Source organism: Bradyrhizobium sp. B117, from assembly GCF_038969555.1.
Taxonomy (GTDB): domain Bacteria; phylum Pseudomonadota; class Alphaproteobacteria; order Rhizobiales; family Xanthobacteraceae; genus Bradyrhizobium.
Map to the genome: position 1 here is coordinate 4,902,564 of NZ_CP152414.1, position 114,973 is coordinate 5,017,536.

The following is a 114,973-nucleotide window of genomic DNA, read 5'->3' on the forward strand; positions in this document are numbered from 1 at the left end:
CGCCCAACAGCGTGGTGCCGTCGGTGGTGATGATGTCGTTGCCGATCTGGTTCTTCAGCGCAGGGTGCTCATTGAAGCGGATCACCTGGCTCTGATCGCCCGGCAGCGTGATGTCGCCGCCGCGATAGTTCTTCACCATTTGCGGCTTGACGTCCTTGCCGGTGACGTCGGGCGAGGTGTCCATGTGCGAGCAGAAACAGATCACCGGCACCTTCTTGTCGGTGTTGGCCGGGATCGTTCCGTAGACGTAACCGTAGTCGTCGAGATGCGCGTCCGCGACGCCCATCGCCTTCAGCTCGGCGGCGAGCACGCGGCCGAGGTCCTTCTGTTTCTCGGTCGAGGGCGAGCTGGGGGATTCCGGATCGGACTGGGTGTCGATGGTGACGTAGCGCAGGAAGCGCTCGGTCACGGTGTGCGAAAAGGAGAGGGAGGACATTTCTGGTCAACCGCCGGGTCTTTGGGGAAGCAGGCGGTATATCAGAAAAGCGGGCCGTGATGCGGCCGGATCAGATGGGATCAGGCTTAACGAGACGTAAGCCGCTCAGATCGCCTCTTTCAGTTCCTTGACCGGGCGGAACGCGACCTTCTTGCTGGCCTTGATGTGGATGGCCTCGCCGGTGGCGGGATTGCGGCCGGTGCGGGCGGCGCGCTTGCGGACCTGGAGGATACCGAGGCCGACGATGCGGACGCGGTCGCCCTTCTTCAGGTGCTTGGTGATCAGCTCGACCATGTCGGTGAGGACGGCCTCGGCGTGCTTTTTCGACAGGTCCTGGCTCTCCGCGATGTCGGCGGCGAGGTGCTTGAGCGTGATGGTGGCGGGAGCTGCAGCCTTCTTCGCCATGTCTGACCTCCTCGATTCCTGGCGAGGTCTCGGGGAGCGCCTCGGAACCACGCAAGTGACGGAAGGCGTAGACGATTCGGGGCTGAACTGACTACGTCGCGAGAGGTGGAGGAGCCTCTCCACGCACGCAATCGGCGCGGGACGAGACTATTCCGGCTTTAGGTACCAACGTCCTTGACTTCACTGGGTCCGGCCTTTAATTCCCCCCTCGTTCCGCGCGGACACATACGCGTCACGCGGGAGTAGCTCAGTTGGTTAGAGCGCCGGCCTGTCACGCCGGAGGTCGCGGGTTCGAGCCCCGTCTCTCGCGCCATTTTTGGCGGAATATCAATAGCTTACATGCCGGGCCTGAGCCTTCCTGACACCTGGTCGGGGTGAAATCCGCCCGTGGCGGGCGATGTGCGCAAACACGCCGACACGGCGACGACTGGCCAAAACGGGGCTTGGCGGAAGCGATCTCATGCAGGCAGCCGATTTCAGCGCAACGCTGCAAAATTTGTTCGCGAAGGGCGTGCGCTACGGGACCGTGGTCGATCTCGGCTGTGCCGATGGACACTTCGGGCTCAACCACCTGTCCTGTCTTGGCGGTGCGATGCCGTTCAACATCGATGCCAACGGGATCTACGAAGACTCCCTCCGGGCCATCAAGGAGGCGCTTGGCGGGGACTATCGCATCTGCGCCATCACCGACCACGAGGGTGAGATCCAAATTACAGAGTGGGTGGCCACCTCGGATTTCGCCCGTTCGGGTTGCGCCCGGCGAGCCGGCGCGGTCCTCCGGCATACACGTCCATAAAACGAAACGGCCACCCGAGGCGGCCGTTTCGTGTCAAACCGGACCTTTTTCGGTCGATCAGCGGATCTCGGACTGGCCCGCGCTCGTGACCGCCACCGGCTTGCCGGCCTTGATCACGTGGGTGGACTGGGCGGTCTGGTTGTAATCGGCACTCGTGCGGGCTGCGATCCCGAAGCCGGCCACTGCAATGCCGGCAATCAGCGCCACCACCACGATTTTCAGGTGGGCAGCACGATCCGCAGAGTGAATTGAGTGGTTCATCTGAGCCTCCCGACGGGCTTTGCCGCCGTCTATGGGCCCATCTTCTAAGGACCATCTGTTTCTGGATGGTTTCGCGGGATCCTCAAAATGGTTTCATGATTACACCCGGTTGGTTTCGCCGGGCTTGCGCCATGCAGGGCCGGTGTACACGGCTGCATCAGAGCGCCTGAGGCGGAAAATCATCACGAAAACAACGGGTCGCCCGCGGAGGGAGCCGCAAGGTCAGCCTGCGGTCGTCGTTCCCTGGAGTCAGTGATGTCTTACCTGGCGCGTAATCGCAGACGCGATCGGCCTTCGCCATGATCGCGTCTGTCGGCCGCAAACGGCGTGCCGACCGATCTTGAGGGAGACACACGATGAATCGTCGGACCGCCCTCGAAGCCACCCTGTTTGGGACCGCTCTTGCGGCAGCGTCGGTCGGGAGCGCTTTAGCGGCCCAGCAGACCGCGCGATCGCCCTATGTGACGGCCGGGGACGGCACGAAACTGTTCGTGCAGGACTGGGGAAGCGGAAAGCCGGTTCTGCTGCTGTCGGCCTGGACCTTCGATGCCAGCACATGGGGCGGCCACATCGCCGCCCTCGATGCGAACGGTTTCCGCTGCGTCGCGCCCGACAGGCGCGGGCATGGCCGCTCCGAGTTGCCGTCGGCGGGCTACGACCTCGACAGACTGACCGATGATGTTGCGGCCGTGATCGAGCAGCGCGACCTGCGCGACGTGACGCTGGTCGGCTTCTCGATGGGAACGGCGGAAGCTGTGAACTATCTCGCGCGCTACGGATCGGAACGGATCGCAAGGCTTGTGCTGGTCGCACCGACGACGCCGCTCCTGGTCAGGACCGAGGACAATCCGGACGCGATCCCGAAGGCGATGATCGAGGCCGACAACGCCGCCATCGCGCGCGACTTCGCCAAATGGATCGCGGCGAACGAGGTCCCGTTCTTCACCGCCGAGACGCCGGAGATCACGCGGACCTGGATCCGGCAGATGATGCTGAGCGTGCCGCTGCCGGTGGCGCTGGCGTGCCGCAAGACGATTGCGTTCGCCGACCTCCGTAAGGCTGCCGCCGGGATCGATCGCCCGACGCTGATCGTCCATGGCGACAAGGATGCCAGCGCGCCGCTGCCGTTGACGGGCGCCAAGACCGCCAAGCTGATCAAAGGCAGCAAGCTCATCGTCTATGAGGGGGCGCCGCATCCGCTGCCGCTCACGCATGGCGAGCGCCTGCTTGCCGACATGCTCGCGTTCATGAACACCTGAAGCATGATCCGGAAAAGCGCGAAGCGGTTTTCCGAAAAGATCATGCTCAACAACAACCTAAAGCGCGATGACGATTCATCCCAATCTCATCGCGCTTTAGGCGTTCAACTCGTCCGTGCGATGTCGGTGCGGATACTCCGCGCCGCCCAGATGAAGAGCAGGGCGCCGAGCGTGGTCGTGACCGCCGCCGAGAGCAGGGAATAGCGCACGGCGTCGGCGCCATAGCTGCCCTTGAGGGCGTCGTTGACCATGCCCACGGCGAGCGGGCCGACGCCTTGGCCGAAGCAGGTCGCGGTGAGCGCGATCAGCGCTGAGGCCAGCGCCCGCATACTTGGCTTGGCCACCGTCTGCGCGATCGCGAAGATCGGGCCGAGATGGAATCCAACAAGGAACGAAGTCAGCGCCAGCATGGCCACCATCATCGAAAAATCCTGCGTCAGCATGCAGAGCGCGAACACAGGGCCGGCGAGCCCTGAGGTGATCGCGGGCGCCCACAGCTTCCAGCGATCGTCGCGGCGGCTCACTTGCGCCACCACGAAGCCGCCGAGCAGGGTGCCGGCCATGCCCGCGAGCCCCTTGAACGTGCCGGCATAGGTGCCGATCTCGGCGCTCGACAGGTGATGCACGCGCGCAAGGAACGGCGGGATCCAGGCCGCGGTGGCGTAGTTCGTGTAAGTGGTCAGGCAGAAGCCGATCAGCACGATCACAAAACTCTTCTGCGAAGCCAGGAAGCGGAGCGTCGGCCCGAGCGGCTCGGGCACAAAATTCTCCTGCATCGCGCCGCGCTTCGGCTCGGAGATCGTCAGCCACAGGATGGCGGCGAGCAGGATGCCAGGCAGGCCCGCGACATAGAACGCCATCCGCCAGCCATAGTGCTGGTTGACGTAGCCGCCGACGAAATAGCCGAGGAACACGCCGAGATAGGTGCCGATGGCGTAGATGCCGAGCGCGCGCGGGCGCTCGTTCTTGGCGAAGAGATCGGCGACGATCGATTGCGAGGCGGGGGAGCCCGCGGATTCGCCGAGGCCGACGCCGATGCGGGCGAGCGCCAGCGAGGTCACGCTGGTGGCCGCGCCGCACAGCGCCGTCATCGCGCTCCAGAACGCGAAGGCGACGGCGACGATGTTGCGCCGGTTGAGCCGGTCGGCGACGCGCGCGATGGGGATGCCGAGCAGGGAATAGAACAGCGCGAAGCCGAAGCCGGCGAGCAGGCCCATCATGGTGTCGCTGAGGGCAAACTCCTTCTTGATCGGCTCGATCAGGACGTTGAAGATCGTGCGGTCGAGGAAGTTCAGCGCGTAGATGATGGTGAGCAGCCCGAGCACGTAATAGCGACGTGCCGAGGGCTTGGCCGCGGCGTCTGTTTGCACCGACACCTGTGACGTCACATCGACCATCGCTTCCCCCAATTTGTCTTTGTTGTCGTTGTCGGTCCAGCTCTTGTTGGAACTGGTTGGTCATCCTTCGCGGATGTAATTCCCCGCTTCGAATTCGACTGGTGCCGCGCTCGCATCGAAAGAGACGCCGATCGGGTCGCGGCCTGCTTCCATCGCCTCCAATTGTTCGGTCAGCATGCGCCGGATCATCAGGATGCCGCGGTCGCTCTGGCCGAAATGCTCCTCGGAGTGAACGGTCACGGGGCCTTGGCCGACCTGCGCCTCGTAATCGCCGGGGAATTGCTGGTGCTCGGCTTCCGTCATGTCCCACCAGAACTTGCCGTTGAACTTCGAGCGCATGCGGCCGATGTCGCCGGAGTTTTTCACGCGGCCGGCAACGTAGATGCGGAAGGAGGTGTCGTCGATCGGCAGCGTCCAGCCGATCGACTCGACGCGGGCGAATTGCGCCACGCGCGGGTTCGGCACGACACGCAGGGTGGGCAGCGCGGCCTCGGTGACGCGATAGAACACCTTGCCGTCGTCCTGGTTGCGGATCGAACGCACGGCGATGCCGCGCGGAGTCTTGTCGAACTTCACCTCCGGCATCGAGGCCATCATGTTGGTGAATTGCGGCCCCGAGAACGATCCGTGCAGCACCGGCACATGATAGGGATCGACCACGTTCTCGAAATGCTGCAGCCAGTTGCAGGGGATGATGGCAGGTCCGCCGCCGCCGATCGATGAGTCATCCGCCTCGAGGAACTCGCCGTCGTCCATGTTCTCGAGGCACTCGTAAGCCGGCAGCACCGGGCGTTTCTCGGCCGGGCCCATATAGGCGAAGATCAGCCCGTAGCGCTCCTCGACCGGGTACCAAGGCTGGCGCACCTTGTCCTTGAACTGGCCGCCGTCGGGCTCGCAGGGCTGCTCCAGGCAATGGCCTTCGGTGTCGAACTTCCAGCCGTGATAGCAGCAGCGGATACCGTCTTCCTCGACCTTGCCGTAGTAGAGCGTGGTGCCGCGGTGGCAGCAGCGGGCGTGCAAGAGGCCGGCGCGGCCATGCTTGTCGCGGAACAGCACCAGATCCTCACCCAGCGCGCGCACCTTCTTCGGCGTGTCGGTTGCGTCACCGATCAGCCCGACCGGATGCCAGTAGCGGCGCAAAAGCTCGCCCATCGGGGTGCCGCGCATGACCGAGGTGAGCTCGGTGCGCGTGTGCGCCGGCTTCATCGCATAGGCGGTGCCGAGATCGCGATCCCGCTGGGTGATGGTCATGCCGATCCTCCCGCCGCGGCCTTGATGCCCCGGTCAACTTCGTTTGTTGACCCAGTGAAAGATAGTTCGATGACAATGTCAACGATCTTCCGGAGCGCCTCTTAATCGCATTCGAATGGGGTTGGGGAGGTTGCGCTACCAAGGCTCAGCCGAGACTTGGCACGCCCTGGCTTTCTTGGCAGAGGTGGACCATGAGTCAGACAACGAGCAGGGCCGGGCGTGCGTCGTCCGATGCGGACGAAAGCCACTCGGAGGCGCCGATCACCGCGATGCTGTCGTCGCGGCTGATGGTGCTCGCCAACCTGCTCAAGCGCGGCGCCATCCTGCGCTATAAGCGCCTCACCGGATTGTCCTCGGTCGAGTTCGGACTCGTCGCCTCGCTCGGTCGCCGTCCGCCGATGAGCGTGGCGCGGCTCGCCGAGGCTGTCGGCCAGGACAAGGGGCAGATCAGCCGCGCGCTCGCCAATCTGTTGTCGCGCAAGCTGATCGCGAAATTGGCAAACCCGAAAGACAGCCGCGAGGTGCTGATCTCGCTGACCGCGGCAGGCCTCGCCGCGCATGATGCGATCGTCGAAGGCGCGCAGGAGCGCAATCGCCAATTGTTGGACCAGTTGAGCCCGAAGGAGCTCGAGACGCTGCTGGAGCAGATCGATCGCCTCACGGCCGCCGCCGAGAAAATGCTCGAAGCCGAAAAAGGAGCGCGCTGAGCGCGCGGAAACATCCGGAAACGCTGGATCCGGATTGGACTCCTTCTAAGAGCCTTTCAATTAGGGAATTCACGCGCGCTCACATAAGCGTCGCCGCAAGCGCATGCCGCGCGGCGATCGGCGGCATGACGCATCAAACATGCAGCTTCTGGGTGGCGCGTTGGACAGTCTTGGAATGCTGCGGTCGGCCGTGCTGGCGACCGCATCCGCTTGGGTTTTGGTACCGCATGCATCGCTTGCGCAATCGTCCACGCAGAGTGGGGCGCAGAACCTGCCGCCGGTGACCGTTGCAGCACCGGAACAGCGCCGCCGCGCGGCCGCGGCCCCCCAGCGCCGCGCGCCGCGATCGGTGCAGACCGCCAATCGAACCAATCAGCAACCGCAGCGCAATGTCGGCGTCGTCGAGACGCCGTTTGGTCCGGTGCATGGTTATGTCGCGCGTCGCAGCTCGTCCGGCACCAAGACCAACACACCGATCATGGAGACGCCGCAGTCGGTGTCGGTGATCGGCGCGGAGCAGATCCGCGACCAGAAGCCGAACAAGCTCGACGAGGCCCTGCGCTACACGGCCGGCGTGCGCGCCGGCACTTTCGGCGCGGACACTCGTAACGACTGGTGGCTGATCCGCGGCTTCAAGTCGGACGACGTCGGGCTGTTCCTCGACGGCATGCAGCTGTTCTACACCTCGTATGCGAGCTGGAAGCTCCAGACGCCCAACATGGAGCGCGTCGAAGTGCTGCGCGGCCCGTCGGCAGTGCTCTACGGCGGATCGAGCCCGAGCGGCATCGTCAACGTCATCAGCAAGATGCCGCCGGCTGAGCCGATCCGCTATGTCGAGACCGGCGTGAACAATTTCGGCAACGCCTATGTCGGCTTCGATTTCGGCGGGCCGGTGGCGACGCAGTCCCAAGATGGCAAACAGGACGGCAAGCTGTTCTACCGCGTCGTCGGCCAGGTGCAGAACGGCCCGACGCAGGTCAATTTCACGCCCGACAACAATTACTTCATCGCGCCGTCCTTCACCTGGAAGCCGGATGCCGACACCACGTTCACGGTGCTGGCCTCGGCCTCGCGGCAGGATACGCGCGGCATCAACTTCCTGCCTTATGTCGGCACCGTCACCAATGCCTCGTTCGGCAAGATTCCGACCAGCTTCTTCGCCGGGGATCCCAGCGTCGACAAGTTCACGCGCGAGCAGGAGATGCTCGGCTACCGGTTCGAGCGCAATCTCACCGATGACCTGACGTTCCGGCAGAACGCGCGCTTTGCCCACCTCGACGTGACTTATCGCGGCTACGTCGGCAATGACTTTGGCAACCAGGCAGCGGCCACTCTCAATCGCTACAATTGGTATGCGAAGAACACGGCCAACCAGGCCGATCTCGACAACCAGCTGGAGTATCGCTTCGACACCGGTCAGTTGAAGCACACGATGCTGTTCGGCGTGGACCTCAAGGGCTACCAGATCGACGACTACCAGCTTTTTGGGGGCGGCGTGCCCCCGATCAGCATCTTCAACCCTGCCTACGGGTTGAGCGATATTCCGTTTGCGGGCGATCCGTTCCGAAACTTCCGGATCACCCAGAAGCAGGCTGGTACCTATCTTCAGGATCAGATGAAGCTCGGCAATTTCACGCTGGTGCTGAGTGGCCGCAACGATTGGGTCGAGACCACCCAGGACAACCGCTTTACCGGTGCCACCGTCGACAGCCGCGACGACAGCAGGTTCAGCGGCCGGGCCGGCCTGATCTACAATTTCGACAACGGCATCGCGCCCTACGTCTCCTACTCGACGAGCTACAATCCGATCATCGGCCTCAATGCACAAAACCGGCTGTTCCTGCCGGAAACAGGCAAGCAGGCTGAAATCGGTGTGAAGGTCGCGCCAACGGGGTTCGATGGCTACTTCACGGCTTCGGCCTTCGATCTGGTCCGTCAAAATGTGACGACGACAGCGCCGGGCATCATCCCGGTGTTGCAGAACCAGACCGGCGAGGTGACCTCGCGCGGCATCGAGCTCGAGGCGGTGGCCAACGCCACCAGGGAGCTGAAGCTGATCGGCGCGTTCACCGCCTATCATCTCTTCAACTCCAGGGATCTCGATCCATCGTTGGTGGGCAAGACCCCGACCAACACGCCGGAACTGCTGGTCTCGGGCTGGGCGGACTACACCTTCAAGGATGGTCCGCTTGCCGGATTTGGTTTCGGCGGCGGCGTTCGCTATATCGGCTCCTCCTGGGCCGACCCCGCCAATACGCTTGAGGTTCCCGCTGTCGTGCTCGGCGATCTCGCGCTCCACTACGAGTGGCAGAACTGGCGCACGGCTCTCAACGTGATCAACCTGACCGACAAGATCTACGTCGCGAGCTGCGCGTCGCCGACGTCCTGCTTCTACGGCGACCGCCGACGCGTCACCGCCAGCGTCTCCTACCAATGGTAGGCGAGGGGAGGGTCTCGTGAAGGCACGCACGGTCAGGCTCTGGTCTGTGGTCCACACCTGGACCAGCCTGATCTCGACCGTGTTCCTGCTGCTGCTCTGCCTGACCGGCCTGCCGCTGATCTTCCATCACGAGATCGATGAGCTCCTGGGCTACGCCCCCCAGCCCGAAGCTCATGCGGGCGCAGCGCGCGCGACGGGTCAAGCCGTCGCCGACGCTGCGCTCGCCGCCGATCCCGGCCGCGTGCTGCAATATATCTCCTGGGACAAGGACGAGCCCGGGATCGTCACCGCCTTCACCAACAGCGCCGTCGACGGGCTGCCTGACAACGCGACGGTGCGCGCCTTCGACGCGGTCTCGACAAAGCTGCTCGGACCGGTCGGGGGCGGGCCGATGCTGATCATGCTCAAGCTGCACACCGACATGTTTGCCGGCCAGCCCGGCAAGCTGTTCCTCGGCGGGATGGGCCTGCTGTTCGCGATCGCCATCGCCTCCGGCGTGGTGCTGTACTGGCCGTTCACCCGCCGCCTACGCTTTGCCACCATCCGTGACAGCGCCTCGCGCCGCGTGCGGTGGCTCGACTGGCACAATCTGATCGGGGTCGTGACCGTCGCTTGGGCGCTGGTGGTGGGCTTGACCGGCGTCATCAACACCTGGGCCGAGCTGATGCTGGGCCAGTGGAAGGCGAACGAGCTCGCCAGCATGGTCGCGCCCTATGCCGGCAAGCCGCCGCCGACGCATCTGGCCTCGCTCGATGACGTCATTGCGCGCGCCAGACAGACGGCGCCCGGCATGGAGATCGCCTTCATCGCGTTTCCGGGCACGCCGTTCACATCCTCGCATCATTTCGCCGCCTTCATGCGCGGCGACACCGCGCTGACGGCGCGGCTGCTCAAGCCGGTGCTGCTCGATGGCGAGACCGGAGAGGTGGCCGACAGCCGGGCGCTGCCGCTCTATCTCCAAGCGCTCCTGATCTCGCAGCCGCTGCATTTCGGCGATTATGGCGGAATGCCGCTCAAGGCGATCTGGGCCGCGCTCGACTTGCTCACTATCGTTGTAATCGGCAGCGGCCTCTATCTCTGGCTGGCGCGCCGGCGCAAGCGCGTGTCTGCCAAGTCCGACGCATTCGCCAGACGAGCCCCGGTCCCGTCGTGATGCATGGCTCCTCTGACCGTTCGCGCCTGTGGATACGTGTCTTTGCTGCACCTATCCTGCTCGCGGCTGCGACCATCACCGGCCTCTTGGCCGCGCTGCTCTGGGGCGAGCTCGGCCAATATGTCGCCTGGGTGACGGTGGGGGCGCCTGTCGCCGTTGTCAGCTGGATTTTGCTGCGTCGCGGCCTAAATAGAGTGAGCCTCTCCAGCAGCGGACGTCACCGCCGAGCGCGCGTGAACTGAGCGGGATCGCCCTTGCTGGGGCGGTCGATCTGCTCCATACCAGCCGCGGGGTGATTCCGGGGTTTCCACGGTTCAGGGGGCGGCAAAAGGGCCTAAATAGAGCGTGTCTTGCGCCCATTGGTGCACTGCGCTAAGGCTCAGAATAATTCCAAATCGGACGAATCCGTGGCTGTCCCGAGGCTGCGGGAAAAAGGGCTCGTCAATGAGCGGCATCTTACAGAACTATCTTCCACTCGTCGTTTTTATAGGGGTAGCAGGCCTCATCGGCCTGGTGCTGCTGATCGCGCCCTTCATCGTGGCGTTCCAGCAGCCGGACCCGGAAAAGCTGTCGGCGTATGAGTGCGGTTTCAACGCCTTCGACGACGCCCGCATGAAGTTCGACGTCCGCTTCTATCTGGTCGCCATCCTCTTCATCATCTTCGACCTCGAGGTGGCGTTCCTGTTTCCCTGGGCGGTGGCGTTCGGCAAGCTTGGCGCGACCGGCTTCTGGTCCATGGTGGTGTTCCTCGCCGTGCTGACGGTCGGGTTCGCCTATGAATGGAAGAAAGGGGCACTCGAATGGGATTGAACCCTGCATCGTCCGCCGGTCCGGTCGTAGCGCCGGCCCCCAAGGGCATTCTGGATCCGTCGACCGGCAAGCCGGTCGGGGCCAATGATCCGTTCTTCCTCGAGGTCAATCACGAGCTGTCCGACAAGGGCTTCTTCGTGGCCGCGACCGACGACCTCATCACCTGGGCCCGCACCGGCTCCTTGATGTGGATGACCTTCGGTCTCGCCTGCTGCGCCGTCGAGATGATGCAGGTGTCGATGCCGCGCTACGACGTCGAGCGCTTCGGCTTCGCCCCGCGTGCCTCGCCGCGCCAGTCCGATGTGATGATCGTCGCGGGCACGCTGACCAACAAGATGGCGCCGGCGCTGCGCAAGGTTTACGACCAGATGCCCGAGCCGCGCTACGTCATCTCGATGGGCTCCTGCGCCAATGGCGGCGGCTACTATCACTATTCCTACTCGGTCGTGCGCGGCTGCGACCGCATCGTGCCGATCGACATCTACGTGCCGGGCTGCCCGCCCACGGCGGAAGCGCTGCTCTACGGCGTGCTGCTGCTCCAGAAGAAGATCCGGCGCACCGGCACCATCGAACGCTAAGGTTTTACGTCATGGACGACGGCAAGCTCGACGCCCTTGGGCAAACGATCGTTAGCGCGCTTCCGGGCGCCGCCACCGGTCACACGGTGGCCTTCAACCAGCTCACGGTTGATGTCGAGGCCAGCAAGATCGTCGAGGCGGTCAAGCACCTCCGCGACGATCCGAACTGCCGTTTCGTCAACATCACCGACATCACGGCGGTCGATTATCCCTCGCGCGAGAAGCGCTTCGACGTGATCTATCACTTCCTGTCACCGACCCTGAACACGCGGATCCGGCTGCGCGTTGCCGCCGACGAGACCACGCAGGTTCCGTCGCTGATCGACGAATTCCCCGGTGCCGACTGGTTCGAGCGCGAGGCCTACGACCTCTACGGCGTGTTCTTCGTCGGCCATCCCGACATGCGCCGCATCCTCACCGACTACGGTTTCGAGGGCCATCCGCTGCGCAAGGACTTTCCGCTCACCGGCTTCCTCGAGGTCCGCTACGACGACCAGGAGAAGCGCGTGGTGTACGAGCCCGTCCGGCTCAACCAGGAATTCCGCAAGTTCGATTTCCTCTCGCCGTGGGAAGGGGCGGACTATCCGCTTCCCGGTGACGAGAAGGCAGGACCGAAGGCCTGATCATGAACGAGCAACCTGAACAGCTTCGCAACTTTACGATCAACTTTGGACCGCAGCATCCGGCGGCGCATGGCGTTTTGCGTCTTGTGCTCGAATTGGATGGCGAAATCGTCGCCCGCGTCGACCCCCATATTGGCCTGCTCCACCGCGGCACCGAAAAGCTGATCGAGCAGAAGACCTATCTGCAGGCGATCCCGTATTTCGACCGGCTCGACTACGTCGCGCCGATGAACCAGGAGCACGCCTTCTGCCTCGCCGCTGAAAAGCTGCTTGGCATCGAGGTGCCGCGCCGCGGCCAACTGATCCGCGTGCTCTATTGCGAGATCGGCCGCATCCTCTCTCACCTTCTCAACGTCACCACGCAGGCGATGGACGTCGGCGCGCTGACCCCGCCGCTGTGGGGCTTCGAAGAGCGCGAGAAGTTGATGGTGTTCTACGAGCGCGCCTCGGGCAGCCGCATGCACGCAGCCTTCTTCCGCGTCGGCGGCGTGCATCAGGATTTGCCGCAGAAGCTGGTCGACGACATCGAGGCCTGGTGCGATCCGTTCCTGAAAGTGGTCGACGATCTCGACCGGCTGCTCACCGCCAACCGCATCTTCAAGCAGCGCAACGTCGACATCGGCGTGGTGCCGCTGAAGGAAGCCTGGGCGTGGGGTTTCTCGGGCGTGATGGTCCGCGGCTCGGGCGCGGCCTGGGACCTGCGCAAGTCGCAGCCCTATGAGTGCTACGCCGAGATGGATTTCGACATTCCGATCGGCAAGAACGGCGACTGTTACGACCGCTACCTGATCCGCATGGAAGAGATGCGCCAGTCCGTGCGCATCATGAAGCAGTGCATCCAGAAGTTGAACGCAGCCGACGGGAAGGGGCCCGTCGTCGTCGCCGACAACAAGGTTGCGCCGCCGCGCCGTGGCGAGATGAAGCGCTCGATGGAAGCGCTGATCCACCACTTCAAGCTCTACACCGAAGGCGTTCACGTGCCGGCCGGCGAGGTCTACGCCGCGGTCGAGGCGCCCAAGGGCGAGTTCGGCGTCTATCTCGTCTCCGACGGCACCAACAAGCCCTACAAGTGCAAGATCCGCGCGCCGGGCTTTGCCCATCTGCAGGCGATGGACCACATCTGCCGCGGCCATCTGCTCGCCGACGTCTCGGCGATCCTCGGCTCGCTCGACATCGTGTTCGGAGAGGTCGATCGGTGATGGCGCAGGCGCCAATTCAGTTTGACCGTGCCTCGGGGGCCCTTGAAGGGGCCAACCTGTGGGAGCGGACGGCTGCCTTGGCGCTGGTGACGGGATCGAAGATCTCCTCGCACTTCTCGCACATGGGTTACAACGCCTGCGCCAATCTGCTGCGCAAGACGCTGCCGGAGCGCAACATCGCGATCAGGCTCAACCCCGACGCCGTGTTCGAGTTTCCCTATGGCGACGGCTATTGGAGCAAGCTGCTCAACCGCTCGTACAACTATGAGGACGAGCTCGAGCTGCTGTTCGCCGATAGCGTCGACGTCGACTACACGCTGCTCGATTGCGGCGCGAACTACGGCTACTGGTCGGTGCTGGTGTCGAGCAAGACGTTCGGTTCGCACAAGGCGATCGCGATCGAGCCGTCGGGCCAGAACTATCCGAAGCTCGCCAACAATGCCCGCGTCAACGGCAATCGCTTCGAGACCATGAAGTGCGCGATCGGCGCAACGCGCGGCACCGCGCGCCTGTCAGGCACCAAGCACGAAGCCTTCAGCATCGCCGGCGATCCCTCTGATGGCGGCGAGGAAGTGCCGGTTCTCGCGCTCGACAACCTGATCGACGACGGCAAGGTCGCGGGCACCGGCAAATACCTGATCAAGCTCGACGTCGAGGGCGTCGAGATCGAGGCGATCAAGGGCGGCGCCCGGCTGCTTGAGGCCGACAGCGTCATCATGTGCGAGGAGCACGGCAGCGACCGCTCCCATTCGGTGTCGCGCTACATCCTCGAGCAGACTCCGCTGAAGCTGATCGTGTTCGATCCGCGCAGCAACCGGATGGAGACCGTGACCGAGCTGTCGATCCTCGACCGCATCAAGGTCTCGACCCACGTCGGCTACAACGTTTTCGGCACCGCAAGCGCGTTCTGGCAGGACAGGATCGATGCCCTGAATGCCAAAACCGTGCGCCGTATGCAGTGAGAGATAAGAGATGTCCGTTCGCCGATTAGCACCGAAGGAAGTCCAGCCCGCGAGCTTTGCGTTCACGGAGGAGAACCTCGCATTCGCCAAGCAGCAGATCGCGAAATATCCGGCCGGCCGCCAGGCTTCCGCGGTGATTGCGATCCTCTGGCGCGTCCAGGAGCAGAACGAAGGCTGGGTGTCGGAAGCCGCCATCCGCGTGGTCGCCGACCTGCTCGACATGCCCTATATCCGCGTGCTGGAGGTTGCGACCTTCTACACGATGTTCCAGCTCGCGCCCGTCGGCAAGAAGGCCCACGTCCAGGTCTGCGGCACCACGCCGTGCCGCCTGCGCGGCGCCGAGGACCTCATCCACGTCTGCGAGCATCGCATCCATCACGAGCCCTTCCATCTCTCCAAGGACGGCAATTTCAGCTGGGAAGAGGTTGAGTGTCTGGGCGCCTGTGTGAACGCGCCGATGGTGCTGATCGGCAAGGACACCTATGAGGACCTGACCAAGGAAAGCTTCGGCAAGGTGCTCGACGGTTTCGCGTCGGGCAATCCGCCCAAGCCCGGTCCGCAGAACGGCCGCCAGTTCTCGGCGCCGATCACCGGGCCGACCACGCTGAAGGAGATCACCTGATGCGTGATCTCTCGCAGCCTTCGGTCGAGGGGAGCGGTGCCATGAAGAAGTGGGGCTTCATCGCAATGCATGCCGCCGTGGCGGCCGCCTTCATCTTCCTGCTTCAGCGTTTCAGCCTGAACGCGTCGCTGGAATCCAGCCTGCTCTGGGCGCTGACGTTTGGCGTCTGCGCCGCCGGGCTTGCCTACAAGCAAGCCAACCGTTGATCGGAAAGCACTGAAATGCTCGAGGACAAGGATCGCATCTTCAAGAACCTCTACGGCCTCCACGATTGGGGGCTCGAGGGCGCGCGGCGTCGCGGCGCCTGGGATGGTACGAAGAATATCATCGACAAGGGCCGCGACTGGATCATCAACGAGATGAAGGCCTCGGGCCTGCGCGGCCGCGGTGGCGCCGGCTTCCCGACCGGTCTGAAATGGTCCTTCATGCCGAAGGAATCGACCGACGGCCGGCCGAGCTATCTCGTCGTCAACGCCGACGAGTCCGAGCCCGGCACCTGCAAGGATCGCGAGATCATGCGGCACGATCCGCATCTGTTGATCGAGGGCTGCCTGATCGCGAGCTGCGCGATGAACGCGCACACCTGCTACATCTATGTCCGCGGCGAGTTCATCCGCGAGCGCGAGCATCTTCAGGCCGCGATCGACCAGGCCTATGACGCCAAGCTGGTCGGCAAGGACAACGTCAACGGCTGGCCGTTCGACATCTATGTCGCCCACGGCGCCGGCGCTTACATCTGCGGCGAAGAGACTGCGCTGCTCGAAAGCCTCGAAGGCAAGAAGGGCCAGCCGCGCCTGAAGCCGCCGTTCCCGGCCAACGTCGGCCTGTTCGGCTGCCCGACCACCGTCAACAACGTCGAGTCGATCGCGGTTGCGCCGGACATCCTGCGCCGCGGCGCGGCCTGGTTTGCCGGCATCGGCCGTCCGAACAATGTCGGCACGAAGCTGTTCTGCATCTCCGGCCATGTCGAGCGGCCCTGTAACGTCGAAGAGGCCATGGGCATTCCGTTCCGTGAGCTGATCGAGAAGCATTGCGGCGGCATCCGTGGCGGCTGGGTCAACCTCAAGGCCGTGATCCCCGGCGGCTCGTCGGTGCGCATGGTGCCGGCCGAGCAGATCATCGACACGCCGATGGATTTCGACAGCTTGAGCAAGCTGCGCTCGGGCCTCGGCACCGCGGCCGTGATCGTGATGGACAAGTCCACCGACCTGATCCGCGCCATCGCCCGCATCTCCTATTTCTACAAGCATGAGAGCTGCGGCCAATGCACGCCGTGCCGCGAGGGCACGGGCTGGATGTGGCGCGTGCTCACCCGCATGGCCGAAGGCCGCGCGCACAAGCGCGAGATCGACATGCTGCTGGAAGTGACCAAGCAGGTCGAAGGCCACACCATCTGCGCGCTCGGCGACGCAGCGGCCTGGCCGATCCAGGGCCTGATCGCGCATTTCCGTCATGAGATCGAAGCGCGCATCGACCAGTATTCGCACAAGGCCGACATCGACGATATCGGCGTCCGCGATCCCGTGAACATGGTCGCGGCGGAGTAAGAGACATGACCAAGCTCATCATCGACGGCAAAGAGATCGATGTCCCCGCCGAGTTCACGCTGCTTCAGGCGTGCGAGGCGGCCGGCGCCGAGATTCCGCGCTTCTGCTATCACGAGCGCCTGTCGATCGCCGGCAACTGCCGGATGTGCCTCGTCGAGGTGAAGGGCGGCCCGAAGCCGGTCGCGAGCTGCGCCTGGGGCGTGCGCGACTGCCGTCCGGGTCCCAAGGGCGAGCCGCCGGAAATCTCCACGCGTTCGCCGATGGTGAAGAAGGCGCGCGAAGGCGTGATGGAATTCCTTCTGATCAACCATCCGCTGGACTGCCCGATCTGCGACCAGGGCGGCGAGTGCGATCTGCAGGACCAGGCGATGGGCTATGGTGTCGACACCAGCCGCTTCGCCGAGAACAAGCGCGCGGTCGAGGACAAATATCTCGGCGCGCTGGTCAAGACCTCGATGAACCGCTGCATCCAGTGCACGCGCTGCGTCCGCTTCTCGGCGGAAGTCGCCGGCGCGCCCGAGATGGGCGCCACTGGCCGTGGCGAGGACATGGAGATCACGACCTATCTCGAGCACGCGCTGACGTCGGAATTGCAGGGCAATCTCGTCGACATCTGCCCGGTGGGTGCGCTGACCTCGAAGCCCTATGCCTTTGCCGCGCGCCCGTGGGAACTCGGCAAGACCCAGTCGATCGACGTCATGGACGGTCTGGGATCGGCGATCCGCGTCGACACCCGCGGCCGCGAGGTGATGCGCGTGTTGCCGCGCATCAACGAGGCCGTGAACGAGGAGTGGATCTCCGACAAGACCCGCCACATCGTCGACGGCCTGCGCACCCAGCGCCTCGACCGGCCCTATATCCGCGAGGCCGGCAAGCTGCGCGCGGCGAGCTGGCAGGAGGCCTTCGCCGCGATCGCTTCCAAGGCGGGCCGCACCGACGGCAAGCGCATCGGCGCGATCGCCGGCGATCTCGCCGGTGTCGAGGAGATGTTCGCGCTCAAGGACCTGCTCGCCAAGTTCGGCTCTAGCAATCTGGCGGTGCAGGGCGGCGACGCCTTCGATCCCGCGCTCGGCCGCGGCACCTACATCTTCAACCCGACATTGGCCGGCGTCGAGAAGGCCGATGCGCTGCTCATCATCGGCGCCAATCCGCGCAAAGAGGCGGCCGTGTTCAACGCCCGCATCCGCAAGCGCTGGCGCGCCGGCGGCTTCAAGGTCGGCGTGATCGGCGCCAAGGCCGACCTGACCTACGATTATGACCACCTTGGTGCGGGCACCGAGACGCTCGGTGAGCTCGCGGCGGGCAGGCACTCCTTCATGGACGTGCTGAAGAACGCCAAGAACCCGATCATCCTGGTCGGCGCGGGCGCGGCCTCGCGTCACGACGGTGCCGCCATTCTGGCCGCCGCCGCCAAGCTCGCGCTCGACGTCGGCGCGGTGAAGGAGGGCTGGAACGGCTTTGGCGTGCTGCACGAGACCGCCTCGCGCGTCGGCGCGCTCGATATCGGCTTTGTCGCCGGTAAGGGCGGCCTCAACGCCGCACAGATGACGACGTTCGGCACGCTCGACCTCTTGTTCCTGCTCGGGGCCGACGAGATCAAGGCGCCGGACGGCACCTTCGTCGTCTATATTGGCACCCATGGCGATCGCGGCGCGCACCGCGCCGACGTGATCCTGCCGGCCGCCGCCTACACCGAGAAGTCCGCGATCTACGTCAACACCGAGGGCCGCGTGCAGATGACGGGCCGCGCCGCGTTCCCGCCGGGCGAAGCCCGCGAGGAGTGGGCGATCATCCGCGCCCTGTCGGAGGCGCTCGGCAAGAAGCTGGGTTACGACTCGCTTGCCGCGCTGCGCCAGGCGATCTTCAAGACCGTGCCGCATCTGATCCGGCTCGACCAGATCGAGGCCGGCTCCGCCGACCAGATCAAGAAGCTGGCGGGGAAGGGCGGCTCGCCCGAGAAGGCGCCGTTCAAGCCGGCCATCGAGGACTTCTATTTGACCAACCCAATCGCGCGTGCGTCCGCCGTGATGGCGGAGTGCTCGCGGCTTGCCTCCGGGCAGATGCTGACCGCAGCGGAGTGAGCGTGATCTGATGGAATTCTTTGAAAGCGCATTCTGGACCGGTTTCCTCTGGCCGCTGATCATCATGGTCGCGGAGAGCGTGCTGGTGCTCGTCGTCCTCCTGGTGGCGATCGCCTACATCCTGCTCGCCGACCGCAAGATCTGGGCGGCGGTGCAGATCCGCCGCGGCCCGAACGTGGTCGGCCCCTGGGGCCTGCTGCAATCCTTCGCGGACCTTCTGAAGTTCGTGCTGAAGGAGCCGATCATCCCGGCCGGCGCCAACAAGGGCGTGTTCCTGCTGGCGCCGCTGGTGTCGTGCGTGCTCGCGCTCGCGGCCTGGGCGGTGATCCCGACCAATCTCGGCTGGGTGATCTCCGACATCAATGTCGGCATCCTCTTCATCTTCGCGATCTCGTCGCTGTCGATCTACGGCATCATCATGGCCGGCTGGTCGTCGAACTCGAAATATCCCTTCCTCGCCGCACTGCGCTCGGCGGCGCAGATGGTGTCGTATGAAGTCTCGATCGGCTTCGTCATCATCACGGTGCTGCTCTGCGCCGGCACGCTGAACCTCTCGGCCGTGGTCGAGGCCCAGCATGCCCGCGGCCTTGCCAGCCTGATCGGTCTGCCGCAGCTCACGATCCTGAACTGGTATGTCTGGCCGCTGTTCCCGATGTTCGTGGTGTTCTACGTCTCGGCGCTGGCGGAAACCAACCGTCCGCCCTTCGACCTCGTCGAGGCGGAATCCGAGCTCGTCGCCGGCTTCATGGTCGAGTACGGCTCGACGCCGTACCTGCTGTTCATGCTCGGCGAATACGTCGCGATCGTCACGATGTGCGCGATGGCGACCATCCTGTTCCTCGGAGGCTGGCTGCCGCCGGTCGACCTGCCGCCCTTCAACTGGGTGCCGGGGATCATCTGGTTTGCGCTGAAACTGTTCTTCATGTTCTTCCTGTTCGCGATGGCGAAGGCGATCGTGCCGCGCTACCGCTACGATCAACTGATGCGTCTCGGCTGGAAGGTGTTCCTGCCGATCTCGCTGGCAATGGTGATCGTGGTGGCCGGTGTGCTGCACTTCGCCGGCATCGCGCCGAAGTGAGGGCCCCGCCATGGGTATCAACATCAACGCCACTGCACGCTCGCTTCTGCTGTCGGAATTCGTCTCGGCGTTCTTCCTCGCCATGCGCTATTTCTTCCAGCCGAAGCCGACGCTGAACTATCCGTTCGAGAAGGGCCCGATCTCGCCGCGCTTCCGCGGCGAGCATGCGCTGCGCCGCTATCCGAACGGCGAAGAGCGCTGCATCGCCTGCAAGCTGTGCGAAGCGGTCTGCCCGGCGCAGGCCATCACCATCGAGGCCGGTCCGCGCCGCAACGACGGCACGCGCCGCACCGTGCGCTACGACATCGACATGGTGAAGTGCATCTATTGCGGCCTCTGCCAGGAGGCCTGTCCGGTCGACGCCATCGTCGAAGGTCCGAACTTCGAGTTCGCGACCGAGACCCGCGAGGAACTGTTCTATGACAAGGCCAAGCTGCTCGCCAACGGCGACCGCTGGGAACGCGAGATCGCGAAAGCGATCGAGCTCGACGCGCCGTACCGGTGAGGTGAGGGCATGATCCTTCCCGCGCTGTTCTTCTATCTGTTCGCCGGCGTCTGCGTCGCCTCGGCGGTGATGGTGATTGTCTCGCGCAATCCCGTGCACTCCGTGCTGTACCTGATCCTGGCCTTCGTCAACGCGTCCGGCCTGTTCGTGCTGATGGGCGCCGAATTCCTCGCGATGATCCTGATCGTCGTCTATGTCGGCGCCGTCGCGGTGCTGTTCCTGTTCGTGATCATGATGCTCGACGTCGACTTCCTCGAGCTGCGCGAAGGCTTCATCCAGTACCTGCCGGTCGGCCTCGTGATCGGCGGCATCTTCATGTTCGAGCTGCTGCTCACCGTCGGCTTCTGGGTCATCAATCCCGGCGTCTCCAAGACGATCACGGCGGCGATCCCGGCCAACGTCTCCAACACCGAGGCGCTCGGGCTCGTGCTCTATACGAAGTACATCCACTACTTCCAGCTCGCGGGCATGGTGCTCCTGGTCGCCATGATCGGCGCCATCGTGCTGACGCTGCGCCACAAGGCGAGCGTGAAGCGGCAGGACATCAATGTTCAGAACGCACGCACGCCCGACATGGCGATGGCGATGCGCAAGGTGGCGTCGGGGCAGGGGCTCTCGGACGCCGATGCGGCGGAGTGGGTGAAATGACGATCGGGCTCGGGCATTATCTGGCGGTCGGCGCGATCCTGTTCACGCTCGGGATCCTCGGCATCTTCCTGAACCGCAAGAACATCATCGTCATCCTGATGTCGATCGAGCTGATCCTGCTCTCGGTCAACATCAACCTCGTGGCGTTCTCGACCTTCCTCGGCGACATCGTCGGCCAGGTCTTCGCGCTGCTGGTCTTGACCGTGGCCGCGGCGGAAGCCGCGATCGGTCTCGCCATCCTGGTGGTCTATTTCCGCAACCGCGGCTCGATCGCGGTTGAGGACGTCAATCTGATGAAGGGCTGAGCTCTCAAATGGTTCAGGCAATCGTTTTCCTGCCCCTGCTGGGCGCCATTCTGGCCGGGCTCATCTCCCTGGTCGGCGCGCATGCCCGCAACCCCTCGGGTGACGAGGTCGAGCATCACGGTGATCACGGCCATGATCACGGTCCTGGCGCGCACGCCCATGCGTCCGACACGATCGGCGAGGATGCCTCCGTCATTCACGAGAGTCATCACGATGACGCCCACGACGACCACGGCCACGGCCCGGTCGAGCCGGCGGCGGCGGGCTCGCGCGCTGCCGAGCTGATCACCACCGGACTGCTGTTCGTCGCGGCTGCGCTGTCCTGGATGACGCTGGTCGATGTCGGCTTCATGCACCACGACGGCCGGGTCCAGCTGCTGCCCTTCATCTTCTCCGGCGATCTCCAGGTCTCGTGGACGCTCCGTGTCGACACGCTCACCGCGGTGATGCTGGTGGTCGTGACGACCGTGTCCTCGCTCGTGCACCTCTATTCCATCGGCTACATGGACGAGGACCCGTACCGGCCGCGCTTCTTCGGCTATCTCAGCCTGTTCACCTTCGCCATGCTCATGCTGGTGACCGCGGACAATTTGGTCCAGCTGTTCTTCGGCTGGGAAGGCGTGGGTCTCGCCAGCTACCTGCTGATCGGCTTCTGGTACCAGAAGCCCTCGGCGAACGCGGCTGCGATCAAGGCCTTCGTGGTCAACCGCGTCGGCGACTTTGGTTTCGCGCTCGGCATCTTCGCGATCTTCATGCTGGTCGGCTCGACCGATTTCGAGACCATCTTCCACGCCGCGCCGGGCCTGACCGGCAAGACCATCAACTTCCTCGGCTGGCACGCCGACGCGCTGACCCTGACCTGCCTCTTGCTGTTCATGGGCGCGATGGGCAAGTCGGCGCAGTTCCTGCTGCACACCTGGTTGCCGGACGCGATGGAAGGCCCGACCCCGGTCTCGGCGCTGATCCACGCCGCGACCATGGTCACCGCGGGCGTGTTCATGGTGGCGCGCCTGTCGCCGCTGTTCGAGCTCGCCCCCACCGCGCAGGCCGTCGTGATGTTCTTCGGCGCCACCACCGCGTTCTTCGCGGCGACCATCGGCCTCGTGCAGAACGACATCAAGCGCATCGTCGCCTATTCGACCTGTTCGCAGCTCGGCTACATGTTCGTGGCGATGGGAGCAGGGGCCTATTCGGTCGGCATGTTCCACCTGTTCACGCACGCCTTCTTCAAGGCGCTGTTGTTCTTAGGCTCCGGCTCGGTGATCTACGCGATGCACCATGAGCAGGACATCCGCAACATGGGCGGCCTCTGGCGCAAGATCCCCTACACCTACGCGGTGATGGTGGTCGGCACGCTGGCGCTGACCGGCTTCCCGCTCACCGCCGGCTACTTCTCCAAGGACGCGATCATCGAGTCTGCCTACGCCTCGCACAATCCGTTCGCGGTGTACGGCTTCCTGATGACGGTCGTCGCCGCCGGCCTGACCTCGTTCTACTCCTGGCGCCTGATCTTCAAGACCTTCCACGGCGAGCCGCATGACGAGCATCATTACGAAGCCGCGCACGAGGCCCCGCTCTGGATCCTGGTCCCGATCGGCGTGCTCGCGGTCGGCTCGATCGTCGCGGGCTTCCCGTTCAAGGAGCTGTTCGCCGGTCACGGCGTCGAGGAGTTCTTCCGCGAGTCCGTGAAGATGAACCCGCACATCATCGAGGAGATGCACCACATCCCCGAGACCATCGCCTTCCTGCCGACGGTGATGATGGTGCTGGGCTTCCTGGTGTCGTACCTGTTCTACATCCGCCGGCCCTACATCCCCGTTCGGCTCGCCGCAGAGCAGCCGATGCTGTACCATTTCCTGCTCAACAAATGGTACTTCGACGAGCTCTACGACCTCATCTTCGTCCGTCCGGCGAAGTGGATCGGCTACCAGCTCTGGAAGAAGGGCGACGGCTTCATCATCGACGGCCTCGGTCCCGATGGCGTCTCCGCCCGCGTGCTGGACGTCACCCGCAACGTCGTGAAGCTCCAGACCGGCTATCTCTATCACTATGCGTTCGCCATGCTGATCGGTGCCGCCGGCCTGATCACCTGGTTCATGTTCGGCTTTGGAGGCCAGTAAATGACAACCTGGCCCATCCTTTCGGTCACCACCTTCCTGCCACTGGTCGGCGCGCTGATCGTCTATCTCAGCCGCGGCGACGACGAGGCGGCCAAGCGCAACTCGCGCTGGATCGCGCTGTGGACCACGCTGATCACCTTCGCGGTGTCGGTGATCCTGGTGATGCGCTTCGATCCCTCCAGCGCCGACTTCCAGTTCGTCGAGAAGGCGAGCTGGCTCGCCACCGGCATCACGTACCACATGGGCGTCGACGGCATCTCGCTGCCGCTGCTGATCCTGACCACCGCCGTGATGCCGTTCTGCATCATCGCGAGCTGGAAGGCGATCACGAACCGGGTGCGCGAATACATGATGGCGTTCCTGATTCTGGAAACGCTGATGATCGGCACCTTCTCGGCGCTTGATCTCGTGCTGTTCTACCTGTTCTTCGAGGGCGGCCTGATCCCGATGTTCCTGATCATCGGCATCTGGGGCGGTCCGCGCCGGGTCTACGCCTCGTTCAAGTTCTTCCTCTACACCTTCCTCGGCTCGGTCCTGATGCTGCTCGCCATCATGGCGCTGTACTGGAACGGCGGCACCACCGACATCCCGACCTTAATGCACACCGCCGTGCCGCGGTCGTTGCAGACCTGGGCCTGGCTCGCCTTCTTCGCCTCGTTCGCGGTGAAGATGCCGATGTGGCCGGTGCACACCTGGCTGCCTGATGCGCACGTCGAGGCACCGACCGCGGGCTCGGTGGTCCTCGCCGCGATCCTGCTGAAGATGGGCGGCTACGGCTTCCTGCGCTTCTCGCTGCCGATGTTCCCGCTGGCCTCGCACGACTTCGCGCCGCTGATCTTCACGCTCTCGGCCATCGCCATCATCTACACCTCGCTGGTGGCCCTGATGCAGGAGGACATGAAGAAGCTGATCGCGTACTCCTCGGTCGCGCATATGGGCTTCGTCACCATGGGCATCTTCGCCGGCACCATGCAGGGCGTCGCCGGCGGCGTGTTCCAGATGGTCTCGCACGGCATCGTTTCCGGCGCGCTGTTCCTCTGCGTCGGCATTGTCTACGACCGCATGCACACCCGCGAGATCGCGGCCTATGGCGGCCTCGTCAACCGGATGCCGCTCTATGCCATGACCTTCATGGTCTTCACCATGGCCAATGTCGGTCTGCCCGGCACGAGCGGTTTCGTCGGCGAGTTCATGACGCTGCTCGGCACCTTCAAGGTCTCGATCCCGACCGCGTTCTTCGCCACCTTCGGCGTCATCCTGTCGGCGGCCTACGCGCTGTGGCTCTACCGCAAGGTCGTGTTCGGTGCGCTGGTGAAGCCGTCGCTGATGAGCATGAAGGATCTCACCTTGCGCGAATGCGTGACGCTGTTCCCGATGATCGCGCTGACGATCCTGTTCGGCGTCTATCCGAAGCCGGTGCTCGACATGTCGGCCGCCTCGGTCCAGCAACTCGTCAACAACTACAACACCGCTGTGACGGCCGTGAAGGCCGCCGCACTGCTCCAGTGATCGGGCAGGTCAGGATATCGCCATGAGCTTTGAGACTGCAGGTTATCAACTGGCGCCGGTGCTGCCCGAGATCGTGCTCGCGGTCGGCGCGATGGCGCTTCTGATGCTCGGAGCCTATCGCGGGCAGGGGACGACCAGCGCCGTCACCTCGCTGGCGGTGGTGCTCCTGGTCGTGGTCGGCGTGCTCGTCTACGCCCAGCCTGCCGGCAAGCAGGTGACCTTCGGCGGCAGCATCATCGTCGACGACTTCGCCCGCTTCATGAAGATCATGGCGCTGATCGGCTCGGCGGCGACGCTGATCCTGTCGGCCGAGTTCCTGTCCGATCCGTCGCGCCGCATCTTCGAGTACGCCATCCTCGTGCTGCTCTCGACGCTCGGCATGATGGTGCTGATCTCGGCCGGCGACCTGATCTCGCTCTATCTCGGCCTCGAGCTGATGTCGCTCGCACTCTACGTCGTGGCGGCCTCGAACCGCGACAACGCCAAGTCGACCGAAGCCGGCCTGAAGTATTTCGTGCTGGGCGCGCTGTCCTCGGGCATGCTGCTCTATGGTGCATCGCTGGTCTATGGCTTCACCGGCACCGTCAGCTTCTCCGGCATCGCCCAGGCGGCGACCATCGCGAATGTCGGCCTGGTGTTCGGCCTGGTCTTCCTGCTCGCCGGCCTCTGCTTCAAGGTCTCAGCCGTGCCGTTCCACATGTGGACGCCTGACGTCTACGAAGGCGCGCCGACCCCGGTCACCGCCTTCTTCGCTTCGGCCCCGAAGGTGGCAGCGCTCGCCGTCTTCACCCGTGTCACGCTGACCGCATTCCCGGGCATCGTCTCGCAGTGGCAGCAGATCCTGGTGTTCGTGGCGATCGCCTCGATGGCGCTCGGCTCCTTTGCCGCGATCGGGCAGACCAACATCAAGCGCCTGATGGCCTACTCCTCGATCGGCCATATGGGCTTCGCGCTGGTCGGCCTTGCCTCCGGCACGGTCGAAGGGGCGCAGGGCGTCCTGATGTACATCGTGATCTACGTCGCGATGACGCTCGGCTCGTTCTCGATCATCCTCGCCATGAAGCGCAACGGCCAGGCGGTGGAGCAGATCAGCGATTTCGCCGGCCTGTCGCGGACAAATCCGATGCTCGCCTTCCTGTTCGCGATGTTGCTGTTCTCGCTTGCAGGCGTGCCGCCGCTCGCCGGCTTCTTCGGCAAGTGGTACGTCTTCGTCGCCGCCATCAAGGCCAATCTGTTCACGCTCGCCGTCATCGGCGTGCTGACCAGCGTCGTCGGCGCCTACTACTATCTCTCCATCGTCAAGACGATGTATTTCGACGAGCCGGCCGGCCAAGTCGATCCGGTCAGGATCGAGGTGAAGACGGTGATGGCGGTCACGGGCGTGTTCAACCTGCTGTTCGCACTGTTTGCGGGTCCGGTGGTGAGCGTTGCCTCCGCCGCGGCAAAGTCGCTGTTCTAGGATGGTGTTCGCGCTCGGTCCTCGCGCACAGTCCGCGGGCTACAAGCTCGCGGCGTTCGAACGGACCGGCTCGACCAACACCGATGCGATCGAGCACGCGCGCGCCGGTGAAAGCGGCCCGATGTGGTTCGTCACCGATGAGCAGACCGCCGGCCGCGGCCGCCGCCAGCGCGCCTGGATCGCACCCAAGGGTAATCTCGCCGCCAGCATCCTCGAAGTCATGGACGTCGCCCCGGCCGTCGCCGCCACCCTCGGCTTTGCGGCCGGGCTGGCGCAGGAGGCGGCGCTGGAGAAGGTCAGCCTGGAAGCCGCCCTGCGTCTCGGCGAGGGCCGTCCCCGTTACGCCCTGAAATGGCCGAATGACGTGCTCGCGGACGGCAAGAAGCTCGTCGGCATCGCGCTCGAGGCCGAGACCGTCGGCGACCGGCTCGCCGTCGTCGCCGGCATGGGCACCAACGTCGTCGCAGCGCCCGAGGGCACCCCGACGCCCGCGGTGTCGCTGGCCGCGCTCGGGGTCCAGATCAGCGCGGAGGAGCTGTTCACGGCCCTGTCGGACGCCTGGGTCGAGTTCCGCGGCATCTGGGACAATGGCCGCGGCTTTGCCAAAATCCGACAACTCTGGCTGGAGCGCGCCGCCGGCCTCGGCGAGCGGGTTGCGATCAACACGGGAACCATGACGCTGGAAGGCACTTTCGACACCATCGACGACACCGGCTGCCTGATCGTCCGCACCGCGGACAGCCGCCTTGTGCCGATCGCCGCAGGCGAGGTGTTCTTCGGCCCGGTGCGCTCGGTGGGAGCTGCATGATGGCGAGGCCCGACGAACTGGTGTTTGCGCCGCTCGGCGGCGTCGGCGAGATCGGCATGAACCTGTCGATCTACGGCCTCGGCAACCGCCACCAGCGTTCTTGGCTGGCGGTCGATCTCGGCGTCTCCTTCGGCGACGAGGAGCATCTGCCCGGCATCGACCTGATCATGCCCGACATCAGCTTCCTGGAGAAGGAACGCAAGAACCTGATGGGCCTGGTGCTGACCCATGCCCATGAGGATCATTTCGGCGCGATCATCGACCTCTGGCCGCGACTGAAATGCCCGATCTACGCGACGCAGTTCAGCGCGGCGCTGTTCGAGGCCAAATGCGCCGCCGAGCGCAACGCCCCGGAGATTCCCGTCACCGTGATCCCCTCCGGCGGCCGCATCGATGTCGGACCGTTCAACGTCGAGTTCATCCCCGTTGCGCATTCGATTCCCGAAGCGCACGCGCTGGCGATCCACACCGAAGCCGGCACGGTGCTGCACACCGGCGACTGGAAGATCGACCCGACCCCCACGTTGGGACGTCCCACCGACGAGAAGCGGCTGCGGGAGCTCGGCGAAGAGGGCGTTCTCGCCCTGATCGGCGATTCCACCAATGCCGTGCGCGACGGCCGTTCGCCGTCGGAAGCCGAGGTCGCCAAAACCATCATCGACCTGGTCAAGGCCGCCAAGGGCCGCGTCGCGGTGACGACCTTTGCCTCCAACGTCGCCCGCATCAAGGCCGTGGCCGATGCTGCGAAAGCCGCCGACCGCGAGGTCGTCGTGGTCGGGCGCGCCATGGAGCGCGTGGTGCAGGTCGCGCGCGAGACCGGCTATCTCGACGGCGTGCAGAATTTCCGCTCGCCCGAGGTCTATGGCCATCTGCCGCAGGACAAGGTGCTGGCGCTGTGCACCGGCAGCCAGGGCGAGCCGCGCGCCGCGCTGGCGCGCATCGCCAATGACGACCATCCCGAGATCACGCTCAACCGCGGCGACAGCGTGATCTTCTCCTCGCGCACCATTCCCGGCAACGAGAAGGCCGTCGGCTCGATCATCAACAATCTGGTGCTTCAGGGCGTCGAGGTCCTGACCGACCGCGATCATCTGGTCCACGTCTCCGGCCACCCCCGCCGCGACGAGCTGCGCGACATGATCTCCTGGGTGAAGCCGCAGCTGCTGATCCCCGTCCATGGCGAGGCCCTGCATCTGAACGAGCACGCAAAACTTGCGCGCGCCGCCGGCGTGCCGCGCGTGCTGGTCTGCCGCAACGGCGACCTCGTCAAGCTCGGCCCCGGCGATCCCGGCATCGTCGGCGAGGTGCCCTCGGGCCGGCTCTACAAGGACGGCACGATCCTGGAGGATTCCAAATCCCGCGCCGTGGTCGAGCGCCGCCGCATGGCGTTCTCCGGCTGCGCCTTCGTCGCGATCGCCATGACCGAGCAGGGCGAGCTCGCCGACGATCCCGAGGTCGATCTCGTCGGCATTCCCGAGAAGAACCGGGCCGGCGAGGCCTTCGACGACATCGTCTTCGACGCCGTGATGTCTACCATCGAGGGTCTGCCGCGGGCGCGCCGGCGCGATCCGGACGCTTTGGGAGAATCGGTGCGGCGCGCCGTCCGTGCCGTGATCAACGAACATTGGGGCAAAAAGCCCCCCTGTCTGGTACATGTGCTGACAGTGTAACCGTGTCGGCATGATCTGTCGGGAACACCGGATCATGCGCTGAGGGAGAAGAAACATGCTGGGTCGCCTCAACCACGTCGCGATCGCGACCAGGGACGCCGTCAAGGCCGCGAAGATCTACGGCGCGGCATTCGGAGCGCAGATCTCGGACGCCGTTCCGCTGCCCGAGCATGGCGTCACCACGGTGTTCGCGACGCTTCCCAACACCAAGATCGAGTTCATCGAGCCGCTTGGCGAAGCCTCGCCGATCGCAAAATTCCTCGAGCGCAACGCCGATGGCGGCATCCACCATGTCTGCTACGAGGTCGTCGATATCGTCGCCTCGCGCGACACGCTGGTGAAGGAGGGGGCCAGGGTGCTCGGCGACGGCGTGCCGAAGATCGGCGCCCACGGCAAGCCGGTGCTGTTCTTGCACCCCAAGGATTTTTCCGGCGCGCTGGTCGAGATCGAGCAGGCATAAGGCCGTCCCATGGCCATCCAGATATCGACCGCCATCGCGATCTATTTCGTCATCTGGTGGATCGCACTGTTCCTGACGCTGCCGTTCGGGGTGCGCAGCCAGCACGAAGACGGCGTCGGCGCGCCCGGCACCGATCCCGGCGCACCGATCCTGACACGGATGGGCCGCAAGCTGATCTGGACCACGATCATCTCGGCGATCGTCTACGGCCTCGGCATGGCCGCCTACCACGCCGGCTATCTCTCGATCGAACGCCTGTCGAAACTGATGGGCATGCCGTTCTAGTTTCACCTCTCCCGAAGGGAGAGGTCGGATCGCATCGTAAGATGCGATCCGGGTGAGGGGTTATGGTCTCACCGGATGCCGCGGGATTGCTCAGGCGCGCAATTGCGCGCCATAGCAATCCGACCTCTCCCCGCTGGGGAGAGGTGAGGTACTTCGGCGATAGTCTTTGCTTCGTTTCGTCACTCGCATAGAATTTGCGCTTGTTTTATCGGGGGCATGAATGACATTTCAGCGGATCGTCGTCGCACTGCTGGTGCTGATCGTCGCGGGGCTCGGGGCCATCGGCTATTTCGAATGGAGGATGGCGGCGCAGGTGCGGACGCTGAAGGCGTTCGTCGAGGGCTATGTCTTCAACGAGGCGGTGATGGCCTGCGAGCAGGCCAAGAGCTCGACGCCGTTCAAATGGAACGGCGGCAAGAGCACCTCGGTGATCGGACTGAACTCGGTCAAGCTCGACAAATACACCGTCAGCTCCAGCTACACGCTGGTGGCGGACGGCGTCTATTGCGATTACGATCCCATCAAAAGAAAGGCCGAGATCGGCTCGAGCTTCTTGGAGCGGGAGTAACGATCCGGCCCGTACCAGCATGATCCGGACCCGAAGGGCCGCGTTAGCGCAAAGTGCGAAGCGGTTTTCCGAGAAGATCATGCCAAATGAGCGGGATGGGATCGTCATGACGCAAGGGCAGGCGGGGGACTATCGGATTCTGCATGAGGCGGCCTTGCGGGACTATCTCGCGGGCCTGCCGGAGCTGAAAGCGCTCCTCGGCGGCGTGCCGGCCGCCTGGGCCATCACCGAGGTCGGCGACGGCAATCTCAACCTCGTTTTCATCGTCAAGGGCGCGCGCGGAGGCGTCGCCGTGAAGCAGGCGCTGCCTTACGTCCGCCTCGTCGGCGAGAGCTGGCCGCTGCCGCTGTCGCGGGCCCACTACGAATTTTTGGCCTTGTCCCGGCAGGCCGAGCTCGCGCCTGGGCTCGTGCCGGCGCTGTTGCACCATAACGAGATGCTGGCGCTGACGGTGATGGAGCTGCTCGAGCCGCACATCATCATGCGCAAGGGCCTCGTCGCGGCAACACACTATCCGCGCTTCGTCGATGACATCACCACCTTCATGGCGCGCACCATGTTCTTCACCTCCGACCTTGCGCTGTCGGCGGCCGAGAAGAAGGAGGGCATCGCGGCCTTCGCCGGCAACCACGCGCTGTGCAAGATCACCGAGGATCTGATCTTCACCGATCCCTACCGCATCGCCGAGCAGAACCGCTGGACCACGCCTTACCTCGATGGCCTCGCCGCATCCTTGCGCGATGACATGGAGCTGCATGTCGCGATCTCCCGGCTGAAGCTGAAGTTCATGGCAAGCCCCGAGGCGCTGCTGCACGGTGATCTCCACACCGGCTCGATCATGGTGACGGACGGCGAGACGCGCGTGATCGATCCCGAATTCGCGTTCTACGGCCCGATGGGGTTCGACGTCGGCGCGGTGCTGGCGAACCTCCTGATGGCCTGTTTCGCCTCCGCAGGCCACGAGCGGACGCCCGGCGAGCGGGCTGCGTTCGAGGCCTGGGTGCTGGAGACGGTCGAGCAGGTCTGGAATGAGTTCGCGCGAAAGTTCCTTCATCTCTGGCGATCGGAGGCCAGCGGCGATGCCTATCCGGTCTCACTCTTTACCGGCGAGAAGGGCGCGATGCGCCTCGAGGCCGAGCGGCAAGCCTACATGCAGCGCCTGTTCACCGACACGGTCGGCTTCGCCGCCGCAAAAACCATCCGCCGCATCTTCGGGCTCGCCCACAACATCGATTTCGAGCTTATCGAGGATCCGAAGAGGCGGGCGGTGAGTGAGGCGCGCGCCGTGCGGTTGGCGCGGGGGATGATGGTGGAAGCGCCAGCGTTCCGGACGATCACTGATGTCACCGGCTCTGCGCGAAAGCTGCGGGACTGGCAGCCGGAATTGTCAGGCTGACTGAACCTCATGATGGGGGCGCATCTGTCGCTCCGTCATTGCGAGGAGCTCTTGCGACGAAGCAATCCAGAGTCTCTCCGCGGCGGCAGTCTGGATTGCTTCGCTTCGCTCGCAATGACGGCGCAGGGAGCAGGGCCTCAATACAGCCGGATCGGCAGCGGGACGCCGTCCGGGCCGACCAGCAGGCCCCAGGTCTCGTTGGCTGCAACCTCGAACTCGCGCTTCTGCGCCGCGCTGCCGTCCGGCTTGACGGTGACCTTGTACTTGCCCGGCGGCAGATCGATCTTCTGGCTATCAGGCAGTTCGCCCGAAGCAGCGTCGGAGTCCGCCAGGTCTTCTCCGGCGCGCGCCGCCAGCTTGATGGTTCGCTCATTGACGGTGATCTCGGCCGCTTGATCGGTCTTGTTGCCGAGCAACAGCCTCACTTGCCCCGGCTTGGGCAGAATGCCTGACGTCGCGACCGCCGGCTTGCGCAGCGAAAGGTCGGCGATGGTCCTGCCGTCCTGACGGATGAGCCGGAGCAGCGCCGGCCCATCGGTCGTCGTGAAGGCGACAATGGCCCGACCGGGCTCGACCGTCGCTCCGTCATTCTCCGTCCAGCCGCGCCCGCCGAGTGCGGCGCGATAGAAGCCGAGCACGGCCATCACATCGAGCGGCGTCTCGGCGTGAGCCGACCGGATGAAGGGCGAGTTCTTCGCGGTCATCAGGCCCCAACCGTCGGGGAGCGGCAGGCCCACGCCTTCGGACATCTTGTCCTCGAAGGTCCGGCTTGTGGCCCGTGTCAGCACGCCAAAGGCGTTGCAGAGCAGGCGCTCACCGAGATAGTCGGGGGCGCAACGGTCCCTCGCCGCCCACCAGGTGTCGTCGACATACCCGTCTGGCCCCGAGGTGTGGGACCGCCCAGCGTGGATGGTCTCAGTCGGATTGTCCCGGGCAGGGTCTGGTGTGACGGGGATCGCCATCGCCGCTGTCCCAGCGACGAGGCTGCCCGCGAGCAAGATACCTAACGTTCGGCGCTTCATTTTTTCCGCGATCCCTGGGGCTCAGATAACGATCCTGAGCTTGGTCGCGTCGATCACGAAAAATGTTCACTGATCCCGGTCGCTCGATGACGTACCGCGTCAATCGGCGGCTTGCATCGCTGGGGGATGCAACCTGACCGAGGTCCCCGTGGCCTTCTGGAACCGGCATCGGTCGCCATCAAAACGAAGCTTGCGTTCGACAGCCGACGAATGATCAAATCCCTGATCGGAATGCCTGCGTTGTTGGGGGACACATGATGTTCAGGATGATTGCGATTGTCGCGGGTTTGGGACTGGCGCTCACCGGATCCGTTGAGGCCCAGACCCAGCGCAAGGGCGGAACCATCCGCATGACCGCGCCGTACGGCTCGAGCTTCACCAGCCTCGACATTCACACCACGCAGCGCGCCCAGGACGAGATCTACGCCAAGGCCCTGCATCGCTCGCTCTACATCTGGGATTCTGCGGAAGGAAAGCCGGTTCCGGAGCTTGCCAAGGAGGTCGTCGTCTCGGGCGGCGGCCTCGTCTACACCTTCAAGCTCCGCGACGACGCCTATTTCCACAATGGCCGCAAGATGACGGCCGACGACGTCATCTGGTCCTATAACCGGATCATGGACGGCACCAAGGCCTTTCCCGGCGCGCGCTTCGTCCGCGTCATCGAGGGCGCGGCTGCGGTCGAGAAAGGCCAGGCCAAGGAAATCTCCGGGCTGAAGAAGATCGACGACTTTACCCTCGAGATGAAGCTGACCGAGAAGGTCGATCCCGGCTTCTACTTCTTCACAGCGCTGACTTCGATCTATCCCGCCGACGAGGCCGCCAAGGACAGCTTCATCCAGCATCCGATCGGCCTCGGGCCGTTCAAATTCGTCGAGCACGTGCCGGGATCGCGCATCGTGCTGGAGCGCTGGGACCGGTTCTACAAGCCCGGCAAGCCCTACGCCGACAAGATCGTCGTGTCGATCATGGCCGAGGCCGCGGCGCGCGACGTCGCCTTCCGCAACAAGGAGATCGACACCTCGGTGCTGGGACCTGCGCAGTACGTCGCCTACCAATCCGACGCCAACCTCAAGGGCACCATCGTCGAGGTCGCCGAGGTCTTCACGCGCTACATGGGCATGAATCCGGCCTTCAAGCCGTTCACCGACAAGCGTGTCCGGCAGGCGATCAACTACGCGATCGATACCGACCTGATCATCAACAAGCTGGTCAAGGGCAAGGCCTATCGCGCCACCAGCTGGCTGCCGCTGACCTCGCCCGCCTACGACAAGGCGATGAAGCCGTACCCCTATGATCCAGCCAAGGCCAAGCAGCTGCTTAACGAGGCCGGCTATCCCTCCGGCTTCGAGTTCGAATGGACCACCAGCCAGAACGAAAGCTGGGGCCTGCCGATCGTCTCGGCCGTGATACCGATGCTCGACAAGGTCGGCATCAAGGCGAAGGTCAAGCAGGTCGAGACCGCGGTACTGGCGGAGGTGGTTCGCACCGGCGACTACCAGGCCTTCATCTACTCCCAGCAGAGCGGCCCGGATCCCCAGGCCGCGCTCAAATGCTTCCACTCCTCGACGCCGCAGCCGGCCTGCAATTACATGAACTACAGGAATGCCGACTTCGACAAGCTGATCGATGCCGCAGGGCAGGCCGACGATGCCGCAAAGCGCACCGAGCTGCTGCAAAAGGCCAATGCGCTGCTCTACGAGGAGGCGCCGGTCTGGTTCTTCAACTACAACAAGGCGGTCATGGCGGTGCAGCCATGGCTCAAGGGCGTTCAGCTGAACGCGACGGAGCTGACCCATCAGAACGTCGAGGACCTCTGGGTCGACGAGACCTCGCCCGCGAAGTGACACGTGCTCTCGCGCTCCCTCCATCGCGCCGAACGATGGAGGGAGAGAGGAAAGCTTGAGATGCTCTCGTTCCTGCTCCGTCGCCTGCTGCAAACCATTCCGACCGTGCTCGCCGTCGTGCTACTGGTCTTCGTGCTGTTCAGCGTCGTTCCCGGCAGTATCGTCTCCTCCATGAGTGACGATAGCGATCCCCAAGTCGAGCTGCGCATGAAGAAGCAGCTCGGTCTCGACGATCCCGTCTATGTGCGGTTCGGCGCCTACATCGCCAAGCTCGCGACGGGCGATTTCGGCACCTCGTTCCGGACCCGCGAGCCTGTTACGAGCATGATCGCCAAACGGGCATGGCCGACGCTGCAGCTGATCTTCGCGGCCATGGCGTTTGCGATTCTGATCGGTGTGCCGCTTGGCTTCATTGCAGCGCTGAGGCCCGGCGGCATCGTCGATACGCTTGCCATGGTGGTGGCGGTGTCGGGCCTTTCGATCGCCAAGTTCTGGCTCGGCCTGGTGCTGATGTACCTGTTCGCGCTGAAGCTCGGCTGGCTGCCGAGTTTCGGCTATGGCGACGGGGGACTGCAATATCTGCTGCTACCGGCCGTGACGCTCGGCGTCTCGCCGATGGCGCTGTTTGCCCGCACGACGCGCGCCGCGGTCCTCGAGATCATGACCGCGGATTTCGTCCGCACCGCGCGCTCAAAGGGCATGAGCGAGACGCGGGTCGTGAAGTGGCACGTGATGCGCAATGCGCTCGTCATCATTCTCACCACCGTCGGGCTTCAGTTCGGCGGGCTGATGGGGCAGGCGGTCGTCGTCGAGAAACTGTTCTCCTGGCCGGGCATCGGCTCGCTGCTTGTCGACAGCGTGCTCCAGCGCGACATTCCAGCCGTCCAGGGCTCGATTCTCGTGGTGGTGCTGGCCTTTCTGGCGATCAATCTGCTGATCGACGTGCTCTACGGCGTGATCGATCCGAGGATCAGATACGCATGAAGCTCCGCGCCAATCTCATCATCGGCGGCGCGCTGTTCGCGCTCGCGATCCTGGTTGGGCTTCTTGCACCGTGGCTGGCGCACACCGATCCGGTCCTCGACGCCAATCTGATGAACGCGGAGGAGCCTCCGAGCTGGACCTGGTGGTTCGGAACCGACGACCAGGGCCGCGACATCTATTCCCGCGTCGTCTACGGCGCCCGCGTCTCGCTGACGGTCGGCATCGTCTCGCAGCTCATCAACAGCGTGATCGGCGTCGCCCTCGGCCTCAGCGCCGGCTATTGGGGCGGCTGGTGGGACGATTTTGTCAATGCGCTCACCAACCTCATGCTCGCGATCCCCTCGCTGATCTTCGCGCTCGCCATCATGGCGGTGCTCGGACCCGGCCTGACCAGCCTCCTGATCGCGCTCGGGCTGACCAACTGGTCCTTCACCTGCCGGATCGCGCGGGCCTCGGCGCTGTCGCTGCGGAGCCAGGGCTATGTGCAGGCGGCGACCGTGCTCGGCTATGGCGATCTGCGCATCATGGTCACGCAGCTGCTGCCCAACATGTTAGGGCCGATCGTCGTCATCGGCACGCTCGGCATGGGCAGCGCGGTCCTGTCCGAAGCCGCCTTGTCGTTCCTCGGCCTCGGCGTCCGCCCGCCGTTTCCGAGCTGGGGCAGCATGTTGTCGGAGGCGCGCGAGCAGATCACGACGGCGCCGTGGCTCTCGATCTTTCCCGGCCTTGCCATCTTCCTGACCGTGCTTGGCCTGAACCTGCTCGGCGACGGCCTGCGCGACATTCTCGATCCCCAGTCGCGGAGCCGGCGGACATGACTGGCGCGCCGCTGATCGAAGTCAGGGATTTGCGCATCGATCTCGACGATGGATCGCGGCGGGTTGCGGCGGCCGAGGGCATTTCCTTTCGCATCGATCGCGGCGAAACGTTCGGCCTGGTCGGCGAATCCGGCTGCGGCAAGAGCATCACGGCGCTCGCCTTGATCGGCCTGCTGCGGCCGCCGCTGTCGATCGGCGGCGGCGTCATCCGGTTCGACGGGCAGGAAATCCAGCACCTTTCGGCGGCCAGGCAGCGTGAGCTGCGCGGCAACCGCATCGCCATGATCTTCCAGGAGCCGATGACGGCGCTGAACCCGGTCTCGCCGGTGGGACGGCAGATCGCCGAGATGTTCGTGCTGCACAAGGGCAAGAGCTGGCGGGAGGCCAATCGGCTGGCAGTCGAGGCCTTGGCGAGCGTCCGCGTCCCCGCGCCCGAGCGGCGCGTCAACGACTATCCGCACCAGCTCTCCGGCGGCATGCGCCAGCGCGTCATGATCGCCATTGCGCTGGCCTGCGGTCCGGATCTCCTGATCGCGGACGAGCCGACCACCGCGCTCGACGTGACCGTGCAGGCCGAGATCATCGAGCTGATGCGCAATTTGTGCGCCGAGCGGGGCACGGCGATCCTGATGATCAGCCACGATCTCGGTCTCGTCGCCAATGTCTGCCGCCGCGTCGCCGTCATGTATGCCGGCCGCATCGTCGAGGAGCGCGGCTCGGCCGATATTTTCCGGACGCCCTCACATCCCTACACGCAAGGCCTGGTCGCCTCGCTGCCGCGGCTGGGCAGCCGCGCAGCGCTTGGCCGCACGCGGCTGAAGGAGATCGCGGGCGTCGTCCCCGCCATCACGAATTTCCCCAGCGGCTGCCGGTTCAATCCGCGCTGCGCGCAGGCGACCGAGATCTGCCGCACAGTCGCGCCGGAGACGGATTTGCTGGAAGCCGGCGGTCTGGTGAGGTGTCACCACCATGCATGAGCCCAAGAACAAATCGGGTGAGGGCAGGGTGGACGATGATCTCATCCTCAGCGTCGAGGACCTCGCGGTTCATTTCCCGCTGGGCGGTGGGCTGTTCGGCCGCGGCCGGCGGCTGCTCCGCGCCGTTGACGGTGTCGATCTCAAGCTGAAGCGGGGCGAATGCCTCGGCCTCGTCGGCGAGTCCGGCTCGGGCAAGTCGACGGTCGCCCTGTCGATCCTGGGCCTGCTGACGCCGACGCGCGGCCGCATCGTGCTGGACGGGCAGGTCGTGACGAACCGGCAGTCCGGCGACCGCAAGGCGCTAGCCCGCATCGTGCAAATCGTCTTTCAGGATCCCTACGCCTCGCTCAATCCGCGCCAGACCGTCCGCCGCACGCTCGAGGATCCCCTGCGCGTGCATGGCGTGACCGCAAAGAGCGAGATCGAGGACCGCGTCGCGACCATGCTGCGGCATGTGGGCCTGCGGCCCGAGCAGGCCGACCGCTACCCGCACGAATTCTCCGGCGGCCAGCGCCAGCGCATCGGCATTGCGCGCGCCCTGATCCTCAATCCCAAGATCGTCATCTGCGACGAGCCGGTCTCGGCGCTCGACGTCTCGATCCGCGCCCAGATCATCAATCTGCTGCTGGAATTGAAGGAGACGCTCGGCCTTTCCTACATCATGATCAGCCACGACCTCGGCGTCGTCGAGCACATGAGCGACCGCGTCGCCGTGATGTATCTCGGCCGCATCGTCGAAAACGGCGACTGGCGCGACATCTTCGAGCGTCCCGCGCACCCCTATACGCGGGCCCTGATATCAGCCATCCCCGATCCCCTACGCCACGCACCGCTGGCGACGACCGGCGGCGACCTTCCCAACCCCCTCAATCCGCCAAACGGATGCGCGTTCAGCCCGCGCTGTCGTTATGCCGAGGCGGTGTGCCGGAGCGAGCCGGGGCCGGTGCTGGAAGCGCGAGCCGATGGGCACGCGGTGAGGTGCTGGCGGAGTGAGGAGATCGCGGCAGCGAGCGTCGCGCTATCACCGTCACCCTGAAGGTGGCCGCTCCTTCAGCGGCCCTCGAAGGGCGACGGCCCGGCTGTATCCTGGCTGACTTGCCGAACGAGGTCGAGAAAAGTCGCGGAGTGAATTCCCTGCTGGCGTTCATTCAATTCAACGACCTGAACGGCGACCAGACGCTTCTCCGGCACGATCACGATCAACTGTCCTCCGTAGCCGGACGCAAAAATTGCGTCGCTTCGCCAGGCACCGGAACCGAGGGTCCACCATAAATAGCCGTACCCCCGGTCTTTTCGATCGGTCTCCGAATAGGCCTTCGTTGACTCTGCCGTCCAGTGGGATGGAACGACGGAAACGTCGTTCCATCGCCCCTTGTTGAAAAACAGCAATCCAAAACGTGCAAGATCACGCGCGCTCATGCTGAACACGTAGGCGGGAAAAAGAGAGGAATGATCTCCAATGAATGTCCCGTCACGGGTCGTGAAATCCTGCATCCGCAGGGGACGCGCAATCAGCTTCTCGAAGCTGTCGAACACGTTCGAGCCCGTCGCCCTCTCATAGATCGCACCAAGCGCATTGAAATCCCAGTTGTTGTAGTACCAGAACGTGCCAGGCGGATGAGCGCCGCGCGGCGGGCGCGTCGATTTCTGTTCGCTCGTCTCGTAAGCCGCCGGATGATAGACTCCGGAGCGGGCCATGAGCAGCTGGCGAACCGTTGCAAGCTTCTCGTCAGCCGTCAGCGACGGGGCGGTGTCGTCAATGCCCAGTTGCCCGAGTGTGCTTTCAAGTTTGATCTGACCGCGTTCGATGGCGACGCCGAAGAGAGCGCTCAAAAAGCTCTTTCGAACAGAGCGAACATTGACCTTGCGGCTGATGTCGCCGGATGTCGCGACCACGAGGCCGTCCTGCACGACCATGACCGCGGTCGGCTTATATTTTCGGGCGTAGCTCTCGACGGCGCCTTGAATGGGCGAGCGCTGCGTGGGTCCATTGGCAGCGAGAAACTGCCATTCGATCCCGGGCTCGGCACTTGCCCACCCCGACCAGACCAGCAAGATCGCGACCAGTGCTGAATACCGCATGACAATGATTGGTTCGGAGATCTGGTAGGTTTTTGGAGAGGGGTGAAGGAGACGACCGAGGGGCGTGTCACGAAACTCGGGGCGCGGCTCATGCTCAGCGGGGCGCCGACGCCCGGTCGTTGCGATGATGACATCCTGCCCCTGTTTTGCCCGACGTGTCAAAACGCCGTCGCGGCAGGCGCTCAAGTCGCCCCGCGCCAAATTCCTCAATGATTTGTACTGTGCATGGGGTTGTTCTCGAACGATGGTGTTGCCGACGCCTCCGCGGCCCCCGAACAGGCTGGTGCCGCCGCCGACGACCGCGGCGCTGGTCTCGAGCGGGGGCGGGCGTCTCTAAAGCGCGATGAGAGCAGGTGTTGGCTCGGTCCACCTTTCCCCAGCGGCATGAGCCCGGACAGGTCCTGCCTCCTTGCCTTTTTGCGCGGCGCCTGATCCTTGTTCAACGGTGCTGATCGAGGGAAAGATCGCGCTCATCCGACGAGGAATGGATCAACCAGGCCATGACAGAACGTCGTCCGTCGGTCCTTCTCGTGGAGGACGAGGTCTTTGTCCAGACGCTTCTAGCGGCCTATCTGGAGAGGGAAGGCATCGTGGTGACCGTCGCGTCGACGGCCGCGGAAATGCGTGCTGCCCTGCGCATGCCGGCACAGCCCTTCGATGCCATCGCCCTCGACCTCGGCCTTCCCGACGAAGAGGGTCTCGCCCTCGTCCGGCAGCTGCGAACGCGGTTGGACGTGCCGATCTGCATCACGACGCGGGATGACTCCGCCGTCAGCCGGAGCGTCGCGGCGGAGCTCGGTGTCAACGACTATCTGGTCAAGCCGTTTCACCCGCAGCAGCTCATCGCAAGCCTGATGGCTCTGCTCGGCCGCCGGCCCAGCGGGAAAGATACGACGGTGCAATTCGAGGGATGGTCGTTCGATTCCGTCGGTCGCCTTCTGACGAACAGGCAAGGGGAGGCCATTGCGCTGACCCCGTCTGAACTCGACGTGCTGGCGGCCCTGGTCGCCGCCGCCGGACGCTCGGTGTCGCGCGCGCATCTGCTGGACGCCATCGCGTCAGACAGCATCGGTACGTCGTCGCGTGTGGTGGATGTCATTGTCAGCAGCTTGCGCCGCAAGCTGGGCGATCCGGCGCGCATGCCGCGATTGATCGTCACGGTGCCCGGCGTCGGCTACCGGTTCTCTGCAAGGCCGGAATAGATCCGTTTCAGGTCTTCTGCGGAGCTTGCCGCCAGCACAAGCATGGCGTTGAGATCCGCCTCGAGCCCGTCGGCCCACGACTGGGCGAGGCGATGCTCCAGCGTGGTCGCCGCCGAGCTCAACGCCGTCAGTCCGGCAAGCCCCGCAGAGCCGGCCAGGCGGTGTGCGGCCTGGCGCGCGCGCGCCCGGTCGCCGCGCTGCAGGGACTCCTCGATCTCTGCCGCGCCCCGCTTGACGGTCGCCAGGGCCTGTCCGACCAACCGGCCGACGGTCTCCGTGCCGAGCTGTTGCTTCAGCGAGGCCAGAAAGTCCTCCCCGAGCGCCTGTCCGCCGGTTCGCACGAACGGCCCGCCGGCGCAGATGGCATCGATCGTGCGATGCAGGTCGTCGGGCATCACCGGCTTGGACAGATAGCCATCCATGCCCGCCTGCAGGCACCGTTCGACCACACCCGCCGTGACATCGGCGGTCACGGCCACGACCGGAACGGTTCGGCGATCGGCCGGCAGAGCGCGAATGCGGCGAACCAGTTCCGTCCCATCCATGCCCGGCATCTGAAGATCGGCCAGCACCAGGTCCACCGGCTGTGCAGCCAGCAATGCCAGGGCCTGCGCACCGTCCGTTGCTTCGAGCACGCGGTGCCCCATCACACCGAGCGAGCCGGAGAGGACAAAGCGGTTGTTCTCGTCGTCATCGACAATGAGAATGCTGCGCGACGTCTGCACGGCATTGTCACCTCCGGCAGCGGACGGGATTTCGATGTCGGCGAGTTCAGCCGCCGGCAACGGCAATCGGACGAGAAAGGTGCAGCCCTGTCCCGGCTCACTCTCCGCCGTGATGTCGCCCCCCATGGCCTCAGTCAGCCGCCGGCAGATCGCAAGGCCGAGGCCGGTGCCACCGAACCGCCGTGCGATCGAGGCGTCTGCCTGCGTAAAGGGCTCGAACAGCCGGTCGATCCTGTCCGGCGGGATGCCGATGCCGGTGTCCGTCACCTGCAGCCGGATCCAGTCGGCTCGGTTGGGGTCTGGAGCCGCGGACAGACGAATTTCGCCGCTCGCCGTGAACTTCACCGCGTTGCCGACGAGGTTCAGCAGGACCTGGCGGAGCCGGTCGACGTCGCCCATCACCGCGATCGGCAATGCCGGGTCGGTGGTGACCACGAGCGACAGATTCTTCTGCTCTGCGCGCAAGCTCATGATCGCCTGGACGTCTGCAAGCAACGCATGCAGGTCGAAAGGCGCGTACTCCGTTTCCAGCCTGCGATCGGAGATCCTTGCAAAATCCAGGATATCGCCGATCGTTGCCAGCATCGCGGCGCCCGTCCGTTCCGCGACGTCGACCGCGGTGCGCACCTTGTCTGCCAGCGGCATGGACTTGAGCAGATGGATGGCGCCAAGCATGCCGTTCATCGGCGTGCGGATCTCGTGGCTCATCACCGTCAGAAAATCCGACTTGGCGCGATTGGCTTCGTCCGCCGCGAGGAGCGCGGCTTGAAGCTCGCGTGTTCGCTCCTCGACCGCCCGCTGCAGATTCTCTCGCGTGTGCTCCTTGACCGCCATCAATTCCTCGCGGGCTTGTTCTCGCGCGCGTCGCACTTCGCGCCCGCGCGCGATCACGATCAGGATGAGCAGCAGCATGAGGCTGAGATTGTTCCAGGTGATCGCCGAGCCCACGAACCATGGCAAGGACCAAAGGCCGAGAATTTCGCCGAGATTGAGCAGGAGCCGGATGGCTCCGGGACCGCCGGCGATCAGAACGAGCCGCGCATTGCCGAAGCCGCGGCGCCAGCTATCCAGCACGGCGACGATCCAGACAACCTCGAAGACCAGCTCCAAGGTCGTCAGATTGGAGACCGCGGTTCTATAATCGCCGAACGCAGCCCATACCGATCCCGCCAGCAGCAGAACGCTGCACAAGCAGAGAATTCGCCACCAGGTCGCGATGCGGTCGATGCCAATGAACATCGCTGCCATCATGTACAGAAGCACGTGTGCAATCAGGCCGGAGACACCGGGCGTTCGCACAACGACGTCCCCGCCGTCTGTCAGGACGTAGCGGTACAGAAGCCCCTGGAAAGCGAGGTCGTAGATGATTTCGGCGATGGCTCCGGTGCCGAGAGCCAGGAAAATTCGATCGCGCTGGGCGAAGCCCAGGGCCAGCGTGAAGATGGCCATGGTCGCCACCGATCCGATCAACAGGAACTCGAACAGTGCGGCGGGCGCCTCCGACTCCTGGAAGGTGGCGGGATTCCAAGCACTGACCTGGATATTGACTGTAGAGCGGCTTTGCACCCGCAGCGCGAAGACGATCTTCTCGCCGGGCGCAAGTGTGACGGGAAACACGGACCGCACCGCCGTGATCGGACGGCTTCTGACAGGAATTCGCGTGCCGGCTAGCACTGTTTCGGAAGGCTTGTCCGCTCCGGGGACAAAGCGGAAATAGCGCACGTCTTCCAGCCGCTCGTTGCCGACGGAGAGCCATCGCGTCACTGGCTGATCACCACTGTTATAGAGCGTGCCACGCAGCCAGAAGGCCGAGCTTGTGAACCCCAGAGTCATGGCTCGGGGCGAAGCCGGCATCCATCCTGAATGCGAAAGCGCCTCCTCTGCAGAGAGACGGCCCTCGCGGTCATCGAGAAAGGACAGCGACGGAATCAGCGACGCTCCGTCCGTGATCCGCGCCAGATCCACTCCATCTTCGCCGGCCTGCGCGAACGCGCAGGTGAACGCCAATCCCACGGCGAATGAGACGAGCGTCAGCAGATAGACCGCTGCAAGCCGCAGCGCGGCGGCGAAGTTTGTTGGCTGGCCGGTCATCACGCACGCACGCATAGGCAGTCGTATTCAAGTCGGTGCAAATGCACGCAAATTCCGTGGTGTGTGCGAACGGTCTGCGAAAATATCGACATCGAATGAAGACCAGAGCATGCGTTACCGGTCATGGTCTTTAGCATTAGCTGCGTTCGCGCAGCAAAATGAAATGATCCGAGAGCAGCGTTGATCACGCGGCTGCCGGCATTGATGGGCGCGTTCGGAAATGCTCCCGCGCTGATGCGCGTCGTCTTTACATCCATTTACAACGCGCGAGCACATTGCCCGACACATTCAGCAACACGGACGATAAAGCTTCAGTCGAGCCGCAGTCGGGGATTCGGCTCCAAAGGGTGCCGCCTCGATGCGGCGGGCGTCATGGGGCGGGTACGGGATGTTGGAAGCGAAGTCGGCGATCGGTCAGAGCAGCACGCTGGCCACCACCAAACCGAATAGAATTTCATATCGATTGCTTCTGAGAGGGACGGCTCTGACGGGTGCCCTTGTCCTGTTGGCGCTGCAGCCGCTCACCGCCCCGGCGCTCGCCGGCAGCGGCGGTGACGGCGGTGCCACGAGGAACATCGATACCACCATAACCCTTGGCGGTGCCGGCGGCACCGACGGCACCGCCGGCGGCGACGGCAGCACTGATAGTAGCGATCCGAAGAATGGCGGCTCGGGCGGTGGCGACGGCGGCGATAACGGCAGTGCGTTCTCCTCTACCAGAACAGTTAGTGCGTCCGGTCTTGGCGGCAACGGTCACGCCGGCAGTGCCGGCAGTAATTCGTTCGTAGCAGCAGGGGGCCCCGCGGCCGGCCCGGCCGGCGGCGGTGGCGGTGGCGGCGCTGGCGGTCATGCATTCGTGATAGGGGCTGGCGACTTGACGTTGACGGCGTCGGGTACTGCGAACGGCGGCGTCGGTGGTGCCGGTGGTGCCGGCGGTAGTTCAATCGCTAGCAATGGTGGCAATGGCGGCAATGGTGGCGATGGCGGCTCCGGCGCGTACTTCACCGGCAGCGGCCAGACCTTCACCAATGCCGGCGTGGTCCAGGGCGGCAATGGCGGCGCTGGTGGCGCCGCTGGCCTCGCCCTCGGCTCAGGGGTCAGCGGCACCGGCGGCATCGTCGGCGCCGGCGGCGTCGGCGTGGTCGGAAGCAACCTCACCGTCATCAACGCCGGCAGTATCAGCGGCGGCATGTCCGGCGGCGGATCCGCGCAGGCCAACGCCATCACCTTCAGCTCCGGCAGCAACAGCCTCACCAATAGCGGCACGCTCACCGGCAATATCGCTATCGTCTCCGGCATGCTGACGCTGTTGCAGACCGGCGGAAGCACCAGCTACGCCAACGTCATCACTGGCGCCGGTTCCGTCAAGGTGACGACCAGCGGCGGCAATTCGGTCACGCTCTCGGCCAACAACTTCTACAGCGGTGGCACCACCGTGACCGAGGGCAGTACCCTCGTGATCGCCAATCGCCACGCGCTTGGCAACGGCGCCGTCACGCTCACCGGCGGCACCACCGGCGTGACGCTGAACGTCACCGGCAGCTTCGCCCTCGCCAATGCCATCGCCGCCACGGGCGATGCGACCTACAACGTCCAGACCGGCAATACGGTGATACTGTCGGGTGTGGTGTCCGGGACCGGCGGCGTCGTCGTCAATGGCGGCACCGGCTATGCCGGCACGCTGGTGCTATCAGGCACCAACACCTATAGCGGCCCCACCACCGTGGCCGCCGGCACGCTGAAGGCGGGCTCGATCACAGCCTTCGGCAACAGTTCGGCGATGACGGTCGCCAGCGGCGCGACGCTCGACCTCGGAGGATTCAACAATGTCGTCGGCTCGCTGGCCGGCGCCGGCACCGTCACCAATAGCAGCGGCAGCGCGGCGCTGACTGCCGGCGGCGACAACAGCACGACCACTTTCTCCGGCGTGATCAAGGACGGGACCGGCACGATCCGACTGCTCAAGGTAGGAACCGGCACGCTGGTGCTGTCCGGCGCCAATACCTATAGCGGCGGCACCTTCGTGAGCTCCGGCACGCTGAAGGCGGGTTCGACCAACGCCTTCAGCAACAATTCGGCGGTGACGGTCGCCAGCGGCGCGACGCTCGACCTCGGAGGATTCAGCAATGCCGTCGGCTGGCTGGCCGGCACCGGTACCGTCACCAACAGCGGCGCCGGCAGCGCGACGCTGACTGCCGGCAGCAACAACAGCTCGACCACGTTCTCCGGCGTGATCCAGGACGGCGCCGGCAGGACCGGGCTGACCAAGACGGGGACCGGCATACTGATGCTGGGCGGCACCATCGCCAACACCTATAGCGGCCCCACCACCGTGGCCGCCGGCACGCTGCAGGCGGGCAACAACAACGTCTTCGGCAACAATTCAGCGATGACAGTCGCGAGCGGCGCGACGCTCGACCTCAGATCATACAGCAATGCCGTCGGCTCGCTGGCCGGCGCCGGCACCGTCACCAACAGCAGGCCCTTTCGCGTGACGCTGACCGCCGGCGGCGACAACAGCTCGACCGCCTTCTCCGGCGTGATCCAGGACGGCTCCGGCACGATCGCGCTGACCAAGACGGGGACCGGCAAGCTCACGCTCTCCGGCACCAACTCCTATACCGGTGCGACCACGGTCAGCGCCGGCACGCTGCAAGTCGACGGCAGTATCGGCAACTCCGGCCTCACCACCGTCGCCAGCGGCGCCACCCTGACCGGCGGCGGCACCCTCGGCAACACCACCATCGCCAGCGGCGGCACCTTCGCCGCCGGCTCCGGGACCGCCGGCACGTCGACCACGGTCGTCGGCAACCTGACCCTGCAGAGCGGCGCGACCTACGCGGTGCAGATCAGCCCGAGCAGCGCCAGTTCGGCCACCGTCAGCGGCACCGCGACCCTCGCCGGCACCGCGTCCGCCACGTTCTCCGCCGGCAGTTATGTCAGCAAGAGCTACGACCTTCTGCATGCGACGAGCGTCAGCGGCAGCTTCGCGACGCTGACCACCGCGAGCCTGCCGGCCGGCTTCTCCTCCAGCCTGCGCTACACGGCGACCGACGTCTATCTCGATCTTCAGGCGCAGATGTCGATGGCCAGCATGAACGACAACCAGACCCAAGTCGGCACGTCGCTGAAGCGCTTCTTCGACAATGGCGGCACGCTGCCCCCCGGCTTCGCTGCCGTGGTTGGCCTCAGCGGTGCGAGCCAGACCGCCGCGCTGAGCCAGCTCTCGGGCGAGACCGCGACCGGCAACCAGCGCGCCACCAACGACGTGATGAACCGCTTCATGAATCGCCTGTCCGATCCGTCGATCGAAGGCCGCGGCGGCCTGTCGGGAGGCAGCGGTGGCGGGCTCGGCTACGGCGAGGAGGACGAGGGCGCCAGCGCGCGGCCGCGCGCCGAGCGCGACGCCTATGCCATGATGACCAAGGCGGCCAAGACGAACTTAAAGCCGAGCTTCGAGGCGCGCTGGAGCGCCTGGGGGTCCGGCTACGGTGGCACCCAGACCACGGACGGCAATGCCACGACCGGCTCCGGCACCACCACCAGCCGTATCTATGGCGTGGTTGCCGGCGCCGACGTCGCGCTGTCGCCGAGCACCACCGCAGGTTTTGCGCTTGGCGGCGGCGGCACCAATTACAGCATCGCCGCCAGCGGCACCGGCCGGTCCGACCTGTTTCAGGTGGGCGGCTTCGTGCGCCACAACATTGGGCCGGCCTATCTCGCAGGCTCGCTCGCCTACGGCTGGCAGGACGTCACGACCGATCGCACCGTGACTGCCGCCGGCATCGACCATCTGCAGGCTCGCTTCAACGCCAATGCCTATTCCGGGCGGGCCGAGGCCGGCTACCGGATTGCCACGCCCTGGTTCGGCGTCACGCCCTATGCGGCGGCGCAGGTCACCATGTTCCAGCTGCCGGCCTATGCCGAGCAGGCGGTGTCGGGCACCAACACCTTTGCGCTGAGATACGACGCCCGGACCAGCACCGCGACCCGCAGCGAGCTCGGCCTGCGCGGCGACAAGGCGTTCCTGCTCGACCGCGCGGTTCTGACGCTGCGCGGCCGTGCGGCGTGGGCCCACGACTACAATACCGATGGCGGCATCAGCGCGACCTTCCAGGCGTTGCAGGGCGTGAGCTTCGTCGTCAATGGTGCCATTCCGGCCCGTGATGGTGCCCTGACCACCGCCTCGGCGGAGATCGCCTGGCCAAACGGCGTCTCCGTCATCGGCGCCTTTGACGGCGAGTTCTCAAGCAACACGCGCAGCTATGTCGGCAAGGGCGCCGTGCGCTATGCATGGTGAGGAGGTGTTCCGCCGCATCATCCGGTCAACGGCTGCGCCTTCAGCCCGCGCTGTCGTTATGCCGAGGCCGGTGTGCCGGAGCGAGCCGGTGCCGGTGCTAAAGACGCGCGCCGATGGGCATGCGGTGAGGTGTTGGCGGGCAGACGAGATCGGTGCAGCGAGCGTCGCTCTATCACCGTCACCCTGAGGTCGCCGCTCCTTCAGCGGCGCTCGAAGGGTGACGGCCGAGACACTTCCTTGCAGTCTTCGTAGCTCATCACCCGTTCGGGTGATGCCGTCATATGGTGAAGATGCTAGCCATAAGAGCGACGATTTCGGCGAGCTGAAGATCGCCTGCTCATGGTGAATTGGTTCACACGCTCCGGGCGTAAACGCGCTTAAGTTGTATTTGTGCAGGTGGTGCCTGCTGATGAAAACGTGATGCGCGGAGCGGGGCAGTGGCTTTCAAGACGGAGCATGCCATGTTAAATTCATCCTATAGTTGCACCGCTGGAAATGCTTCTTGAAGCCTTTCCAGAAGTAAGAACCTTCGGCGAGCCCTCTGTCCATCCTTGACCTGCTTGGACGTTTGAGAGGCCGCAGAGACAACCACGACAGACGACACGACAGACGAGAAGTCCGTGGGCCGCTGCGCCGGCCACACGTCCGTCTCGTCGTTGATGTCGCACCCGAGGCTGGTCCAACGTCGACGGGCCAATCGCGTCTGGCTCGTTCGGCTCGCTACAACCGCCGAAGTTGGTGAGCAAACACATGACAGAAGAAGAAATCCTGAGAACTGCGGGAGCGGCTATCAAGGGCAATGTAGCGGCCGTTGCCGAGGCGCTGGACAGAGGAATGCCGCCAAACATTTATTTGGGCGGGCCAACATTACTCAACCTCCTGGCTGAGCGTGGCCAAGTCGATGTTCTTCGTCTCATGCTGTCGCGAGGAGCCGATCCGAACTCGGTCGGCGACAACGGCTTCTCCGCGCTCATGTCCGCTGCGATGACGGGTCAGCTCGCTGCCGTGGACGCGCTACTCGACCATCGTGCCGATCGGGATCTGCGGGACGCCAACGGAAGGACAGCGTTGGATGTGGCTTTGATCAATGGGCATGCAGCCGTTGTCGAGCGCCTGCGGCAAAGGCCGCGCGTCTTCGGCGGCCTGGATCCCATGGGTCAACTGAATGCATTCCTCGATGCGAACGCAAGGCTTCGACGTGTGAGCTTAAAGGTCACGTTTGCCTCGATGGGCTGGAGCCTGCCGCCAATTGCCGCGGGAGCGCTGGGCGTGTCGTCGATGGGGGTGGATGCGACGACGATCGCGGAATTGAAGCAGATCGAAGCCGACTTTTTGACTCTTGCGGGTCAGCTGGCGCCCGCTGTGGGATGGCCGGCGCCGCCTCTCGCGCAAGCGGCCGAATGTTCGCGCCTCTCGGCCTTCATCCTCGATACCGTGCTAGAGCAGCCTGGTCGTGCGGCGCTTCAATACAAGGCGGCGCAGGCCATTTTCGAAAGGGCCGGCCTTTGGGCAGAAGCCCGGGACGCCGCCGAAAGCGCGGCAGCTTGCTTCGACGTTGCGGCCGGCAATGTCGAGCAGCGGCTTGAACGGGCGCGGGCGGCGCTTGCCTCGGCAGCTCCATCCACTGTTTCGAGAGCGTCTCATTTGATCCAGCTGGGTGAAATCCAGCTGCAAACCCGCAATCAATGGGCGGCGATCGCGCCATTCAAGGACGCGGAAGCCACATTGAGGGAGGCCGGCTACGACCAGCCGCCGGCCGCTGAGTTGATCCTCGGCGAGATGATCGCATCGATGAAGAGCGATGCCGGAAATGGCCCTCAGCTGGTGCAGCGTGCCGGCAACATCCTGAAGCTCAGGCTGCTTTTCTACCGGTTATATACCGGCTTGAAGACCGCCTATGGCCCGGTCGATAAGGCCAACCCCGGCAACCCGAGCGAGGCGGATCGTTATGCCCGCCTCATTGTCGATCATAAACTGCAGACCCAGGGGAAGTAGTGCTGTGCTCCTGGCGGTCAACCAGCTCCTGACGGAGGTTCGGCTGCAGCGCTTGTCGGGCGTGCCCGGGCGCGACCGGCGCACGGCGGCCGAGCGGCTCTTAGCGGAAGCCGCCCCGCTGATACAGCGTACTATCAAAGCTGCTTCCCTGGTGGAATTGTCCGACACTTGGCTCGATGATGACCCTGCCAAGGCGCGATGCTTTGCCGTGCAGGCGCGCGAGCTGGCGGACGAGACGACTGCGCCGAATGTTGTTGCGCTCTCGCTGGCGATCGAGGCGGACGCAGTCTTGAAGCGCGACAAGCCCCAGCCGGAATGCGCCTACGAGCTGACGCAGCGCGCGATCAAGCTGGCCCGATTGCATCGCGAACGAACGACCGATCCCATTCTCCGGGCGACCGCCATGCGGGATCGCATTCGCGTCTTCGAGAGCGCGACCTCGGCGGCCTTGGCCGCTGGACGTCTGGCGTGTGCGCTGGAGGCGGCGGAGAACCAGCGGCCTGCGCTGCCGGGTGAACCGCCATTGGACTTGAAGCTGGTTCAGGAGGCGCTGGAGATTGGCGAGCTCGCCATTGTCTACACCTGGCTGGGAGCCGGCCGGCTTCTGGTCGCGACCGTCGAGCGAAATTCGTTGCAGTCGGTGCCGGTGACGGTCGATCCAGACGCCTTGCGCATTCTGGAGTCGTTCTCGGCTCATCTTCGAAACGGCGGGATCGGAGGCTGGACCTTTACACAGAAGGATGCTGAGGCACTCGACGTCCTGTGCCCGATTCTGCTGCCCGCCCTGGTGACGTCGCGACTGACGAACGCCCGGAAGCTTTTCATCCTTCCGCATCGGTCGCTCCATGCGATTCCCTTCAGCATGCTCAGGTTCGAGGGAAAACGGCTCGGGCTACGCTTTCCATGGACAACGATCCCAAATCTCGGGGCCATCCATCGTCGCATACCGGTCGCCGACGGGCGAGGCGTGCTTGCTGCGGGCATCGACTATTATCTCGACGTCGAACCCACCGAGGGATTTGACGCCATTGCCGAAGAGATCGTTGCGAGGCACGAGGCTCGAGGACTTCCGGCCAGCCGGCTCACGGAGCCGGGCGTCTGCAATGTATTCGCCCGGATGCTGGCCGCTGGTGAGCTCGACCATGCCGCATTCTTGCTGCTGGCTTGCCACGGCACGTCGGCGCAGGGCGACGTCCCTGGAGAGTCGTTCCTGCAACTGGGGGCGGAGCGGCTGACTGCAGACATGATCTCCAACTCTCGCGTTCCCGCCGACCTCGTCGTACTCGTCGCCTGCTGTTCCGGGCAACGAGCCGTCGGCGGGATGGGGATTCAATTTTGGCCCGGGGACGATCTGTTTGGACTCCAGGCCGCCTTTCGCGCCGCCGGCGCGCGCCAGGTCATCGGCTCGCTCTGGAATGCCGAGGTCGGCGCCGCCAAGACGATGGCAGGGCTTGTCTACGATGCCTGGGTCAATGGGGCGGATGCCGCTGCCAGCATCCAAATAGCCGCGCTGGAACTCTACAAGGACGTCTTGCACCGCACCCAATACGACTGGGCGCCGTTCACGGCGATGCAGTTCGGCATGAAAGCATAGCGAGCGGAGGTTGCAATGAGTTTGCAGATATTCGTCGAGATCAACAGGGACCAGGACCCCAAAGTCGCTGCGAAACACAAGGACGAGGTCGCTGCGTTGGCGCGCACGAATCTCGGGGATGTGAAAGGCGTTGCGATCGACGGCATGGCCGTGCGCTCGCAGGCAAATCTCGATCCCGCGGCGGTCGCCAACCTTGCAGTCCTGCTGACCGCCATGACCGGTGCGGTCGGCGCCGGAACGACGCTTCTAGTTGCCTTGCGCAAAATGGTCACGGAAGGCGGAGCCTTGATCCGGGCCATCAAGGTGGAGATCGCCGGGACGATGCGTTCGCTGGAGAGCGTTACGCCGGAGGAGATCGACAAGGAATTGCGCGCGCCCCTCAGGGATTGAAAGTTCGAGGGGCCAAAGGTCACCGCCATTCATTGCGCCTCGATGATGGGAGGGTCCCATTTTCGGAATTCTCAGCAAGCTCTTCCAGCCGAAGAATCCGTACCAGGGGTTCCTGGGAAAGGTCTGGGACATCTGGATGCTCAGGCAGAATGTAGGCCACGCGGTCCTGTTGGCGCGGTGGTCGTGGCGGAAGCTGCCCGTGGAGATTATTGAACAGGCCGCGCGGATAAAACAGCAGACCGATGCCGCCAACCGACGATCGCAGATAGATGCCCAGGTGGCCCTCCAGCTTGGCTCCCTTGGAATATCTCCCGGCTTCAGCGGCGGCGGGGTCCTGGGCTTCAATCCGCATCAAGCCATGTTCATCTCTGTGATGGCCATGATCCGCTACCACAATGGCGATCCGCCGTATGGATCAGCCGACGCGATCGCGGTGGCAGAGCCCGTCCTGACGCGGCAGAGGCAACCGCACGATGCGCTGATTGCCGCCGCGCCTCCGGAGGCGCGGCAACTGTACCCAATATTGCTTCCCGTCGTCAGACAGTTCGGCTTCGAAAAACTGTTTCTCGTCGCGTCCTACGTGCAGGCCGCCTTTGCGCTCCCGCGCGAGCGCATTATCCATCTCTTGCCCGACGCCGATCGCCTGCAAGTTCAGGCGCTTTATGACGTCATACAGAACGTGCCCTTGAACCAATCGGATCGGGCGAAGATGTGCGCCGCGCTGCTCTGGCTTGTTGCTGAGCTGATCGAGAAAGGCGCTATTGCAAATTTCGGCATGACCAAAGAGCAGATTGTGCAGCGACTGCCCTACGACGATGTGATCCATCGGCTCTTCGAGCTTGGCTGGTTAACAAACGAGCCGTGAATCAAGCGCATTTAGCGGACGAGCACGGCACCTGGACACCGAACGTCTTCAGCCTCGGTGCAGCATTCCAGAGATGCGATGGGCGCGATGATGGAGGAGCTGCCTCGTCCAGGCCCTGCGCTTGAACGACCGGCCGATGATGACATCATGCTCCTGTGTTGCCCGACGAGTCAAATTTCGGCGCGGGCCGCACTCACGCACGCGCGGCTTTGACAAGCGGCTGAATTCCCTCGCAGTTTCTACTGTGCATGGGGTTGTTTTCGCACTTTTGTTTGGGCGGCAGTCTATTCCGCCGCTTTTTCTCGCAAGCGCTGCGCATAGACGTTGATGACCAGCGCCGCCAGCAGGATCAGGCCGCGGATCAGGATCTTCAGGAAGCTGTCGATGTTGACGTGGTCGAGGCCGTTATTCAGGACACCGAGAACGAAAAGTCCGACGATGGTGTTGCCGATGCCGCCGCGGCCGCCGAACAGGCTGGTGCCGCCGACGACGACCGCAGCGATGGAGTCGAGCAGGTACGTGTCGAACTCGTTCTGCTGCGCGCTACCGAAATGGGCGACCCCGAGCATGCCGCCGATGCCGGAGCACACCGCCGAGATCACCATGACGCTGCCTAAGATGAGCTTGACGTTGAGGCCGGCATATTCGGCCGCCTCGCGGTTTCCCCCGACCATGTAGACGTAGCGGCCGAAGCGCGTGTAGGTCAGCACGAGGTGGCCGCCGAGCAGCATGATGGCGGCGACGATGACGATCCAGGGGATGCCGCCGACCGAGCCCGAGCCGAGCGTCGTGATCAGGCTGGGCACCTTGTAGGCAATCTGTCCGCGCACCAGCAGCGCCGAGATGCCGGCCGCGATCTGCATCATCGCCAGCGTCATGATGAAGGAGGGGATGCCGATCACGGTCAGCCCCAGCGCATTGACGAGACCGAGCAATCCGCAGAGCAGGATCGAGAGAATGATCGCGACCGCGCCGGGCAGGGGGATGTTGGCGATGTTGACGTAGGACTCCTGCAGCGTGAAGTAGGCGACCGCGATGCCGGTGACGTTGGCGATGCTGGCGATCGACAGGTCGATCTCCGCGCACAGGATCACGAAGGTGAGGCCGACGGCGATGATGCCGGTCACCGACACCTGCGTCAGGATGTTGCCGAGATTGTCGAGCGTGGCGAAGGAGGGGCTGGCGAAGGCGAAGAAGGCGGACAGGAAGATCAGCGTCAGGAACGGCGCGATGTTGCGCATCTGCGAGCGCAGGAACGGCGCAACGCCCCGTGCCCGCTGCCCCGCCGCCAAAGCCGTCTCACTGCTCATGTGCTTCTCCGTCACGCCGCTTCCAGCAGGCGGTCCTTGCTGACCGGCTCGTTCCTGAACTCCCGCACCACCGCGCCGCGCTTCAGCACAAGGATGCGGTCGGCCAGCGACAGCACCGTCTCCGGCTCGGTCGACAGCACGATGATCGCAAGCCCCCTGGCGCGGAGGTCGCGGACGATGTTGATGACGTCGTTCTTGGCGCCGACATCCATGCCGCGGGTCGGCTCGCAGAGGACGAGGAGCTTGGGCGGGTAGGTCAGCCATTTGGCCAGCGCAACCTTCTGCTGGTTGCCGCCGGAGAGCATGCCGAGGTCGAGGCCGACCACCGGCGGCCTGATCTGCAGCTGCTCGACCTGGCGCTTGGCGATATCGCGTTCCTGCGCCGGCTTGAGCAGCAGGGACGAGATGCGGTCCAAAATGCTGATCGAGATGTTCTTGTAGACCGGCTCCTGGTGGAACAGCATGTCGCGGCGGCTCTCCGGCACCAGCGCGACCCCGGCGCGCCGTGCCGCCGCCGTGCTGGCAAAGATCTTGGGCGTGCCGTCGACGACAAGCGTACCGCTGTCCGGCTTCAGTTTGCCGAACAGGATGCGCGACAGCTCCTGCTGGCCGCAGCCCATGAAGCCGTAGATGCCGAGCACCTCGCCGGCGCGGGCCTCGAAGGAGATATCCTTCAGGCTGCGCGCCAGCGAGAGCTGGTCGACCTTCAGCACCACCGGGCTGCCGCTCGGCTGCGGCAGCATCAAATCGTCGGTGTAGCTGTGCTCGAGCGCCTCGCCGCCGCGCCCGATCATGGCCTCGATCAGCGCGCCCTTGCTGGTCGCGGCGCTCGCTGTCTCCGCGACCTTCCGTCCGTTGCGGAACACGGTGACCGTGTCGGACACGCGAAGGATGTCCTCGATGAAATGCGAGATGAAGACGATTGCAGTGCCTTCCTCGCGCAGGCGCCTGAGGGTTGCGAACAGGCGCTCGACCTCGGGCGGGGAGAGGGCGGAGGTCGGCTCGTCCAGGATGACGATGCGGGCGCCGGAGAACAGCACGCGCGCGATCTCGATCAGCTGCTGCAGCCCGATCGGGAGATCGCCGAGCCTCGTCATCGGATCGACGTCGATGCCGAAGCGGGCGAGCTGCTCGCCGGCCTCGCGCGCCATCCGCCGCCATTGCACCAGGCCAAGGGCGTTGGTCGGCTGGTTGCCGAGGAAGACGTTCTCGGCAACCGTGAGGTCGGGCGCGACCGAGAGCTCCTGATGCACCATGGCGATGCCGGCGGCATGCGCATCGCGGGCCGAGCGGAAATGAGCCTCGGTCCCGTCGATCAGGAAGCGGCCGGAGAACTCGCTGTGCACGCCGGCGATGATCTTCATCAGCGTGCTTTTCCCCGCGCCGTTCTCGCCGACGAGACCGTGGATCTCGCCGGGAAGAAGCGCAAAATCGACACCACGAAGTGCCTCGACGCCGCCGAAGCTCTTCGTGATGCCCTGCAGTTCCAGGATGGGCGAACGACCCGCTGACATGGAAGTTCAGATCAGGAAGTGATCCTGCATCCACTGCATCCCCGCCGCGTTGGCCTTGGTCACCACAGGGCCGTCGGTGACGACGTTCTTGGGAATGCCCTGGCCGCTCTTCTCGCCGCCGACCACGGCGGAGACGCCCGCGATGATGGCGCCGCCATGGATGCGGCAGGACGGATTGCGGACGGTCGCGAACATGCGGCCCTCGCTCACCGCCTGGATCGCCGGCGGCATGGCATCGACGCCGCCGATCAGGATGTTGGTGCGATTGCGGGCCTTCATGATGTTGGCCGCCGCCAGCGCCATGTCGTCATTGTGGAAGAACGCCGCGTCGATCTGCGGATACTTGGTGAGGTAGGTTTCCCAGAGGCGCGCGGTCTTGGAGACGTCCCAGTCGGCCGGCTGGGTGTCGAGCACCTCGATGTTCGGGAACTGCTTGACGACAGAGTTGAAGCCTTTCGCGCGTCCCTGCGCCCCGGTGTGACCGAGCGCGCCTTGCGTCATGATGATCTTGCCCTTGCCGCCCATGGCGTTGCACAGCGCCTGCGTCACCGAGGCGCCCATGAACTCGTTGTCGGGGGCGAGGAAGGAGTGGACGTTGATCTGGTCGAGCGGCGCAATCAGCGTGTCCATGTCGATCACGGGCGTGCCGGCGTCGATCATCTTCTGCACGGGCTGGGTGAGGGTGCCGATGCCGAAGGCCTGGATCGCGACGAAGTCCCATTTCTGCGAGGCCATGTTGTCGATCGCGGCGCGCTGCTTCACCGCGTCGAGCTGGCCGTCGAACCAGGTGACCTCGACATTGAACAGCTTGCCCCAGAATTCCGCGGCCTGCTTTCCTTGCGCGCACCAGGTGGCCTGAAGCCCCGCGTTGGAGAACGCCGCCTTCAGCGGCTTCTCGCTGCGTCCGACCTCGGCTGCCAGTGCGGGGTTTATGCCCATGCTGCCGAAGAGGGCAGCCCCGGCGCCGGCGGCCGCTGCCGCCTGAAGAAGATCGCGCCTCGTCGTCGAGAAATCTTTCGTCCCGGACATCGCTCGCTCCCATGTATTTATCGTCGGCGCGTCATTGCCTGCGCGACCGATGTCCGAAAGTCTCTCACAAGAGTTCTTGCCACTCAATCTGCAATCAGCTGCGGGATCGCGGGCTGCTCGCGTTGGTGCAGCGCAAAGCGTCAGGCGGGAGCGGTGGCGAATGTGTCGATATCTGGGAGCAGCCGGTCCCACGCCTGCGCCATGTCGGCCGACCATTCGTCGCCGAGCAGATCTCGCAGCGTGTCCCTGATGATGGTGAAGAAGGCGATCGTCAGCGCGAGCATCGATTCCATCACCAGCGCGCGGCCTTGCGCGCGGAACATCGTCCGCGTTTCCGGGTGCTGTTCGAACAGACGTTGATAGACGAGCGGCGTGAGATCGGCGCAGCGCGTTGCCGCAATCTCAAAACTCCGTTCGATCGGATCAGAGGAAGCGCTCATCAGCCTTGAGGCCACGCAGACAAAAAAAGAGCGGGGCCCTGGCCCCGCTCAAAAATTGTGTCGACCCTATTATCCCCGATCTTAAGATTTGATCTTGATTGACGGGGCGACGCTGCGTTTTGCGCGCCAGGGGCTCCTCCCGAGACTTGGACCACCAGACGTCGACCTCGCGGTCAGGCCTGAGCAAGAGGATGCTAGATCAACTTTTCTCACTTGTCATCATTTTCAGCAACGAATGTTCAAAATTCGAGCAATGAACGAAACGATCGGGCTGTTTACCTCGTAAGCATATGACAAATATAAGAAATCTGTGGATAGGGCAGGGTTTGGCCGCTGGCTCAAAAGCCGGGCGTACGGTCCCGTGGGGCGGCCGGATCACAGTTTCCGGCAAATTTGCGCTGGACCAAGAAGGCGGCGGAACTGACCTCGACTCGGCCCCCGGCCGGGTGTTTAGTTAGCGCACGAACGAACGGTTCGGTGGATGCGCGCGCGGCTGCAAAAATTCCTGCCTCTCGTCCTGCTCGCCCTGGCGATGCAGGTGCTGGCGCCGATCGCCGCGTGCTGGTCGGCCGGCCAGGCCGTGGCCGATCCGTTGTCGGCCGCCGTCATCTGCCACAGCGCAGGCGAGCAGGGCGGTGGTCTGGACGATCGGACCGGCACACCGACCGCGCATGGCGCGGCCTGCGCGCTGTGTTGCCTGGCACAGGCGGGCGCCTCGCTCGATTCGCCGCCTCAGCTCGCGCTCTCCATTCCCCTCCGCCACGCCGAGCGCGTGTCGTGGCATGCCGCCGAAGTGACCCTCGTCGCGGCCGATAAGGGCTCGAACGCCCAGGCACGGGCGCCTCCTCATCTTTCCTGACGACCCTCGTAGTCGCCGCGGTCCGTCCGCCGGCGATTGATGTTGTCGATTGGCCGGAGAGAAAGCCGGCATCAGGAATGTCCCATGTTAGTTTGTCATGCCCGTCGCGGCGTGAGCCTCGTTGCCATTCAGGCCGCGATGCTTGCGTCGTCGTGCGGGGCCTTCGCCCAGAGCCGCAACACTGAGCTTCCCGCTGTGACTGTCGAGGCGCCGCAGGCGGCTCGCGCCAAACCCGTCGTCCGGGCCTCGAAGCCGCGATCCGCTTCCGTGAGCCGCGCGCCGAGACCCATTGCGCCGAGCGCGAACGTCAGTGCACCGACTCAAAACAGGACCGTGACTGCCAGCGCAGCGCGCGATGAACTCAATCAGGCACCGGCCGGCCAGACCGCGACGACCATCGATCGCAGCCAGTTCGACAATCGTCCCGCATTCTCGGTCAACGACGTCCTGCGCGACAGCCCGGGCATTTCGATCAAGCAGGGGAATGGCCCGCGCGATTTCGGCATCTCGATTCGCGGATCCAACGCGAGGAACGGTTTTGCCATTCGCAACCTCGTGATCTTCGACGACGGCTTTCCGGTAACGCAGCCGGACGGCCTGTCGCGGAGCGACCTGATCGACCCGCGCGCCTATAGCGCGATCGACGTCGTCCGAGGTCCCTCATCGGCGCTCTACGGCAACTACGCGACTGGCGGAGCACTCAATTTTCGGACGCGGCCGGGCGGCACGATCGACGGCGTCGAATATGGCGTCGACGGCGGCAGCTACGGCTATCTCAACAATTACCTTGCCGCAGGCAAGAAGGTCGGGAATTTCGAGGGCTCGCTGTTCGCGAGCGACACGCGGGGCGACGGCTATATCGGCAACAGCTGGTTCAACACGCAGACCGTCAACTTCCTCGGCACGCTCAAGGCGACGCCTGACGATCGCTTCACGGTCAAGATCATCAACAACGACCTCAGCGCGCGGCTGCCGATCCGGCAGTCGCTGAACCAGTACTATCAAAACCCCTTCCAGCAGGGCTGCGCGACTGGCCTCACGGCCGCGGCCGGATGCGGCACGGTCACGCTCTTCAACAACGGTTTTAATACGGCGGCAGGCACCGACAAGGAAACGGCTGTGCAGGCCGGGCTCGGCCGCAATGATCGCCGCACCATCGTCGGTGGTCGCTGGGAGCACGATTTCGACAACACCACGACCTGGCGCAATCAGTTCGTCTTTGACGACAGGAACATCAACCAGCCGACCGGCGCGACCAGCGCCATCGGAGATTTTCCCTCGTACAATTTCATGAGCGACGTCACCAGGCGAGGCGAGATTGTCGGCCTCGAATCCACAACGTTCTTCGGTGCCTTTTACAACACCCTGACGGCCTCGAGCGATACGTGGAACGTGATGCCGGGAGGAAATGCGACGCTCGGCAGATTGTCGAGCAATCTCTACAGCGAGACCACCAACTATGGTGTTCGTGCCAGGGAAGAGCTCAAGCTCACTGCGGCACTGACGGCGGTCGCGGGCATCGGTTGGGAGACGACCCTCTTGAAGGGTATCAATACGGCATACACATATGCCGGCCCCACGGGAGTTACCACCACAACCCTCACGACGGCGGATCGGCAGTTTCAGAATGCCGCGCCGGAGTTGGCGCTCCTCTACAACCTCAACAACGAGTGGCTGTTTCGCGGACGGGTCGCCACGGGATACGGCACCCCGCAGGTCTCCAATCTGTTTGTTCTTCCGACGGGCTTGTCGGGCAACAATACCCAGCTTCAAACTCAGAAGAATCTTGGCTACGACCTCGGGTTCGATTGGACGCCCAACAATACGCTCAAGCTCAGCGCGACCGGCTTCTACGAATTCTTCCGCAACGAGATCGTCAGTCAGGCGACTCCGATCAACGGCATATCGTATTCGTTCAACGCCCCGCGATCGGAGCATCGCGGCGTCGAGCTTGCTGCCGATTGGAAGTTCTATCCGGGTTGGCGGTTCATGGCGGCATACACCTATCTCGACGAAATCTACACCGAGTATGTCGAGAATATCACCAATGGCGCGGTGTTCAGCTTCAACCGGGCGGGCAACAAGATCCCCGGCATCTCGCCCAACGAGCTGACGGCCAGGGTCGGTTACGACGAGTTCGCGGGGCCTTTGGCGGGACTTGGAGGCTTCGTCGAGGTCCAGTGGAAGGACTCCTTCTACATGGACAATGCAAATCTATTGAAAGCGCCGGGCTATGAGCTGGTCAATGTGAACGTTCACTACAAGACGGATCTCGTGTCCGACACGTTCAAATCGCTGAACCTGTTCCTCGAAGTCAGGAACGTGTTCGACCGGACCTACGTTGCGTCAGCCAACAACATCGCCAACACCGTGACCGCGGCGGGCTTTCAAAATCCTGCGAGCGTCCTGGCAAATACGACCGGTTCGATCTACGCCGGCTCGCCGCGCACGTTCGTTGCAGGTATGAAGGTGGCATTCAAATGAGCCGGGCTCTCGAAGGGACCAGGAGCATGATCCGAAGTGGATTGCTTGGGTTGGCTGTCCTCGCATTCATGCAGGGTACGGCGCTCGCACAGATGCATGGTCAGCATGCGTCCGAAGCTGCTTGCGACGAGCCGGCACTGCGCTGTGCAACCAAGGTGACGCCTGCATTCGCTCCAGATGGAACGCTGTGGCTGGTCTGGATGGCGGGCGGACAGGTCTCGGTTGCCAGCTCGCAGGATGCAGGGCGGAGTTTCACGGCTCCCGTCCAGGTCACGACGAAACGGCTGAACCTCGACTGGGGCCCGGACGCGCGGCCGAAGATCGTGGTCGATCGCAAGGGTGGCATCGCGCTGGCGTTCTCGATCTTCAGGGATGAGGCCTTCAACGGCCAGGTGCTCTACACGCGCTCGGCCGATGGCGGGAAGAGCTTTGTCGAGCCGAAGCCCATCACCGCCAGCAACGAAAGCCAGCGTTTTGAGGCGCTGGCGCTCGATCAGGACGGAACGGTCTTCGCGGCATGGTTCGACAAGCGCAATCGCGTTCTCGCGAAGGAAGCGGGACAGAAGTACGAGGGGGCGGGGCTGTTCTTTGCTTCGTCCAGCGACGGCGGCACCACCTACGCCGAGGCCCGATTGGCGCGCGAAGGCACTTGCGAATGCTGTCGGTTGGGGCTGGCATTCGCGGCGCCTGGGCGACCGGCCGTGATCTTCAGGAACATTTTTGACGGCGGCGTGCGGGATCACGAGGTCATGACCTTCACCGACGTCGCGACTCCAGGCGAAATCCGCCGGGTCAGCAATGACGATTGGCAGATCAATGCCTGCCCGCATCACGGGCCGAGCCTCACGGTTGCGCCGAACGGGACCTATCACGTCGCCTGGTACACGAACGGCAGGGCGCGCAAGGGACTGTTCTACGCGCATTCGCGCGACGAAGGCCGCACGTTCTCCACGCCAATGGTGCTCGGACAGCCCGGTCGCAATCCGACGCGCCCCTACGTGCTCGCAGGTACGGCGGGAACGGTGATGGTCTGGAAGGAGTTCGATGGCGAGAAGACCTCAGTCCAGATGACGATCTCCCGAGATGACGGAGAGAGCTGGTCGCCGCCGAAGACGATATCGGATACGACAGACACCTCCGACCACCCCTTGCTGGTGTCCAATGGCCGGCAGGTCTACCTGTCATGGATGACGAAGGCGGAAGGCTATCGGCTTACAGCGATCGAGGATCAACCATGACATATCGATTTGCCGGCATTCTGGGCCTGGGGATCCTGGTCGCGTCAGCCGCTACGCTCGTGGCGGCGCCGGCCCTCAAACCGTTCGAGCGCGGTACCTGGCAAAGCGTGCTCAAGGGCCATGCCGGGCGCCCGACGCTGGTGCATTTCTGGGGCGTGACTTGCGGGCCCTGCAAGGTCGAGCTGCCGGAGCTCGGGCGATTTGCAAAGGACCATCCCGGGATCGACGTGGTCACGATCAGCGCCGATCTCGTACCGAATCTGCCGGCGGCGACACAGTCGATGCTCGACAAAGCGGGGCTATCGTCGACCGAGAATTTCATCTTCAGCGACGGCTTCGTCGAGCGCTTGCGGTTCGAGATTGATCCTGCCTGGCAGGGCGATATCCCTCGGACAATGCTCATCTCGCGGGACGGGACCATCACGACGATCGAGGGCTCGGCCGAGATGGCCGATCTCGAAAAATGGTCGGGCCAACAGCTCGGCACACACTGAAATTCAATCTGCAAACGGGAAGACCAATATGAAGACGATGTTGAAAGATGTGATGCTCGCGGCGTTCGCACTCGTTCTTTGCGCGGCGCCTGCGGCGGCCGAGGACGTCAAGGCCGGTGATCTCGTCATCTCGCAGGCGTGGAGCCGGGCGACGCCGGGCGGTGCCAAGGTCGCGGGCGGCTACCTGACGATCGAGAACAAGGGAACGACGGCCGACAAGCTGGTCAGCGTGTCCGCCGATATCGCAGGCAAGGCTGAGGTCCATGAGATGGCGATGGACAATGGCGTGATGAAGATGCGTCCGCTCGACAAGGGGCTCGTGATCGATGCCGGCAAGACGGTGAAGCTCGCCCCCGGGGGCTATCATTTGATGCTTCAGGAGCTGAAAGGGCCGTTCAAGCAGGGCGACAAGGTGCCGCTGACGCTGGAGTTCGAGAAGGCGGGCAAGGTCGCGGTCTCGCTCGAGGTGCAGGGCGTCGGCGCGCAGGCGCCCGGCGATGCCGGCCATTCCGGCCATGAGATGAAGAAAATGCCGGATCATTCGGGAATGAAGATGTGATGAGACTGATCATGCTTCCCATGACCTCGCGTCGGAAGCTTGCGGGCCTTGGGCTCGCGATGGCTGCGTTGTTGTGGGTCGCCACGCCTCTTGCGGCGGCGACCGACGACGACAACTTCTTCACCCATCTGCACACCGCGAAGGCCATGGCCAATGTCACGGTCTCGCCAGGCCGCGCCGGGCCGGTCGAGATCGCGATCCAGCTCGAAACGACGGACGAGACGCCGCTCTCGGCGAAGGCCGTGTCGGTGACGCTCGTGGATACGCAGTCCGGCCGGAAGCTCGCGCCGGTCGAGGCGTCGCGCGACGGTGAAGACAGCTGGCATGTGAAGCTGGCGCAGTTGACGCCCGGACGCTGGATGCTGGGTCTCGGAATCTCGATTTCCGACGCGGACCATGTCAGCGTTGAATCGCCGATCCTGATCAAATGACCACGCCGAAGGGACCGAACATGTCGAAGCGATCCTGTCTGATCCTGATGGCCGCGCTCACGGCGACACCCGCGGCGGCGCATATCACGCTTGAAACCAAGCAGGCCACGGTCGGCGCATCCTACAAAGCCGTGTTCGCCGTGCCACACGGCTGCGCGGGCTCGCCGACGGTGAAGATCCGCGTGCAGATCCCGGAAGGGGTAATTGCGGTGAAGCCGATGCCGAAAGCGGGCTGGAGTGTCGATGTCGTCGAGGGCAAGTATGCCGGGGAGTACGACTATCACGGCAGCAAGCTCTCCTCAGGCGTCAAGGAGGTGGCGTGGTCCGGCGGCAAGCTGCCGGACAAGCACTATGACGAGTTCGTCATGCATACGGTCCTGACCGATACGCTCAAGCCGAACACGACACTGTATTTCCCGGTCGTCCAAGAATGCGAGACCGGCGTCAGCCGCTGGATCGAGATTCCCGCGGAAGGAGTAGGGCATTCGCATGAGGGCAAGTCACCGGCGCCTGGTGTGAAGCTGCTGCCAAAAACCTGATGCGCCTCTTCGCCGCGCTCGCGATACTGCTGCTCATTGTCGGCTTCGCGACCGGGGCGTCGGCGCATGCGGCGCTCGTCTCGGTCGAGCCGGCGAGCGGCAGCATGCTTGCGAGCGCGCCGAAAGCGGTGGAGCTGCGCTTCAACGAGGTGGTGACGCCGGGCGCGATCCAGCTGATCGACGGCGCGGGCAGGGCGCGGGACGATGCGCGCGTCAATGCATCAGGCGAGACCGTCTCGGTCGCGATGCCGCCGGACCTGCCGCAGGGAACGGCCGTGGTGAGCTACCGCGTGATCTCGCAGGACGGCCACCCGGTCTCGGGATCGGTGATCTTTTCGGTCGGCATGCCGACGGCGACAAAGCCTCCGGTCACCGTGGATGGCGCCTTGAACGCGCTGATCTGGCTGGCGCGGGTCGGTCTTTACCTTGGGCTGTTCGTCGGTGTCGGCGGCGTGTTCTTCGCGCGCTGGATTGCGTTGTTGATGATCGGCATGACCGTTCCGCGCGTCGCGCTCGCCATCGGCCTTGTGAGCGCGATTGCGTCCCTTGGCGCGTTGGGCCTCGATCTGCTCGGCCTGCCGCTGGCAGCGCTTGCGACGGCCGCTCCCTGGAAGGTCGCATTCGCGACCAGCGCCGGCCCCGCGCTACTGGTTGCCTTCGCAGCGATGCTGCTCGCGATGACCGCGCTGCGCCGCGCATGGCATGCGCGCGCACTTGCGATCATCGCGTTCATCGGCGTCGGTCTGTCGCTCGCCATGACCGGGCACGCTGCAACGGCCCCACCGGAGGCGTTGACCCGGCCGGCGATCTTTCTCCATGGCCTCGGCGTCACCATCTGGATCGGTGCTCTCGCGCCGCTCGTCGCGCTGATGTCGAAGCCGGCGACTGCGTCGCTCCCCGTCGTGAACCGGTTCTCCCGCCTTGCTGCGCTGGCGGTCGGCGTGTTGGCCTTGACCGGCCTCGCGCTTGCGATCGTTCAGCTTGAAAAGCCGGCAGCGCTGGTCGAGACCCGCTACGGACTCATCCTCTCGATCAAGCTTGTATTCGTCACGGGATTGCTGGCGCTCGCCGCGCTCAATCGGTTCCGGCTGACGCCGGCCCTGGCCCAGGACGAGACATCGACGCCTGCGCTCAAGCGCTCGATCCTGCTCGAATGCTCCATCGCGGTCGCCATTTTCGCCACCGTCGCCGGCTGGCGCTTCACGCCGCCGCCGCGGACCATCATTCCGGACACGCCCCTGGCGATCCACATCCACAGCGACAAGGCAATGTTCCAGGTGCTGGTCTCGCCAGGCAAGGCAGGTCTCGACGATTTCGTGCTTCAGCTCATGACCGGCGAGGCGACGCCGCTTGCGGCCAAGGATGCGACCTTGACTCTGAGCCTGCCGGAGCGCGGCATCGAGCCGATGGAACGCAATGCCGAGCTCGGACCGGATGGCTATTGGCACGTGCGCAAGGTCGAGCTGCCGTTTGCCGGCCGCTGGCATGTGCGGATCGATGCGCTGGTGACCGATTTCGAGAAGATCACGCTCGAGGACGATCTCGAGGTGGCGCCGCCCTAGGCGAGGAAGTTCAAGTCGAACCTGAAGGCAACGGAAAAATGACAGGAATTTCGCCGCGTTAGCGGCTTTTCCTCATTCCCGGCCTTGTGTTTTCGCTCCCAATCCGCTTTCACTGCAAGCCCTTACTGATTCCTCGAGTATTGCCATGCGGTTGTCGCGGTTCTTTCTGCCCATCCTGAAGGAAAATCCGAAAGAGGCGGAAATCGTCTCGCATCGGCTGATGCTGCGCGCCGGCATGATCCGGCAGGAAGCGGCCGGCATCTATGCCTGGCTGCCGCTCGGCTTCCGCGTGCTGAAGAAGATCGAGCAGATCGTGCGCGAGGAGCAGGACCGCTCCGGCGCGCTGGAACTGCTGATGCCGACGCTCCAGCTCGCCGATCTCTGGCGCGAGAGCGGCCGCTACGACGCCTATGGCCCGGAGATGCTGCGCATCGCCGATCGCCACAAGCGCGAGCTCTTGTACGGGCCAACCAACGAGGAAATGATCACCGAGATCTTCCGCGCCTACGTGAAGTCGTACAAGAACCTGCCGCTGAATCTCTATCATATTCAATGGAAATTCCGCGACGAGCAGCGTCCGCGCTTCGGCGTGATGCGCGGCCGCGAGTTCCTGATGAAGGACGCCTATTCGTTCGATCTCAACGAGGCCGCTGCGCGCGTCGCCTACAACAAGATGTTCGTCGCCTATTTGCGCACCTTCGCGCGGATGGGACTGAAGGCGATCCCGATGCGCGCCGAGACCGGCCCGATCGGCGGTGATCTCAGTCACGAATTCATCGTGCTTGCGGAGACCGGCGAATCCGGCGTGTTCATCAATCGCGACGTGCTGGACCTGCCGGTGCCGGGTGAGGACGTCGACTATGACAGCGATCTGACCCCGATCATCAAGCAGTGGACTTCGGTCTACGCCGCGACGGAGGATGTCCACGATGCCGCGCGGTTCGAGCAGGAAGTGCCGGCGGAGAAGCGGGTGAACACCCGCGGCATCGAGGTTGGCCAGATCTTCTATTTCGGCACCAAGTACTCCGAGCCGATGAAGGCAATGGTGGCCGGCCCCGATGGCGTCGACGTGCCGATCCATGGCGGCTCCTACGGCGTCGGCGTCTCGCGCCTGCTTGGTGCCATCATCGAGGCCTGCCATGACGAGGCCGGCATCAAATGGCCGGAGGCGGTGGCGCCGTTCCGCGTAGCGATCCTCAACCTCAAGCAGGGCGATGCCGCGGTCGATGCGGCCTGCGAGAAACTCTATGCGGAGCTCACCGCCAAGGGTGTCGACGTGCTCTACGACGACACCGACCAGCGCGCCGGCGCCAAATTCGCCGCAGCCGACCTGATCGGCATCCCCTGGCAGATCATGATCGGGCCGAAGGGCCTCGCCGACGGCAAGGTCGAGATCAAGAGGCGCAGTGACGGCTCCCGCGAGACGATGTCGCCTGCGGACGCGGTCGCCCGCCTGGTCGGCTGAATATTGTTCATCGCCCGAGATCGCGGCCGCCAATCCGGCCACAATTGACCCCGAATCATGGGATTATCGAGCGATGGATGAGACCATGACCGAAACCGTTCAAACCGCGCCTTTCGCGCCATTCGAGTGGATGCTGTCGGCGCGCTATTTGCGGGCGCGCCGCAAGGAGGGATTCATCTCGGTCATCGCCGGGTTCTCCTTCCTCGGCATCATGCTCGGCGTGGCGACGCTGATCATCGTCATGGCCGTGATGAACGGCTTCCGCAAGGAGCTGCTCGACAAGATCCTCGGCCTCAACGGCCACATCCTGGTGCAGCCGCTGGAATCGCCGCTCACAGACTGGAAGGACGTCGCCGACCGCATCAGCCAGGTCCAGGGCATCCGGCTCGCCGCGCCCGTGGTCGACGGCCAGGCGCTGGCGTCATCGCCGTGGAACGCCTCGGGCGTGCTGGTGCGCGGCATCCGCTCCGACGACCTCAACAACCTCACCTCGATCGCCAAGAACATCAAGCAGGGCTCGCTCGAGGGCTTTGACGAAGGGCAGGGCGTTGCGATCGGCCGGCGGCTCGCCGACCAGCTGTCGCTGCACGCCGGCGACAGCGTGACGCTGGTGGCGCCGAAGGGCGCGGTCACGCCGATGGGCACGACGCCGCGCATCAAGCCATACAAGATCGTCGCCGTGTTCGAGATCGGCATGTCCGAATACGATCTCGGCTTCGTGTTCATGCCGCTGGCGGAAGCGCAGGCCTATTTCAACCGCAGCAGCGACGTCACCTCGATCGAGGTGTTCACCACCAACCCCGACAAGATCGACGCCTTCCGCACGGCGGTGACGGAAGCCGCGGGCCGACCGGTGTTCCTGGTCGACTGGCGGCAGCGCAACTCGACCTTCTTCAATGCGCTCCAGGTCGAGCGCAACGTGATGTTCCTGATCCTGACCATGATCGTGCTGGTCGCAGCGCTCAACATCGTCTCCGGCCTGATCATGCTGGTGAAGGACAAGGGCAGCGACATCGCGATCCTGCGCACGATGGGGGCCTCGCAAGGCTCGATCATGCGCATCTTCCTGATCACGGGCGCCTCGATCGGCGTGGTCGGCACGCTGGTCGGCTTCTTCGTCGGCCTCGTGATCTGCCTCAACATCGAATCGATCAGGCAATTCCTGTCGTGGCTGACCTCGACCGAGCTGTTCTCGCCGGAGCTCTACTTCCTGTCGAAGCTGCCCGCCGAGATCGACATCGGCGAGACCACGGCGGTCGTCATCATGGCGCTGACGCTGTCGTTTCTGGCGACGCTCTACCCGTCCTGGCGCGCCGCGCGCCTCGATCCCGTCGAAGCGCTCCGGTACGAGTGAGGGGCTGATGGAGCAGCAGGGGGCTGAAGATGTACCGGTCATTTATCTCCACGAGATAAAGCGGCAGTACTTGCAGGGCGAGGTGCCGCTGACGATCCTCGACGGCGCCAAGCTCGCGCTGTGGCCGGGCCAGTCCGTTGCGCTGGTGGCGCCCTCGGGCTCCGGCAAGTCGACGCTGCTGCACATCGCGGGGCTGCTCGAAGCCCCGGATTCCGGCGAGGTCTATGTCAACGGCGCGCCGACCTCGCAACTGCCCGACATCGAGCGCACCCAGCTGCGCCGCACCGACATCGGCTTCGTCTACCAGTCGCACCGGCTCTTGCCGGAGTTCTCCGCGCTGGAGAACGTGATGCTGCCGCAGATGATCCGCGGCCTGAAGAAGTCCGAGAGCGTCAAGCGCGCCAAGGAGATCCTCGGCTATCTCGGCCTCGGCGACCGCATCACCCATCGCCCGGCCGAGCTGTCGGGCGGCGAGCAGCAGCGCGTTGCGATCGCGCGCGCGGTCGCGAACGCGCCGCGCGTGCTGTTTGCGGACGAGCCGACCGGCAATCTCGACCCCGGCACCGCCGAGCACGTGTTCCAGGCTCTGATGCAGCTGGTGAAGGCGACCCGGGTCTCGATGCTGATCGCGACCCATAACATGGAGCTCGCCGGCCGCATGGACCGGCGCGTCTCGCTGTCGAACGGCCAGGTCATCGAGCTCGAATAACAAACTTACGAAAACAACCCCATGCACAGTAGCCGGACACCGCCGGCTAGACGCGGGGTGACGCATCCCAATTCCTTGACATGTCATGGAAACCCGCTGCGACGGCGCATCGCCGCAGCGGGCAGGCCGATTATGGCCTGATCACCGTCAATCTGAACGGTCCGCCGTTGGCCGCGGCATGGGCCACCGCCTCGTTGGCGTGGTCGAGGTCGAACGCCGTCGTCTGGTATTCATCGAGGCGCAGCAGCCCGGACCGCACCAGCGAGATCAGGCGGCTCGCCGCATCCGGCGGATACATCCAGACGCCGTGAATGCTGATGCAGTTGCGCATGAGCCAGGGGTAGGGCAGCTCGAGGCCCGGGCCGCCCGCCATGCCGACGCCGCCCATCAGCACGACGCGGCCACAGGCGCGCACCGTCATCATTGCCGCACGTACGACGATCGGGCTCACCGAGGGCGGCATGATGTCGAACACACAGTCGATCGGCCCTGGCGCGGCGCGCTTCATCGCTTCGCGATCGTCGTCCTCGTTGCCGGAGAGCCTGACCGGCTTCACGCGGCTGCCGAAGCGGCGGACGAGGTCGGCGAGGATCTCTTCGTTGCGGCCCGGCGTCACCACGCAGGCTGCGCCCATCGCGAGCGCGACCGAGACGGCGGCGCTGCCGAAATTGCCGGTGGCCCCGCTGACCAGCACGGTCTCGCCTGCTTGCAGGTTGGCGGCAAGGAAGCCGCCATAGGGCACCAGCAGCGTCCCCAGCGCGCACCATTGCGTGGCTTCCTCCGACGTGATCGCGCCGAGGCGTTTGACGTTCTCGGTCGGCACCCGCATCTGCTCGGCGAACGAGCCGTGGCGAAAATGCCGTTGCAGGCGCATGCCACCGGGGCCGGCGGCCGTGAGCCCCTGCAGCGCGATGTCGGGCGCGACGGCATCATCGCGCGAGCGCACCGTCGGATCGCAGAACACCCAGTCGCCGACACTGAGCTTGGTTGCGTCCGGCCCGATCGTGCGCACCCGGCCGATGCCGCCGGGGCCCGGGATGATCGGCAGGTCGAGCGCGTAGTTGCGCGTCCCGTCGAAGACCTCGTTCATGTAGGACAGGACGCGCGTGGCGACGACGTCGACGATGACTTCGCCCGTGCCGAGCACCGGATCAGGGGCATTCTCGATCACCAGCGGCGATCCCAGGGATTTGAGTACGGCAGCTTTCATGTGTTCACCTCAAGGTCGGGTGAACCGGATATGCGCCGCCTTGGAACGGCCAGGAAGGCCTGGTATTATCCTAGTATTCTCAAAGCCCTCCATCGCGGGAGTGACATCATGGCCGATCCACGCCGCGTCGAATTCGGCGACTTCCTGCGGTCCCGCCGCGAGAAGCTGTCGCCGAAGACCGTCGGGCTTCCGGCCGGCCGCCGGCGGCGCACCGCGGGGCTGCGCCGTGAGGAGGTCGCCCAGCTCGCCGGCATCGGCGTCGACTGGTACATCCGCCTCGAGCAGGGCCGCACCGTCAGTCCCTCCGTCACCACCATCGACGCGCTCGCCCGTGCGCTGCGCCTCTCGAAGACCGAGCATGCGCACCTCAAGGCGCTGGCACGCGACGGCGACAAGCGCGCGTTCACACGCGAGGTCGTGCCGGCGCCCATTCGGCGGATGATCGAGAGCCTGCCACATCCGGCCTACATCACCGGGCGGCGCTGGGACGTATTGGCCTGGAACGAGGCCGCCGAGGAGGTCTTCGCCTTCGGGCAGCTGCCCGAGCAGGACCGCAATACGCTGCTGCTGGTGCTGACCAACAAGCAGACGCGAAAGATTTACGGCGCGGGCTGGAGCGACGTCGCCAAGAGCATGGTCGCGATGTTTCGCGCCACGCACGACGTCTGGGCCGGCGATCCGGCTTTCGCCGAATTGCTGACGCGGCTGCGCCAGGGCAGTCCGGAATTCGTCAAATGGTGGGAGGCGCACGAGATCCGCAGCACCTCGTCAGGCCTCAAGACCATGAACCACCCGACCAGGGGCCTGCTCCGCTTCGAGCACACGAGCTTCCAGGCCAATGACGATCCTGCGCTGAAGCTCGTGATCTATACGCCGGTGTAAGGGCATCGAGCACAACGACGACGACGTCCCGACCCGAGCGCGAGGCAAGCACGCCGGCGGACTCTCAACGCAAGGGAACCTAAATGCCCTCAGCTGGTTAGACGGCAGTCGGGTGGGCCATCTCCTGAAGCGGAGAGCGGCGCGAATGGTCGCTTCCATCCAGATTTGGCCGGGAGAGGGAATTGTCGGGGGCGGAGCGATGACGATGGCGGCCGGGGCGCATTTGACCGATCGCAACTCCGTTCTTGCCGCCCTTGGCGACTACATCCGAGAGATCAGCAATCCCGACGATCTCGCCTATGCCGCGGCGGAGCTGCTCGGCCGCAGCCTCGATGTGAGCCGGGCGGGCTATGGCACGGTCGACACCTCGGCCGAAACCATCACGATCAACCGCGATTGGAACGCGCCTGGCATTTTGAGCCTCGCCGGCGTGCTGCACTTCCGCGACTATGGCAGTTACATCGACGACCTCAAGCGCGGCGAGACCGTGGTTTGTGCCGACGCAGAGCAGGACGCGCGCGTCGGTGATCGTGCGCGAGCGCTCGCGGCGATCTCTGCCCGTGCACTCGTCAATATGCCGATCTCGGAGCCCGATGGGGTTGTGGCTCTGCTCTACCTCAACAATGCAACGCCCCGAAGATGGACTTCGGAAGAGCTCGAGCTCATCCGCGAAGTTGCCGAGCGCACGCGCACTGCCGTCGAGCGTCGCCGCGCGGAGACGTCCGTGCGCGAGAACGAGGCGCGCCTGCTCTTCCTGGATGCCCTCAACAAGGCGACTGCCAAGACCCGCGATGCGGACGGTGTCCTTGCAGTGACGACCAGGATGCTTGGTGAGCATCTCGGCGTATCGAACTGCGCCTATGCCGATATGGACCCTGACGAGGATGGCTTCACCATCCGTGGGGATTGGGCGGGGCCAGGGGCGATCCATATCGTGGGTCACTACAGCCTCGCCAATTTCGGCAAGAAGGCGGTTCAGGAGCTCAGCGCCGGCAGGCCGCTCATCATCAATGACAATCTGAAGGAGATCGCGCCGGAGGAAGCGGCCACCTTCCAGAGGATCGGCATCGGCTCGACGATCTGCATGCCCTTCGTGAAGGAGGGGCGCCTGACCGCCTTGATGGCCATTCATCACCGCAGTCCGCACCTTTGGACCCGGCGCGAACTCGCTCTGCTCACCGAGGTGACCGAGCGATCATGGGCGCACATCGAGCGCGTTCGATCGGAAGAGGCTGCGCGGGAGGCTGCCGAACGGCTCAGTCTTGCGAACACCGCGGCCGGGATCGGCATCTGGGATTATGACCCGGTCAACGACGTCTTGCGATGGGACAACCGCTGCAAAGCATTGTTCGGTTTGTCCCCCGATGCCGACGTCAGCTATGAAGGGGCCTTCCTGAAGGGCCTGCATCCCGAGGACAGGGACCGCGCACACGGGGCGGTCTCCAAGGCCCTGTCGCCGGAGTCCCCGGCAGCCTACAACATCGAGTATCGGACGGTTGGCATCGAGGACGGTGTCGAACGCTGGGTCGCCGCCACCGGTGATGCCCTCTTTTCCAACGGCCGCGCCGTGCGGTTCATTGGCACGGTCCTCGATATCACCGACAAGAAAAAGTCCGAGCGCCATCTGAGAATCCTGAACGACACGGGCGCTTCGGTCGCCCGCGAACGAGATCTCGAGACGATCGTTCAGGTCGTCACGGATGCCGGCGTCGAACTGTCGGGCGCCCAGTTCGGGGCGTTTTTCTACAATGTGCTGACGTCCGATGGCGGCAGCTACATGCTCTATGCATTGTCGGGCGCACCTCGATCGGCGTTTGAAAACTTTCCGATGCCGCGCAATACCGCCGTATTCGAGCCGACCTTCAAGGGAACGGCGGTGGTCAGGTCCGACGACATCCTGCAGGACCCTCGTTATGGCAGGAACACGCCGCGGAAGGGTATGCCGGAAGGCCATCTTCCTGTTCGGTCCTATCTGGCGGTGCCCGTGGCCTCGCGAAGCGGTGAAGTCCTCGGCGGACTATTCTTCGGTCATGGTGAAACGGGAAAATTTCAGGCCGAACACGAGACTGCCTTGCTCGGCATCGCCGGCCATGCCGCGACGGCGATCGACAATGCGCGGCTTCTGACGCGACTCCAGACGCTCAATGCCGAACTGGAGCAGCGGGTTGCCGACGAGATCGGCGAACGCATGAAAGCCGAGGAGCAGCTGCGGCAGGCTCAAAAAATGGAAGCCGTCGGGCAGTTGACCGGAGGCATCGCCCACGACTTCAACAATATGCTGGCCGTCATTCTCGGCAGCTTGAACCTCGCCAAGCGGCGGCTCGGAAAGGGAGAGGTCAACATCGATCGCTTCATCGACGGGGCCATTGACGGCGCGAACCGCGCAGCCACCTTGACGCAGAGGCTGCTGGCCTTCTCTCGCCAGCAGCCGCTGGCGCCCGAAATCGTGGACATCAACAAGATGATCGGCGGCATGAGCGAACTGCTCGACAGGTCGCTCGGCGAGCTCATTCGCCTCGAAACGGTTCTGGCGGCCGGTCTCTGGCGCGTCAGAGCGGACCCCGCGCAACTGGAAAGCACGGTTCTCAATCTGGCGGTCAATGCCCGCGATGCCATGCCCAAGGGCGGCAAGCTGACCATCGAAACAAGCAACGCGTCGATCGATCAAAGATATGCTCGCGAATACGTACTGGCGCCCGGGCAATATGTCCTCATTGCCGTGACGGACAACGGCGTCGGAATAGCGAACGACGTGCTGGGCAGGGTGTTCGACCCGTTTTTCACGACCAAGGAAGTGGGCAAGGGGACCGGCCTTGGACTGAGCCAGGTCTATGGTTTCGTGAGGCAGTCAGGCGGCCACGTGAAAATCTACTCGGAGGTCGGCGTTGGCACGACCGTAAAGGTCTACCTGCCGCGCTTCGTCGGCGATGACAAAATTCGGGAGGCCTCGGAAAGCGTGGCGCATCCCGGCGCAGACTTCCAGAAGGAGACCATTCTCGTCGTCGAGGATGATGAGCGTGTTCGCAACATCTCGTCGGAAAGTCTGCGCGAACTCGGTTACACCGTTTTCGAAGCGGCAGGCGCGAAAGAGGCGATCAGGAAGATCGAAGAGGGGCCCGTTCCGGATCTGCTGTTTACGGATGTCGTGATGCCCGAAATGACAGGCGCCGAGTTGGCAACCGAGCTGTTGAAACGGCACCCTGGACTGAAAGTGCTGTTCACGACCGGCTATACGCGCAATGCAATTGTTCACAACGGCATGCTCGATGCCGGCAAGCATCTGCTCTCCAAGCCCTTCGCGATCGAAGATCTGGCAGCCAAGGTCCGCAGTCTGCTCGACGAGATTTGATCATCCGGCTCCATCCAAACCCCGCCTTCCACCTATTGTGCCGGCACGGCCGTCGGCTTTGCGCCAGCCCCCGGCGGAATTGCCGGCCAGGGGCTCTTCGGCTTGGCCGCCACTGACGAACACGCCGTCGCAAGCCGTGGCCACATGGACGCCAGGCCTGTCAGGTCGATGTCCAGTCCTGTCGTATCCGTCTTTTCGTCCGGCATGGTCGTGGTTTGCCGGACATGCAGCGAGCGAGACGCCAGCATCGTGAAGACCATATCGCGGTCGACGTTGCCACTCCACATTTCGTACTTCCCGGCGTTCACAGGAGAGCCTCCGGCCTCCTTGCTCGTGTCGGCATCCGCCGTCATCGATATCGTGCTTTTGCCGGCGCTCGCCTTGTCGATGTCACCCGCGAACATCAGCGGCACGCGATTCCTGCTTTCGCAATACATGCGCCACTCCATCGTCCGGAATGACGCGCCGTTTTCCGTCTTCGTCACGGCGATCTTGCTGACGAAGGGCCGTGCTCCCGTCTCCAGCCTCCATGTCCCCTCGGCAAAGGGCCGCATGTCGATCCCGAAACGATAGAGCTCGGCGCGCGTCAGCACGTGCAGGTTTTCGTAGGTCACGGTCCGGATGAGGTCATCGAGCTCGCGGCTGATCCCCATCGCCGCGATGAACGCGGCGCGGACGCGTTCGGCTGTCACCATCCGGCGCTGCCTGATCTCTGCGAGCACCTCCGGAGGCGGTTCCCTGCGCATGTTGAGGACGAGCCGGGAGTTATGCACCGCCAGCACTGCATCGGGGGCCACCGCGCGCGATGTTGCTCCGAGAAACAGGTAAGCGCAGGCCGAGTTGCACATCGCATGGTAGGTGGTGAGCTGGGCCTCGACCTCGCCGCCTGCAGTCTTCAGCTTCAGGCATTCGGCGTCCACCTGCGTCTCCGCGGCGCACGCGGCCACGATGGTCCGGCCGACCCGGGCGACCGCCTTGCGGCTGCGCAAGAGCCGCCCGATGACATAGGATTGCTCCACGTTGCCGCCGGGTGAATGAAGGTAGATCGGACGCTGCGTGTCCGTGACGCCCGCCAAGAAGTGGCGAACGCGCGCCGCGGCATTCTCGTCGATCTTGCCCTCGATGGCGATCCAGCGGTCGCAGCCCGGCCCGCACGCGTCCGGCGCTCCCCTGGCAAGATAGATCGTCAGCCCCGGAGCAAATCCGGTCTTTTCGGCCGGTGTTTCTTCGGCATGCATTGCGCCGGGAAGCAACAGGGCGGCGGCGACAAGCAGGATACGGGTGAGCATGAAATTGATGGGACCGGAGGCTTTAAAAAGACGAATGAAGGCTACTCGAAGATCAGACCGTGCATAACTTTCGGTGGCATGGCGAAGCTCAGCTTATTCCTCATCGTCGAACGCGACTACATCCCTTCACGAATGCGCATTGTAAGTTTTCGCCCGCGCTGCCGCGTTTGCAGTTTGAGGCCACAGGCGCTATGTCCGGTTTCGGAATGATCTGAACATGACAATCTCTGACGACAATGAGCTCTCCCGCCTGAAGGAGATCGGCCGTATCGTCGCCAACACCCTCGAGGCGATGGGGAAGGCGCTCGAACCGGGCATGACCACCGGCGAGCTGGACCAGATCGGACGAAAGCTCCTGGAAGCCGCCGGGGCACGTTCGGCGCCGGAGCTGGCCTACGACTTTCCCGGGGCGACCTGCATCAGCGTGAACGAGGAGATCGCGCATGGAATCCCGGGGCAGCGACGGATCGCGCGCGGCGATCTCGTCAACATAGACGTTTCAGCCGAGAAGAACGGACTCTTTGCAGACACGGGCGCCTCGTTCGCCGTTCCGCCCGTGAGCCGCGCGATCGAGCGCCTTTGCAGGGATGGCCGGCGGGCGATGTGGACCGGCCTGCGGCAGGTCGGCGCCGGCAAGCCGATGGCCGGCATCGGCCAGGCTATCGGGACCTTCGCGCGGAAGAACGGCTATAGCCTTGTCAGGAATCTCGCCAGTCACGGCGTCGGCCTGTCGCTCCATGAGGAGCCGACGGAAATCGCGACATGGCCCGACCGCTCCGAGCGCCGCATCATGCGTGACGGCCTGGTGTTCACGGTCGAGCCGTACCTGTCCCAGGGCGCCGAGTGGGCCCAGGACGGCGATGATCCGTGGACGCTGTACAGCAGCCCCGAAGCTCCGACCGTTCAATACGAACACACGGTGATTGCCACCCGAAACGGACCCTTGATCGTCACGCTCGCGGGTTAAGGTTGCCGGGGTTGTAGCCCAAGACGGTGCAGCCGCTCGCCGGGCGCGGATGGCGTCAGGCCACGGGATCCCTGTGAACCGCCGAACGGCTTCGATGATCCGGCGCCAGCGACGGCGCGAGCGGAGCAGCGTCGCGTCGCGCGGTGAGTTCGACCGGCGCAGACTTGGCGCCTCGCCAGGCCACTATCCAGATCAGGAAACCGAGCAACGCAAGCGCGGCGCCGACGGGGCCGGTGGAGGTCCAGCCCAACCCCTCACGAATGGCGAGGCCGCCAAGGAAGGGACCGAGCGCGTTGGCGGTGTTGAACGCGGAATGGTTCAGCGCGGCAGCCAGCGCCTGTGCATCGCCGGCGACGTCCATCAGCCGGGTCTGGAGGATGGCGCCGAGCGAGACGCTGGCACCGATCGCGAAGATGTCGATCGCGAGCAGCCAGGGATTGCCGGCCGCCAGCGGAAACAGCAGCAGCGCGACAGCAGCAAACAGCAGGATCACGCCCGCGGTCGGCATCAACGCGCGGTCGGCAAAGCGCGGCACGAACAGATTGCCGAGCGTGGCGCCGATGCCGAACACCGCCAGGAAGAACGGGATGACCGTTGTGCTGACCTTGGTGACCTCGATCAGTGTCGTCGCAAGATAAGTATAGACGGCAAACATGCCGCCGAAGCCGATGGCGCCGATCGCGAGCGTAATCCAGACGCGTCCGCTTCGGAGCGCACCGAGCTCGCGCAGCGGGTCCGACTTGCCGGCCCGGTCGCGCGGCGCGAACAGCGCGCAAAGCAGCACCGTCAGCAGCGCCAGCATAGACACGAGGCCAAAACTCGCGCGCCAGCCGACCGCCTGGCCGATCAGATTGGCCAGCGGCACGCCGATGATCGTGGCTATGGTCAGGCCGAGCATGACCTGGCCGATCGCCTGGGAGCGGCGATGCTGCGGAACGAGCGAGGCCGCGACCAGCGCGGCGATGCCGAAATAGGCGCCATGCGGCAGCCCCGAGAGGAAGCGTGCCGCGATCATCCAGCCGAACCCAGGCGCAAGCGCCGTGAGCGCGTTGCCGAGCGCGAACACGGCCATCAGCACCAAGAGCTGCGTGCGCCGCGCGAAGCGCGCGCCAGCTACGGCGATCAGCGGCGCGCCCAGCACCACGCCGAGCGCATAGGCGCTGATCGCGTGTCCCGCGGCCGGCTCGTCGACATGGAGGTCGGCGGCGAAGAACGGCAGCAGGCTCATCGATGCGAATTCGGTGGTTCCGATCGCAAAGCCGCCCATTGCGAGCGAGAACAGGACGATGGCGAGGTGAGGGGGCGCGGAAGCAGATTGCGCTCCGCGCGCGGTCGCTTGGGACGAAGCTGTCATGTGTCCTGCATTGGTGGCGTCAACGGGAGCCAGCCCAGTGAACGTCGCCACCCCTGCAAGATTTGTCCGTCGAACTTAAACCTGGATCAGCCCGCGTCAACACCACGGCCGCAATGCAGAGCCGGCCGCATATCAGCATCCCGATTGGCACGTGCCAAACTAGTCGATCCGCTTTGACCGCCGCGCAGCCTTCGGCTTGCTCTGCGCAAAGTACGGGTTCACGACGCAGCTCGCTGAACGTCCCACGGCGAGAAACTTGCACTGTTCGAGCGAGGTGTAGCGGCAATCGAAATAGCCCACCTGACCGTAGATCTGCATGCAGACGGGATAGCTGGGATCATAGGTCTGCGCCCGCGCGTGCGCGCTGACGAGCAGCGTGCCGATCGCGGCGAGCGCGAGAGCGGCGCAGCGCATCTCAGCGCAGCGGGAGATAGCCCGGCGCAAATGTGCGCGGGCGGTTCTGATACGCATAGGGATCATCGCTCTGGCCTGCGAAATACGGATTGGCGATGCAGGTCAGCGCGCGGCCCGATGCGCTTGCCTGACACTGCGCGTAGCTGTCGAACCTGCAATTGCTCAGTCCCGGCCATTCGTCGCCCGTGAGGCAGAACGCATGATTGGTGCCGAACGCGCGTGCGGGCGTGCTTGCGTCGAACGCGAATGTGGCGAGAGCGAGCAAAAATGTGGCGACAATGGGGAGAGTAATTCGTCCACGCATTTCAATTCTCCATCACGCGTTTGTGCGCGCGGCGTTGTTACGCGCGCACGCGATGAATATCGTGTAGTCGACATTGGAACTCGTGAAAACACTTGTTTCAAAGGGTTTCCCGCGCGCGCTGCTAAATATGCATTAACGTAGCGAGGGCCTTTGGCTCTGACTGTGGCGTCGGAGTTACAGCAATTCTGTCGATCGCTGCTAAGACGACGCCACGGCCCGGGGGCCTACTGAAGAAACTGGAACGGGAATCAAATGAAGAAGAATCTGTTGCTCGCCGCTGTGAGCCTCGTCGCGCTCAGCGCGACTGCGCCGGCGCTGGCTGCTGATCTCGCTGCGCGTCCTTACACCAAGGCGCCTGCGATGGTCGCGACGATCTATGACTGGAGCGGCTTCTACATCGGTATCAACGGCGGCGGCGGTTCCTCGCACGCGACCTGGGATTTCGTCGGCGTCGGCCGCGAAGGCTCGCACGATGCGACCGGCGGCACGGTCGGTGGCCAGGTCGGCTATCGCTGGCAGTCCGGCCAGTGGGTGTTCGGCGTGGAAGGCCAGGGCAACTGGGCCGACTTCTCCGGCGACAACGCCAGCGCGCTGTTCGCCACCCGCAACCGCACCAAGATCGACGCGTTCGGTCTGATCACCGGCCAGGTCGGCTACGCCTGGAACAACGTGCTCGTCTACGTCAAGGGCGGTGCGGCTGTGGTCAGCGACAAGTACGAGATCTTCGGGCTCGGTGGTCCGCTGCAGGCTTCGACCAGCGACACCCGCTGGGGCGGCACGGTCGGCGCCGGCCTCGAGTACGGCTTCGCTCCGAACTGGTCGGTTGGCGTCGAGTACAACCACATCTTCCTGTCGGACAAGGATGTCACCTTCGCTGGCTTCGCCGGCTCGGAGCGTATCAAGCAGGACGTCGACATGGGTCTCGTCCGCCTGAACTACAAGTTCGGCGGCCCGATCATCGGCCGTTACTGAGCAAAGTACTGAGATCGATCGCTCTGCAAGGAGCGATCGTCGAAAGCCCCGGCCTTGCGCCGGGGCTTTTTGTTGTTGAAATTCAGGTAGTTAACCATCCCGTTTCTCGGCGGCTGAGATCGCTTGACTCCCAAGAACGAAATGAGAACAATGTTCTTCATACGTTCTAGCAAGGGAGCGAGACCATGTTCAGGATTTTCGTGGAAGAGGCGGCTGCACTGGCGTCCATCACGCTGTTCGTCGGGATGATCGCAATCTGGGCGCAGGTGATTCCGCAGCTCTGATTCCCCACTCTTGCAGGCCCGGTTGGGGAAAAGCGGGACGACGCGAAGGATCGGCCGGTCCGGCGTGGACTCTCGCGGCGCGACACCCCACCATTGTGAGGCGAGTCGGCCCGGCGAGTGCATGATGCCTTGAGGAGCCGGCGACCGCTCCATCTCATCTGCAAGAGGCCGTCACGCGACCATGCCGAGCGCCGGATTTGTCCACCTTCACGTTCACTCGGCCTATTCGCTGCTCAAGGGCTCGATCAAGATCGCCAAGCTCGCCGAGCTTGCGAAGAAGGACCACCAGCCGGCGCTGGCGCTGACCGACACCGACAACCTGTTCGGCGCGCTGGAGTTCTCCGACAAGATGGCGGGCTCTGGCATCCAGCCGATCGTCGGCCTGGAACTGGCGATCGATTTCGGCGACCAGGATCCGACCGCGCGCAACGCGATGGGGCCCTCGCGCGTGGTATTGCTGGCGGCGCAGGAGCGCGGCTATCGCAGCCTGATGCGGCTGAACTCGCGCGCGTTCCTCGAATCGCCCGACAGCCATGCCCCGTTCATCAAGTTCGACTGGTTCGACGGTGAGACCGAAGGCCTGATCGCGCTGACGGGCGGGCCGGACGGGCCGATCTCGCTGGCGCTGGCCGGCGGCATGGCCGAGCTCGCCGCGACGCGCTGCGAGCGTCTGGCCAATCTGTTCGGCGACCGCCTCTACATCGAATTGCAGCGCCACAACCTCGACAAGGAGCGGCGCATCGAGGGCGGCTTGATCGACATCGCCTATGCGAAAGGCCTGCCGCTGGTCGCAACCAACGAGCCGTATTTCGCCGCGACCGACGACTACGAGGCGCATGACGCGCTGCTCTGCATCGCCGGCGGCCGGCTGATCGCCGAGACCGATCGCGTGCAGCTCACGCCGGATCATCGCTTCAAGACCCGCGCCGAGATGGCGGTGCTGTTCGCCGACATTCCGGAGGCGCTGGCCTCGACCGTGGAGATCGCCGAGCGCTGCTCGTTCCGCCCGATGACGCGCAAGCCGATCCTGCCGTTCTTCACCGTCGGCGCCGCCGCCAGCTCCGATGCCGCCGCGGTCGAGGCCGCCGAATTGAAGCGACAGGCGGAAGAGGGGCTCGCCAACCGCCTGCGCGTCCATGGCCTGTCGCAGGGCATGACGGAAGAGGACTACAACAAGCGCCTGGCGTTCGAGCTCGACGTCATCATGCGCATGAAGTACGCGGGCTACTTCCTGATCGTGTCCGACTTCATCAAATGGGCCAAGGCGCACGGCATTCCGGTCGGGCCGGGCCGCGGCTCGGGCGCAGGCTCGCTGGTGGCGTGGGCGCTGACCATCACCGACCTCGACCCGATCAAGTTCGGCCTGCTGTTCGAGCGCTTCCTCAATCCGGAACGCGTCTCGATGCCGGACTTCGACATCGACTTCTGCCAGGACCGCCGCGGCGAGGTGATCAAGTACGTTCAGGAGCGCTACGGCCGCGATCAGGTCGCGCAGATCATCACCTTCGGTACGCTGCAGGCGCGCGGCGTGCTGCGCGATGTCGGCCGCGTCTTGCAGATGCCCTATGGCCAGGTCGACAAGCTGACGAAGCTCGTGCCGCAGAATCCGGCGGCGCCCGTCACGCTGGCGGCAGCGATCGAGAGCGAACCAAAACTCCAGGCGTTCCGCGACGAAGACCCGGTGGTGGCGCGCGCCTTCGACATCGCCCAGCGCCTCGAAGGCCTGACCCGGCATGCTTCGACCCACGCGGCCGGCATCGTGATCGGCGATCGCCCCCTGAGCGAGCTCGTGCCGATGTACCGCGATCCGAAGTCGGATATGCCGGTGACCCAGTTCAACATGAAATGGGTCGAGCCCGCGGGCCTCGTCAAGTTCGACTTCCTCGGCCTGAAGACGCTGACCGTGCTCGACGTCGCGTGCAAGCTGCTCAAGCCGCGCGACATCCATGTCGATCTCGCCACGCTGCCGATCGACGATGCCGAGAGCTACCAGATGCTGGCACGCGGCGAGGTGGTCGGCGTATTCCAGGTTGAAAGCCAGGGCATGCGCCGCGCGCTGGTCGACATGCGGCCGGACCGTTTCGAGGACATCATCGCGCTGGTCGCGCTGTATCGCCCGGGCCCGATGGCGAACATTCCGACCTATTGCGCACGCAAACACGGCGACGAGGAGCCGGAATATCTGCATCCCGTGCTGGAGCCGATCCTGAAGGAGACTTTCGGCGTCATCATCTACCAGGAACAGGTGATGCAGATCGCGCAGGTGATGTCGGGCTATTCGCTCGGCGACGCCGACCTCCTGCGCCGCGCCATGGGCAAGAAGATCCGCGCCGAGATGGACAAGCAGCGCGACATCTTCGTCGCCGGCGCGGTGAAGAACGGCGTGCCGAAAGCGCAGGCCGAGACCATCTTCGAACTGCTCGCCAAGTTCGCCGATTACGGCTTCAACAAGAGCCACGCGGCGGCCTACGCGCTGGTGTCCTACCACACCGCCTATATGAAGGCGCACTATCCCGTGGAGTTCATCGCGGCGTCGATGACGCTCGATCTGAACAACACGGACAAGCTCTCCGAATTCCGCTCCGAGGCGCAGCGCCTCGGCATCAAGGTCGAGCCGCCGAACATCAACCGCTCCGGCGCGACCTTCGAGGTCGGCGAGAAGGTCATCTATTACGCGCTGGCCGCGCTCAAGGGCGTCGGCATCCAGGCCATCGAGCAGATCATCGAGGAACGTACCAGGCGGGGACTGTTCACCTCGCTCGCCGACTTCGCTGCGCGGGTCAATCCGCGCGCGATCAACAAGCGCATCATCGAGAGTTTAGCTGCCGCCGGCGCCTTCGACACGCTGGAGCCGAACCGGGCCCGCGTCTTCGCCGGCGCGGACGCGATCCTGGCCGCCTGCCAGCGTTCGCATCAGGCCGAGACGATCGGCCAGAACGACATGTTCGGCATGTCGGCGGACGCGCCGACCATCATGCTGCCGCAGATCGAGCCGTGGCTGCCGGCCGAGCGGCTGCGCCGCGAGTATGACGCGATCGGCTTCTTCCTGTCGGGACATCCGCTCGACGACTATGCGACCGTGCTCAAGCGCCTGCGGGTGCAGTCATGGGCCGAGTTCTCGCGCGCGGTGAAGACCGGCGCCACGGCCGGCAAGGTCGCCGCGACCGTGGTGTCGCGCATGGAGCGGCGCACCAAGACCGGCAACAAGATGGGCATCATGGGACTGTCCGATCCCACCGGCCATTTCGAGGCGGTGCTGTTCTCCGAGGGCCTCGCGCAATATCGCGACGTGCTAGAGCCGGGCGCCGCGGTGCTGCTTCAGCTCGGCGCGGAATTGCAGGGCGAGGACGTTCGCGCCCGCGTGCTGCATGCAGAGCCCTTGGATGACGCCGCCGCCAAGATGCAGAAGGGCCTGCGCATCTTCCTGCGCGACACCAAGCCGCTGGAGTCGATCGCCAAGCGCCTCGCCGGCCCCGAGATGGCGGCCACCAACGGCGCCGCGCCGAAAATCGGCAGCCCCGGCATCGCGCCGCGCTCCAATGGCGACGGCGAGGTCTCGCTGGTGATGATGCTCGACCTCGAGACCGAGGTCGAGATGAAGCTGCCGGGCCGCTTCAAGGTCTCGCCGCAGATCGCCGGCGCGATCAAGGCGGTGGCGGGCGTCGTGGACGTGCAGCAGCTCTAGCCGGCCGTCCCGGACGGACGCCGTCCGGGCCTGCGGAGCGGCGGACATTGTGGTCTCGCCAGATCATTGCGGCTATGATCGCGACGATGCAGCTCGTTTGCGCGGACGTTTTCGGCCGCACCGGGAGGAAGCGAGACATGTGCGAGCAATGCCCACAATCCCTACATGACAGGATCACGCCGTCGCGGCGATCCGCGATGCTGTTCGGCGCCTCCGCACTCGGCGTTGCCCTGAGCGGGGTCGCCTTCGCCAGGGAGAGCAAGGCGCCACCCAAGCCGCAGAACGTGCTGGCGCCCGATGCGGCGCTGAGGCGGCTGATGGACGGCAATGCGCGCTATGTCCAGGGCGTTGCGCGGCGACATGATTTCAAGCACGAGCGCGAAGCGCTGGCGGGCGGCCAGAACCCGTTTGCCGCCGTGCTGAGCTGCGCCGATTCGCGCATCGCACCGGAATATGCCTTCGACACCGGCCGCGGCGATCTCTTCGTCTGCCGCATCGCCGGAAATTTCGCCGGCAACGAGATGATCGCCAGCATGGAATATGCGGTCGGGGTGCTCAATACGCCGCTGATCCTCGTTCTCGGCCATGACAGTTGCGGCGCGATCGATGCGACGCTGAAGGCGATCAAGGACAACACGTCGCCGCCGGGCCACATCCCCTCGCTGGTCGATGCGATCGCGCCTGCCGCCAAGGCTGCGATGCAGCAGGGCGGCGACGTGCTCGACCAGGCGATCCGGCAGAACGTGATCGACAATGTCGCCAAGCTGAAATCGGCGGCACCGATCCTCAATGCGGCCGTGGAGCAGGGCAAGCTGAAGGTCGTCGGCGGCATCTACCGGCTTACGACGGGAACGGTCGACCTGATCGCGCAGGGCTGAACGAGCTGATCGCTGTCGTGCCGGTTCAGCGTCGTGACGCTGAGGCGGGCCTGGCGCAGACAGCTATCGTCGGCGCCGGGCGCCATGCCACCGCCTCAATCCGAGCCTTTCGTTCAAGCGCCATTCAGCCAGCCGCGCGTCTGATGCGCGCTGGCACCTCAACGACAAAGCCGGGCAAGCAAGCCATGCGTGGGACGCTCAAAGCCTTCATCTGCCTTCTCCTGCCGCTCGCGGTCCTTGCCGCGGGCGCACCGGACCAGGCGCGCGCGCAGCAGCCGGAAAAGCGCATCGCGCTCGTGGTCGGCAACGGCGCCTACGCCAAGTCGCCGCTGGCGACGACCGCGAACGACGCCGGCCTGATCGCGCAGACGCTGCAGGCGGCGGGCTTCGACGTTGTCGGGGCGCGCGATCTCGATGGCGACACGCTGCGCAAGAGCTTTCGCGATTTCATCCAGAAGGCCCAGGCCTCCGGCCCCGGCACCGTCGCGATGATCTATCTGGCCGGTTACGGCGTGCAGCTTGCGGGCGAGAACTATTTCATCCCGGTCGATTCCAACATCAGCCGCGACACCGACATTCCGACCGAAGCCTTGCGCATCAGCGACTATGTGCGCCAGCTCGCGTCGATCCAGCTCAAGGCCAACATCGTCGTGCTCGATGCGGCCCGCGCCCAGCCCTTCATCGAAGGCGGGCAGCCGATCGCCAGCGGCCTCGCGCTGGTCGAGCCCGAGGCGAACATGCTGATCGCCTTCAACGCCGCACCCGGCACTGTCGCGCCGGAAGAGCCGGGACCCTACGGCATCTACGCGCAGTCGCTGGCCGAGATGATCCGCACCGGCGGGCTGGCGCTGCCTGACGTGTTCGACCGCGTCCGCCTGCGTGTCAACGAATCCTCCAAGGGCGCGCAGGTGCCCTGGAACGAGCAGAAGATCTCGGCGCAGTTCTCGTTCTTCGAGCGCGGGCCCGATGCGCCGCCGCCGGAGGTTGCGCCCGACCAGATCGCTGCGATCCGGAGCAAGCCGATCCACGATCTCGGCGTGCAGGATGCCTATGCCGCCGCGCTCGCGCGTGACACGCTGCCAGCCTACGAGGAGTTTCTCGCGGCCTATCCCGGCGATCCCTTGTCGAAGCGCGTGATGGTGATCGTGGCGGCGCGCCGCGAGGCGATCACCTGGCGGCGGACCTATCGCGCCGACACGCCGGACGCCTATTGGTCCTATCTGCGCCGCTATTCGCGCGGGCCGCATGCCGGCGACGCGCGGCGCAGGCTTGCGATCCTGACCGCACCGCTCGAGCCGCCGCCGAGCTTCGCCATGCTGGATTACGACGTGCCGCCACCGCCGCCGGAGGAGGTGGTCTATGTCGACCGTCCCGTGCTGTACTTCAGCGACCCTGATTTTGGCTTCGCGCCGCCACCGCCGCCGCCGATCTATTATCTGCCGCCACCGCCGCCGGATTTCGTCGTGTTGCCGCCGCCGCTGCCGGTGGTCGGGCTGTTCGTGCTGCCGCAGCCGGTGTTCGTGCCGATTCCGGTGTTCGTCCGCCCGCCGATCTATGTCGCGCCGCCGCCGAACAACATCATCTACCAGAACATCCACAACACGACCGTCATCAACACCGTGATCAATCGCCCGCTGGCGCCGCCGCCGGGTTTCAGCACCGGAGCGGCCAGTCTGGCGCCGGCGGTGGCCGGTCGCGCCAACCCCGCAGGCCCGGCCGTGCCGCAGGCCGTCGCCCAGCGCGCCGCTTTGATCCAGCAGGGCAAGGCGCCGATGCCGCAGAGCGCGACGATCCAGCCGACGGCGAGGCCGGGAACACCCCCGGTGACACCGGCGAATGTTGCCCCGACCTCAGCGCCACCCACCGCGCCGCTGCCCAGATTGCCCCAGGCCAACACGTTGCCGGTTCCCGGAGCCCAGGGTGGCCCGCCCGCGCCGCCGGCGGGGGCAGGGCCTCTGCCCGGCGGCAAGCCCGCGCCGACCGCGACGGCTCCCGGCACAACGCCGCCGGCCCATCCCGGTCCGCCAACGACGACCGCTCCGGCCGCTGCACTCGCGCCGACCAACCCGACTGCTGCGCCTGGCCAGCCGCCCAAGCCGCCGGTTGCGGGAGTGCCGCCCGGAACCGGGCCTGCGGATCGCGCCAAATCCGCTATCCGCGAGCCGGCCGGCTCGCCGCCGCCCGCTGCCGACACATCTGCGCGCCCCGCGGGACGACCGGCCGCGCCGCCACCCGCCGCCGCGCGCGAGCCGGCTAGGCCGCAGCATCTTCCGTCGGCTGCGCCGGCGCAGGTGACCCGGCCCTCGGCCCCACCACCGCGGTCCCAGGCGGTGGCGAGGCCGACGCCTCCGCCGCCAGCCGCCGTCGCGCGCCCGGCGCCACCGCCTCCGCCGCGCGTCGCATCGCCTCCACCGGCACGGGTGGCTCCGCCGGTCGCAGCCGCGCGGCCTGCGCCGCCACCGCCCGCAGCCCGGCCGGCGCCCCCGCCGCCACCCCGGGTGGCGGTTGCCCCGCCAGCCCGGCCGGCCGCACCGCCGCGTCCTGCGGCACCGCCGGCCGCCGCGAAGAAGTGCCCGCCCAACCAGCCGAAGTGCTAAAGCGCGCTGAAATTAGGATGGATCGTCATCGCGCTTTAGGTTGTTGTTTGAGCATGATCTTTTCGGAAAACCGCTGGGCACTTTTCCGGATCATGCTTTAGGGCAGGGCGGAGGCCCTACGGGAAACGGCCTTCGGCTGGCGAAAACCGCCCCCGAATGGCCCTTATTTCCTTGCTTCTGGCCGAAATGGCGCTATATAGCGCGCCATCTCACACGGAAACATGGCTCACAAGGCCGTCCGGTGGCAACCGGGGCGAGAACGCTCCGTTTTGCTCACACGTTTCCGGAGGAACCAACCGGAGAATTAGAACGATGGCACTCCCCGATTTCACTATGCGTCAGCTGCTCGAAGCTGGCGTGCACTTTGGTCACCAGTCTCACCGCTGGAATCCGAAAATGGCTCCCTTCATTTTCGGCACCCGCAACAACATCCACATCGTCGATCTCGCCCAGACCGTGCCGATGCTGCATCAGGCCCTCCAGGCCGTCAGCGACACGGTTGCCAAGGGCGGCCGCATCCTGTTCGTCGGCACCAAGCGCCAGGCGCAGGACGGCGTCGCCGACGCGGCCAAGCGCTGCGCGCAGTATTTCGTCAATTCGCGCTGGCTCGGCGGCACGCTGACCAACTGGAAGACGATCTCGGCATCGATCAAGCGCCTGCGTCATCTCGACGACGTGCTCTCTGGCGGTGAAGCCAATTCCTACACGAAGAAGGAGCGCCTGACGCTTCAGCGCGAGCGCGACAAGCTCGACCGCTCGCTCGGTGGCATCAAGGACATGGGCGGTCTGCCCGACCTGATCTTCGTGATCGACACCAACAAGGAAGACATCGCGATCCAGGAGGCCCAGCGCCTCAACATCCCGGTCGCCGCGATCGTCGACACCAATTCGGATCCGAAGGGCATCACCTATGTGGTGCCGGGCAATGACGACGCCGGCCGCGCCATCTCGCTCTATTGCGACCTGATCGCCCGTGCGGCGATCGACGGCATCTCGCGCGCGCAGGGCGATTCGGGCATCGACATCGGCGCCTCCGCCCGTCCGCTCGCCGAAGAGCTGCCGGCCCCGTCCTCGAGCGGCTTCCAGGGCCTTGCCGGTCCGCGCGGCACCGCCGACGACCTCAAGAAGCTCCCGGGCGTGTCGGGTGCGATCGAGAAGAAGTTCAACGACCTCGGCATCTTCCACTACTGGCAGCTCGCCGAGCTCGACCACGACACCGCGCACACGATCGGCGAAGAAGTCGGTCTGCCGAGCCGCGCGGATGCCTGGGTGGCCAAGGCCAAGGCGCTGACCGCGGAAGCGGAATAGTCAGAGCGACCGGGTGGCCGGATCGGATCCGGCCACCATTTCATTCAGTTGACGCGAATTCCTGAGATGGACCGCGGCGGGGCAAGTGGATGCCGCGCCGCGGCAAACCGGCAGGCAAGAAGGATATTCAACGATGGCAACGATCACAGCTGCGATGGTCAAGGACCTGCGCGAGTCGACCGGCGCGGGCATGATGGACTGCAAGGCCGCGCTCACCGAGACCAATGGCGACATGGAAGCGGCGCAGGACTGGTTGCGCAAGAAGGGCCTGTCGAAGGCCGCCAAGAAGTCGGGCCGCGTCGCCGCCGAGGGTCTGATCGGCGCGCTCACCAAGGGCAACAAGGGCGTCGTGGTCGAGGTCAACTCCGAGACCGACTTCGTCGCGCGCAACGGCCAGTTCCAGGGCCTCGTCAAGATGATCGCCCAGGTTGCCTTCGACGCCGGTGCCGATGTCGAGAAGATCAAGGCCGCCAAGGTCGGCGATGTCACGATCGAAGCCGCGATCAATGATGCGATCGCGACCATCGGCGAGAACATGACGCTGCGCCGTGCTGCTTCGCTCGAAGTGAGCCAGGGCGTGGTGTCGCATTACGTCCACGGCGCCGTTATCGACGGCGCCGGCAAGATGGGCGTGATCGTGGCGCTGGAATCGCCCGGCAAGGCCGACGAGCTCGCAGCTCTCGGCCGCCAGATCGCGATGCATGTCGCCGCCGCCAACCCGCTGGCGCTCGATCCGTCCGGCCTCGATCCGGCGGTCGTCAAGCGCGAGAAGGACGTGCTCGCCGACAAATATCGCCAGCAGGGCAAGCCCGAGAACGTGATCGAGAAGATCGTCGAGTCCGGCCTCAAGACCTACTACAAGGAAGTCTGCCTGCTCGAGCAGGCCTTCATCCACGACACCGGCAAGTCGGTGGCGCAGGCGGTGAAGGAAGCCGAAGGCAAGGTCGGCGGCGCTGTGAAGATCGCCGGCTTTGTGCGCTATGCTCTCGGTGAGGGAATCGAGAAGCAGGAAAGCGACTTCGCGGCCGAGGTCGCAGCGGCCAGCGGCAAGAAGTAAGCGCCGGAACGTTCCTTCCGGCGTGCCGCCGGAAGCGGCGCCCGGACAAGGAAAGTGCACATGACTGATCCGGTCTATCGTCGCGTCGTGATCAAGCTGTCCGGCGAGTATCTCGCGGGACAGCAGGGCTTTGGCATCGATCAGCCGACCGTGGACCGGGTTGCGGACGATCTGATCGCCGCCCGCAAGCTCGGCACCGAGGTGGCGGTGGTGATCGGCGGCGGCAACATCGTGCGCGGCGTCGAGGTCTCCTCGCGCGGCGTGTCGCGCACGACCGGCGACACCATGGGCATGCTCGCCACCATGATGAATTGCCTCGCGCTGGAGGCGACGATCGAGCGCAAGGGCATGCCGGCGCGCGCGCTGTCGGCCTTCGTCATGCCCGAGATTTCCGAGCTGTTCACCCGCACCGCGGCGCACAAATACCTCGCCGAGGGGCGGATCGTGCTGCTCGGCGGCGGAACCGGCAATCCGTTCTTCACCACCGACACCACGGCGGTGCTGCGCGCCGCAGAGATCGGCGCCGAAGCGGTGCTGAAGGCGACCAATGTCGACGGCGTCTACTCGGCCGACCCGAAGAAGGATCCGTCTGCCACGCGTTTCGACCGGCTGACGCATTCCCAGGCCATCGAGGGCGGCTACAAGGTGATGGATTCGACCGCCTTCGCGCTTGCCCGCGAGACGTCACTGCCTATCATCGTGTTCTCGATCGCGGAGCCGGGGTCGATCGGCGCGATTCTGCGCGGCACCGGCCACGGAACCATCGTCGCCGGCTGACGGCTCATCTGGTGCGCCCCAAAGGCGGGGTCGCGGAGAGGTCGCCGGGATTTTGAAGGAGAAACGTGATGGCCACGGGTAATTTCGACCTCAACGAAGTGAAGCGCCGCATGCAGGGCGCCGTCCAGTCGCTCAAGCACGAACTCGGCGGTCTGCGCACGGGGCGCGCCTCCGCCTCGATGCTCGATCCGGTGCAGGTCGATGCCTATGGCAGCCACATGCCGCTCAACCAGCTCGCCACCGTTAGCGTGCCGGAGCCGCGCCTGATCTCGGTGCAGGTCTGGGACAAGTCGATGGTCAAGGCGGTGGAGAAGGCGATCGTCGATTCCAACCTCGGCCTGTCGCCGGCGACCGAAGGCCAGGTGCTGCGCCTGCGCATCCCCGAGCTCAACGAGGAGCGCCGCAAGGAGCTGGTCAAGGTCGCGCACAAATACGCCGAAGCCGCCAAGGTCGCCGCACGACACGTCCGCCGCGACGGTCTCGACGTTCTGAAGAAGCTCGAGAAGAATCACGAGATGTCGGAGGACGATCAGAAGCGTCACGCCGACGAGGTGCAGAAGGCGACCGACGGTACCATCACCGAGATCGACCAGCTGCTGGCCGCCAAGGAAAAAGAAATCCTGACTGTTTAAGGCTGCCTCCATGTCCAACGCCGCCGCGCCCGCAACGGAAGGACCCGACCGGTCCGACGCGCCTGCGCATGTCGCCATCATCATGGATGGCAACGGGCGTTGGGCGGCCGCGCGCGGCCTGCCGCGTGCGGAAGGCCATCGCCGCGGCGTCGAGGCGTTGCGCCGCGTGGTGCGTGCCTCGCACGAGCTCGGCATCCGCTATCTCACCATCTTCTCGTTCTCCTCGGAGAACTGGTCGCGGCCGGCGAGCGAGATCGGCGATCTGTTCGGCCTGCTGCGCCGCTTCATCCGCAACGATCTGACAAGCCTGCATCGTGATGGCGTCAAGGTGCGCATCATCGGCGAGCGGGAAGGGCTCGAGAGCGACATCTGCGCGCTTCTCAACGAAGCCGAGGAGCTGACGCGCGACAACACGCGCCTGACACTCGTCGTCGCCTTCAATTACGGCTCGCGGCAGGAGATCGCGAAGGCGGCGCAGAAGCTCGCGCGCGAAGTTGCGGAGGGCAAGCGCGATCCCAACACGATCGACGCCGAGACGCTGGGCGCGCATCTCGATGCGCCCGACATTCCCGATCCCGATCTGATCATCCGCACCAGCGGCGAGCAGCGCCTGTCCAACTTCCTGATGTGGCAGGCCGCCTATAGCGAGCTGGTGTTCGTGCCGATTCACTGGCCCGATTTCGACAAGGCGGCGCTGGAAGGCGCGATCGCCGAATTTGCCAGGCGCGAGCGCCGTTTCGGCGGTCTGGTCGCGAAAACCGCCTCGTGAGCGAACCCGACGCCGTATCGGCGGGCGAAAAGCCAGCCCCGAGCAATCTCGTGATGCGGATTCTCGCAGCGCTGGTGCTGGCGCCGCTCGCCATTGCGCTCGCCTATGCCGGCGGCTGGCTGTGGGCGCTGCTCGTCACCCTGGTGTCGATCGGACTGTTCGCGGAATGGCTGATGGTGGTGGGCGCGGGCTCGACCGCGCTGACCGGGGCAGGGACGATCGCCATCGCCACGATGGGCTTGTGCGTGGCCGCCGGCGCGCTCAAGACCGCAATCATCGTTGGCTGCGTCGGCGGCGTGATCGTGATGCTGATCGCGCGCGGCAAGTTCGTTTGGGCGGCGACCGGATTCGCTTATGCGTCTGCGGCGCTGTTGGCCTCGATTTTGGTGCGGAAGGATCTGGTCAACGGCTTTTCCGCGCTGATGTTCGTGCTGCTCGTGGTGTGGGCGACCGATATCGGCGGCTATTTCGCCGGACGCAGCATTGGCGGGCCGAAGCTGTGGCCGCGCGTCAGCCCGAAGAAGACCTGGTCCGGCGCGCTCGGCGGCTTCATGGCGAGCCTTGCGGTGGCGGGCGGCTTTGCGGCCTGCGGGATCGGCAAGGCTGTTCCGCTGCTGCTCGTCGGCGCCATCCTGTCGGTGGTATCGCAGGCCGGCGATCTGTTCGAATCCGCGGTGAAGCGGCGCTTCGGCGTCAAGGATTCCAGTCACTTAATTCCTGGCCATGGCGGCCTTATGGACCGCCTGGACGGCTTTGTTGCCGCCATCCTGATGGCGTGGATTATCGGCTTTGTTCGCCATGGTGTGCATAGCGCCGGAAGCGGTCTTATGGTTTGGTGAGGATATGAGCGCAGTCCCATTGCGTAACAACAGGCTTGCTGCGTCCGACGTCCGCAGCGTCACGGTTCTCGGCGCCACCGGCTCGATCGGCGACAGCACGATGGATTTGCTGCGCGCCGCGCCCGAGCGCTACCGCGTCGAAGCCCTGACCGCGAACGGCAATGTCGCGGCGCTGGCCAAGCTCGCGAAGGAATTCTCCGCGCGCTACGTCGCGATCGCCGACACCTCCAAGCTCGCCGAGCTCAAGGCCGCGCTCGCCGGCACCAGCACCGAATGCGGCGCCGGCGAAAGCGCGGTGATCGAGGCCGGCGCGCGTCCGGCTGATTGGGTCATGGCCGCCGTCAGCGGCGCGGCCGGACTGAAGCCGGCGCTGGCCGCGGTCGATCGCGGCGCTCATGTCGCGCTCGCCAACAAGGAATGTCTGGTTTGCGCCGGCGATTTCTTCATGCAGCGCGCGGCGAAAGCGGGCGCCTGCATCCTGCCGGCCGATTCCGAGCACAACGCGCTGTTTCAGGCCCTGGCATCGGGCAATCGCGACGAACTGGTCCGCGTCATCATCACGGCCTCGGGCGGCCCGTTCCGCACCTGGAAGCCGGCCGACATCGAGCAGGCGACGCTCGAGCAGGCGCTCAAGCATCCGAACTGGAGCATGGGCCAGAAGATCACGATCGATTCGGCCTCGATGATGAACAAGGGTCTCGAGGTGATCGAGGCGTCCTACCTGTTCGCGCTCTCGCCCGACGAGATCGACGTGCTCGTTCATCCACAGTCGATCATCCACGGCATGGTCGAATTCTCCGACCGCTCGGTGATGGCCCAGCTCGGCGCGCCCGACATGCGCACCCCGATCGCGCACTGCCTCGGCTGGCCCGACCGGATCAAGGGACCTGCGGCCAAGCTCGATCTGGCCAAGATCGGCCAGCTGACCTTCGAGGCGCCGGACTTCGAGCGCTTCCCCGGACTGCGGCTGGCCTTCGATTCGCTCCGGACCGGGAAGGGAGCGACCACCGTCTACAACGCCGCCAACGAGGTCGCGGTCGCCGCCTTCATCGCCGGCAAGATCCGGTTCGGCGCGATCGCGCGGCTGGTCGAGGCGACGCTCGATGACTGGATCCGCGGCGGCAACCAGGCGCCGATGACCTCCGCGGATGATGCAATCTCCGTTGACCATGTTGCCCGAAATAGAGCTGCCGCCCTATTGCCTCAAATTGCCTTAAAGGCATCCTAGATGGCTTCGGGCCAGGGCCTTGCGGCGCTGGATAAGAGGAATCGATGATCGACTTTTTCGTCCATAGTTTCAATGCCTTGAGCCATGGGCTTCTCGGTTACGTGGTTCCCTTCCTGTTCGTCCTGACCATCGTGGTGTTCTTCCACGAGCTCGGCCATTTCCTGGTCGCGCGCTGGGCAGGCGTGCGCGTGCTGACCTTTTCGCTCGGTTTCGGACCCGAGCTGGTCGGTTTCAACGATCGCCACGGCACCCGCTGGAAGATCTCGGCCATCCCGCTCGGCGGCTACGTCAAGTTCTTCGGCGACGAGAGCGAAGCCTCGACCCCGTCGGCCGAGATGCTCGCGGCCATGACCGCGGAGGAGCGCGCCGGCAGCTTCCACCACAAGAAGGTCGGCCCGCGTGCCGCCATCGTGGCGGCCGGCCCGATTGCCAATTTCATCCTGGGCGCGCTGATTTTCGCCGGCATGGCGCTTTATTACGGCAAGCCGAGCACGATCGCGCGCGTTGACGGCGTCGTCGCCGAAGGCGCTGCGGCCGCAGCCGGCTTCAAGATCGGCGATGTCGTCGTCCAGATCGACGGCAAGCCGATCGAGAGCTTCGCCGACATGCAGCGAATCGTCGCGATGAATGCTGGTTCGGCGCTTGCCTTCCAGGTGAAGCGGGACGGCGCCATCGTGTCGCTGACCGCAACCCCGGCGCTGCTCGAGCGTAAGGATCCCTTCGGCAACAGCCACCGCGTCGGCGTGCTCGGCGTCGAGCACAAGTCGCAGGCCGGCGAGGCCTCGACGGCCCCGGTCGGTATCGGCGAAGCGCTCAAGATCGGCGTCGAGCAGGTCTGGTTCATCATCACCAGCACCTTCAAGTTCCTGGGCTCGCTGTTCGTCGGACAGGGCAATCCGAACGAGGTCAGCGGCGTCCTGGGAATCGCGAAGATGTCGGGGCAGGCGGCCAGCGCCGGGTTCCAGTTCGTGATCAACCTGTGCGCGGTGCTGTCAGTGTCGATCGGTCTGCTGAACCTGTTCCCGATTCCGCTGCTCGATGGCGGTCACCTTATGTTCTACGCAGCGGAAGTGGTGCGCGGCCGGCCTCTATCCGAGCGGACTCAGGAAATGGGGTTCCGAATCGGACTCGGTTTGGTGCTGATGCTGATGGTGTTTGCGACCTACAACGACATCCTTCGGATGGCGGCTTCCTGATAGGGGCTTTTTTGTGGCGTGATGGAGGGCGTTGCTGTTGAGCAACGTCTTGGAATGAAATTGAAATTGCGGCGCGCTCGGCCGTTTGCGGCGTCGGTGAAATTGGCTACAAGCGGCTCTGAACTTGGGGAATCTTCCAGATCGGCGTTGGGGTTGGGTCTGGTACGGAATGATAAGGGCGCGTTGCGCATGAAGTTTGGACTGCGACTCCGGGGGGGCTTGCTCGCAACCCTGATCATGTTCGGCGCGCCGGTGGTTGCCCCGGTCGGGGCTGTTTTCGTGTCTTCGTCTGCGCTCGCGCAGACCGTCCAGTCGATTTCCGTCGAAGGGAATCGTCGTGTCGAGGTGGAGACGATCCGCTCCTATTTCAAGCCGGGTCCGGGCGGCCGCCTGGATCAAGGCGCCATCGACGACGGCCTCAAGGCCCTGATCGAGACCGGCCTGTTCCAGGACGTCAGGATCAACCGCGGCGCCGGCGGCCAGATCATCGTCTCCGTGGTGGAAAACCCGGTGATCGGTCGCATCGCCTTCGAGGGCAACAAGAAGATCAAGGACGAGCAGCTCACCTCCGAGGTCCAATCCAAGGCGCGCGGCACCTTCTCCCGCGCCATGGTGCAGTCCGACACGCTGCGAATCGCCGAGATCTACCGGCGCTCGGGCCGCTACGACGTGCGCGTCACGCCTGAAATCATCGAGCAGCCGAACAACCGCGTCGATCTGATCTTCACGATCGATGAGGGCGCCAAGACCGGCGTCAAGTCGATCGAATTCGTCGGCAACAACGCGTTCTCGTCCTACCGCCTGCGCGACGTCATCAAGACCCGCGAATCGAATCTGCTGAGCTTCCTCGCCAGCGGCGACATCTACGATCCAGATCGCGTCGAAGCCGACCGCGACCTGATCCGCCGCTTCTACCTCAAGAACGGCTTTGCCGACGTGCAGGTCGTGGCCGCGCTCACCGAATACGATCCGGAGAAGAAGGGCTTCAACGTCACCTTCAAGATCGAGGAAGGCGCCCAGTACCGCGTCGGCGCGGTCGATCTCCGCTCCAGCATCCCGAACTTCGATCCCAGCTCGATGCGCTCTTATTCGCGCGTCAATGTCGGCTCGCTCTACAACGTCGAATCGGTCGAGAAGTCGGTCGAGGAGATGCAGATCGAGGCCTCGCGCCGCGGCTATGCCTTCGCCGTGGTCCGTCCCGGCGGCGACCGCAATTTCGAGGCGCATACTGTCTCCGTCGTGTTCAACATCGACGAGGGCCCGCGCACCTATATCGAGCGCATCAACCTGCGCGGCAACACCCGCACGCGCGACTACGTCATCCGCCGCGAGTTCGACATCTCCGAGGGCGATGCCTACAACCGCGCCCTGGTCGATCGTGCCGAGCGGCGCCTGAAGAACCTCGACTACTTCAAGACCGTGAAGATCACGACGGAGCCCGGCTCGTCGAGCGACCGCGTGATCCTGATCGTGGACATGGAAGAGAAATCGACCGGCGACTTCTCGGTCTCGGGCGGCTACTCCACCACCGACGGCGCGCTGGCCGAAGTCTCGGTCTCCGAGCGCAACCTGCTCGGCCGCGGCCTGTTCGCCAAGGCGTCGGTGACCTATGGCCAGTACGCCCGCGGCTACTCGCTGTCGTTCGTCGAGCCATATCTGCTCGACTACCGCGTCGCGCTCGGCCTCGACCTCTATCAGCGCCAGCAGCTGTCCAACAGCTTCATCTCCTACGGCACCAAGACGCTCGGCTTCTCGCCGCGCCTCGGCTTCTCGTTGCGTGAAGACCTGGCGCTCCAGCTGCGCTACTCGATCTACCAGCAGGAAATCTCGCTGCCGGGCTACCTTGCGAACTGTAACAACGTCCAGTTCCTGCCGGATGGGACGCCGAATCCGGCCTTCAACCCGAGCCCAGCCTTTTCCAACGCAACTGGTATCCCCCTTGCCGCTTCGACCAACGGCCTGGGCTGCTACAGCGATGGCGAAGCCTCGCTGCCGGTGCGCAAGGAGCTTGCTGGCGGCAAGACCCTGACGTCGGCGCTCGGCTACTCGCTGAGCTACAACACGCTGGACAACAACAAGAACCCGACCGACGGTCTGCTCATCGACTTCCGTCAGGACTTCGCCGGCGTCGGCGGCGACGTCTCCTACCTGAAGTCCGTGATCGATGCGAAGTACTACGCTCCGCTGGTGTCCGACCTCGTCGGCCTCGTCCACCTTCAGGGCGGCATTCTGAACAAGATCGGCAACAACGAACTGCGCATGCTCGATCACTTCCAGATGGGCCCGAACCTCGTCCGCGGCTTCGCCCCGAACGGCATCGGTCCGCGCGACATCAATCCGTTCGACACGCAGGACGCGCTCGGCGGCACCAAGTACTGGGGCGCTTCGTTCGAATTGCAGATGCCGTTCTGGTTCCTGCCGAAGGAAGTGGGTCTGAAGGGTGCGGTCTATGCCGATGCCGGCGGTCTGTATGACTACAAGGGACCGACGACGTGGAGCGTGACCGGCGAAACGACCACGCCAGCCAACTCGAACTGCATCCCCTCGACCACCAATCCGGTGTCCGCGGGAACCTGTACCGGCCTGATCTATGACGACAGCAAGGTGATCCGCTCATCGGTCGGCGTCGGCCTGATCTGGCAGTCGCCGTTCGGACCGCTGCGCTTCGACTACGCCGTGCCGCTCAGCAAGGGCAAGTACGACCGCACGCAGGAGTTCCGGTTCGGCGGCGGTACCTCGTTCTAATTCGATCAGCAGGGCATGATCCGGCCCCTCGGGTTTTCCTTGGGGGTCGGTCGCCAAAAAGATCGTGCTCAATCCATGAGATAAGGCATGATGCGGCCTGGCCGCTTCATGCCGAAGCCGGACCGCGACGGGGTGGAATGGCGCAGCCGACCTTCTTCACGAAACCGCTTGCCACAGCGCTGGCTGATATTGCCACGCTGACCAAGGCGCAGCTTGTCGACCCCGGCAGGGGCGGCCAGATCATCACGGGCCTCGCTTCGCTGGACGAGGCCGGCCCGATGCATCTGGCGTTCTTCGACAACCTCAAATACGCCGACCAGCTCAAGGCGACCAAGGCCGGCGCCTGCCTCGTCAGCCCGCGTTTCGAAGCCCAGGTGCCCGCACATGTGGCCGTGCTGCGGGCGGCGCAGCCGTTCCGCGCCTTCGTCAGGATCGCACGGGAATGGCACGGTGACGCGCTACGGCCGCAATCCTGGGTCGGCAATGACGGCATTGCGCCCTCCGCCATCATCGACCCCACGGCGCGACTCGAGGACGGCGTGATCGTCGATCCCCTGGCGGTGATCGGCCCGGACGTGGAGATCGGCAGCGGCACGGTGGTCGGCGTCGGCGCCGTGATCGGCCCCGGCGTCAAGATCGGCCGGGACTGCAATGTCGGCGCCCGCACCGCAATCCAGTGCGCCCTGATCGGCAACAACGTGCTGATCCACCCCGGCTGTTCGATCGGCCAGGACGGCTACGGCTTCATCTTCTTCGGCCCGGAAGGCCATCTGAAGGTGCCGCAGACCGGTCGGGTGCTGATCCAGAACGATGTCGAGGTCGGCGCCAATACCACGATCGATCGCGGGTCGTTGCGGGACACGGTCATCGGCGAGGGGACCAAAATCGACAATCAGGTCCAGATCGGCCACAATGTGACGATCGGCCGGCACTGCCTGCTGGCAGCCCAGATCGGGCTCGCCGGCAGCCTGACCATCGGCGACAACGTGGCGCTGGGAGCGAAGGTTGGCATCAACAACCACCTCAAGATCGGCGACGGGGCGCAGGTGACAGCCATGAGCGCCGTCAAGGACGACATCCCACCGGGCGGGCGTTGGGGCGGGCATTTCGCCAAGCCGACCAAACAGTGGTTCAAGGAGATCATCGCGGTGGAGCGCCTGGTACGCGACAGCAAGGCCGATCCGAAGGACGAGGGACGGGAATGATGGAGGAATCACCTGTTAAGTTCGAGCTGGTGGACATCAACGCGATCCTCCAGACGTTGCCGCACCGTTTTCCAATGCTGCTGATCGACCGCGTCATCAACATCCGCGCCGATTACAGCGGCATCGGCATCAAGAACGTCACGTTCAACGAGCCGGCGTTCCAGGGGCACTTTCCCGAGCGTCCGGTCTATCCTGGCGTCATGATGATCGAGGCGATGGCGCAGACCGCGGGCGTGATCGGCATCAAGTCGGTCGAAGGCACCGAGAAGCCGCGGGCGGTGTATTTCCTCACCATCGACAAGTGCAAATTCCGCAAGCCGGTGTTGCCCGGCGACACCATCGAATATCACATGCGCTCGCTCGGCCGCCGCAAGACGATGTGGTGGTTTCACGGCGACGCCAAGGTCAACGGCCAGGTCGTGGCCGAAGCCGACGTCGGCGCCATGCTGACGGATTGAGGCCGCTTCCGGCGCGCTTCTTCATGCGGAGGATGAAGTCGTTCACGTGCCGAGGCGGCTGCCTCGACCGGCGATGAAACGCGCCCATATGATACGTCACTGGACAGATCGGGGCTGGTCGCGCTAACCACCGGAAAAACGAGCGACTTCAACACACAAGCAGACCTTCTTGATGAGTAAGATTGCCTGATGAGCAAGATTGATCCCACCGCACGCGTCGCGGACGGCGCCGTGATCGGCGCGGGCACCGAGATCGGGCCCTATTGCATCATCGGCCCGCATGCCGTGATCGGCGCCAATTGCAAGCTGATCGGACAGGTCACCGTCATTGGCCACACCTCGGTCGGCGACAATTGCGTGATCTCGCCGTTCGCGGTGCTGGGCGGCGCGCCGCAGGATCTCAGCTACAAGGGCGAGCCGACCACGCTCGTGATCGGCTCCGGCAACACCATCCGCGAAGGCGCGACGATGAATGTCGGCACCGTCAAGGGCGGCGGGAAGACGCGCGTCGGCAACGACGGCTATTTCATGAACAACAGCCATGTCGGCCATGATTGCATCGTCGGCAACAACGCGATCTTCGCGACCTCGGCGACGCTCGGCGGCCACTGCGAGATCGGCGACGCCGTCTATATCGGCGGCCTCTCGGCGGTGCATCAGTTCACCCGCATCGGCTCCTATGTGATGGTGGGCGGCCTCTCGGGCGTTCGCGACGACATCATCCCGTACGGATTGGTCAACGGGCAGTATGCGGTGCTGGAGAGCCTCAACCTGATCGGCATGAAGCGGCGCAAGTTCACCAAGCAGCGGCTTACCGCCGTGCGCGCGTTCTACCAAAAACTCTTCCATGGGCCCGGCACGTTCGCCGCGCGGCTGGAGGCGGCGCGGCCACTCGCGAGCGAAGATCCGGCCATCGCCGAAATCCTCGACTTCATCGGCAAGGGCAAGCGCCCGCTCTGCCTTCCTGCCATCGCGAAGTGATCCTGGCATGGCCGCGGGCATGACATCGGCGGCTTCGGAGGTTTCATCGCCGGTCGGAATCGTCGCCGGCGGCGGCGCCATGCCCTTCGCGGTCGCCGACTCGCTTGCCGCGCGCGGCATCACGCCGGTGCTGTTTCCGCTGCGCGGGGCCTGCGATCCGGCGCGGGTGGAGAAATTCCGCCATCGCTGGATTTCGGTCGGCCAGCTCGGCCGCGCCATGCGGTTGTTCCGCGAGGAAGGCTGCCGCGACCTGATCTTCATTGGCACCTTGGTGCGCCCCTCGCTCTCCGAGATCAGGTTCGACGTCAAGACGTTGCGCCTGCTCGGCAACGTCATCCGTGCCTTCCGCGGCGGGGACGATCATCTATTGTCCGGCGTCGGCCGCATCCTCGAGCAGGACGGCTTTCGCATGGTCGGCATCAGGGATGTCGCGCCCGATCTGCTGATGCCCGAGGGTTGCATCACCCGCACGTGGCCGGCCGACAATGCCAAGGCCGACATCGAGCGCGGCCGCGCGGTGCTGACCGCGCTCGGTCCGTTCGACATTGGTCAGGCCGCGGTGGTGATCGACGGCCATGTGGTGGCGGTCGAGGACATCGAGGGCACCGACGCGCTGCTTGCGCGCGTGGCGCGGCTGCGCGAGGAGGGGCGGATCCGCGCCGCCACGGGCCGCGGCGTGCTGGTGAAGGCGCCGAAGAGCGGCCAGGATCTGCGCTTCGACCTGCCGACGATCGGTCCGCGCACGATCGAGGGTGTCGCCAAGGCCGGCCTTGGCGGCATCGCGGTCATCGCCGGCAACACGATCGCCGCCGAGCCGCAGGCGATGATCGCGCTTGCCGACGCGAAGTATCTCTTCATCATCGGGCTGACGGCGTGATGCAGGGCCGCGATCCCAAACGCAGGATCTTCCTGATCGCGACGGAGGAATCCGGCGACAGGCTCGGCAGCGCCCTGATGAAGGTGCTGCGCCAACGCCTCGGCGACGGCGTGCAGTTCGTGGGCGTTGGCGGCCGCACCATGGCGCGCGAGGGGCTGGAGACGCTGTTTCCGATCGAGGAGCTGTCGATCGTTGGCCTGATCGCGCCGCTAATGCAATTGCCGAAGATGCTGCGGTTGATCCGCGAGACCGCGGATGCCGTGATCGAGGCCGCGCCCGATATGCTCGTCATCATCGACAGCCCCGACTTCACCCATCGCGTCGCCCGCCGCGTGCGCGCGAAGAATCCGGCGATCCCAGTCGTCGATTACGTCTCGCCCTCGGTCTGGGCCTGGCGTCCGGGCCGGGCGCGGACCATGCTCGGCTATGTCGACCATGTGCTCGGCCTGCTGCCGTTCGAGCCGGAGGAATACCGCAAGCTCGGCGGGCCGCCCTGCAGCTATGTCGGCCATCCCCTGATCGAGCAATTGACCTCGCTGCGCCCGAATGCCGAGGAGCAGCGCCGCCGCGACGCCGAGCCGCCGGTGCTGCTGGTGCTGCCCGGCAGCCGCCGCAGCGAGATCCGGCATCATCTCGAGGTGTTTGGCGCAACCCTCGGGCGGCTTCAGGCGGAAGGGCTTGCGTTCGAATTGATGCTGCCGACCATGCCGCATCTCGAAGCCACCGTGCGCGAGGGCACCGCGAGCTGGCCGGTCAAGCCGCGGATCGTGGTCGGCGAGAACGAGAGGCGCGCAGTCTTCCGTCTGGCGCGTGCGGCGCTGGCAAAGTCGGGCACGGTAACGCTGGAGCTCGCGCTGTCGGGCATTCCGATGGTGACGGCCTATCGGGTCGGCGCGATCGAGGCCTTCATCCTGCGCCGCGCCATCCGCGTCTCCTCGGTGATCCTCGCCAATCTCGTGATCGGGGAGGACGTCATTCCGGAGTATCTCCAGGAGGAGTGCACGCCGGAGAAGCTCGCGCCGGCGCTGATGGAGATTCTTACCGATACGCCGCTGCGCAAGCGTCAGGTCGAGGCCTTTGCGCGGCTCGATCAGATCATGTCGACCGGCAACAAATCGCCGAGCGTGCTCGCCGCCGACATCGTGCTGGCGACGATGCGGAAGGGGCGGCGATAAGAGACGGTCTTGTAGGGTGGGCAAAGCGCAAGCGTGCCCACGCTTCTTTTTTGGTTGCGGAAAGGTGGTGGGCACGCTGCGCTTTGCCCACCCTACGGTACCGCGCACGTTGCGCCAGCCTGGCCGGACCAGGGCTAAGCCAAGCCGCCATCGATCCGAAAACACTGGCTGGTGATCCGCTGGCTCTCGTCGGATGCGAGAAACAGCGCCATGCTCGCGATGTCCTCCGGCGTCACCGCGTCAGGGACCGCCTGTCGGGTGCGGCGAATCTCGGCGATGACTTGCTCGTCCGGATACCATAGCCGGCGCTGGCGCTCGGTGATCACCATGCCCGGCGCGATCGCGTTGACGCGGATGCGGTCGGGGCCAACGGACCGCGCCAGCGAATTGGTGAAGCCGACGATCGCGGCCTTCGCTCCGGCGTAGACCGGCAGCGCCGGCGCGCCGCGGATCCAGGCCACCGACGACATGTTGATGATCGAGCCGCCGCCACGCGCCTGCATCTGCGGCACTACGGCCTGTGCGGCAAAGAAGACGTGCTTGAGATTGACGCCGATCGTCCAGTCGAAGTCGGCGGGCGTCACGTCCGCGAGCACCTGGCGCTGGTCGTTGGCGGCGTTGTTGACGAGGACCGCGGCATCGCCGAGCGAGCGACGGACCTGTGCCATTGCGGCGCGCAAGGCGTCGATGTCGAGGAGGTCGCAGGGCACGAACAGCGGCGCCGTGCCGGACGCGGCCGCGACCTCCGCGACCAGCGTTCCGCCGGCCGCTTCATCGATGTCGAGGAAGGCGACACGGGCGCCCTGGGCGGCGAAGGCGCGCACGAAGGCGGCGCCGATGCCGCTCGCGCCTCCGGTGATCAGCACCACGCTGTCCGCGAGGCAGGCATAGCTCGTCTTTGTCATGCGATCAGTCGCTCCGTCTCGGGGTCGAACAGGCAAATGCGGCGGGTATCGAGTGCGAAGGGGGCAACGGCACCCGGTGATGGGCGGACGTCCGGGGAGATGCGCGCCTGCGCGGGCTCGCCGCCGAGCCGCAGCAGCACGATGGTCTCGGCCCCGGTGGGCTCGACCATCTCTACCGGAGCATTGACGACAATGGGCGCCTCGGCGGAAAACACGCGGTCGCCCTCGGCGATGCATTCCGGCCTGATGCCGAGCACCACGGCGCGGCCGACATAGGGCGCCGCCGTGTCGTAGCTCCTCAGGCGCAGACGAACTTCGTCCGGCCGTCCGGCGCCGATCACGGCCACCGGCCCGCCGGAATCGGCCTCGAGTCGGGCCGGCATCGTGTTCATCGGCGGCGAGCCCATGAAGCGGGCGACGAACAGATTGGCGGGATAACGGTAGACGGTGTCGGGGTCGGCGAATTGCTGCACGCTGCCCTGATGCATCACGGCGATCCGCGTCGCCATCGTCATCGCCTCGATCTGGTCGTGCGTGACATAGATGATGGTGGCGCCGATGCGCTGGTGTAGCCGCTTGATCTCCATCCGCATCTCCACGCGCAGTTTGGCATCGAGGTTGGAGAGCGGCTCGTCGAACAGAAAGAGCAGGGGATCGCGCACCAGTGCCCGGCCCATCGCCACGCGCTGGCGCTGGCCGCCCGACAGCTGCGACGGCTTGCGGCCGAGCAGCGGCTCGATCTGGAGCAGCTTTGCGACATTCGCGACCGCCTTCTCCTGCTCCGCCTTCGGGACGTGACGGCATTCCATGCCGAAGGTGATGTTCTGACGCACCGTCATCGAGGGATAGAGCGCGTAGGACTGGAACACCATGGCGATGTCGCGGTCCTTGGGAGGACGTCGTTGACGACGCGCCCGCCGATTTCGACGGTGCCTGCGCTGGCCCGGTCGAGCCCGGCGACGATGTTGAGCAGCGTGGACTTGCCGCAGCCGGAGGGTCCGACCAGCACGGTGAACTCGCCGCTGTCGATGTCGAGGTCGATGCCCTTCAGCACCTCCAGATTGGCGTAGCGCTTCGACAGGGCGCGAATGCTCAGTGCTGTCATGACAAATCCATCATTTCACTGCGCCTGCGGTGAGGCCGCGTACGAAGTATTTGCCGCCGATCAGATAGATCAGCAGCGTCGGCAGAGCGGCGATCATCACCGCGGCGCTTTGCACGCCATGCTGCGGGATGTCGGCAACCGCGGCGGAAAGCGCGATCAGCGCGGCGGTGACCGGCTGCTGCTGACCGGTCGTGAATGTCACGCCATAGAGAAACTCGTTCCAGATATGCGTGAACTGCCAGATCACGGTGACGACCAGGATCGGCGGCGAGAGCGGCAGGATGATGCGCCAGAAAATGCGAAAGAACCCCGCGCCATCGATGCGCGCGGCTCTGATCAACTCCTGCGGAATGGCAACGTAGTAGTTTCGGCAGAACAGGGTGGTGAAGGAGAGCCCCTGGATCGTGTGGATCACGACGAGGCCCGTGAGCGTATTCATCAGGCCCGTATCGCGCAGCACGATGGTCCAGGGCAGCAAGCGCATCTGCTGCGGCAGGAAGATGCCGAGCGTCACGATACCGTAGATCCAGCTGTCGCCGCGAAAGCGCCAGAGCGAGACCGCGTAACCGGCAATCGCGCCGAGCAGGGTCGAGAAGATCGTCGCCGGGATGGTCACGAGCGCGGAGTTCAGCATGTAAGGCCGGATGCCGGCACAGGTCTCGGCGACGCAGAAGCCGCTCCAGGCGGCGGCGTAATTGCTCCAGGCCAGGTGCTGCGGCCAGCCGATCATCGAACCCTGTGCGATCTCTTCGTTGGACCGGAGTGAGTTCAGCACGACGACAGCCAATGGCGCGAGCCATGCGACGGCGATCAGCGACACGATGAGATAGATCAGAATCCGGCTTGGTGCGAAGGTTCGCTCACGCATGGATCGCCCGCCGCCGCTGGATATAGCGCCACGCTGCGTAAGGCAGCAAGACCGCGAGAAGAATGAGCAGCATGAGGACTGCCGCCGCCGCGCCCCGTCCGAGTAGGCTGCGCTGGAACATCAGGTCATAGACGACAAGCGCCGGCAGCTGGGTCGCAATCCCGGGCCCGCCATTGGTGAGCGCGCGGACGAGGTCGAAGGTCGAAATCGCGAACTGGAGCTGGATGACGATGACGGTGATGGTGATCGGCCAAAGCGTCGGCAGGATGACGCGCCGGTACATCCTGATAGCTCCGGCGCCGTCGATCTGCGCGGCCTTGATCAGGTCGGCATCGACCGAGCGGAGGCCGGCGAGGAAGAGCGCCATGGCGAAGCCGGAGGATTGCCAGATCGCAGCGATGACAATGGTCCAGATCGCCATGTCGCGGTCGATCAGCCAGTCGAACCGGAAGGATGTCCAGCCGAGGTCGTGGACCAGCTTCTGGATTCCAAGGCCAGGATTGAGCAGCCAGCTCCAGACCGTGCCGGTGACCACGAACGACACCGCCAGGGGGTAGAGAAAGATGGAGCGCAGCACGTTCTCGCCGCGAATGCGCTGATCGAGCAGGATGGCAAGGATGAGGCCAGTCGCCAGACTGAGCAGCACGAAAGCGCTGCCGAACAGCAGCAGATTGTCGAGGGCGATCTGCCAGTTCCGCGATGCCGCGACCGCGGAATAGTTGCGCAAACCCACCCAGCCCGAAACCGGGACCAGCGTGGAAGGTGTGAACGAGATCCAGATCGTCCACAGCGAAAACGCAATGAGGTGGGCCGCTGACAGCAGCAGCGGCACCCAGATCATCAGGTATTCGGGCAGCCGGCGGACCATTTCAGAGGTCGCCGGCCGGCCCGGTCGCATTGCTGTCGATGCGGCGTCGGTCAACGTGCGCTCTCGACGGCGTCGGCGAGGCGTGTGGCCGCTTGCTCCGGCTTGATCGTCTTGTTCTTCACGAACTCCGTGATCACGTCGATCATCGCTGCGGTCATGCCGTTTTCCTGCGCCATGTTGTGCGCAAGGCTGAGGACGGCCTGATTGCTGGCGATCGCGTCTTTCAGAGCTGCCGCGGTTCGCCGTTGACCGTCCGACCAGCCTTCACCGGACAGATCGACATCGGTGCGCACCGGGATAGATCCCGTGATTTGCGAATACATCGTCTGGATCGCCGGATCCATGACGAGCTGGGCCATCAGCGTCTGGCCGGCCTGCAGGTCGGGCTCCTTGCGCTGCCAGAAGATGAACGCGTCGGCATTCAACAGGAAGACCGGCTTGCCATTGTCGCTCGGCCCCGGGGCGATCGTGAAGTCTTCGAACTTGAAACCGGCGTTGCGCAGCACGCCTTGCGCCCAACCGCCCATGATCATCATGCCCATGTCGCCGTCGACGAAGCGCTTTAGATTGGTCGAAAAGTGCTGGGCGCCGACGTTGGGGTCCATCCAGTCGGCGATCTTGCGGACCTGCGCGAACGCAGCCTTGATCTCGGGGCCCTTCAGGGCCTTCTCGTCGAGGTTCATGATCGCCGTGCGATAGACGGCGGGACTGATGCCCGCCAAAGCGGCCTCGAACTTCTGGCCATCATCGGGGCGGGTGCCGCCGTTGGCAACGGGATATGCGACGCCGCCCGCTTTCATCTTCTCGGCGAGATCGTTGAAGTCGGCCCAGGTGACCGGGATCTTGTCGGCCTTGGCCTTGTCCATCGCGCGCTTGGAGAGGAACAGCATGTTGGTGCTGTAGATCTGCAGCGGCAGCGCGATCCATTTGCCCGCCGGCTTGTGCAGTTTCGCAAGGTCCGGAGCGACGACCTTCTCGTAGCCGGCGGCAGCGACGAGCGCGTCGAGATCGACGGTCGGAGCAATCTTCGACCACGCCGCAATCTCCGGGCCCTTGAGCTGCGAGCAGGCCGGCGGATCGCCGGCGATGATCTGGGCGCGCAGCTTGTTCATCATCTCGGTGGTGAAGCCGGGGACCGGCGAGTGCTGCCAGACGCCGCCTTTTTCCTCGAACTTCTTCCCGAGCGCGGTGATCGCAGCGCCATCGCTGCCTGCGGACCATTGCGAGATCGCGGTGAGGCGCGGCTTGACCGCGCCTTGCGCGCGGGCAAAGGCCGGCAGTGCGAGCGCGGCCGCGGATCCAGCGAGCAGACGGCGCCTTGTTGTCGTGATCGGCATGGCAAGTTCCTCCCGGGTGTGGACTTCTTTGCGCGGACAGCCGCGCGGCATCAGCTATGTCAAGCGGCCTCCGTCGATGCGGCCGGCATGCCGCCGCGGCAGGCGAGGCAGAAGGCCGCAAAGGCCAGCGCGGCCTGTGGATCATTGCCATTCGACGGCGGCACGAACGCGAGCGATGCTTGCGCATGCTGACGGCCGCCGAGCAGGCTGGCGTCGACCCCTTCAATCACCGCCTGGCGATCGGTCTCCGCAAGGAGCGACGGCCAGCCGCTGACGATAACGCCGCGGGATGGCTTCACGTTCAGCGTGTTGCCGATCGCAAGGCCGAGCCGGAACAGCCGCCGGCGCAACTCCTGCCGTACGCGCGACGAGATCGGGATCGCGGTCGTCCATTCGCTGCCGAGCCGGAGCAATTCGGCTTCGGTCATGCCAAGCAGCTCGGCGAGGGCCGGAAGCGACGTGTAGGCCTCGACACAGCCATGATGGCCGCAGCGGCAACGCGGTCCCTCGGGCCCGAACACCATATGGCCGAGCTCGACCGGCTGAAGCGCGTCGTCCTCGATCGGATCGTCCATCCAGGCGCCCGCGACGCCCTGGCCGACGAAGACGAACAGATGCGCGCCGCTGAACGGATAGTCTTCGGTGCGGCAGCGATGAAAAATGGCGTGAGCCACCACCGAATTGGTGAACTCGACCGGGACGTCCGCAAACATCTCCCCGAGCATGCCGCTGATACGTTCGATGTCGCAGGGAATGATCGGGTTGCCCGCGACGCTGAGGCGGCCGAGGCCCGGAATGGTGATGCCGATCTGCGCGAGCGTGATGCGGCGGCGGCGCGTCCAGTCGCGCAGCAAGGTCAGCGCTTCGCGGAACACCCGGCCGACGCTCTCGACGGTCGGCTTCTTCGGCAGCGGAACACGCTCGGTGTAGTGCATGACGCCGGTCATGCCGCCGACGCCGACGCCGAGCCACTGGCCGGTCAGCTCAAGGGCTGCAAGCGCGACGGTGCTGTCGAGTGAGACAAGACCCGTCGGGCCGCCGACATAAGGGGCAGGGCGCCGCACTTCCTCGATCAGGCCTTCGGCCTTCAGGTCGAACAGGATGCGCGACAGGCTCGCTTCCGACAGGCGCACGGCCTTGGCCAGCGGCGGCCGGAACGAGCCGCCAGACTGAAGCAGGTGAGTCAAAATGGCAGCGCGCGTCTGCCGCCGACTTCTCGGCTGCTCCGGCATTTCCATCCCTGTCGTCATTCTTACTTAGTGTAAGAATTTGCGCGCGGACCGTTTCGGCGTCAAGCGTTTGCCGGCGCGCTGCCTCGACTTGTTGTTGTGCGCGGCAGCAAGAACGCGATCGGTCTCGTAGGGTGGGCAAAGCGAAGCGTGCCCACGGAGAGGTGGTGGGCACGCTTCGCTTTGCCCACCCTACAAGGGCGCCAAACAAAAACGGCGCCATCTTGCGATGGCGCCGTTTCGAAAGCCGTATCGGCCAAAGACTTACTTGCGATCCTTGATCGCGACGTAGTCGCGGCGAGTGACGCCGGTGTAGAGCTGGCGCGGACGGCCGATCTTCTGCTGCGGGTCCTCGATCATCTCGCTCCACTGGCTGATCCAGCCGACGGTGCGGGCGACCGCGAACAGCACGGTGAACATCGAGACCGGGAAGCCCATCGCCTTCAGCGTGATGCCCGAATAGAAGTCGACGTTCGGGTACAGCTTGCGGTCGATGAAGTACTGGTCGCTGAGCGCGATCTTCTCGAGCTCCATCGCCACCTTCAGCATCGGATCGTCGCCATGGCCGGTCTCCTTGAGCACGGCGTGACACATCTTCTGCATGATCTTGGCGCGCGGATCGTAGTTCTTGTAGACGCGGTGACCGAAGCCCATCAGGCGGACTTCGGAGTTCTTGTCCTTCACCTTGGCGATGAACTCGGGGATCTTGTCCACGGTGCCGATCTCGGCGAGCATCGCGAGCGCGGCTTCGTTGGCGCCGCCATGCGCCGGGCCCCAGAGGCAGGCGATGCCGGCGGCGATGCAGGCGAACGGGTTGGCGCCCGACGAACCGGCAATGCGCACAGTCGAGGTCGAGGCGTTCTGCTCGTGGTCGGCGTGCAGGATGAAGATCTTGTCCAGCGCGTCAGCGAGCACCGGGTTGATCTTGTACTCCTCGCACGGCACGGCGAAGCACATGTGCAGGAAGTTCTCGGCAAACTTGAGCGAGTTCTTCGGATACACGAAGGGCTGGCCGATCGTGTACTTGTAGGCCATCGCAGCCAGGGTCGGGATCTTCGCGATCATGCGCATGGAAGCGATCATGCGCTGCTTCGGATCGTTGATGTCGGTGCTATCGTGGTAGAACGCGGCGAGCGCGCCGACGGAGGCGACCATCACCGCCATCGGATGGGCGTCGCGGCGGAAGCCCTGGAAGAAGCGGGCCATCTGCTCGTGCACCATCGTGTGATGGATCACGCGGTCGTCGAAATCCTTCTTCTGCGCGGCGGTCGGGAGATTCCCGTAGAGCAGCAGATAGCAGGTCTCGAGGAAGTCGCCGTTCTCGGCGAGCTGCTCGATCGGGTAGCCGCGGTATTCGAGGACGCCCGCGTCGCCGTCGATATAGGTGATCTTGGACTGGCAGCTCGCGGTCGAGGTGAAGCCCGGATCGTAGGTGAACAGGCCGGACTGGCCGTAGAGCTTGCCGATATCGATGACATCAGGCCCGACGCTGCCGCTGTGAATCGGAAGATCGTAATTCTTGTTTCCGACCGTCAGCGTGGCGGTCTTATTGCTTGGTTTTGCGTCCATCAGAGGTCCCCGATGTATGGTGAAACGGGCCGGACCCGGAAGGCCCCGATGACATGGTGGGGCAGGCCGGATATTCCAGAAGGTACGGGGGAGATGGGTATATTATTGCTGTGTGCGCTGCAAGATCATGGCAGCCATGGCCTACTTACGTCTTAGGCTAGTCCTTGGACTGATCCTTAAGCCGGCCAAGGCTCTCCTGGCGTCCCAGCACGTCCAAAACCTCAAATATACCAGGCGACGTGGTGCGGCCGGTCAGCGCCGCACGCAGCGGTTGGGCGACCGCGCCGAGCTTGAGACTTTTTTCCTCGGCAAAAGCGCGCAGCGCGGCTTCGGTGGTGGCGCCGCTCCAAGCGTCGACTTTCTCCAGCGCGGAATGAAGCTGGCCGATCAGCTTGCGGTTCTCGTCCGTCAGCAGGGCTGCCGCCTTGGGATCGAGCTGCAGCGGCCGGTCGGCGAAGATGAAATAGGCGCCGTCGATCAGCTCGATCAGCGTCTTGGCGCGCTCCTTCAGCGCCGGCATGGCCTTGAGCAGCTGCGCGCGCGTGGTGTCGTTCAACTTGGCCTTGATATCGTCGCGGGCCGGCACGACGTGGTCGAGCACGTCCTCGAACATCTTCACGAGTGATTGATCGTCGGCGTTCCGGATGTAATGGCCGTTGAGGTTTTCCAGCTTGGCGAAATCGAAGCGGGCGGCGGCGCGGCCGACGTTGGCGAGGTCGAACGCGGCGATCATCTCCTCGGTCGAGAAGATCTCCTGGTCACCATGGCTCCAGCCGAGGCGGACGAGGTAGTTGCGGAGCGCGGCCGGGAGATACCCCATCGCGCGGTAGGCATCGACGCCGAGCGCGCCGTGGCGCTTGGACAGCTTCGAGCCGTCCGGCCCGTGGATCAGCGGGATATGGGACATGCTCGGCAGCGCCCAGCCCATCGCGTCGTAGATCTGCTTCTGGCGGGCGGCATTGATTAGATGGTCATCGCCGCGGATTACGTGGGTGACGCCCATGTCGTGGTCGTCCACCACCACCGCGAGCATGTAGGTCGGGTTGCCATCGCCGCGCAGCAGGACGAGGTCGTCGAGGTTCTCATTCTGCCAGACCACGCGGCCCTGGACCTGGTCCTCGATCACGGTCTCGCCGGTTTGCGGGGCGCGCAGCCGGATCGTCGGCTTGACGTCGGACGGAGCCGTGGCCGGATCGCGGTCGCGCCACATGCCGTCATAGAGGCGGGTGCGACCCTCGCTGCGCGCCTTCTCGCGCATGGCGGTGAGCTCCTCGGCGGTGGCGTAGCAGCGGTAGGCCTTGCCGTCGGCGAGCAGCTGCTCGGCGACCTCGCGGTGACGGGCGGCGCGGCTGAACTGGTAGATGACCTCGCCATCCCAGCCGAGCTCGAGCCACCTCAAGCCATCGAGGATCGCGCCGATCGCGGCCTCCGTGGAGCGCTCCCGGTCGGTGTCCTCGATCCGGAGCAGCATCTTGCCGCCGTGCTTCTTCGCATAGAGCCAGTTGAACAGCGCGGTGCGGGCGCCACCGATGTGGAGGAAGCCAGTCGGTGAGGGAGCGAAGCGTGTGACGATTGGGGATGTGGTCATTCGATAGCGAGCAAGGAGGGTAAAGCTGTGGGGCGACCGTGTATCATAGGGATGGGAGATTTTGCCAATGCTAATCCAGGTCGTTCATAGCCACCCGCTTGTGGACAGCTACAATCATGCGTTGTTCCAGACAATTGTGGAGACGCTCAGGCGCCGGCATGAGGTCATCGCGACCGACCTCTACCGCGAGGACTTTTCCCCGGCGATGACCGGAGCGGAGCGGCGCAGCTACTACCACAGCCCCTATGCCGCCGAGGCCGTGGCAGGCCTCGTCGGGCATTTGCAGCGTGCCGACGGCATCATCTTCTGCTTCCCACATTGGTGGTTCTCGATGCCAGCCATGCTGAAGGGCTATTTCGACAGGGTCTGGGCACCCGGAACGGCATTTGCCCACGATCTGGAAGGCGGGCGCATCAGGCCGCTGCTGACCAATATCCGCCTGTTTGGCGTCGTGACGAGCTACGGCTCGCCGTGGTGGCTGACCCGGATCGTCATGCAGGACCCCGGCCGCAAGGTGCTATTTCGGGCGCTGAAACCGATGTGCGGGCCTCACGTACGCTCGTTCTATTTGGCTCATTACGACATGGATCGCTCAACGCCGGCATCCAGGGCTGCCTTCGTCGAGCGCGTGCGTGCCAGGATCGCCGAAGTTTGATCGGGGGGCTGGTATGGGGCTTGGCCTTTCGGCACGAATTTGGCAGAAGGACCGCTGATTTCCCTACAGGATTTTCGTAATGACAGAACCGGTGGCAGCTGAGGTTGGGCGCGATTTCATTCGTGACATCATCCAGGCCGACCTCGATCAGGGCAAGTACAAGGCGATCGTGACCCGGTTCCCGCCGGAGCCGAACGGCTACCTGCATATCGGCCACGCCAAGTCGATCGCGCTCAATTTCGGCATCGCCCAGGAGTTTCCGGGCCGCTGCCACCTGCGCTTCGACGACACCAATCCGGTCAAGGAAGAGCAGGAATATATCGATTCCATCCAGGCCGACGTGCGCTGGCTCGGCTTCGACTGGGGCAAGAACCTGTTCTTCGCCTCGGATTATTTCGAGCGCCTCTATGAATGGGCGGAACAGCTGATCCGCGACGGGCTCGCCTATGTCGACGACCAGACCCAGGAGGAGATCCGCCTGTCGCGCGGCACGCTGACCGAGCCCGGCAAGAACTCGCCGTTCCGCGACCGCTCGGTCGAGGAGAATCTCGACCTGTTCCGTCGCATGAAGGCGGGCGAATTCCCCAACGGTGCGCGCGTTTTGCGGGCCAAGATCGACATGGCCGCGGGCAACATCAACCTGCGCGACCCCGTGCTGTACCGCATCCTGCATGCGCACCATCCGCGCACCGGGACCGAGTGGAGCATCTATCCGAGCTACGACTATGCCCACGGCCAGTCGGACGCGATTGAAGGCATCACGCATTCGATCTGCACGCTGGAGTTCGAGGACCATCGGCCGCTCTACGACTGGTTCATCGAGAAGCTGCCGGTGCCCTCCGAGCCGCACCAGTACGAAATGGCCCGGCTCAACATCACCTACACGCTGCTGTCCAAGCGCGTGCTGACCCAGCTCGTCCGCGACGGTCATGTCGCCGGCTGGGACGATCCGCGCATGCCGACCGTGGCGGGCATGCGCCGCCGCGGCGTGCCGCCGGCGGCGCTGCGCGAATTCGTCAAGCGCATCGGCGTTGCCAAGGCCAACAGCGTCGTCGACGTCGGCATGCTCGAGTTCTGCATCCGCGAGGAGCTGAACCGCACCGCGCAGCGCCGCATGGCGGTCTTGAAGCCGCTCAAGGTCGTGATCGAGAACTATCCGGAAGGGCAGACCGAGGAGCTCGAGGCGATCAATCATCCTGACGATCCCTCGGCCGGCACGCGCAAGATCACGTTCGGCCGCGAGCTCTATATCGAGCAGGACGACTTCATGGAGAACCCGCCAAAGAAGTTCTTCCGCCTGTCGCCGGGCAACGAGGTGCGGCTGCGCTATGCCTATTTCGTCAAGTGCACCGGCGTGATCAAGAACGACGCCGGCGAGGTCGTGGAGCTGCGCTGCACCTACGACCCGGCGACCAAGGGCGGCAACGCGCCCGATGGCCGCAAGGTCAAGGCGACCATGCACTGGCTGCCGGCGGCGGCGTCGAAGCCGGCGGAAATCCGCATCTACAACCAGCTGTTCGCCAACCCGAGCCCCGACGCCTCGAACTTCGCGGCCGATCTCAATCCGAACTCGCTGGAGATCCTCTCCGATGCGCGGGTCGAGGCTTCCGTTGCGGAAAGCAATTCGATGGAGCCGATGCAGTTCGAGCGCCAGGGCTATTTCGTGCGCGACAAGGATTCGACGCCCGGCAAGCCGGTGTTCTCGCGCACCATCGGGCTGCGCGATACGTTCGCGAAGGAAGTCGCCAAGGGCTGAGGATCTGAGATGAGCAGCGAGGCCGACGCCATCGTTTCCGCCATCATCGCGAAATGGTGCGCCGGCTTCGCAAAGCTCGATGCCGGCGCGCTGTCGTCGCTCTATGCGAGGAACGCGTTCTTCTTCGGCTCGAATCCACGACTCTATCGGGGCAGGGACGGCGTTGCCGATTACTTCGCCGGCCTGCCGCGCTGGCGTAAGCCATCTGCGGCCTTTTCCGAGGTGAACGCAGCGCAGGCCGGCCCTGACCTGATCAACGTGGCGGCAACCATCACGTTCGACCTCGCGGGCGAACGGGACGATCTCATCGTCAAGATGAGCTGGGTCATCATGCGCGAGGATGGCGACTGGAAGATCGTCAATCACCACGCCTCGTCGCAGGTGCCGCTGATCTAGCGGACGCTCCATCAGTCTCGTCATTCCGGGCTCGCGACTTCGTCGCGCCCCGGAATGACGATTGAACGAACGTAGGCTCGCCGCGTTTACACGGATCCCAACCAAGGATCCGCCATGCAGAACATCGCAGAGCATATGGAAGTCATCGGCGCCGACGGCGTCCACATCGGCACCGTCGACCGGGTCGAGGGCAATCGCATCAAGCTGACCAAGAAGGACAGCGGCGAGGGCAGCCACAAGGGGCACCATCACTTCATCGACAAGGGTCTCGTTGCCGACGTCGAGGGCAACAAGGTCCGCCTGTCGGCGAAAGCGGATGTCGCCGTGACGATGGAAGAGGAAAAGTAGGGCGGGCGTCCGTCCGTTCCTGATCCGTACCGCTATTCGTCCGCCTGCACGTTCCGGTAGCCTTGGCACCCGTCGCGTATCGCAGGGTGCTAGGGAATGGCGGAGCCGGGCCGGCCGCAGCGTGTCTCGCAAGGGATCGCGGGAACTTGGCCGACGGGCCGAACCGCCTCGGCCGGCGGCTTCGCGCCGGTGGGCTCCGGCCTCTGGCCCGCGACCGTCGAGACGCTCCGCGCATGGGCGCGCGCTGAAACCGGCGCCGGGCGGCTGTTGCCGTGGGTGCCTGTCGCGTTCGGCGGCGGCATCGCGCTGTACTTCGCGGCCGATCATGAGCCGGTGCTGTGGGTCGTTGCCGCCACCGCGGTCGCGCTCATGTGTGGTGCGGTCCTGTTGCGGCGGAGCCGGTGGTTTGCGCCTGCGCTTCTGATCGCGGCGGTCGCGGCCGGCTTGGCCATGGCGACCTGGAAGACGGCGCGTATCGCGCACACGGTGCTGGCAAAACCGCTCTATTCGGTATCGTTGTCGGGCTTTGTCGAGGCCCGCGACATCCGCGAGCGCACCGACCGTTTTGTCCTTCGCGTCACCGCGATGGAGGCGCAGCGCAGCGACGTCAAGCTCGAGCGCGTGCGCCTGTCGGTGCGCAAGGGGACCGCGCCCGAGGTCGGCAGCTTCGTGCAGCTGAAGGCGCGGCTATTGCCGCCGATTT

At 64.8% G+C, this 114,973-nt stretch carries 99 protein-coding genes, 1 tRNA gene and 2 pseudogenes (2 of these 102 only partly in view); 77 read left to right on the top strand and 25 right to left on the bottom strand.

Annotated elements, in window-relative coordinates:
* Positions 1–436, bottom strand: the start of a protein-coding gene (gene pepT / locus AAFG16_RS24115) for a peptidase T (RefSeq protein ID WP_342740776.1). The gene continues 815 nt to the left of window position 1, outside the view; the window shows 436 of its 1,251 coding nt (coding positions 1–436); it begins with the start codon at positions 434–436; its stop codon lies beyond the left edge, outside the window.
* Positions 437–541: 105 nt separating this feature from the next.
* Positions 542–841, bottom strand: a complete 300-nt coding sequence (locus AAFG16_RS24120; RefSeq protein WP_027559498.1) for an HU family DNA-binding protein — start codon at positions 839–841, stop codon at positions 542–544.
* Positions 842–1,077: 236 nt separating this feature from the next.
* Between AAFG16_RS24120 and AAFG16_RS24125 the strand changes: the two genes are divergently transcribed.
* Positions 1,078–1,154, top strand: a tRNA-Asp gene (locus AAFG16_RS24125).
* A 147-nt stretch (positions 1,155–1,301) separates the two neighbouring features.
* On the top strand, positions 1,302–1,637 hold the full coding sequence (locus AAFG16_RS24130) for a hypothetical protein (protein WP_342740777.1): 336 nt from the start codon (positions 1,302–1,304) through the stop codon (positions 1,635–1,637).
* A gap of 57 nt (positions 1,638–1,694) precedes the next feature.
* Here the strand turns inward: AAFG16_RS24130 and AAFG16_RS24135 are convergent, their stop codons facing one another.
* On the bottom strand, positions 1,695–1,898 hold the full coding sequence (locus AAFG16_RS24135; RefSeq protein ID WP_342740778.1) for a hypothetical protein: 204 nt from the start codon (positions 1,896–1,898) through the stop codon (positions 1,695–1,697).
* A 356-nt stretch (positions 1,899–2,254) separates the two neighbouring features.
* On the opposite strand from AAFG16_RS24135, the gene AAFG16_RS24140 reads away from it, so the two are divergent.
* Positions 2,255–3,157, top strand: coding sequence for an alpha/beta hydrolase (locus AAFG16_RS24140; protein WP_342740779.1), 903 nt, complete (start codon positions 2,255–2,257; stop codon positions 3,155–3,157).
* Positions 3,158–3,261: 104 nt separating this feature from the next.
* On the opposite strand, the gene AAFG16_RS24145 is transcribed toward AAFG16_RS24140, so the two are convergent.
* Both AAFG16_RS24145 and AAFG16_RS24150 read right to left on the bottom strand, forming a co-directional pair.
* Positions 3,262–4,554: an MFS transporter gene (locus tag AAFG16_RS24145; RefSeq protein ID WP_342740780.1), complete on the bottom strand. Its 1,293-nt coding sequence runs from the start codon at positions 4,552–4,554 to the stop codon at positions 3,262–3,264.
* Positions 4,555–4,614: 60 nt separating this feature from the next.
* Positions 4,615–5,805, bottom strand: coding sequence for an aromatic ring-hydroxylating dioxygenase subunit alpha (locus AAFG16_RS24150; protein ID WP_342740781.1), 1,191 nt, complete (start codon positions 5,803–5,805; stop codon positions 4,615–4,617).
* A gap of 191 nt (positions 5,806–5,996) precedes the next feature.
* Between AAFG16_RS24150 and AAFG16_RS24155 the strand changes: the two genes are divergently transcribed.
* The 25 genes from AAFG16_RS24155 to mtnK all read left to right on the top strand — a co-directional run bounded on the left by AAFG16_RS24155 (position 5,997) and on the right by mtnK (position 31,338).
* Positions 5,997–6,512, top strand: a complete 516-nt coding sequence (locus AAFG16_RS24155) for a MarR family transcriptional regulator (RefSeq protein WP_342740782.1) — start codon at positions 5,997–5,999, stop codon at positions 6,510–6,512.
* A gap of 175 nt (positions 6,513–6,687) precedes the next feature.
* Positions 6,688–8,952, top strand: a complete 2,265-nt coding sequence (locus tag AAFG16_RS24160) for a TonB-dependent siderophore receptor (RefSeq protein WP_342740783.1) — start codon at positions 6,688–6,690, stop codon at positions 8,950–8,952.
* Between the two features lie 16 nt (positions 8,953–8,968).
* Positions 8,969–10,105, top strand: coding sequence for a PepSY-associated TM helix domain-containing protein (locus AAFG16_RS24165; RefSeq protein ID WP_342740784.1), 1,137 nt, complete (start codon positions 8,969–8,971; stop codon positions 10,103–10,105).
* Between the two features lie 444 nt (positions 10,106–10,549).
* Positions 10,550–10,915: an NADH-quinone oxidoreductase subunit A gene (locus AAFG16_RS24170; RefSeq protein WP_008136158.1), complete on the top strand. Its 366-nt coding sequence runs from the start codon at positions 10,550–10,552 to the stop codon at positions 10,913–10,915.
* Positions 10,906–11,493, top strand: a complete 588-nt coding sequence (locus tag AAFG16_RS24175; RefSeq protein ID WP_283086675.1) for an NADH-quinone oxidoreductase subunit B — start codon at positions 10,906–10,908, stop codon at positions 11,491–11,493. Before AAFG16_RS24170 ends, AAFG16_RS24175 begins: the two co-directional genes overlap by 10 nt.
* Before the next feature lie 11 nt (positions 11,494–11,504).
* On the top strand, positions 11,505–12,116 hold the full coding sequence (locus AAFG16_RS24180) for an NADH-quinone oxidoreductase subunit C (protein WP_342740785.1): 612 nt from the start codon (positions 11,505–11,507) through the stop codon (positions 12,114–12,116).
* A gap of 2 nt (positions 12,117–12,118) precedes the next feature.
* Positions 12,119–13,315: an NADH-quinone oxidoreductase subunit D gene (locus tag AAFG16_RS24185; RefSeq protein ID WP_283086677.1), complete on the top strand. Its 1,197-nt coding sequence runs from the start codon at positions 12,119–12,121 to the stop codon at positions 13,313–13,315.
* Complete coding sequence (locus tag AAFG16_RS24190; protein ID WP_342740786.1) at positions 13,315–14,277, top strand: FkbM family methyltransferase; 963 nt, start codon at positions 13,315–13,317, stop codon at positions 14,275–14,277. The genes AAFG16_RS24185 and AAFG16_RS24190 overlap by 1 nt, the downstream gene beginning before the upstream one ends.
* A gap of 10 nt (positions 14,278–14,287) precedes the next feature.
* Positions 14,288–14,899: an NADH-quinone oxidoreductase subunit NuoE gene (nuoE, locus tag AAFG16_RS24195; RefSeq protein WP_283086679.1), complete on the top strand. Its 612-nt coding sequence runs from the start codon at positions 14,288–14,290 to the stop codon at positions 14,897–14,899.
* Complete coding sequence (locus AAFG16_RS24200; protein ID WP_283086680.1) at positions 14,899–15,105, top strand: hypothetical protein; 207 nt, start codon at positions 14,899–14,901, stop codon at positions 15,103–15,105. The genes nuoE and AAFG16_RS24200 overlap by 1 nt, the downstream gene beginning before the upstream one ends.
* 15 nt (positions 15,106–15,120) lie before the next feature.
* Positions 15,121–16,446: an NADH-quinone oxidoreductase subunit NuoF gene (gene nuoF / locus AAFG16_RS24205; RefSeq protein ID WP_342740787.1), complete on the top strand. Its 1,326-nt coding sequence runs from the start codon at positions 15,121–15,123 to the stop codon at positions 16,444–16,446.
* 5 nt (positions 16,447–16,451) lie between these two features.
* A complete protein-coding gene (nuoG, locus tag AAFG16_RS24210; protein WP_342740788.1) occupies positions 16,452–18,527 on the top strand; it encodes an NADH-quinone oxidoreductase subunit NuoG in 2,076 nt (691 codons plus the stop codon).
* Positions 18,528–18,537: 10 nt separating this feature from the next.
* Positions 18,538–19,605 (top strand): NADH-quinone oxidoreductase subunit NuoH, encoded by a 1,068-nt coding sequence (gene nuoH, locus AAFG16_RS24215; protein WP_092213972.1) that lies wholly within the window; start codon positions 18,538–18,540, stop codon positions 19,603–19,605.
* Positions 19,606–19,621: 16 nt separating this feature from the next.
* A complete protein-coding gene (gene nuoI, locus AAFG16_RS24220; protein ID WP_026232873.1) occupies positions 19,622–20,110 on the top strand; it encodes an NADH-quinone oxidoreductase subunit NuoI in 489 nt (162 codons plus the stop codon).
* 9 nt (positions 20,111–20,119) lie between these two features.
* Positions 20,120–20,758 carry an NADH-quinone oxidoreductase subunit J gene (locus tag AAFG16_RS24225; protein WP_342740789.1) on the top strand — a complete coding sequence of 213 codons (639 nt, stop codon included), beginning with the start codon at positions 20,120–20,122 and terminating at the stop codon, positions 20,756–20,758.
* Positions 20,755–21,063 carry an NADH-quinone oxidoreductase subunit NuoK gene (nuoK, locus tag AAFG16_RS24230; protein WP_008547737.1) on the top strand — a complete coding sequence of 103 codons (309 nt, stop codon included), beginning with the start codon at positions 20,755–20,757 and terminating at the stop codon, positions 21,061–21,063. The genes AAFG16_RS24225 and nuoK overlap by 4 nt, the downstream gene beginning before the upstream one ends.
* An 8-nt stretch (positions 21,064–21,071) precedes the next feature.
* A complete protein-coding gene (gene nuoL / locus AAFG16_RS24235) occupies positions 21,072–23,183 on the top strand; it encodes an NADH-quinone oxidoreductase subunit L (protein WP_342740790.1) in 2,112 nt (703 codons plus the stop codon).
* Positions 23,184–24,692 carry an NADH-quinone oxidoreductase subunit M gene (locus AAFG16_RS24240; RefSeq protein WP_235546100.1) on the top strand — a complete coding sequence of 503 codons (1,509 nt, stop codon included), beginning with the start codon at positions 23,184–23,186 and terminating at the stop codon, positions 24,690–24,692.
* A 22-nt stretch (positions 24,693–24,714) separates the two neighbouring features.
* Positions 24,715–26,151, top strand: a complete 1,437-nt coding sequence (gene nuoN / locus AAFG16_RS24245) for an NADH-quinone oxidoreductase subunit NuoN (protein ID WP_342740791.1) — start codon at positions 24,715–24,717, stop codon at positions 26,149–26,151.
* A 1-nt stretch (position 26,152) separates the two neighbouring features.
* The gene (locus AAFG16_RS24250; RefSeq protein ID WP_342740792.1) at positions 26,153–26,959 is read left to right on the top strand and encodes a biotin--[acetyl-CoA-carboxylase] ligase; all 807 of its coding nucleotides are present in this window, start codon (positions 26,153–26,155) and stop codon (positions 26,957–26,959) included.
* Positions 26,959–28,629, top strand: coding sequence for a ribonuclease J (locus AAFG16_RS24255; RefSeq protein WP_283086688.1), 1,671 nt, complete (start codon positions 26,959–26,961; stop codon positions 28,627–28,629). Before AAFG16_RS24250 ends, AAFG16_RS24255 begins: the two co-directional genes overlap by 1 nt.
* 55 nt (positions 28,630–28,684) lie before the next feature.
* Entirely contained in the window at positions 28,685–29,089 is a 405-nt protein-coding gene (gene mce, locus AAFG16_RS24260; RefSeq protein WP_342740793.1) for a methylmalonyl-CoA epimerase, read from the top strand.
* A gap of 9 nt (positions 29,090–29,098) precedes the next feature.
* The gene (locus AAFG16_RS24265; RefSeq protein ID WP_342740794.1) at positions 29,099–29,374 is read left to right on the top strand and encodes a DUF1467 family protein; all 276 of its coding nucleotides are present in this window, start codon (positions 29,099–29,101) and stop codon (positions 29,372–29,374) included.
* A gap of 220 nt (positions 29,375–29,594) precedes the next feature.
* Complete coding sequence (locus AAFG16_RS24270; RefSeq protein WP_342740795.1) at positions 29,595–29,942, top strand: hypothetical protein; 348 nt, start codon at positions 29,595–29,597, stop codon at positions 29,940–29,942.
* Positions 29,943–30,048: 106 nt separating this feature from the next.
* Complete coding sequence (mtnK, locus tag AAFG16_RS24275) at positions 30,049–31,338, top strand: S-methyl-5-thioribose kinase (RefSeq protein ID WP_342740958.1); 1,290 nt, start codon at positions 30,049–30,051, stop codon at positions 31,336–31,338.
* Positions 31,339–31,475: 137 nt separating this feature from the next.
* Here mtnK and AAFG16_RS24280 read toward each other — a convergent pair whose 3' ends face one another.
* Complete coding sequence (locus AAFG16_RS24280) at positions 31,476–32,300, bottom strand: hypothetical protein (protein WP_342740796.1); 825 nt, start codon at positions 32,298–32,300, stop codon at positions 31,476–31,478.
* Positions 32,301–32,614: 314 nt separating this feature from the next.
* On the opposite strand from AAFG16_RS24280, the gene AAFG16_RS24285 reads away from it, so the two are divergent.
* Genes AAFG16_RS24285 through AAFG16_RS24305 form a run of 5 tightly spaced genes read left to right on the top strand, consistent with a single transcriptional unit; the run spans position 32,615 to position 38,019 of the window.
* Positions 32,615–34,204 carry an ABC transporter substrate-binding protein gene (locus tag AAFG16_RS24285; RefSeq protein WP_342740797.1) on the top strand — a complete coding sequence of 530 codons (1,590 nt, stop codon included), beginning with the start codon at positions 32,615–32,617 and terminating at the stop codon, positions 34,202–34,204.
* A gap of 60 nt (positions 34,205–34,264) precedes the next feature.
* Positions 34,265–35,188 (top strand): ABC transporter permease, encoded by a 924-nt coding sequence (locus tag AAFG16_RS24290; protein WP_283086693.1) that lies wholly within the window; start codon positions 34,265–34,267, stop codon positions 35,186–35,188.
* A complete protein-coding gene (locus tag AAFG16_RS24295) occupies positions 35,185–36,006 on the top strand; it encodes an ABC transporter permease (protein ID WP_027559468.1) in 822 nt (273 codons plus the stop codon). The genes AAFG16_RS24290 and AAFG16_RS24295 overlap by 4 nt, the downstream gene beginning before the upstream one ends.
* A complete protein-coding gene (locus AAFG16_RS24300) occupies positions 36,003–36,983 on the top strand; it encodes an ABC transporter ATP-binding protein (RefSeq protein ID WP_342740798.1) in 981 nt (326 codons plus the stop codon). Before AAFG16_RS24295 ends, AAFG16_RS24300 begins: the two co-directional genes overlap by 4 nt.
* Positions 36,976–38,019: an oligopeptide/dipeptide ABC transporter ATP-binding protein gene (locus AAFG16_RS24305; protein ID WP_342740799.1), complete on the top strand. Its 1,044-nt coding sequence runs from the start codon at positions 36,976–36,978 to the stop codon at positions 38,017–38,019. Before AAFG16_RS24300 ends, AAFG16_RS24305 begins: the two co-directional genes overlap by 8 nt.
* 14 nt (positions 38,020–38,033) lie before the next feature.
* Here AAFG16_RS24305 and AAFG16_RS24310 read toward each other — a convergent pair whose 3' ends face one another.
* The gene (locus tag AAFG16_RS24310) at positions 38,034–39,251 is read right to left on the bottom strand and encodes a serine hydrolase (protein WP_342740800.1); all 1,218 of its coding nucleotides are present in this window, start codon (positions 39,249–39,251) and stop codon (positions 38,034–38,036) included.
* 314 nt (positions 39,252–39,565) lie between these two features.
* On the opposite strand from AAFG16_RS24310, the gene AAFG16_RS24315 reads away from it, so the two are divergent.
* Complete coding sequence (locus tag AAFG16_RS24315) at positions 39,566–40,267, top strand: response regulator transcription factor (RefSeq protein ID WP_283086698.1); 702 nt, start codon at positions 39,566–39,568, stop codon at positions 40,265–40,267.
* On the opposite strand, the gene AAFG16_RS24320 is transcribed toward AAFG16_RS24315, so the two are convergent.
* Positions 40,240–43,083 (bottom strand): ATP-binding protein, encoded by a 2,844-nt coding sequence (locus AAFG16_RS24320; RefSeq protein ID WP_342740801.1) that lies wholly within the window; start codon positions 43,081–43,083, stop codon positions 40,240–40,242. The two genes, AAFG16_RS24315 and AAFG16_RS24320, sit on opposite strands and share 28 nt — an antisense overlap.
* A 505-nt stretch (positions 43,084–43,588) precedes the next feature.
* Here AAFG16_RS24320 and AAFG16_RS24325 point away from each other — a divergent pair.
* The 6 genes and pseudogenes from AAFG16_RS24325 (at position 43,589) to AAFG16_RS24350 (ending at position 52,227) form a co-directional block, all read left to right on the top strand.
* Positions 43,589–47,383, top strand: a complete 3,795-nt coding sequence (locus tag AAFG16_RS24325; protein WP_342740802.1) for an autotransporter domain-containing protein — start codon at positions 43,589–43,591, stop codon at positions 47,381–47,383.
* Positions 47,384–47,570: pseudogene (locus AAFG16_RS24330) on the top strand (ABC transporter ATP-binding protein); the annotation flags it as partial.
* Positions 47,571–48,133: 563 nt separating this feature from the next.
* The gene (locus tag AAFG16_RS24335) at positions 48,134–49,378 is read left to right on the top strand and encodes an ankyrin repeat domain-containing protein (RefSeq protein ID WP_342740803.1); all 1,245 of its coding nucleotides are present in this window, start codon (positions 48,134–48,136) and stop codon (positions 49,376–49,378) included.
* Positions 49,379–49,382: 4 nt separating this feature from the next.
* Complete coding sequence (locus tag AAFG16_RS24340) at positions 49,383–50,972, top strand: CHAT domain-containing protein (RefSeq protein ID WP_342740804.1); 1,590 nt, start codon at positions 49,383–49,385, stop codon at positions 50,970–50,972.
* Positions 50,973–50,987: 15 nt separating this feature from the next.
* A complete protein-coding gene (locus AAFG16_RS24345; RefSeq protein ID WP_342740805.1) occupies positions 50,988–51,362 on the top strand; it encodes a hypothetical protein in 375 nt (124 codons plus the stop codon).
* A gap of 199 nt (positions 51,363–51,561) precedes the next feature.
* Positions 51,562–52,227: a hypothetical protein gene (locus tag AAFG16_RS24350; protein WP_342740806.1), complete on the top strand. Its 666-nt coding sequence runs from the start codon at positions 51,562–51,564 to the stop codon at positions 52,225–52,227.
* Positions 52,228–52,511: 284 nt separating this feature from the next.
* Here the strand turns inward: AAFG16_RS24350 and AAFG16_RS24355 are convergent, their stop codons facing one another.
* The 4 genes from AAFG16_RS24355 to AAFG16_RS24370 form a co-directional block, all read right to left on the bottom strand.
* Positions 52,512–53,537, bottom strand: coding sequence for an ABC transporter permease (locus AAFG16_RS24355; protein WP_342740807.1), 1,026 nt, complete (start codon positions 53,535–53,537; stop codon positions 52,512–52,514).
* Between the two features lie 11 nt (positions 53,538–53,548).
* Complete coding sequence (locus AAFG16_RS24360) at positions 53,549–55,051, bottom strand: sugar ABC transporter ATP-binding protein (protein WP_342740808.1); 1,503 nt, start codon at positions 55,049–55,051, stop codon at positions 53,549–53,551.
* A 6-nt stretch (positions 55,052–55,057) separates the two neighbouring features.
* A complete protein-coding gene (locus tag AAFG16_RS24365) occupies positions 55,058–56,080 on the bottom strand; it encodes a sugar ABC transporter substrate-binding protein (RefSeq protein WP_235546116.1) in 1,023 nt (340 codons plus the stop codon).
* Positions 56,081–56,220: 140 nt separating this feature from the next.
* Positions 56,221–56,520, bottom strand: coding sequence for a globin (locus AAFG16_RS24370; RefSeq protein WP_342740809.1), 300 nt, complete (start codon positions 56,518–56,520; stop codon positions 56,221–56,223).
* Positions 56,521–57,001: 481 nt separating this feature from the next.
* On the opposite strand from AAFG16_RS24370, the gene AAFG16_RS24375 reads away from it, so the two are divergent.
* The 11 genes from AAFG16_RS24375 to AAFG16_RS24425 all read left to right on the top strand — a co-directional run bounded on the left by AAFG16_RS24375 (position 57,002) and on the right by AAFG16_RS24425 (position 68,214).
* Positions 57,002–57,379: a DUF2946 domain-containing protein gene (locus AAFG16_RS24375; RefSeq protein WP_283086706.1), complete on the top strand. Its 378-nt coding sequence runs from the start codon at positions 57,002–57,004 to the stop codon at positions 57,377–57,379.
* A gap of 84 nt (positions 57,380–57,463) precedes the next feature.
* Positions 57,464–59,863 carry a TonB-dependent receptor gene (locus AAFG16_RS24380; protein ID WP_342740810.1) on the top strand — a complete coding sequence of 800 codons (2,400 nt, stop codon included), beginning with the start codon at positions 57,464–57,466 and terminating at the stop codon, positions 59,861–59,863.
* 26 nt (positions 59,864–59,889) lie between these two features.
* Positions 59,890–61,101: a sialidase family protein gene (locus tag AAFG16_RS24385; RefSeq protein ID WP_342740811.1), complete on the top strand. Its 1,212-nt coding sequence runs from the start codon at positions 59,890–59,892 to the stop codon at positions 61,099–61,101.
* Complete coding sequence (locus tag AAFG16_RS24390) at positions 61,098–61,595, top strand: TlpA disulfide reductase family protein (RefSeq protein ID WP_283086709.1); 498 nt, start codon at positions 61,098–61,100, stop codon at positions 61,593–61,595. The genes AAFG16_RS24385 and AAFG16_RS24390 overlap by 4 nt, the downstream gene beginning before the upstream one ends.
* A gap of 28 nt (positions 61,596–61,623) precedes the next feature.
* Positions 61,624–62,154, top strand: a complete 531-nt coding sequence (locus tag AAFG16_RS24395) for a copper chaperone PCu(A)C (RefSeq protein WP_342740812.1) — start codon at positions 61,624–61,626, stop codon at positions 62,152–62,154.
* Positions 62,154–62,585, top strand: a complete 432-nt coding sequence (locus AAFG16_RS24400; protein ID WP_342740813.1) for a hypothetical protein — start codon at positions 62,154–62,156, stop codon at positions 62,583–62,585. The genes AAFG16_RS24395 and AAFG16_RS24400 overlap by 1 nt, the downstream gene beginning before the upstream one ends.
* 20 nt (positions 62,586–62,605) lie before the next feature.
* On the top strand, positions 62,606–63,124 hold the full coding sequence (locus AAFG16_RS24405) for a YcnI family protein (protein WP_342740814.1): 519 nt from the start codon (positions 62,606–62,608) through the stop codon (positions 63,122–63,124).
* The gene (locus AAFG16_RS24410) at positions 63,124–64,686 is read left to right on the top strand and encodes a CopD family protein (protein ID WP_342740815.1); all 1,563 of its coding nucleotides are present in this window, start codon (positions 63,124–63,126) and stop codon (positions 64,684–64,686) included. Before AAFG16_RS24405 ends, AAFG16_RS24410 begins: the two co-directional genes overlap by 1 nt.
* A 145-nt stretch (positions 64,687–64,831) precedes the next feature.
* Complete coding sequence (gene proS, locus AAFG16_RS24415; RefSeq protein WP_342740816.1) at positions 64,832–66,151, top strand: proline--tRNA ligase; 1,320 nt, start codon at positions 64,832–64,834, stop codon at positions 66,149–66,151.
* A gap of 73 nt (positions 66,152–66,224) precedes the next feature.
* Positions 66,225–67,505, top strand: a complete 1,281-nt coding sequence (locus AAFG16_RS24420; protein WP_283086715.1) for a lipoprotein-releasing ABC transporter permease subunit — start codon at positions 66,225–66,227, stop codon at positions 67,503–67,505.
* A gap of 7 nt (positions 67,506–67,512) precedes the next feature.
* A complete protein-coding gene (locus AAFG16_RS24425) occupies positions 67,513–68,214 on the top strand; it encodes an ABC transporter ATP-binding protein (protein ID WP_342740817.1) in 702 nt (233 codons plus the stop codon).
* A 130-nt stretch (positions 68,215–68,344) separates the two neighbouring features.
* On the opposite strand, the gene AAFG16_RS24430 is transcribed toward AAFG16_RS24425, so the two are convergent.
* The gene (locus AAFG16_RS24430; protein WP_342740818.1) at positions 68,345–69,424 is read right to left on the bottom strand and encodes a zinc-binding alcohol dehydrogenase family protein; all 1,080 of its coding nucleotides are present in this window, start codon (positions 69,422–69,424) and stop codon (positions 68,345–68,347) included.
* 108 nt (positions 69,425–69,532) lie between these two features.
* Between AAFG16_RS24430 and AAFG16_RS24435 the strand changes: the two genes are divergently transcribed.
* Both AAFG16_RS24435 and AAFG16_RS24440 read left to right on the top strand, forming a co-directional pair.
* On the top strand, positions 69,533–70,306 hold the full coding sequence (locus AAFG16_RS24435; protein ID WP_283086717.1) for a helix-turn-helix transcriptional regulator: 774 nt from the start codon (positions 69,533–69,535) through the stop codon (positions 70,304–70,306).
* Positions 70,307–70,505: 199 nt separating this feature from the next.
* Positions 70,506–73,655 (top strand): GAF domain-containing protein, encoded by a 3,150-nt coding sequence (locus AAFG16_RS24440; protein ID WP_342740959.1) that lies wholly within the window; start codon positions 70,506–70,508, stop codon positions 73,653–73,655.
* Between the two features lie 32 nt (positions 73,656–73,687).
* On the opposite strand, the gene AAFG16_RS24445 is transcribed toward AAFG16_RS24440, so the two are convergent.
* Positions 73,688–74,944 carry a hypothetical protein gene (locus tag AAFG16_RS24445; protein WP_283086718.1) on the bottom strand — a complete coding sequence of 419 codons (1,257 nt, stop codon included), beginning with the start codon at positions 74,942–74,944 and terminating at the stop codon, positions 73,688–73,690.
* Positions 74,945–75,161: 217 nt separating this feature from the next.
* Between AAFG16_RS24445 and map the strand changes: the two genes are divergently transcribed.
* Positions 75,162–75,911 (top strand): type I methionyl aminopeptidase, encoded by a 750-nt coding sequence (gene map / locus AAFG16_RS24450; RefSeq protein ID WP_342740819.1) that lies wholly within the window; start codon positions 75,162–75,164, stop codon positions 75,909–75,911.
* Between the two features lie 55 nt (positions 75,912–75,966).
* Here map and AAFG16_RS24455 read toward each other — a convergent pair whose 3' ends face one another.
* From AAFG16_RS24455 to AAFG16_RS24465, 3 genes are all read right to left on the bottom strand, one after another.
* A complete protein-coding gene (locus AAFG16_RS24455; RefSeq protein ID WP_283086719.1) occupies positions 75,967–77,265 on the bottom strand; it encodes an MFS transporter in 1,299 nt (432 codons plus the stop codon).
* A 159-nt stretch (positions 77,266–77,424) separates the two neighbouring features.
* Positions 77,425–77,679, bottom strand: a complete 255-nt coding sequence (locus AAFG16_RS24460) for a DUF3551 domain-containing protein (RefSeq protein WP_283086720.1) — start codon at positions 77,677–77,679, stop codon at positions 77,425–77,427.
* 1 nt (position 77,680) lies between these two features.
* Positions 77,681–77,983, bottom strand: coding sequence for a DUF3551 domain-containing protein (locus AAFG16_RS24465; RefSeq protein ID WP_342740820.1), 303 nt, complete (start codon positions 77,981–77,983; stop codon positions 77,681–77,683).
* A gap of 252 nt (positions 77,984–78,235) precedes the next feature.
* Here AAFG16_RS24465 and AAFG16_RS24470 point away from each other — a divergent pair, with 252 nt between their 5' ends.
* The 18 genes from AAFG16_RS24470 (at position 78,236) to lpxB (ending at position 101,646) form a co-directional block, all read left to right on the top strand.
* Positions 78,236–78,955: an outer membrane beta-barrel protein gene (locus AAFG16_RS24470; protein ID WP_342740821.1), complete on the top strand. Its 720-nt coding sequence runs from the start codon at positions 78,236–78,238 to the stop codon at positions 78,953–78,955.
* A 465-nt stretch (positions 78,956–79,420) separates the two neighbouring features.
* A complete protein-coding gene (gene dnaE / locus AAFG16_RS24475; RefSeq protein WP_342740822.1) occupies positions 79,421–82,924 on the top strand; it encodes a DNA polymerase III subunit alpha in 3,504 nt (1,167 codons plus the stop codon).
* Positions 82,925–83,061: 137 nt separating this feature from the next.
* Entirely contained in the window at positions 83,062–83,802 is a 741-nt protein-coding gene (locus tag AAFG16_RS24480; RefSeq protein WP_342740823.1) for a carbonic anhydrase, read from the top strand.
* Positions 83,803–83,987: 185 nt separating this feature from the next.
* Positions 83,988–86,399 carry a caspase family protein gene (locus AAFG16_RS24485; protein WP_342740824.1) on the top strand — a complete coding sequence of 804 codons (2,412 nt, stop codon included), beginning with the start codon at positions 83,988–83,990 and terminating at the stop codon, positions 86,397–86,399.
* Positions 86,400–86,711: 312 nt separating this feature from the next.
* A complete protein-coding gene (locus AAFG16_RS24490; RefSeq protein WP_027559432.1) occupies positions 86,712–87,707 on the top strand; it encodes a 30S ribosomal protein S2 in 996 nt (331 codons plus the stop codon).
* Between the two features lie 133 nt (positions 87,708–87,840).
* The gene (gene tsf, locus AAFG16_RS24495; RefSeq protein WP_283086726.1) at positions 87,841–88,764 is read left to right on the top strand and encodes a translation elongation factor Ts; all 924 of its coding nucleotides are present in this window, start codon (positions 87,841–87,843) and stop codon (positions 88,762–88,764) included.
* A gap of 60 nt (positions 88,765–88,824) precedes the next feature.
* Positions 88,825–89,541 carry a UMP kinase gene (pyrH, locus tag AAFG16_RS24500; RefSeq protein ID WP_283086727.1) on the top strand — a complete coding sequence of 239 codons (717 nt, stop codon included), beginning with the start codon at positions 88,825–88,827 and terminating at the stop codon, positions 89,539–89,541.
* A gap of 68 nt (positions 89,542–89,609) precedes the next feature.
* Positions 89,610–90,173 (top strand): ribosome recycling factor, encoded by a 564-nt coding sequence (gene frr / locus AAFG16_RS24505; protein ID WP_283086728.1) that lies wholly within the window; start codon positions 89,610–89,612, stop codon positions 90,171–90,173.
* A gap of 10 nt (positions 90,174–90,183) precedes the next feature.
* The gene (locus tag AAFG16_RS24510; protein ID WP_342740825.1) at positions 90,184–90,942 is read left to right on the top strand and encodes an isoprenyl transferase; all 759 of its coding nucleotides are present in this window, start codon (positions 90,184–90,186) and stop codon (positions 90,940–90,942) included.
* Between the two features lie 53 nt (positions 90,943–90,995).
* The gene (locus AAFG16_RS24515) at positions 90,996–91,781 is read left to right on the top strand and encodes a phosphatidate cytidylyltransferase (protein ID WP_342740960.1); all 786 of its coding nucleotides are present in this window, start codon (positions 90,996–90,998) and stop codon (positions 91,779–91,781) included.
* Positions 91,782–91,785: 4 nt separating this feature from the next.
* Positions 91,786–93,009, top strand: a complete 1,224-nt coding sequence (dxr, locus tag AAFG16_RS24520) for a 1-deoxy-D-xylulose-5-phosphate reductoisomerase (RefSeq protein WP_342740826.1) — start codon at positions 91,786–91,788, stop codon at positions 93,007–93,009.
* 44 nt (positions 93,010–93,053) lie between these two features.
* On the top strand, positions 93,054–94,205 hold the full coding sequence (gene rseP / locus AAFG16_RS24525; protein ID WP_283086732.1) for an RIP metalloprotease RseP: 1,152 nt from the start codon (positions 93,054–93,056) through the stop codon (positions 94,203–94,205).
* Between the two features lie 189 nt (positions 94,206–94,394).
* Positions 94,395–96,950 carry an outer membrane protein assembly factor BamA gene (gene bamA, locus AAFG16_RS24530; RefSeq protein ID WP_342740827.1) on the top strand — a complete coding sequence of 852 codons (2,556 nt, stop codon included), beginning with the start codon at positions 94,395–94,397 and terminating at the stop codon, positions 96,948–96,950.
* A gap of 137 nt (positions 96,951–97,087) precedes the next feature.
* Positions 97,088–98,155, top strand: a complete 1,068-nt coding sequence (gene lpxD, locus AAFG16_RS24535; RefSeq protein ID WP_342740828.1) for a UDP-3-O-(3-hydroxymyristoyl)glucosamine N-acyltransferase — start codon at positions 97,088–97,090, stop codon at positions 98,153–98,155.
* Positions 98,152–98,613, top strand: a complete 462-nt coding sequence (gene fabZ / locus AAFG16_RS24540) for a 3-hydroxyacyl-ACP dehydratase FabZ (RefSeq protein ID WP_283086735.1) — start codon at positions 98,152–98,154, stop codon at positions 98,611–98,613. Before lpxD ends, fabZ begins: the two co-directional genes overlap by 4 nt.
* A 189-nt stretch (positions 98,614–98,802) precedes the next feature.
* Positions 98,803–99,594: an acyl-ACP--UDP-N-acetylglucosamine O-acyltransferase gene (lpxA, locus tag AAFG16_RS24545; protein ID WP_342740829.1), complete on the top strand. Its 792-nt coding sequence runs from the start codon at positions 98,803–98,805 to the stop codon at positions 99,592–99,594.
* Between the two features lie 19 nt (positions 99,595–99,613).
* On the top strand, positions 99,614–100,471 hold the full coding sequence (gene lpxI, locus AAFG16_RS24550) for a UDP-2,3-diacylglucosamine diphosphatase LpxI (protein ID WP_283086959.1): 858 nt from the start codon (positions 99,614–99,616) through the stop codon (positions 100,469–100,471).
* The gene (lpxB, locus tag AAFG16_RS24555) at positions 100,468–101,646 is read left to right on the top strand and encodes a lipid-A-disaccharide synthase (protein ID WP_283086737.1); all 1,179 of its coding nucleotides are present in this window, start codon (positions 100,468–100,470) and stop codon (positions 101,644–101,646) included. The genes lpxI and lpxB overlap by 4 nt, the downstream gene beginning before the upstream one ends.
* Positions 101,647–101,780: 134 nt before the next feature.
* On the opposite strand, the gene AAFG16_RS24560 is transcribed toward lpxB, so the two are convergent.
* The 8 genes and pseudogenes from AAFG16_RS24560 to gltX form a co-directional block, all read right to left on the bottom strand.
* Positions 101,781–102,551, bottom strand: coding sequence for an SDR family oxidoreductase (locus AAFG16_RS24560; protein ID WP_342740830.1), 771 nt, complete (start codon positions 102,549–102,551; stop codon positions 101,781–101,783).
* Positions 102,548–103,656, bottom strand: a pseudogene (gene ugpC / locus AAFG16_RS24565) (sn-glycerol-3-phosphate ABC transporter ATP-binding protein UgpC). The gene AAFG16_RS24560 and the pseudogene ugpC overlap by 4 nt, the downstream one beginning before the upstream one ends.
* Before the next feature lie 10 nt (positions 103,657–103,666).
* Positions 103,667–104,524 (bottom strand): carbohydrate ABC transporter permease, encoded by an 858-nt coding sequence (locus AAFG16_RS24570; RefSeq protein WP_283086740.1) that lies wholly within the window; start codon positions 104,522–104,524, stop codon positions 103,667–103,669.
* Positions 104,517–105,446 (bottom strand): sugar ABC transporter permease, encoded by a 930-nt coding sequence (locus tag AAFG16_RS24575; protein WP_342740831.1) that lies wholly within the window; start codon positions 105,444–105,446, stop codon positions 104,517–104,519. Before AAFG16_RS24575 ends, AAFG16_RS24570 begins: the two co-directional genes overlap by 8 nt.
* Complete coding sequence (locus AAFG16_RS24580; protein WP_342740832.1) at positions 105,443–106,729, bottom strand: ABC transporter substrate-binding protein; 1,287 nt, start codon at positions 106,727–106,729, stop codon at positions 105,443–105,445. The genes AAFG16_RS24575 and AAFG16_RS24580 overlap by 4 nt, the downstream gene beginning before the upstream one ends.
* A 59-nt stretch (positions 106,730–106,788) precedes the next feature.
* The gene (locus AAFG16_RS24585; RefSeq protein WP_342740961.1) at positions 106,789–107,967 is read right to left on the bottom strand and encodes an ROK family transcriptional regulator; all 1,179 of its coding nucleotides are present in this window, start codon (positions 107,965–107,967) and stop codon (positions 106,789–106,791) included.
* A gap of 255 nt (positions 107,968–108,222) precedes the next feature.
* A complete protein-coding gene (gene gltA / locus AAFG16_RS24590; RefSeq protein WP_283086744.1) occupies positions 108,223–109,527 on the bottom strand; it encodes a citrate synthase in 1,305 nt (434 codons plus the stop codon).
* A gap of 157 nt (positions 109,528–109,684) precedes the next feature.
* Positions 109,685–111,115 (bottom strand): glutamate--tRNA ligase, encoded by a 1,431-nt coding sequence (gene gltX, locus AAFG16_RS24595; protein WP_342740833.1) that lies wholly within the window; start codon positions 111,113–111,115, stop codon positions 109,685–109,687.
* Positions 111,116–111,182: 67 nt separating this feature from the next.
* Between gltX and AAFG16_RS24600 the strand changes: the two genes are divergently transcribed.
* From AAFG16_RS24600 to AAFG16_RS24620, 5 genes are all read left to right on the top strand, one after another.
* Positions 111,183–111,770: an NAD(P)H-dependent oxidoreductase gene (locus AAFG16_RS24600; RefSeq protein WP_342740834.1), complete on the top strand. Its 588-nt coding sequence runs from the start codon at positions 111,183–111,185 to the stop codon at positions 111,768–111,770.
* A 79-nt stretch (positions 111,771–111,849) separates the two neighbouring features.
* Positions 111,850–113,526 carry a glutamine--tRNA ligase/YqeY domain fusion protein gene (locus tag AAFG16_RS24605; protein WP_342740835.1) on the top strand — a complete coding sequence of 559 codons (1,677 nt, stop codon included), beginning with the start codon at positions 111,850–111,852 and terminating at the stop codon, positions 113,524–113,526.
* A 9-nt stretch (positions 113,527–113,535) separates the two neighbouring features.
* The gene (locus AAFG16_RS24610) at positions 113,536–113,922 is read left to right on the top strand and encodes a nuclear transport factor 2 family protein (protein WP_342740836.1); all 387 of its coding nucleotides are present in this window, start codon (positions 113,536–113,538) and stop codon (positions 113,920–113,922) included.
* A gap of 114 nt (positions 113,923–114,036) precedes the next feature.
* On the top strand, positions 114,037–114,270 hold the full coding sequence (locus AAFG16_RS24615) for a DUF2171 domain-containing protein (RefSeq protein ID WP_027559407.1): 234 nt from the start codon (positions 114,037–114,039) through the stop codon (positions 114,268–114,270).
* Between the two features lie 96 nt (positions 114,271–114,366).
* Positions 114,367–114,973, top strand: partial view of a ComEC/Rec2 family competence protein gene (locus AAFG16_RS24620; protein WP_342729494.1) — the 5' end (the start) only. Its footprint extends 1,676 nt past the window's final position; only the first 607 of its 2,283 coding nucleotides appear in the window; its start codon is at positions 114,367–114,369; its stop codon lies beyond the right edge, outside the window.

Excerpts from the sequence above, each read along its gene's own strand:
- AAFG16_RS24120 (WP_027559498.1), bottom strand. The coding sequence starts at position 841 with ATGGCGAAGAAGGCTGCAGCTCCCGCCACCATCACGCTCAAGCACCTC.
- AAFG16_RS24130 (WP_342740777.1), top strand. The coding sequence starts at position 1,302 with ATGCAGGCAGCCGATTTCAGCGCAACGCTGCAAAATTTGTTCGCGAAG.
- AAFG16_RS24135 (WP_342740778.1), bottom strand. The coding sequence starts at position 1,898 with ATGAACCACTCAATTCACTCTGCGGATCGTGCTGCCCACCTGAAAATC.
- AAFG16_RS24140 (WP_342740779.1), top strand. The coding sequence starts at position 2,255 with ATGAATCGTCGGACCGCCCTCGAAGCCACCCTGTTTGGGACCGCTCTT.
- AAFG16_RS24145 (WP_342740780.1), bottom strand. The coding sequence starts at position 4,554 with ATGGTCGATGTGACGTCACAGGTGTCGGTGCAAACAGACGCCGCGGCC.
- AAFG16_RS24150 (WP_342740781.1), bottom strand. The coding sequence starts at position 5,805 with ATGACCATCACCCAGCGGGATCGCGATCTCGGCACCGCCTATGCGATG.
- AAFG16_RS24155 (WP_342740782.1), top strand. The coding sequence starts at position 5,997 with ATGAGTCAGACAACGAGCAGGGCCGGGCGTGCGTCGTCCGATGCGGAC.
- AAFG16_RS24160 (WP_342740783.1), top strand. The coding sequence starts at position 6,688 with ATGCTGCGGTCGGCCGTGCTGGCGACCGCATCCGCTTGGGTTTTGGTA.
- AAFG16_RS24170 (WP_008136158.1), top strand. The coding sequence starts at position 10,550 with ATGAGCGGCATCTTACAGAACTATCTTCCACTCGTCGTTTTTATAGGG.
- AAFG16_RS24175 (WP_283086675.1), top strand. The coding sequence starts at position 10,906 with ATGGGATTGAACCCTGCATCGTCCGCCGGTCCGGTCGTAGCGCCGGCC.
- AAFG16_RS24180 (WP_342740785.1), top strand. The coding sequence starts at position 11,505 with ATGGACGACGGCAAGCTCGACGCCCTTGGGCAAACGATCGTTAGCGCG.
- AAFG16_RS24185 (WP_283086677.1), top strand. The coding sequence starts at position 12,119 with ATGAACGAGCAACCTGAACAGCTTCGCAACTTTACGATCAACTTTGGA.
- AAFG16_RS24190 (WP_342740786.1), top strand. The coding sequence starts at position 13,315 with ATGGCGCAGGCGCCAATTCAGTTTGACCGTGCCTCGGGGGCCCTTGAA.
- nuoE (WP_283086679.1), top strand. The coding sequence starts at position 14,288 with ATGTCCGTTCGCCGATTAGCACCGAAGGAAGTCCAGCCCGCGAGCTTT.
- AAFG16_RS24200 (WP_283086680.1), top strand. The coding sequence starts at position 14,899 with ATGCGTGATCTCTCGCAGCCTTCGGTCGAGGGGAGCGGTGCCATGAAG.
- nuoF (WP_342740787.1), top strand. The coding sequence starts at position 15,121 with ATGCTCGAGGACAAGGATCGCATCTTCAAGAACCTCTACGGCCTCCAC.
- nuoG (WP_342740788.1), top strand. The coding sequence starts at position 16,452 with ATGACCAAGCTCATCATCGACGGCAAAGAGATCGATGTCCCCGCCGAG.
- nuoH (WP_092213972.1), top strand. The coding sequence starts at position 18,538 with ATGGAATTCTTTGAAAGCGCATTCTGGACCGGTTTCCTCTGGCCGCTG.
- AAFG16_RS24225 (WP_342740789.1), top strand. The coding sequence starts at position 20,120 with ATGATCCTTCCCGCGCTGTTCTTCTATCTGTTCGCCGGCGTCTGCGTC.
- nuoK (WP_008547737.1), top strand. The coding sequence starts at position 20,755 with ATGACGATCGGGCTCGGGCATTATCTGGCGGTCGGCGCGATCCTGTTC.
- nuoL (WP_342740790.1), top strand. The coding sequence starts at position 21,072 with ATGGTTCAGGCAATCGTTTTCCTGCCCCTGCTGGGCGCCATTCTGGCC.
- AAFG16_RS24240 (WP_235546100.1), top strand. The coding sequence starts at position 23,184 with ATGACAACCTGGCCCATCCTTTCGGTCACCACCTTCCTGCCACTGGTC.
- nuoN (WP_342740791.1), top strand. The coding sequence starts at position 24,715 with ATGAGCTTTGAGACTGCAGGTTATCAACTGGCGCCGGTGCTGCCCGAG.
- AAFG16_RS24250 (WP_342740792.1), top strand. The coding sequence starts at position 26,153 with ATGGTGTTCGCGCTCGGTCCTCGCGCACAGTCCGCGGGCTACAAGCTC.
- AAFG16_RS24255 (WP_283086688.1), top strand. The coding sequence starts at position 26,959 with ATGGCGAGGCCCGACGAACTGGTGTTTGCGCCGCTCGGCGGCGTCGGC.
- mce (WP_342740793.1), top strand. The coding sequence starts at position 28,685 with ATGCTGGGTCGCCTCAACCACGTCGCGATCGCGACCAGGGACGCCGTC.
- AAFG16_RS24265 (WP_342740794.1), top strand. The coding sequence starts at position 29,099 with ATGGCCATCCAGATATCGACCGCCATCGCGATCTATTTCGTCATCTGG.
- AAFG16_RS24270 (WP_342740795.1), top strand. The coding sequence starts at position 29,595 with ATGACATTTCAGCGGATCGTCGTCGCACTGCTGGTGCTGATCGTCGCG.
- mtnK (WP_342740958.1), top strand. The coding sequence starts at position 30,049 with ATGACGCAAGGGCAGGCGGGGGACTATCGGATTCTGCATGAGGCGGCC.
- AAFG16_RS24280 (WP_342740796.1), bottom strand. The coding sequence starts at position 32,300 with ATGGCGATCCCCGTCACACCAGACCCTGCCCGGGACAATCCGACTGAG.
- AAFG16_RS24285 (WP_342740797.1), top strand. The coding sequence starts at position 32,615 with ATGATGTTCAGGATGATTGCGATTGTCGCGGGTTTGGGACTGGCGCTC.
- AAFG16_RS24290 (WP_283086693.1), top strand. The coding sequence starts at position 34,265 with ATGCTCTCGTTCCTGCTCCGTCGCCTGCTGCAAACCATTCCGACCGTG.
- AAFG16_RS24295 (WP_027559468.1), top strand. The coding sequence starts at position 35,185 with ATGAAGCTCCGCGCCAATCTCATCATCGGCGGCGCGCTGTTCGCGCTC.
- AAFG16_RS24300 (WP_342740798.1), top strand. The coding sequence starts at position 36,003 with ATGACTGGCGCGCCGCTGATCGAAGTCAGGGATTTGCGCATCGATCTC.
- AAFG16_RS24305 (WP_342740799.1), top strand. The coding sequence starts at position 36,976 with ATGCATGAGCCCAAGAACAAATCGGGTGAGGGCAGGGTGGACGATGAT.
- AAFG16_RS24315 (WP_283086698.1), top strand. The coding sequence starts at position 39,566 with ATGACAGAACGTCGTCCGTCGGTCCTTCTCGTGGAGGACGAGGTCTTT.
- AAFG16_RS24320 (WP_342740801.1), bottom strand. The coding sequence starts at position 43,083 with ATGACCGGCCAGCCAACAAACTTCGCCGCCGCGCTGCGGCTTGCAGCG.
- AAFG16_RS24335 (WP_342740803.1), top strand. The coding sequence starts at position 48,134 with ATGACAGAAGAAGAAATCCTGAGAACTGCGGGAGCGGCTATCAAGGGC.
- AAFG16_RS24345 (WP_342740805.1), top strand. The coding sequence starts at position 50,988 with ATGAGTTTGCAGATATTCGTCGAGATCAACAGGGACCAGGACCCCAAA.
- AAFG16_RS24355 (WP_342740807.1), bottom strand. The coding sequence starts at position 53,537 with ATGAGCAGTGAGACGGCTTTGGCGGCGGGGCAGCGGGCACGGGGCGTT.
- AAFG16_RS24360 (WP_342740808.1), bottom strand. The coding sequence starts at position 55,051 with ATGTCAGCGGGTCGTTCGCCCATCCTGGAACTGCAGGGCATCACGAAG.
- AAFG16_RS24365 (WP_235546116.1), bottom strand. The coding sequence starts at position 56,080 with ATGTCCGGGACGAAAGATTTCTCGACGACGAGGCGCGATCTTCTTCAG.
- AAFG16_RS24370 (WP_342740809.1), bottom strand. The coding sequence starts at position 56,520 with ATGAGCGCTTCCTCTGATCCGATCGAACGGAGTTTTGAGATTGCGGCA.
- AAFG16_RS24375 (WP_283086706.1), top strand. The coding sequence starts at position 57,002 with ATGCGCGCGCGGCTGCAAAAATTCCTGCCTCTCGTCCTGCTCGCCCTG.
- AAFG16_RS24380 (WP_342740810.1), top strand. The coding sequence starts at position 57,464 with ATGTTAGTTTGTCATGCCCGTCGCGGCGTGAGCCTCGTTGCCATTCAG.
- AAFG16_RS24385 (WP_342740811.1), top strand. The coding sequence starts at position 59,890 with ATGATCCGAAGTGGATTGCTTGGGTTGGCTGTCCTCGCATTCATGCAG.
- AAFG16_RS24390 (WP_283086709.1), top strand. The coding sequence starts at position 61,098 with ATGACATATCGATTTGCCGGCATTCTGGGCCTGGGGATCCTGGTCGCG.
- AAFG16_RS24395 (WP_342740812.1), top strand. The coding sequence starts at position 61,624 with ATGAAGACGATGTTGAAAGATGTGATGCTCGCGGCGTTCGCACTCGTT.
- AAFG16_RS24400 (WP_342740813.1), top strand. The coding sequence starts at position 62,154 with ATGAGACTGATCATGCTTCCCATGACCTCGCGTCGGAAGCTTGCGGGC.
- AAFG16_RS24405 (WP_342740814.1), top strand. The coding sequence starts at position 62,606 with ATGTCGAAGCGATCCTGTCTGATCCTGATGGCCGCGCTCACGGCGACA.
- AAFG16_RS24410 (WP_342740815.1), top strand. The coding sequence starts at position 63,124 with ATGCGCCTCTTCGCCGCGCTCGCGATACTGCTGCTCATTGTCGGCTTC.
- proS (WP_342740816.1), top strand. The coding sequence starts at position 64,832 with ATGCGGTTGTCGCGGTTCTTTCTGCCCATCCTGAAGGAAAATCCGAAA.
- AAFG16_RS24420 (WP_283086715.1), top strand. The coding sequence starts at position 66,225 with ATGGATGAGACCATGACCGAAACCGTTCAAACCGCGCCTTTCGCGCCA.
- AAFG16_RS24425 (WP_342740817.1), top strand. The coding sequence starts at position 67,513 with ATGGAGCAGCAGGGGGCTGAAGATGTACCGGTCATTTATCTCCACGAG.
- AAFG16_RS24430 (WP_342740818.1), bottom strand. The coding sequence starts at position 69,424 with ATGAAAGCTGCCGTACTCAAATCCCTGGGATCGCCGCTGGTGATCGAG.
- AAFG16_RS24435 (WP_283086717.1), top strand. The coding sequence starts at position 69,533 with ATGGCCGATCCACGCCGCGTCGAATTCGGCGACTTCCTGCGGTCCCGC.
- AAFG16_RS24440 (WP_342740959.1), top strand. The coding sequence starts at position 70,506 with ATGACGATGGCGGCCGGGGCGCATTTGACCGATCGCAACTCCGTTCTT.
- AAFG16_RS24445 (WP_283086718.1), bottom strand. The coding sequence starts at position 74,944 with ATGCTCACCCGTATCCTGCTTGTCGCCGCCGCCCTGTTGCTTCCCGGC.
- map (WP_342740819.1), top strand. The coding sequence starts at position 75,162 with ATGACAATCTCTGACGACAATGAGCTCTCCCGCCTGAAGGAGATCGGC.
- AAFG16_RS24455 (WP_283086719.1), bottom strand. The coding sequence starts at position 77,265 with ATGACAGCTTCGTCCCAAGCGACCGCGCGCGGAGCGCAATCTGCTTCC.
- AAFG16_RS24460 (WP_283086720.1), bottom strand. The coding sequence starts at position 77,679 with ATGCGCTGCGCCGCTCTCGCGCTCGCCGCGATCGGCACGCTGCTCGTC.
- AAFG16_RS24465 (WP_342740820.1), bottom strand. The coding sequence starts at position 77,983 with ATGCGTGGACGAATTACTCTCCCCATTGTCGCCACATTTTTGCTCGCT.
- AAFG16_RS24470 (WP_342740821.1), top strand. The coding sequence starts at position 78,236 with ATGAAGAAGAATCTGTTGCTCGCCGCTGTGAGCCTCGTCGCGCTCAGC.
- dnaE (WP_342740822.1), top strand. The coding sequence starts at position 79,421 with ATGCCGAGCGCCGGATTTGTCCACCTTCACGTTCACTCGGCCTATTCG.
- AAFG16_RS24480 (WP_342740823.1), top strand. The coding sequence starts at position 83,062 with ATGTGCGAGCAATGCCCACAATCCCTACATGACAGGATCACGCCGTCG.
- AAFG16_RS24485 (WP_342740824.1), top strand. The coding sequence starts at position 83,988 with ATGCGTGGGACGCTCAAAGCCTTCATCTGCCTTCTCCTGCCGCTCGCG.
- AAFG16_RS24490 (WP_027559432.1), top strand. The coding sequence starts at position 86,712 with ATGGCACTCCCCGATTTCACTATGCGTCAGCTGCTCGAAGCTGGCGTG.
- tsf (WP_283086726.1), top strand. The coding sequence starts at position 87,841 with ATGGCAACGATCACAGCTGCGATGGTCAAGGACCTGCGCGAGTCGACC.
- pyrH (WP_283086727.1), top strand. The coding sequence starts at position 88,825 with ATGACTGATCCGGTCTATCGTCGCGTCGTGATCAAGCTGTCCGGCGAG.
- frr (WP_283086728.1), top strand. The coding sequence starts at position 89,610 with ATGGCCACGGGTAATTTCGACCTCAACGAAGTGAAGCGCCGCATGCAG.
- AAFG16_RS24510 (WP_342740825.1), top strand. The coding sequence starts at position 90,184 with ATGTCCAACGCCGCCGCGCCCGCAACGGAAGGACCCGACCGGTCCGAC.
- AAFG16_RS24515 (WP_342740960.1), top strand. The coding sequence starts at position 90,996 with ATGCGGATTCTCGCAGCGCTGGTGCTGGCGCCGCTCGCCATTGCGCTC.
- dxr (WP_342740826.1), top strand. The coding sequence starts at position 91,786 with ATGAGCGCAGTCCCATTGCGTAACAACAGGCTTGCTGCGTCCGACGTC.
- rseP (WP_283086732.1), top strand. The coding sequence starts at position 93,054 with ATGATCGACTTTTTCGTCCATAGTTTCAATGCCTTGAGCCATGGGCTT.
- bamA (WP_342740827.1), top strand. The coding sequence starts at position 94,395 with ATGAAGTTTGGACTGCGACTCCGGGGGGGCTTGCTCGCAACCCTGATC.
- lpxD (WP_342740828.1), top strand. The coding sequence starts at position 97,088 with ATGGCGCAGCCGACCTTCTTCACGAAACCGCTTGCCACAGCGCTGGCT.
- fabZ (WP_283086735.1), top strand. The coding sequence starts at position 98,152 with ATGATGGAGGAATCACCTGTTAAGTTCGAGCTGGTGGACATCAACGCG.
- lpxA (WP_342740829.1), top strand. The coding sequence starts at position 98,803 with ATGAGCAAGATTGATCCCACCGCACGCGTCGCGGACGGCGCCGTGATC.
- lpxI (WP_283086959.1), top strand. The coding sequence starts at position 99,614 with ATGACATCGGCGGCTTCGGAGGTTTCATCGCCGGTCGGAATCGTCGCC.
- AAFG16_RS24560 (WP_342740830.1), bottom strand. The coding sequence starts at position 102,551 with ATGACAAAGACGAGCTATGCCTGCCTCGCGGACAGCGTGGTGCTGATC.
- AAFG16_RS24570 (WP_283086740.1), bottom strand. The coding sequence starts at position 104,524 with ATGCGTGAGCGAACCTTCGCACCAAGCCGGATTCTGATCTATCTCATC.
- AAFG16_RS24580 (WP_342740832.1), bottom strand. The coding sequence starts at position 106,729 with ATGCCGATCACGACAACAAGGCGCCGTCTGCTCGCTGGATCCGCGGCC.
- AAFG16_RS24585 (WP_342740961.1), bottom strand. The coding sequence starts at position 107,967 with ATGGAAATGCCGGAGCAGCCGAGAAGTCGGCGGCAGACGCGCGCTGCC.
- gltA (WP_283086744.1), bottom strand. The coding sequence starts at position 109,527 with ATGGACGCAAAACCAAGCAATAAGACCGCCACGCTGACGGTCGGAAAC.
- gltX (WP_342740833.1), bottom strand. The coding sequence starts at position 111,115 with ATGACCACATCCCCAATCGTCACACGCTTCGCTCCCTCACCGACTGGC.
- AAFG16_RS24600 (WP_342740834.1), top strand. The coding sequence starts at position 111,183 with ATGCTAATCCAGGTCGTTCATAGCCACCCGCTTGTGGACAGCTACAAT.
- AAFG16_RS24605 (WP_342740835.1), top strand. The coding sequence starts at position 111,850 with ATGACAGAACCGGTGGCAGCTGAGGTTGGGCGCGATTTCATTCGTGAC.
- AAFG16_RS24610 (WP_342740836.1), top strand. The coding sequence starts at position 113,536 with ATGAGCAGCGAGGCCGACGCCATCGTTTCCGCCATCATCGCGAAATGG.
- AAFG16_RS24615 (WP_027559407.1), top strand. The coding sequence starts at position 114,037 with ATGCAGAACATCGCAGAGCATATGGAAGTCATCGGCGCCGACGGCGTC.